The organism is Steroidobacter sp., from assembly GCF_036402275.1.
Lineage (GTDB): Bacteria > Pseudomonadota > Gammaproteobacteria > Steroidobacterales > Steroidobacteraceae > Steroidobacter.
Genome location: NZ_DASWTF010000027.1, coordinates 1 through 114,821, shown reverse-complemented (window position 1 = coordinate 114,821; position 114,821 = coordinate 1). Strand labels below are relative to the sequence as shown.

Here is a 114,821-nt window from a genome sequence, read left to right as displayed (position 1 = left end):
ATGATGTTCAGTCCGGTCCGGCGCGCCCAGCCGAGTGTAATGGCGCGGCTGCCGAACAGCTTGTTCAAGCCATCGACCAGTCCCAACGCCACGGCATTCTCACTCTTGCGCCAACGCTCATAGCGACGCAGGACACGCCGTTCGCCCAGCGCCGTGGGTGACAAACCAGCATCCAACTCCTCGGCCAGCACTTCCACCAACGCCGCGCTGTCCAGGAATCCGAGATTCACTCCCTGCCCTGCCAACGGATGGATGGCGTGAGCAGCATCGCCCACCAGGACGAAACGCTCGCGGCAATAATCTTTGGCGTGCGTCAGCCGTAATGGAAACTGCCCGCGGGGCCCGGCCAGCTCGACCAAACCCAACGTGCAGTCGAGGGCGAGCGTCAATTCCTTCGCAACCTGCTCGGGGGCATCGGCGACGAGACGCTCGGCATGCTCCGGCGTGGTCGTCCAAACGATGGAGCTGCGTCCGTCCGCGAGCGGCAGATAGGCGATCGGCCCATCGGGAAGGAATCTCTGCCACGCGGTCCGCTCATGGGGGTGCTGGGTGCGAACGTGAGTGACGAAGGCGCGCTGCTCGTAATCCCAACCGGTGGTCTCGATGCCGGCGAGCTTGCGGCTCAAGGAGCTCGATCCATCCGATCCAACGATCAACGCCGCCTCGATGCGGCGGCCGTCGCTCAGCACCGCCGTGGCGTGATCGTCTTCGAATTCGAGCCCGGCCAACTCACCTCGCAACAGCGTCACACGATTGCGAAAAGCGGGGCTGTCGTAGATCGACCAGAGCACCCGACGGTTCTCGACGATATATCCCAGGTTGGGCTCGCCCGACTCGCTGGCCGAAAAATGAATGGAGCCGGAGCCGCGAGGTTTGCCTTCGGCGTCCCACACGATCATGTCGTCATACGCACTGACATGCCGACCCGGCAGCAGTTGCCAGGCGCCGATCTCTCTCAACACGCGCTCGGAGGCGCGCGAGATCGCGGACACACGCAAGTCGACTTCGTCGCCCGACTCGGGCGGCGGCATCGTCGGCGGCTGCGCTTCGAGCACGGCGATGCGCAGATCGGCGAAGTGACGATTGCTGGCGGCCAGGGCGGCGAAACAGGCGCCGACCATGCCGCCACCGATGACCAGGATGTGAAAGCCTGTCTTCATGTGATTAACGACGCACCGCGAGCCAGGCGTGGCACTCGACCTGCCGCGCCTAACGACAACTGCGCCAACGCGTCCTTGGCCCCCGGCATGAGATCGAACGCCAACATGCCCACATCACGTAGCAGCTTGATGGGACCGAGCCGTTGCGAGAACACCCGCACCAGCCCGTCGGTGAAGCGAACGATGTTGCTTCTATCGGCGGCCCGCCATTCGCGATACCGCTGCAGCCACATGCCGTCGCCGGCATCAAAGTCCGCACCACCTGAAGCGCGACCGTCCGCAAGCACTTCCGCGAGGCTCACAGCATCGCGCAGACCGAGATTGAATCCCTGCCCGGCGATCGGATGCAACGTCTGAGCAGCGTTGCCGACGATCGCCAGACGCTCGGCCACATATTCGTCCGAACGCGTCAACGACAGCGGATACAACTGCCGGCTGCCCACGCGAGTGAAACGTCCGAGGCGGAAGCCGAACTCGCTTTGCAGACGCGCCAGGAAGTCGGCATCGCTCAGATCCGTCATTTCTTTGGCGGTGTCAGGGCGAAAGGTCCAGATCAGGCCCATCCGACCTTCCGTCAGCGGCAGCAGCGCCAACGGGCCCGACGGCGTGAACCGCTCATAAGCAACGTGATTGTGAAAGTGTTGCGAGAGGACGTTGCTGACCAGCGCGACCTGCTCGTAATCCCACGTGCTCGCGCCGATGCCCGCCGATTGCCGCAAGGTGGAACGAGCACCGTCGGCCGCGACCGCAAGCTTCGCCTGCACGACGCGCGTCGTACCGTCGCCGAGGACGCATTCCACGCGCTGCTCATGCTGTTGTAATTGCATCGATTGCACCTTGGCGGGTGCAATCACGGCGATTGACGGCTCGGCGCTCAGTCTTCGCCACAGAGCCGCGCCCATCGCTCGATTGACGACCACGAAGCCGAGCTCGTTCAGCCCCTGCTCCTTGGCGTCGATGCGAGTAAAGCCGAAGCGGCCTTGATCGGAGACGTGAATGCGGCGGATCGCGGTGGCCTCGCGCTCGATCAGCGGCCACACGCCCAGACCTTCGAAAACGCGCCGGCTGCCATTCGACAGCGCCGTGCTCCGATCGTCGAAACTCGGCTGGTCGGCGGCGCCGAAGGGAGCCGCTTCGATCAATGCAATCCGCAGGCGCAGTTGAGCGAGCGCCAGCGCCAGGCTCGCGCCCACCAGTCCGCCACCCGCGATAGCGACATCGACTACGAGAGGTTCCGCGCTCGAAGTGGGGTCCGGATCGCTCATGAGTTCATCAGTTTTTCGATGCCGTCGGCATCCTTCACCAGCGCCGCGGTGAGCACTTCGTTGCCGTCCTTGGTGACGACCACGTCGTCTTCGATGCGCACGCCGATGTTCCACCAGCGCTTGGGCACGCCCTTGCTGCCCGCGGGAATATATATACCGGGCTCCACCGTCATGGCCATGCCCGGCTCGAGCACGCGCCATTGGTCGCCGATCTTGTAGTCGCCGACATCGTGCACATCCATGCCCAGCCAGTGGCCGGTCCGGTGCATGTAGAAGCGACGATATTCTCCATCCTTGATCAGATTGGCGACCTTGCCCTTGAGCAGGCCGAGCTTGACCAGGCCCTGGGTGATCACCTTCACGGCCGCTTCGTGAGGATCGTTCCAGTGATTGCCCGGCTTGGTCTTTTCGATGGCCGCATGCTGAGCCTCCAATACGACCTCATACACGGCGCGCTGCTCGGGGGAGAAACGGCCGCCGACCGGGAAAGTGCGGGTGATGTCCGATGCGTACAACTCATATTCGCAACCGGCGTCGATCAGCAGCAGATCGCCGTCGCGCAGCTCTTCGGAGTTCTCGTGATAGTGCAGGATGCAGGTGTTGGGGCCGCTACCGACGATGGGGTGGTAGGAGATATCTGCATCGTTCATGCGGAACTCGTGCAGCAGCTCGGCCATCACCTGGTATTCCTTGCGGCCCGGCTTGGTGAACTGCATGGCTCGCTTGTGAGCCGACACCGCGATCCGCGCCGACTCGCGCATCGCTTCGAGCTCCGGACGCGTTTTGAACAGCCGCATGTCGTGCAGGAGATGATCGAGCGCGACGAACTCCTGCGGCGGATGAATACCGGTGCGCGCCTGAGTCTTGAGCGAGTTGACCCAGCCGATCACGCGCTGATCGAATTCCTGATGCAAGCCCATCGTGTAATACACGCGTGAGCAGTGTTCCATCAGTCCCGGAAGGATGTCGTCGATGTCGTTGATAGGAAACGCATCGTCGGCGCCGTAATCGCGTACCGCGCCTTCCGGCCCGGCGCGATGGCCATCCCAAGTTTCGCGCGCCGGATCGCGCTCGCGCGTGAACAGCACATACTCGGCGGCGGCGCGTCCCGGTATCAGCACGGCGACCGATTCAGGCTCGGCGAAGCCGGTGAGATAGAAAAAATCGCTATCGGGCCGATAGTGATAGCTGACGTCGCTGTTGCGCGTCTTTTCCGGAACGGCGGGCAGGATGGCGATGGCGCCGCGGCCCATCATTTTCATGAGTTGCCGGCGCCGGCGGGCAAATTCGTCTTTGCGCATTGGTGACGCTGATCGCTCGAGTATCAATGCAGGGTAGTGGGATCGAGATCCTGGTCGTCGTCGAGATCGGCGGCGGAAGCGGATTCCTCTCCCGTCTCGATGCGGTGGGCAGCAGCCGGGATCAGCTCGTCGTGAATGAGCTGCACGCCCACGCGCACGTATTCGACCACTTCGGCATAGGCTTCTTCTTCGCTCTCGTTACCGTCGCCTTCGAGCTCGACGCTGGCGCGGCCGATGTGGGTCAGGTCGTTGAGAATTTCGTTCACGTTGCCGGGCAGCTCCTGCTCCTTGGGCGGCTGGCCGGTGCCGAAGCCATACAAAAAGCCCTGGCACCACTGCGACAGACCGCCGGCGCGCGTGGCCAGCGAAATATCGTCGTCCGGCAGCAGCACCTCGAATTCCATGTCTTCGCCGCGCAACGAGTTGAGCGTGTCGGCATACAACAGACGCAGCGCCTGCTGGCTGTCGTCGTCGTTGCGACGATCTTCGTCGGGAATGATTTCTTCCAGCCAGCGGTCCATCGAATAATGGGGCGAGGTGCACAGCGCGCCGACCAGACAACCGTGGGCTTCCGCCGCCGGCACCGACGATCCGAGCCCTTCCAGGACACGCACGACTTCTGCGAATGTGACTTGCAGCATCGCCAATATCTTAGCACTGCTTAAAACTCGGGATCGGGCATCCTGCCACGACCCTCGTGCGAGACGACAAAAGGCGTGACTTTTGTCGCTCGCCGCCGCCTGCGGCGGCGGGGTACATCCATGTACCCGGGGCGGTACTCTCATTCGCGACTTGGTGGTTTGACCAGGTGGGGGTGCGGACGCATAATCGCCCGCATGAATCCCACCCCCTCCAGAGCGAGTGTCGATCAGGAGCTGAAGCAGCTCGAACGACGCGTGGAAGAGCTGGTGGCGCTGGCGACGCAGCTTCAGGAAGAAAACCGCGCCTTGCGTCAGCGACAGGATTCGATGATGACGGAACGCGCCACCCTGCTGCAGAAGAATGAGCAGGTCCGCGCGCGCGTCGAAGCGATGATCGGCCGTTTGAAGGCGATGGAGCACAACGCATGAGCGACCGCTTGGTCCGTGTCAGTGTGCGCATCCTGGAAAAGGAGTACCAGGTCGCCTGTCTGCCCGAAGAGCGCTCGGAGCTGCTCGACTCGGCGGAATTTCTCAACGGCAAGATGCGCGACATCCGCGACGCCGGCAATATCGTCGGTCTGGACCGGATCGCGGTGATGGCGGCGCTCAACCTGGCGCACGAGCTGTTGAAGCGCAATCGGAACGACGCCATCGAGAGCGAAGTCAGCGAGCGCGTACGCCAGATGCGCGAGCGCGTGGAATCGGCGTTGAGCCGAGGCCAGCAATTGCCTCTCTGAGATTGCATCAGGGCATTGAAGCTGGGAAATTCACCCAGAGATCGGGTGAACTTGGGACTGCGGATGCGCGTTACCGACGCAGACTCAGAATTGGTTTTGTTATGGCGCTGCCTGCGGTGTTCGACATGTGTCGGGTTACCTCTCGACCCTAACGTTAATACCCCAGGGATTCGGTTCAGTAGCAGCGGTGTGCAAGTCCGTCTCGAACGGAAAGCCTTAGCTGCTACGGCTGCGTCCCACCTATTGCTCCGTGTCGAGAGCAATGGCTCATGACGGCACAGGCGGGTAGCGCCTCCTCTCCTTCCTCGCAGTTGCTGGATCGCCAGCAGCTGCGGCGTCAGATGCGGCAGCAACGCCGCCAGCTCTCCGCCACTGCACGCGCCGATGCTCATCGGCAATTCGCTCGCATCCTCGGCCGCACTCCGCTGCTGCAAGCAGGGCGACGCGTCGCGGTGTACTTCGCCTATGGTCACGAAGCCGACCTGCGGGATGTGATCGAGGTCGCAGCTCGGCGTCGCTGCCGGCTCTACCTACCCGTCATCACCAGCTTTCGTCACAGCCGTATGCGCTTCGTGCGCTATCGCGCCGATAGCGTCATGCGCGTAAACCGGTACGGCATCGCCGAACCTGATCCTCGTCATGCCGACGTCAGCCCCGTTCGCCGTCTCGATCTGGTGTTGCTGCCGTTGGTGGCGGTGGACGAGCGCGGCTGGCGACTCGGCAGCGGCGCCGGTTTCTACGATCGCAGCCTGCATCACCTGCGCGAAGGACGCCGCTGGCGTCGACCCAAGCTCATCGGCGTGAGCTACGACTGCCAGCGCATCGCTCGTCTGCAACCCGATCGCTGGGACGTGCCGCTCGACGGACTGCTGACTGAACGCGGCCTGCGATACTTCGCGCGACACTCGACCGTCGCACTGTCTTTTACGGAGTCGTCATGAACTATTGGTTGATGAAGTCCGAACCTTCGACGTTCGGCATCGATGACCTCGCGCGCGCCAAGAACAGCACCACGAGCTGGGACGGCGTGCGTAATTTCCAGGCGCGCAACTATCTGCGCGAGATGAAGCAGGGCGATCTGGTGTTCTTCTATCACTCCAGCTGCGATATCCCTGGAATCGCCGGCGTTGCCGCCGTACAACGCGAGGCCTATCCCGACCCCACGCAGTTCGACAAGAAGCACGATCACTACGATGCGGACAGCGATCCCGACGAGCCGCGTTGGTACATGGTCGATGTGAAGCTCGTCAGAAAGTTCGACAGGGTGATCCCGCTCGAGGAGTTGCGTAAGCACGCCGCCGGCAAGCTCAAGGACATGATCGTGCTCAAACGCGGCAATCGACTGTCGATCACACCGGTGACGAAGAGCGAATGGAGCTTCATCGAGTCGCTCGAATGAGCGTCGCAGTGCTCATCGACGAGGGCTCGCGATGAGAACCGGCACAACAAAATCGCACGCACCTCTTGCTTGCCATTTTTAATTTATGTATATACTGCGCCCGGACTAACTCGACATGGAGATCTAGTATCATGGCAACGAAAGCAAAGAAGTCTGCGAAGAAGAAAGGCGGCAAGAAGAAGGCTGCCAAGAAGAAGTAAGTTCTTCTGAGTAGATGATGATGAAGACTGTGCCCGCGAAAGCGGGCACAGTCGTTTCCGGAGCTAGGAAAATAGCCCTTTTCTCGCATCACACGCCTGAGCCCCACACCATGAACGCCGATCAACTGAAGCAGCAAGCCGCCCTCGCCGCCCTCGCCCACGTCGAGGAGGACTCCATCCTCGGCATCGGAACCGGGTCCACGGTCGATCGCTTCATCGATGCGTTGGCTGCGCAAAAGGTGCGCATTCGAGGCGCGATCTCCAGTTCGGAGCGCTCGACGGCGCGTCTGAAGCGTCATGGCATCGACGTTCTCGACCTCAACACCGCCGGCGAGCTGGACCTGTACATAGACGGCGCCGACGAGTCGGATCGTCACCGACGCCTGATCAAGGGCGGTGGGGGTGCGCTGACCCGCGAAAAGATCGTCGCCGCCGCATCGCGGCGCTTCATCTGCATCGCCGACGAGTCCAAGCTGGTGAGCGTGCTCGGCAAATTCCCGCTGCCAGTGGAGGTGATTCCGATGGCGCGCTCGTATGTCGCCCGACAATTGGTTGCTTTAGGGGGACAACCGGTTTATCGCGAAGGCTTCGTCACCGACAACGGCAATCAAATCCTCGACGTGCACGGCTTGAGCATCGTCGATCCGGTGAAGATGGAGAGCGACATCAATCAGCTCGCCGGCGTGGTCACCGTTGGCTTGTTCGCACGGCGACCCGCCGATCTGCTCATCCTGGGTTCGCCGTCGGGCGTGCAGACGCTGTGAATGCGGACACCGCGGCACGGATCTCCGTGACCAGTCGGGGACCGCGATAGATGAGGCCGGTGTAGATCTGAATCAGATCTGCACCTGCCTGCAAGGCAGCAACCGCCGCCTCACCTGAATCGATTCCACCCGCCGCGATCAGCGGCGTCCCGCTCCCCAGATGCTCACGCAGAACGGGGATGGCCTTCAGCGCCAACGAACGAATCGGCGCGCCGCTCAATCCTCCCTGCTGTTCGCTGTTACGCACGCCCTTCACCGCATCGCGCGTGATGGTGGTGTTGGTCGCGATCATTCCATCGATACGCAACTCGCGAACCAGTCGCGCGATGGCGGCGAGATCTTCGCTCGCCAGATCGGGCGACACCTTCACCAGTATCGGCAGCGACTTGCCCGAGCTTGAGATCAGTTGCACGCGAGCTTCGAGCAGCGCATCGAGAATGGGACGCAGCTGATCGACCTGTTGCAGCTGACGAAGGTTGGCCGTGTTCGGTGACGATACGTTCACCGCTACATAGTCGGCGTGAGGCGCGACCACACGAAAACATTCGACGTAATTTCGCGCGGCATCTTCCAGCGGAGTCACGGCGTTCTTGCCGATGTTGATGCCACACACACCTTTGAACTTGCGACGCGCGAGTCGCTCGGCAATCGCTTCGGCGCCTTCATTCGGAAAGCCCATGCGATTGATCAACGCATTCGCTTCCGGAAGTCGAAACAGCCGAGGCATTGCGTTACCTGTTTGTGCCTGCGCCGTCACCGTACCCGCTTCGATGAATCCAAAACCCAATGCACCGAGCGCGTCGATGTGCTTCGCGTTTTTATCGAGCCCGGCCGCGAGCCCGACGCGATTCGGAAATCGCAAACCCATGAGCGTCACACCGTCTTCCGGTCGTGACTCGTGCTTGCCGAGCAAGCCCAACGAGTGCGCCATCTCCAGCATGTCGAATGTCACGGCATGCGCGCGCTCTCCATCCATCGAAAACAGCAGCGGACGGATCAGCGGGTACAAGGAGTCGATCATGTCGTAGTCGCTTCTTCGAAGTGCGCGCGTTGCAGGGAAGGGGATTATCGCTGCTTCGTGGCGAAGACGCCGCAGAAGAGGCGGCGGTGGTTCGTCTGGAAGAGAGGCGTCGGTGGTTCCATTTCGAGCAAGCAGCGAACTAAATTTTTTTGGCAGCAGCTGCGTAAACCACTAGACGCCGAGGCATACCGCTCCGAAGAGCTCGGCTGCTACAGCGAAAGCTGGAGGCAGCGCCTGGGGGAGGTATGTTCTCCCGGCAATTGGGATCAACATGGACGTTGACCCAATAGCGCTACATGGACGTACAAGCAGGCGACACGCGACAGCGTGGCGAGGCGGGTGCAGCGGTGCCGGGAGGACATACCTCCCCCAGGCGCTGCCAGCCACCGAGGCCCTCTTCGAAACACCAGTGAAAGCGGACCGCCAAAAACAAACAGGCCCGCCGAAGGCGGGCCTGTGGGTTGGTTGGGGGACTAGGATTCGAACCTAGGTTGACGGAGTCAGAGTCCGTAGTCCTACCGCTAGACGATCCCCCAGAAGCAGGATTAGCGCTTCGAGAACTGCGTACCGCGACGCGCCTTCCGGAAGCCGACCTTCTTACGCTCGACTTCGCGGGCGTCACGGGTCACGTAGCCCGCGTCGCGCAGCGTCTTGCGCAAGGTCTCGTCGTACTCGATCAACGCACGGGTCAGACCGTGGCGGATGGCGCCGGCCTGGCCGGTGATGCCGCCGCCCTTGACCGTCACTTCGACGTCGAAGCTGCTGTCCAGGTTCACGGCTTCCAGCGGCTGACGCACGATCATGCGCGCGGTCTTACGGCCGAAGAACTCGTCGAGAGTACGGTCGTTGACGCGGATGTTGCCGGAGCCCTTGCGCAGGAACACCCGGGCGGTGGAGGTCTTGCGACGGCCGGTGCCGTAGTTGGTCGAGATGGCCATGTCTGAATACGTACCTATGAATTAGATCTCGAGCGCCTTGGGCTGCTGCGCCGTGTGCGGGTGCTTGTCGCCCGAGAACACATGCAGCTTCTTGAACATCTTGCGACCGAGCGGGTTCTTCGGGAGCATGCCCTTGACCGCGAACTCGATGGCGCGCTCGGGGTGCTTGTCGAGCAGCTTTTCCAGGCTGGTGCTCTTCAAGTTACCCATGTAGCCGGTGTGGTGATGGTAGAACTTGTCCGTCAGCTTGCGGCCCGTGACCCGGATCTTGCCCGCGTTGACGATCACGATGTGGTCGCCCGTGTCGCAGTTCGGGGTGTAAGCCGCCTTGTGCTTGCCGCGCAGACGCGAAGCGACCTGCGAGGCCAGACGGCCCAGGGTCTTGCCCGTCGCGTCGATCACGTACCAGTCACGACGGACCGTTTGCGCATTGGCGAAGACGGTACTCATTGAAATCTCCGGGAAAACTAGCGCGCCCCTGCCAGCCAGGGGGCGAAAAGGCCGGCAAGTCTAATGGACGAGACGAGCCATTGCAAACGCAGTAAGCGTCGGATTTTGGGGGAGTTGGCGCCGGGCCGGTCCCGCCGCCCACGACATATATAATGAATCCCGCCATGACGACCCATACCTCGACCCCTTCCGGCCCGGTTCCGGACGAAGGCGGCGGCCGCCGCTACACCCTCCTCGACCGCCTGCTGACGCCCGCCGACCAGACTCTGCGCACCCTGTTCGCGAGCCATGTCGCGGCCCGGCCGAACCCGGCCGAGAACCTGCCCGAAACGCCCGAAATCGCCGATAGCCCCGCCGCTCGCAAGCATGCCGCCGCGCTCATGCGGATCAATCACTCCGGGGAAATCGCCGCTCAGGCGCTCTACCAAGGCCAGGCGTTCGTTTCGCGAACCGCTGCAACCAGGGCTTCACTGATGGAAGCGGCGCGCGAAGAGACCGACCATCTGGCCTGGTGTGCCGACCGTATCCATGAATTGGGAGGCCGGACCAGTGTGCTCAATCCGCTGTGGTATGCCGGTTCTTTCAGCATCGGCGCCCTCGCCGGCCTGGCAGGCGATCGCATCAGTCTGGGCTTCGTGGCCGAAACCGAGCGCCAGGTGGTCGAGCATCTCGACGGACACTTGCAACGGCTGCCGGCGGACGACCAGCGTACACGGGCGATCATCCAGCAGATGAGCGCCGACGAAGAGCGTCATGGTCGCAACGCCATTCAGGCAGGCGGGCGCGAGTTACCGAGACCGGTGCGAGCTTTGATGAAGCTCACCGCCAAAGTGATGACGCGAACTGCGTATTGGCTGTGAGTAGTGTCCCCAGTGCTGAACGAGCATGGGGTACACCGTCAAATAGTCGACGTAAAGTTTTGCCGTGTAAGGAAAAGCTTGCGATGTTGGGTCATACTGTATTAAAAGGCGCGGCAAGACATATTGTCGTCAAGTCATCCACCTAGAGTCATTTAGTTACAAGCACAAGGCGCATAGGGGCGGGTATGGAAGAGGGCGCAAGGCCATTGAGCGACATTCCGGCGATCAACCGGTTTTTGAGTTATTGCCGGATTCGCACGGTGCCCTCGAAGACCGTGGTCATCCATGCCGGCGACCTGCCCGATGTGCTTTATTACATCGTGAGCGGCTCGGTCGAAGTGATGATCGAGGACGAGGAAGGCAACGAGATGGTGCTCGCCTACCTCAACAAAGGTCAGTTCTTCGGCGAGATGGGCCTGTTCTACGAACAGCCCACGCGTAGCGCCTGGGTGCGCACGCGCCAGCAGTGCGAGCTCGCTGAAATGACTTATCCCCGCTTCCGCCAGCTCGCGGCCGAAAGCCCGGGCCTGGTGTTCGAGCTGGCCACTCAGCTCGCGACTCGTCTGGATCGCACCAACCGCAAGCTCGGCGACCTGGCCTTCGTCGATGTGACCGGTCGCGTCGCGCACGCCATCATGGACCTGTGCAGCGAGCCGGATGCGATGACTCATCCGGAAGGCATGCAGATCAAAGTGAGCCGCCAGGAGCTGTCGCGTCTGGTGGGCTGCTCGCGTGAGATGGCGGGCCGCGTGTTGAAGGTGCTGGAAGACCAGGGCCTGCTGCGCGCCACTGGCAAGACCATCGTCGTGTTCGGCGCGCGTCCGAAGATGAAGACCAAGCCGCCGCTGGCTGCCGCCGCGGGGCGCGCTGGCGCCGCCACCGCCGCGTCGTCACCTAACAATCGTCGCGATGATGACGACGACGATGATGATGACGACGACTTCGACGACGAGGACGAGGAATAAATAAACCAGAGGCCGCGCAAGCGGCCTCTGTGTTTTCAGGGGTTCACTTGGTCGCCTTGGCGAGCATAATTATTTGATCGCTTGCGCGATCTTGGAACGCATATCGGCGATCGTCTTCTTGTAGTCCTTCGAACCGAAGATCGCCGAGCCCGCGACGAAGGTATCGGCGCCTGCCGCGGCGATCTCGCCGATGTTATCGACCTTCACTCCCCCGTCGATCTGCAGGCGAATGTCACGACCGCTCGCCGCAATCATTTCTCGCGTCTTTCTCAGTTTGGCCAACGCGGAGGGAATGAACTTCTGACCGCCGAAGCCCGGGTTCACCGACATCAGCAGGATCATGTCGACCTTGTCGAGCACGTAATCGAGCACGTTCAGCGGCGTCGCCGGATTGAGCACGATGCCGGGACGGCAGCCATGTTCGCGGATCAAACCTATGGTGCGATCGACGTGCTCGGTCGCTTCGGGATGAAAGCTGATCCAGGTCGCGCCGGCAGCGGCGAAATCCGGAACGATGCGATCCACCGGCTTCACCATCAAATGCACATCGATGGGCGCCGTGACGCCGTGCTTGCGCAGCGCCTCGCATACCAGCGGCCCGATCGTGAGATTGGGCACATAGTGATTGTCCATCACGTCGAAATGAATCGTGTCGGCGCCGGCGTCGAGCACCGCTTTCACTTCTTCACCCAGACGGGCGAAATCGGCGGAAAGTATCGAAGGAGCAATCCAGGGTTGCATGGGAGGGAACCTCGCTATCTATCGCATCGCGCGCGCTTCACGCAGCACTTCGTATGCCGCGCGGACCTGCCGGGTTTTTTCCTCGGCGACTTTCATCATCGACTCGGGCAGGCCGCGCGCGACCAGCTTGTCGGGGTGATTTTGATTCATCAGGCGTCGATACGCCTTGGTGACTTCCGCGTCGGATGCCGAGCTCGGGATACCCAGCACTTCGTAGGCCTGCGCGACTTTATCGACCTTGGGAGCCGCTTCGGGCGGTTGACGAGACGACTGCGTCATTCGCAGCAGCGCCTCCATTTGCACCAACTCGTAGGGCGAGACGCCCAACGACGTGGCCACTCGCGCCATCACCTGGCGAGCGGCGGAACTGAAACTGCCACTCCACAACGCCGTCTGCAGTTGAATCTGCAGGAACATGCGCAGCAGTTCGGGGCGGTCGCTCAACATCCTGCGCAGCCGGCGCACCGTGGCTTCCAGGGGAAACTCGCGTTCCTTGCCCTGAGTGAACAAATCGATGGCGAACTGCACCTCGCGCTCGCGCAGCTGGAACTCGGTCATGATGGCGCGTGCGGCGCGAATATCATTTTCGGAGACGCGCCCGTCGGCCTTCGCGATGTGGCCCATCACCTGAAAGGTCGCGCGGAAGAACGCTTCCTGCACGCCCATCGTCGACGCTTGGGCATCCGCTGCCGAGTCAGCCTCATCGGCGTCATTGCCACTGCCCAGACGACCGGCGAGCCCGCTCTCCGCCGAAGCGTCGAACAGGTGCCCGATGAAGGTCCCGAACAATGCGCCCATGGGACCCGCGGTCACCCCGCCGATCAGCGCGCCCAATGCTTTACCTTGCCAATACATCGATGCCTTGAAGCCCTCGTCACCCACTGCGACAATTAGTCAGCAAGTACTGACTGAGCCGGTATGGTAGCAGCCTCGTGCACCGCCACCATCGGCCGACAGTCAACCGTGTTTTTCCTCTCAATTTTTATCGAGTAAGCCCATCGTGACTCAGCCCTCCCCTCCCATGCTCGAGTCGCGCCTCAGCAGTTTGAAGCGCATTCATCAGGGCAAGGTCCGCGACGTCTACGCCATCGACGAGCGGCAGATGCTGATCGTGACCACCGACCGGCTCAGCGCCTTCGACGTGGTGCTGCCCGACCCGATCCCCGGCAAGGGCGCGGTGCTGTCCCGAATCTCGCGCTTCTGGTTCGAGCGGACCAGGCACATCATCCCGAATCACATCCTGGACACGCCGCTGGAAAGCGTGGTCAAAGATCCCGCCGAGCGCGCGGCCATCGCCGATCGCAGCATGATCGTGAGGCGCCTCAAGGCGCTGCCCATCGAAGCCGTGGTGCGCGGCTATCTGATCGGCTCGGGATGGAAGGATTACCAGCAAACCGGCAAGGTGTGCGGTATCGAATTGCCAAAAGGGCTGCGCCAGGCCGATCGCCTCAGCGAGCCATTGTTCACACCGGCCACCAAAGCGGAACTGGGCGAGCACGACGAGAACATCGACTACGACCGCACCGTGTCACTGATCGGTCGCGGCCTTGCCGAGCAGGTCCGCGCGACCGCGCTCGCGTTGTATCGCTTCGCCGCCGAATACGCGCTGACTCGCGGCATCATCATCGCCGACACCAAGTTCGAGTTCGGCATCGACGACGCCGGGCATCTGACGCTGATCGACGAAGCCTTGACGCCCGATTCCTCGCGCTTCTGGCCCACCGACACCTATAGCCCTGGCACCAGCCCGCCGAGTTTCGACAAGCAGTTCGTGCGCGACTATCTGGAAACATTGACGTGGGACAAGCGCGCGCCGGGGCCGAAGTTGCCCGCCGAGGTCGTGCGGAAGACCGCGGAAAAATACGCCGAGGCGGAGCGCCGCCTCACCACCTGAGCCGCTGCAACCCGGCCGACGCACAAACGCATGCCACGAACGATCGCATTGATCTATCTGGCGGCCGGGGCGATCTGGATTTTCGTCACCGATCGCTGGTTGGAATGGCTGGGCCTGGACCCGCGCACGCTGCAGGTCCTGCAAACCAGCAAGGGCTGGCTGGCGATTCTCGGCTCGGCCATTCTGCTGTACATCCTGCTGAGACGACATAAGCGACGCGACGACGCCGCCGTCTCCGCGCTGCTCGAATCACAGCGCGAAGTGCAGCAGATGAACGCCGAGTTGGAAAAGCGTGTCGCCGAGCGCACGCGTCAGCTGCAAGCCGCCAATCGCGAGCTCGAATCGTTTGCTTACGCCGTCTCTCACGATCTGCGCGCACCGCTGCGCAGCCTGTCTGGCTTCAGCCAGATCCTGCAGGAAACCGCCACCGACCGGCTCGACGAAAAACAGCTGCACTATCTACGGCGCATTCATGACGCCAGTCAGCGGATGTCCGGCCTCATCGAGGCGCTGCTGAGTTTATCGCGCATCAGCACCGCGGACCTGGTCGTTCGCCCCGTGAATTTGACGCAGATCTGCATCGACGCCGGCGAGGCTTTGAAAGAAAAATTCCCCGGCCATACCGTTGAATTCGACGTCGCGCCGAACATGCACGTCGAAGGCGACGCACGCCTGCTGCGCATGGCGATGGATTGTTTGATCGGCAACGCCTGGAAATACACCATTCGCGCCGCCCGACCGGCGGTGTCCGTCGGCGTGCAGACCGGCGTCACCGGCGGCCCGATTTATTTCGTGCGTGACAACGGCGTCGGCTTCGACATGGCGTATGCGAACAAGCTGTTCGTGCCGTTTCAGCGCTTGCATCCCGAAGCGGAGTTTCAGGGTAGCGGCATCGGGCTCGTCACCGCGCAACGCGTGATCGCGCGTCACAACGGCCGCATCTGGGCCGAAGCGCAGGTCGACGCGGGCGCGACGTTTTATTTCACGATCGGCTCGCCTGCCACGCCTTGAAGATCTGGTGAATCTCGGTCACGCCGTCGGTGAGCGCCGCCGGACCGGGCTGCAAAATGATGGATGATTTGATTTCGTGCAGCTGGGCATTGGCGACCGCAGGCACATGTTCCCAACCTGCGCGAGCCGCGACACTGGCCGGCCGAAACTTCTTCCCGCACCACGAGCCGAGAATGATATCGGGCGCACGACGCACCACCTCCAGCGGATCGGCGACGATGCGATTCTTCGCCAGCGACTGACGCGAGTGGTCGTCGAAACAATCGTCGCCGCCGGCCACGCCGATCAGTTCCGAGACCCACCGGATTCCCGAGATCATCGGCTCGTCCCATTCCTCGAAGTACACGCGTGGACGCACACTGAACTGCGCCGCCGAGGCGCGAATGCCTTCGAGGTTCTCGGCCAGCCTGGCGCAGAGCTGCGCAGCCTTGGCCTCGCAGCCGATCATGCCGCCGAGGATGCTGATCATGCCGAAGATGCCGGTGATGTCGCGGTGATTGAAAATGTGCACGTTCAGCCCGTGCCGCACCAGGTCCGAGGCGATGTCGGCCTGCAGGTCGGAGAAGCCCAGCACTAGATCGGGCTCCAGCTCGCGAATGCGATCGACCTTGGCGCTGGTGAACGCCGAAACCTTCGGTTTCTCGCGCCGGGCACGCGGCGGCCGCACCGTGAAACCGGAGATTCCGACGATGCGCCAGTCCTCTTCCAGCAGGTACAGCGTTTCGGTGGTCTCCTCGGTGAGGCAGACAATGCGGGACGGAAAAATGCCCGAGGTGTAATTCATAACTGGAGGTTGCCTAACTTGCCGCCGCAGCAGGCGCGTGTCACGCTGCTGACGCATGATCGCACCCTTGCTGACACGCCTCGAATGTTGGCTGTTCGAGCCGCCGGAATCCATCATCGGCCGGCCGCTGTGGAAACTCACACGGATCCTGCGCTATCCCTACGCCTTGATCCGCGACATCACTCGCGGCGAGCTCACCTTGCGCGCCATGAGCCTGGTGTTCACGACGTTGCTTTCCATCGTGCCCATCATCGCCCTGTCGTTCTCGGTGCTCAAAGGCCTGGGGTACCACCGCGAGCTCGAGCCGGTACTGTACAGCTTCCTGGAGCCGCTCGGCGACCGCGCCTATGAAATCACCGCGCAGGTGATGAGCTTCGTCGACAACGTGAAGGGCAGCGTGCTGGGCGGCATCGGTTTGACGTTCCTGCTGTACACGCTGATCACGACCGTGCAGAAGGTCGAGGAAAGTTTCAATTTCGTGTGGCGCGTCGAGCAGCCGCGCAGCTTCGGCCGCCGCTTCAGCGAATATGTGAGCGTCATGGTGGTGGGCCCGGCCGTCATCGTCGCGGCGCTGGGATTGATCGCCACTCTGGCCAGCACGAGCGTGGTGGAGACCCTGTCCCATTATCGTCCGTTCGATACGTTGCTGCTGGTGCTGGGCAGGATCACGCCGTACGTCCTGGTCTCGGGCGTGTTCACGTTCATGTACGGTTTCATACCGAATACCAAGGTACAGCTGCGCGCCGCACTGATTGGCGGCGTGTCCGCCGGCGCGGCGTGGGCCTTCAGCGGCATGGTGATCGCGCGCTTCGTTTCCAGCACCACCACGACGACGCTGATCTATGCCGGCTTCGCCATCGTCATCGTGGCGTTGATGTGGCTGTATGTTTCCTGGCTGATTCTGCTGCTCGGCGCGCAGCTGGCCTTCTACGTGCAGAATCCGCAATACCTGCGACCGGGCCGCGGCTTGATCAGCCTGAATTCGAGCCTGCGCGAGCGAGTCGCGCTCTCCATCATGTATCTCATCGTGAACGACTATCGCACGGCCCAGCATCGCTGGACCGTGAACCGCCTCGCCGACCATCTCGAACTGCCGGGCGCGGCGCTCACCCCCATCGTGGACGCGCTGGAGAACCGCAAACTGCTATTGCTCGCCGAAGACGATAGTTGGGTGCCGGCGCGAGACCCGCATGCAATCGAGCTGAACGATGTGCTGGACGCCGTACGGCACGAGACCGCGGGGCCGCGCCTCAGCCGCATCAGAGATATCGCGCCCGCGGTCGAAGCGGCTCGCGTCGCCGAGCAGGCGTTATTGGACAGCTTGAAAGGGAAGACCGTGGCCGAACTGGTCGAACAGGCCAAATCCGCTCCTCGTCCCTGATCGAATCGCCGTCACTCTCCGGCGATCGTCATCTTCTCGAGCAGCACCGAGCCCGTGCGAATGCCGCCGCGCTTATCGACGTCGTTACCGACGGCGACGATCTCGCGATACATGTCTTTCAGATTGCCGGCGATGGTGATCTCGTTGACCGGATACTGAATCTCGCCGTTCTCGATCCAGAAGCCGGCTGCGCCGCGTGAATAATCTCCGGTCACGCCGTTGATGCCCTGCCCCATCAGCTCGGTCACCAGCAAGCCGCGATTCATCTTCTTGAGCAGCGCATTGAAGTCATCCGCGCCGGAAGAAACGATCAGGTTGTGCACTCCGCCGGCGTTACCAGTGGTGCGCAAACCGAGTTTGCGCGCCGAATACGTGCTGAGCACATAGCCCGTGAGCACGCCATCCTTGATCAACTCGCGATCGCGCGTCACCACGCCTTCGCTGTCGAAAGGTGAGCTGGCGAGCGCTTTGGGAATATGCGGCCGCTCCGAAATTTGCAGCCACGACGGAAAGATCTGCTGGCCGGCCGCATCGAGCAGGAACGAAGCACGCCGATACTGACTACCGCCGCGAATCGCGCCAAGGAAATGTCCCATCAAACCGCGCGCCAGCTCGGGAACGAACAATACCGGAGCAGTCGTGGTCGGCAGCTTCTTTGCATCCAGACGACGCAATGCCCGCGCCGCGGCCTGCTTGCCGATGGACTCTCCGTCTTCCATCTCGCGCCAATCGCGCACCGAGCTGTACCAGTAGTCCCGCTGCATCTCGCCGTTGTCTTGAGCCACCACCACGCAGCTCAAGCTGTGAATCGTGCTCGGAAAGCCACCGAGAAATCCGGCCGAATTACCGAACACGCGCAAGCCTCGATGACTCGACAGCGTGGCGCCCTCGGAATTGCCAATGCGCTTGTCGGCATTGAGCGCCGCGGCTTCGCAAGCGACCGCCAGATCACGCGCCGCATCGGGCTCGATGTCCCAGGGATGTGACAGCTGCAGATCGGGGAATTCTTTCGCCAGATCTTCTGGGTCGGGCAGGCCCGCGCATTCGTCCTCGGCGGTGAATCCGGCGATGCTGAACGCCTTGGCGACGGTTTCGCGGATCGCCTGCGGCCGCAGATCGGCCGTGCTCGCCGTGCCCTTGCGCTTACCGCGGTACACGGTGATGCCCATGCCGCGATCGCGCTGATACTCGAGTGTTTCCACTTCGCCCAAGCGCGCGGTCACCGACAGGCCAGTATCGACGCTGATGCCGACTTCGGATTCGGTGGCGCCGAGGCGACGGCCCTCCTCGATGGCGAGGGCAACCAGGTCCTGCAGGTCCTGTTGCGAGTGGCTGAGCTGGTTGGAGGCGGTGCTGGGAACTTGAGCCATCGCCCAATTGTATCAGTCGGGCTGACCTTGCATGCGGCCGGCCGTGCACGCATCCTTGCGCCCCCATACCAGCCCTGTCCTGACATGACCGACGACGCCGACCACGACGACAGCCGGCCCAGTAAAAGCGCGCGCAAGCGTCACAGCGACGACCTGCAGGCGTTGGGCGAAGCGCTGATCGAGCTTTCGGATAGCGAATTGGACGCGCTGCCATTGCCGGAGCAGCTGCGCGATGCCGTGCTCTTGGCGCGTCGGATCACGGCGCACGGGGGCCTCTACCGGCAGAAACAGTACATCGGCAAGTTGATGCGCAAGCTCGACGCCGAGCCCATCCGCGAGGCGCTCGAAGCCAAACGCAACCGCGAGCGGGTCGAAGCCATCCGCTTCCATCGCATCGAGGAATGGCGGGACCGGCTGCTGCGCGAAGGCGCCGAGGCCGTAGCCTCGTTCAAGGCGGAATTTCCGCAGGCCGACAGCAATGCCGTGAGCAAGCTGACCGAGCGCGCCCGCAAGGAACAGCAGACCTCGAAGGAAAAAATCACACCGGCGGGCCGCGAGCTGTTTCGACTCCTGCGCGACGCCCTGTCACGCGCCCCCTGATACAATCCGCCCCTTATGAAACCGTTAGTTGGCATCATCATGGGCTCGAAGTCCGATTGGGAGACTTTGCAGCCCGCCGCGGACACCCTGCAGCGGCTCGGCATCGCGTTCGAGACGCGCGTGGTGTCGGCGCATCGCACCCCGGACCTGCTGTTCGACTACGCCGAAAAGGCGCGCGAGCGCGGCCTCGAGGTCATCATCGCTGGCGCGGGCGGCGCGGCCCACCTGCCGGGCATGACGGCCGCCAAAACCAGCCTGCCGGTGCTGGGCGTGCCGGTGCAGTCGAAAATGCTCAGTGGCATCGACTCGCTACTGTCCATCGTGCAGATGCCCGCCGGCATTCCGGTCGGTACCCTGGCCATCGGCCAGGCCGGCGCCACCAACGCGGCGCTGTTCGCCGCCTCGATCCTGGCCAACAAGTACGAGCCGGTGCGCGCCGCGCTCGATAAGTTCCGGGCCGACCAGACCGCCAGCGTGCTCGCCAATCCCGACCCGTCCATCACTTCCGTTCCCCGTCCATGAAAATCGGCATCATCGGTGCGGGCCAGCTGGGACGCATGCTGGCCCTGGCGGGTTATCCGCTGGGTTTACGTTTTGTGTTCCTGGATCAGAGCAGCGACGCGCCTGGCGGCCAGGTGGGCCGCATCATTCCTGGCGCATTCGACGACGGAGCCAAGCTCGCCGAGCTGGCTGACGAAGTCGACGTCGTGACATTCGACGTCGAGAACGTGCCGGTCGCGGCAGTCGAGCCGATCGCGAGCAAGAAAACATTCCTGCCGCCGGTCAAAGCGCTCGGCGCCTCGCAGGACCGGCTGCACGAAAAAACATTGTTCCAGCAGCTGAAGATTCCGACGCCGCCGTTCGCCGCGGTCGACTCCATCGAGGATCTGCACGCGGCGGTGGAAAAGATCGGTTTGCCGGGCGTGCTCAAGACGCGCCGCCTCGGCTACGACGGCCGCGGCCAGTTCTACTTGCGCAAGCCGGCCGATATCGAAGCCGCGTGGCAGGCGCTCGGCACGGTGCCGCTGATTTACGAAGGTTTCGTCGATTTCTCGCGCGAGGTGTCCATCATCGGCGTGCGCAGCACGAGCGGCGAAACATTGTTTTATCCGCTGTCGGCGAACACCCATTCGCAGGGCATCCTGCGCTACTCCATCGCGCCGTATCGAAACGCTTCGTTACAGAAGCAGGCGGAAACATACATGCGCCGCCTGTTGAAACATCTGGATTACGCCGGCGTGCTCACCATCGAGTTTTTCGTGAAGGGCGGCAAGCTGATTGCCAACGAGATGGCGCCGCGCGTTCACAATTCCGGCCATTGGACCATCGAAGGCGCGCAGACCAGCCAGTTCGAGAATCACGTGCGCGCCATCCTCGGTCTGCCACTGGGCAGCACCCGTGCGAATGGCCACTCGGCAATGATGAACTTCATTGGCACCATTCCCGAGCTTGGGAACATTCTGCGCGTGTCGGGCGTACACTTTCACAGCTACGGGAAAGAACCGCGGCCCAACCGCAAGCTCGGACATTGCACCATCAACGCTCCATCGCCGGCGGCCCGGGATCGGGCATTGCAGCAGTTGCTCAAGCTGAAGATGTAACCCAGCGGGGTCCGGCCCTCATTACGCCGGGCCGTATTCTGGTTAATTGACCGTGATTTTTGTGTCGGGGTACGGTTCTTTCGTAAACTGCCTGGGCCTACCCGCCCGCCGCAACAGGAACAGATCACCACAGCATGTATCTCGAACTGTTCAAGCTGCATGAATTGCCGTTTCGGCTGACGCCGGATCCGCAGTTCCTGTACCTGTCCAAGCACCATGCGCGCGCCAAGGCGTACATGGAATCCACCATCTGGTTCACCGACGGTTTCGTCGTGATCACCGGAGAAATCGGCTCGGGCAAGACCACCCTGATCGAAACCTTCCTGAAGGAACTGGAGAAGGACGTGGTGGTGGCGCAGATCAACCAGACCCAGGTCACCGCCATCGAATTCCTGCAGAGCGTGCTGGTGCAGTTCGGTTTCTCGCCGTTCAAGATGAAAAAGGCCGAGCTGCTGGCCACCTTGAACGAGTTTCTGGTGGAGCAATACGCCAACGGCCGGCGCGTGCTGCTGATCGTGGACGAAGCCCAGAATCTGTCAAACAAGGTGCTGGAAGAGATCCGGCTGCTGTCGGGCGTGGAGACCACCAAGGAAAAGGTCCTGCGCATCATCCTGGCCGGCCAGCCGGAGCTGAACGACAAGCTCAATGCGCCGGGGCTGGTGCAGCTGGCGCAACGTATCCGCCTGCGTTTCCATCTCACCGCGCTGTCGAAGACCGACATGTCGGCGTATATCCAGCACCGCCTGGAAGTGGCCGGCTCGCAGGGCCGGGAGATTTTCGATCCGGAAACATTTCCTTTGATTTACCGCTACACCGGCGGCGTTCCGCGCCTGGTGAACACGCTGGCCGACACCGCGATGATGGCGGCGTTCGCGCAGGATCGCCCGAGCGTCACCATGGACGATGTGAAAGCGGCGATCGAAGAATTGCAGTGGGTCGAATATGCCGAACGTTCGGTGAAGCTGCAGGCGCTGCACGGCGCGCCCGGCGGCATGAACGGCGGCATGCAGGGCGCCAACGGCAGCGAACCCTCCAACGAACGGCGCATCGTGCTCGGGCGCATCCTGGTCGGCTTCAACGGCCAGACCATCGCCGAACGCGAGCTCACGCCGGGCCGCTTCATCATCGGCCGCACGCCGGACAACGATCTGCAGATCGATAGCAAATACATCAGCCGTCATCACGCGCAGATCATCACTTCGATACATACGTCGGTGCTGGAAGATCTGAACAGCACCAACGGTATCTACGTGCGCTCCAAGCGCGTCCGCCGCCGCATGCTGAACGACGGCGACGTGGTGCAGATCGGCCAGCACGAAATCATGTATTTCGACGAGCGCACCAACCGCAGCCGCACGGCGTTCCACGAGGTGGACGACGACGCCGTCCAACTCATGCACGACGGCCCCGACCGCGGCCACGCCGCCACCCTCGCCCAGGACGACGGCGAACCGCTGGAAGAGCGGGACGAGCACGAAGAACACGAAGAAGAAGATCGGCAGGCGAACGAACTGGGATCGGGCCGCTAGCCGCGCTCGCCCGCGCAGCGGCTATTCAGACCTTGTCGTCGAGGGAGCGGCTGTCGTATTCGGCTTGTTTGGTGCGGTAGTCCTTGCGACGCAGCCAGAGCACGAGACCACCCATCAGGCTCAGTGCGCCCACGGTGAGGAAGATGCTGGGCCAGGTCTGGGCCTCGACCAGCCATGCCGCGGCCAGCAGGCTGACGCCGATCAGCATGTACAGGTAAGGCAGCAGCTCGTAGATCGGACGGGAAATCCACATAGGAAAGAATCACAGCCCGCGACCGCGCAATCGTAGCAGCGCGAAGCGGGCTGCGGATACCGGGATGTGTCCCGGCTCACCGCGGGCGGCGACTTTTTACATCACGCCGCCGTGCCGCCCACGGTGAGGCCGTCGACGCGTAGCGTCGGCTGGCCGACGCCGACGGGCACGTCCTGCCCTTCCTTGCCGCAGGTACCCACGCCCTCGTCCAGCTTCAGGTCGTTGCCGACCATGGACACACGGCGCATCACTTCGGGCCCGTTGCCGATCAGCGTGGCGCCGCGCACCGGCGCACCCAGCTTGCCGTTCTCGATCAAATACGCCTCGCTGGCCGAGAACACGAATTTGCCGGAAGTGATATCCACCTGGCCGCCGCCGAAGTTGCGGCAGTACAGCCCCTTCTGCACCGACCCGATGATTTCCTGCGGATCGTGCTTGCCCGCGAGCATGTATGTATTCGTCATGCGCGGCATCGTCATGTGAGCAAACGATTCGCGCCGGCCGTTGCCCGTCGGAGCGACGCCCATGAGACGCGCGTTCAGCTTGTCCTGCATATATCCGCGGAGCACGCCGTTCTCGATCAAAGTCGTGCACTGAGTCGGCACACCTTCATCGTCTATGTTCAGCGAACCGCGACGCGAGCCGAGCGTGCCATCGTCGACGATGGTGCACAGCTCGGACGCCACCTGTTCGCCGATGCGCCCGGAGAACGCCGAAGTGCCCTTGCGATTGAAGTCGCCTTCGAGTCCGTGACCCACGGCTTCGTGCAACAACACGCCGGGCCAACCCGGGCCGAGCACCACGGTCATCGTGCCAGCCGGCGCGGGCACCGCATCCAGATTGACCAGCGCGCCGCGCACCGCTTCGTGCACCAGCTCCTTCCACCGATCTTTCTCCAGGAACTTGGCGAAGCCATAACGGCCGCCGGTGCCGGCATAACCCTGCTCGCGCCGACCGTCCTTCTCGACGATCACAGAAACATTCATTCGCACCAACGGACGGACATCCGCCGCGACCGTGCCGTCGCTGGCCATCACGAGCACGACCTCGTGCGAGCCCGACAGACTCGCCATCACCTGCGTCACGCAGGGATTCAAACGGCGCGCTTCGCGATCGATACGTTCGAGCAGTTGCACCTTGTCGGTGTCACTCAACCCTTCGAGCGGATCCATCGGCAGATACAACTGATGACCGGCCGTCGAACGCCAGGCCTGCATGGATTTGTTTGCTCCGCTGCGCGCGATCGCGCGAGCGGCCATGGAAGCTTCGGTCAACGCCGGCAGCACGATCTCGTCGGAATAGGCGAAACCGGTTTTCTCGCCAGCCAGCGCACGCACGCCCACGCCTTGTTCGATGCTGTGCGAGCCGTCTTTGACGATGCCGTCTTCCAGCGACCACGACTCTTCGCGGCTCAGCTGGAAATACAAATCCGCGTAGTCGACGCTGTAGCCCATGACGCTGCCGAGCACGCCGGCGATACGATCCTCGTCCAACCCCGAGGGCGCGAGAATCGCCTGACGCGCGACTTCCAACGGCTGCGACGCGTTGAACGCGTTGGGCAATTCGAGGTGCAAACGATCGTGGACGACGGAAACGGGCGTGGTGCTCATAGGGCGTGCGTATTCCTGGAGTGGCCGGGGGCCATTATGCCAATCGGGCCCGTCAGGCGGGCGGCGCGATCGAAAAACGCCGATGCGACAGCGCCGGGAATCGTTCGCGCAGTTCTTGTTGCACAGTGCGGTCGATTTCCGCAACTGCAAGGCCGGGACCGGCCTCGGCGACTCGGGAAACGACCTGGCCCCACGGATCCACGATCAGCGAGTCTCCCCAGGTCTCCCGTCCGTTCGGATGAATACCGCTCTGAGCTGGGGCCAGGACGTAGCACAGATTCTCGACCGCCCGGGCCCGCACCAACAATTCCCAATGCGCCTTGCCGGTGGGTGCGGTAAACGCTGAAGGCAGGCTAAGGATTTCCGCCCCCTGCTCCTGCAACATCCGGAACAGCTCCGGAAAGCGCACGTCGTAGCAAACGGCCATGCCGACGCGACCTGCCGGTGTAGGCGCCACGGTGAGCTGACTGCCTGGAGCGACAGTGGCGGATTCCCGATAGCGCTCGTTCCTGTCGGGCGCTTCTCGATTGGGAATGGCGACGTCGAACAGATGGATCTTGTCGTAACGAGCCACGCAGCGACCGCGCTCATCGAATACCAGCGACGCCGACGCGACACGCTCGGGCTCGTTCTCGACCCGCAACGGAATGGTGCCGCCGATGATCCACAGACCCAGCTCGCGCGCGCAGTGCCCGAGGAACGCTTGTATGGGGCCTTCGCCAGGAGCTTCCGCGACGGCGACCTTATCGGTCTCCTTGCGGCCCATGATGGCAAAATTTTCAGGCAGCGCCGCCAGCGTCGCGCCTTCGGCGCGAGCGCGTTCCAACAGGACGCGCGCCGTTGTGAGATTGGCATCGACCTCGGGAGCCGAGGTCATTTGCAGTACAGCGACTCTAGAAGTCACTCGTTAGTCACCCGATGCATCTGCTTTGGCGTCCGCCGCATCCACCCGTTCGACCACTGGCTCCTCCCAAGGGCCGGTGATGCGATAGTAGCCGCGAGTGATGCCTTTCAGGGGTTCTTTGAAAACCTGGGAGAACAGCAGAATGGCCGCGCCCACCACGGGCCCGCCCGCCAATGCGCCAGCGACCGGCAGCGACGCGCCGAGATTCCCTGTGACGACAGCAGTCTGGTCGTAATCGCGCGTGCCTAATCCAGTGCGGCCAGCGATGCCGATCTCGGCCGCCGGTCCTCGCAACAGCAAATTGCTCGTGTAGGCATTGCCATCGCGTAATTCGAAATCGCCACGCACGGTGTCGAACGCCAGGCCTTTCTCGGTGAGATCGCTGAAGTCGAGCGCCAACCGGCGCGGCAACGCGCCAACGCTGAACAGGCCCAGCACACGGCCCGCGCCGGGCTGCAAATTCACGAGTTGGCCCGTTTCCGCTTCGACGCGAATCGCGCCGGAAGCATGTTCGAGAATGTTGCCGTCGTAGCCACCCTGCCACGCCAGATCTGCTTTGATCGCGCCACGCTTTGCTTCGATGAAAGGCGTGTAATTCAGCGCGCGCAGCGTGGCGGCGACGTCCTTGCTCTCGATAGTTGCATTCAAAGTCGAATGCAAGCCGTCGACCGTCTTCAACCACTCGCCTTTCGCATCGGCGCGCACCGATTCGGCCAGGATGGTTGCGTTGTCGAAGCGAATGCCTTGCGGGACTCGCGTTGCTTTCAACTCAACCGCCCCGATCGCTCGCGTGCCCACGCGCATGTTGCTCACGTACACCTGCATGTTCGGCAGGTTGCGCGGGTCCAGGTCCTCATCTTCATCTTTTTTCGTTTCGCCTTCCGGGCGCGGCGCTTTGTCGATGACCAAACGTTCCATGGTGGCGCGCAGCGGTTGCGAGCCCGTAAACGATTCAGGGATGAGCACCTGTCCCGCCGCGCTCTCGCCGCTGACGTCGATGCGCCAGCCGCTCTGCGTCGACTGCAACACCCCGCGCAGATCGGGGAAGCGATAACCGAACAATTGGAAGTCGGCGACGCGCACGTTGGCCGCCTGCAAATAGTCCGACAGCGTCTTGGCGTCTTCGTCGTCCCTGGATGGGATCGCACTGTTGTTCGAAGGAGTACCCCGCAGCGCCAGCCAGTCATCCAGCACGAAACGTTGCACGCTGCCTTCGATGCGCAATCCACGATGGCTCGGCAGTGCCGGCGCAATGGCATCCGCGCGCACGCCGCCGCGGTCGAGCATCCATCCATCGTCGCCTTGTCGCAGGCGAATCAGCGCCCGCACGTCGCCATAGGAGGTGCGGCTCAGCAGTTGTTCGTCGTCTATTTCCAAGGCCACCTGCAACGGCCGCTCGTCGAATACGCTCTTGCCCAGAGGCTCAGGCAAGCCGACGCCCAGGCCGCTCAGATTCGAATCGATCTTGATATTGCGACGACGCGCCACCTCGCTATCGCCGCTGGCGATGGGCATGCTCATGTGCCAGTCGGTGGCGCCGGTCAATTTCACTGTCGCCGGCAACGCAAACAAAGCCCGCAGCTCGCCAGACTCGGCCCGCCCGTTAGCTTCGAGCTGCGCAGCGGTCGCGCTCTGCTGTTCGATCTTCACGGCGAGCGGGCCGCCGAGAAATCGACCCTTCAGGTCCCCTGCGGCGATCAGCGAGTTCTTGACCGTCAACTCACCCGTCAGTCCCTGCACGGGAGCGACGACCTTTTGCATCGTCACGGTGGCGTCGGCGAAATGCGCCGTCACATCGATCTTGTTATCTGTTGGACGCTTCAACGGCAGCCCAAGCCGCACATCGGCGGTCATCGGCCCGCGCCCGCCGAGTCGCGCGAAAGTCTCGCCGAGCTTCGGACCGATCGGACTCTCGCGCAGGAACGCGAGCCCCGCATCGAGATCGCCGCCCGCGCTCGCCTTGATCGACAGCTCGCTGTCTTTCAGATCTGGAATCTCGGCGGTGGCCTGATTCACGCGAACATTGCCGACCAGGCCGGCGGTGGCGCGCACGCTCATGCCTTGATTTCGGAATTCCACTTGCGCCGCCAGCTCGCGCGCCGGCTGCCAGCCTTCCTGATAGTTGAACAGCGCGTTCTCCACCTGAGCTCGCGCCAGGAACGTGCCTTCGTTCTTGCGGAACGGAAACGCTCGCATCGGTCCCTTGTACTGGAACTCCGCCGTGGAAATTCGGCCGTCGACCAGCGCGGCGTCGAACCATTCCAACGTCTTGGGCCCGAGCTTGTCCGCTGGCAGATATTTGCGCGTCGAGCTCACCTTCAGATCCTCGCCTTGCGCGAACAGATCGAGCACCGGCGAGCCGCCGTCGCTGGGCAAAGTCAGATGCATGCGAGCCACGGCGCGCCCATCCTCGCCCTGCACTCGCAACTGATCCGTGCTCACCACCAAGCCGGCGTCGGTCCGCTGCCAGGACACCACGCCCTCGGCGGACGAGGCGAACAACACTTCACGGAACATTCGCGGCAGATTGAACTCGATCTGCTTCGACGCCAGCTGCAGCTGGCCCGCTTGATCGTTGATGTCGAGATTGCCGCTGATGCCACTGAAGCCCGGTGTACGCAACACCGGGGCCATCCCGATGCCTTCGAGCTTGGCCTGCACCGAGTAGGTGGCGGCAACATCGGGCGCAGTGCGCGCGAAGGAGAATTTCACATCGTTGAGCGCCCCTTTCGCTTGCGAGGCTCGCACGCGCGCCAGACCTTCGCCTTCGGGCAAGTAGGCGAGCCAGGGCCAGATGTTGTCCAACGCCACTCGATCCGCTTCACCGCTGACCTTGAGCGCGCCATGTTCGCCGCGCGACCACCGCGCCTCGATTTTCTTCGCCTTCCAGGACGAGTCGGAACGAGTCGCGTCGAGGTCCGAGAGCGTCACGCTCCATCGATCGTTTGATTTCTGGGCGTTCAGTGCAAAGGCCAGGCGCGTGTAGCTCAACACTTCGGGTGTGGGCGGTGGCTCTTCGACCACTGGCGCCGGCTCGGGCTCGATGGGATGTTTCGGCGGCTGCGGAGCAGGCTTCGGCGGTTCATCGTTTGAAACTGGCGGCACCAGCGGAGCCGCCACCGGCAGTGGAATGGTCCACACTGGCAGCGCCGTTGTGAGCTGTCCCACGTCGACCGCCGCGGACAATTGCAGAAGCTCGGCGCCCTTGAGCGCACCACTGACACGCACGGCGCCATGACCGCTTTCCGGCGCCGGCCATGCATCGGGCAGCAAATCGGCCCAACCGGCGAGATCCAGCTTCTCGCCCTGGATGCTGAAGGTCGACAGCAGCGCATTGGACTGTTCGATGCGGCCATCGGCGGTCGCTGAGAATTTCAGCTCGTGCCCCAATGCCGGCGGCAACGAGGCCGCGCCATTCATCTCCAGCGAATCGCTGCTGCGCGTGAGATCGAAACTCACGCCCGACAGCGACCACGGACCGCGCCCGGTGATCTCGTCGCGAAAGCTCACGACTGCGTCGTGCACGACGAAGCGGCCGGTCGGCAATTGTTCCAACGCGATCGGCTTGATCTCGCGTTCCGGCAGAGCGCTCTGCCCCAGCAGTTGGATCTTGCCCTCGCGCGTGCGGATCAGTGCGATCTCCGGCGCCTCGAGCGCGAAGCGCCCCGCCGTGAGACGACCGTTGGCGATGGAATTCCACAGATCGAAGCCGACGCTGCCGCGCTTGGCCACGAACAGCGTGCGAGTGCGATCCGGCGTACGCACCACGGCGTCGTCGAACACCAGCTCCGGTCCATACAAACGCAGCCGCGCGCTCAGTGTCCGGAATTCGACGATCAACCCGCTGCGCTCGCCGATCCAGTCCTGCAGCTGTACTCGATACTCCGGCACGCGGCCGACGATGAAGCCGAACGTGGCGAACAACAGGCCCACGACAATGGCGAGCACCACCAGGGCGCCGAGCAGCCATTTAGCAACTTGTCGAGGGCGAGGAGACATTAGAACGGGACGTCACACTTCGATCACATCAATACGACATCGTACTGATCCTGTTGATACAGCGCCTCGGTCTGAAGACGGATGGGCTTGCCGGTGTGCACTTCGAGCTCGGCCAGCGCCGCCGATTCTTCATCCAGCAAACGCTCGATCACGTCCTGGTGCGCCAACACCATCAACTCCTGGAACTGGAACTGGCGCGACTGTCGCAGAATCTCACGGAAGATCTCGTAACAAACTGTTTCCGTGGTCTTGACGAAGCCGCGACCTTCGCAGGTTGGACACGCCGAGCACAGCATATGTTCAAGACTCTCGCGTGTGCGCTTGCGCGTCATCTCCACCAGGCCCAGCGGCGACACCGACGAGATGTGATTCTTGGCGTGGTCCGCCGACAGCGATTTCTCCAGCGCCTGCAGCACCTGCTTACGGTGCTCCTCCTCTTCCATGTCGATGAAATCGATGATGATGATGCCGCCCAAGTTGCGCAGGCGCAGCTGCCGCGCGATGGCCACGGCCGCTTCCAGGTTGGTCCGGAAAATCGTCTCTTCGAGCGAGCGCTGGCCGACATAGGCGCCAGTGTTCACGTCGATGGTGGTCATCGATTCGGTCTGATCGAAAATCAGATGGCCGCCGGACTTCAGCGGCACCTTGCGTTCCAGCGATTTCTGGATTTCGTCCTCGACGCCGTACAGATCGAAAATCGGCCGCTCGCCGCGATACAGCTCGATGCGCTCGGTCATCTCCGGCATGAAGGTGCGTGCGAACTCGATCATGCGCTGGTGCGTCTCGGGCTGATCGACGCCGACGTGCTCGATGCCGCTCGACACCACGTCGCGCATGACTCGCACCGGCAACGGCAGATCCTCGTGCACGAGATTGCCGGGCCGTGTGTTGGCCGCTTTCTCGCTGAGCACCGTCCACAGCTTCTGCAGGAACATCATGTCGGCGCGCAACGCGTCTGGCGTCGCGCCCTCAGCAGCAGTACGCACGATATAACCGCCGGGTTCATCGGGTCGGACGAAGAGATTGGCGGCCTCGCGCAGACGCTGCCGCTCAGCTTCATCTTCGATGCGCGCCGAAATTCCGATGCCACGGCCTTTCGGCATGTACACCAGATAGCGCGACGGGATGGTGATGAACGTCGTCAGCCGCGCGCCCTTGGTGCCCAGCGGGTCCTTCAAGACCTGCACCAATATTTCGCCACCTTCGCTGACCAGAGTCTGAATGTCGGGCGTGCGACCCTCGTCCACGGGCTGGTCGGGGCTGCCGTTCTCACCCACTGCCGGATGCACGATATCGGAGGCGTGCAGGAAGGCGGTGCGCTCGAGGCCGATGTCCACGAACGCCGCCTGCATGCCTGGCAGCACTCGCGAGACTCGTCCCTTGTAAATATTGCTGATGAGGCCGCGCTTGTTGGCTCGCTCGAGGAAGATTTCCTGGAGCACGCCGTTTTCGACCAGGGCGGCGCGCGCTTCGCGCGGGCTGATGTTGATGAGGATCTCGGCGGTCATCCTTGAACCTCACTCGCCTGAACGACGATCCGGTGGGCGGCCAGCAGCTCAGCGGTCTCGAACAACGGCAACCCCATGATGCCGGAATAGCTGCCGGCGATGTGTCGGATGAAAATGGCCCCGCGGCCCTGGATGGCGTATCCACCCGCCTTGTCAGCGGGCTCGCCGCTGCGCCAGTAAGCCTGCATTTCCGCCGTCGTGAGATCGCGGAAAGTCACATCGCTCACGCTTAGTCGCACTTCGCTGCCGGCCGCGCTGCGTACCGCTACGGCCGTATGCACCTGATGAGTGCGTCCGGACAGGAGCCGCAACATGCGCACGCAGTCGTGCTCGTCGGCCGGCTTGCCCAGGATGGCGCCATCGACCACCACCGAGGTGTCCGAGCCGAGCACCGGCAAGCGCTGCTCCGCCGGCAGACTTTGCCAAAGTGTGTCGGCCTTCAGCGCGGACAGCCGCGTGACATATTTTTCCGGCGCCTCGGCGCCGTCCACCGACTCGTCGACAGCCACTGGCGCGACTCGGTGCGCGACCCCGATCTGGGCCAGCAAGGCGCTGCGTCGGGGGGACGCCGAGGCCAGATAGATCAACGGCTTGGCGGAAGAACTTGGAGGTACTGACATGCACCGAAGGATACCTGCCGGAGCGCGTCAGGGACATTGTTCAGAGGCGGAAATTAATAGCCCCTGAATCGTGGGCTGAGAGCTGCTTCTCAGAACTGCTGATTGGCCAGAAAGACGTCTCGATCCGCGTCGGAGAAAAATACGAGCGACACCCGCTCGATGGAATCCGTTTGCGACAGCGCTTCCATGATCGCGGTCGACGCCACGGCCGCAGCCTCGTCCTTCGGATAGCCATACGCGCCGGTCGAGATGGCGGGAAATGCCACCGAACCCAGCGAATGGTTGGCCGCGAGCAGGATGGACTTCTTGTAGCAGGACGCGAGCAGCGCATCGGGCTGCTGATGTCGTCCCCAGATCGGCCCGACCGTATGAATGACATAGCGCGCCGGCAATTTGCCCGCGGTCGTCAGCACCGCCTCGCCGGGCGGCAAGCCCTGCGGATAGGACGTCTCGCGCAGTTCCCGGCAGGCCTGCAGGATTTCCTGGCCGCCGCGACTGTGAATGGCGCCGTCGACGCCGCTGCCGCCGAGCAAAGTGGAATTGGCCGCGTTCACCACGGCGTCCACCCGCAGACCGGTGATGTCGCCGGTGCGAACTTCGACCCGCCCGTTCAGGAATTCGTGCTTCATGTCCGCTCCCGGACGATCTTCGCCGCGCACCCAGCGCAAAGCCGCCGATGGATCCTCGAAGATGCGCATGCTGATGTCCGCCCCCACCGCCTCGCTGATCAGAATCAGCACATGAGCGGCGGCCGCCAGGTTGCCGGGTTTGAATACTGCGGCCCAGCGCACTTCGCAGGGGACCGCGATATGCACAATATAGTCGCGGAAGCGCTGGATCTCGCTATAGTCCCAATCGCCGTACGCCTCGCGATAATCCGCGATGGTGTGCATGCCGGGCATGTACCGCGGATCGGCGCGTGTCCGATTGAGTAATTCGATCAACGAATCCGCGGTCAACTCGCCCCAGACTTTGAGCCATATCAGGTTCGCGCTGGCATCGATTGAGTAGCTGGACTCCATGACTGTCGCCATACCTTCGATCCCGTCCTGGCCAATGCCGTGGCCGGTTCCTATCATAACCTCGTCCTCTGCGTTTGCATCTGGCAGTGTGGCAAGGAATCGCTACGAAGATTCAATCTAAGGATGTTCTCTACTCGATGCGGCCGATGCATAGTCAACCGTTTCCAAGTATTCCCGGCTATCGCTTCCTGCAGACCATCGCACGCTCGCCGAAGTCCGAGGTGCACGTGGCCTTGTCGGTGGAGTTAGGTCACAACGTCGCCATCAAAGTGCTACGCACCGGTCCGTTGTCGAGCCTCGAAGCCGGCGAGGAACAGCGCTTCGAGCGCGAGCGCGAGCTGTTGATGCGCATCAAACATCCGGCCATCGTCGATGTTTACGACTGGGGTCACGGCGAGGACTTTCGTTACATCGTGACCGAATATTTTCCCGGCGGCAGCCTCGAGCTGCGCATTCGCAATTTGATGACAGCGAAAGACAGCGTGGATATTTTTCTGCAGATCGCCGCGGCGCTGCAGGCATTGCACGCCGCTAACCTATGTCATCGCGACTTGAAACCCGCCAATGTCATGATGCGACCCGATGGGCGCATCGTGCTCATCGACTTCGGCCTGGCCAAGCATCTCGGAACGTCGCACACCAGTGCCGGCGAAGTGCGCGGCTCGCCCTATTACATCAGCCCCGAACAAGCCGAAGGCGCCGACGTCGATCAGCGCAGCGACATCTACAGCCTGGGCGTGATGTTCTACGAAATGCTCACCGGCCAGCGCCCGTTCAAAGGCCCGTCGGTGATCGCCATCATCCAATCCCACCGCAACGACCCGATCCCCGTGCTGCCCGACTCGCTGTCACGCTTCCAACGCTTGATTGACGGCATGCTGGCGAAAGATCCCAACGAACGCTTCCCCACCGTGGCTTCGGCCGTCGCCGAGTTGGCGCGCTTGAAAGTTTGATCAAGCGCGATGGTAGGGGTGACCTTTGATGATGGTCACCGCGCGATAGAGCGCTTCAGCAAGCACCACGCGAGCCAACGCGTGCGGTAACGTCAAAGCCGATAGCGACCATTTGAGCTCGGCGCGAGCGTCTACTTCAGGAGCGAGTCCTTCCGGGCCACCGATGCAGAAGACGACGTCGCGACCGTCACGGGCGCGAGTCTGTAAAAACTGGGCGAGTTGCTCGCTGGACAGGGAACGGCCACCGACCTGCAGAGCCACCACGTACGCGCCTTGAGGAATGGCGGCGAGCATTTTCTCGCCTTCTTTGGCGATGGCTTGCGCTGGAGAGCCCGACGCCGCGCGCTGGCCGAGCGCGATTTCTTTCAGTTCGAGCTTGTAGTCCCGGGTGAAGCGCCCGGCGTACTCTTCGAAGCCAGCATTGACCCAGTCAGGCAGACGCGTGCCGGCGGCGACGACGATCAACCGCATGGGTCAGACACGGGCAACTTAACTTACGCGCTCTGCTCGGCCGCTTCACGACGCGCGGCGCTCACGTCCCACAGGCTCTCGAGCCGGTAGAACTCACGCACCTTCGGCAGCATGATGTGCACGATCACGTCCTGCAGATCGACCAGCACCCATTCGCCGTCGCGCTCGCCTTCCACGCCCATCGGCCGGAAGCCCGCCTTCTTGGCGTGCTCGACCACTCGATCGGCGATGGAGCGCACGTGACGATCCGAATTGCCGCTGGCGATGATCATCGTGTCGGTGATGTCGGTGAGCTTGTTCACCGCCAGCACCTTGACGTTGATCGCCTTCATTTCATCGAGGGCGTTCTCCACGACACTCACGACAGGCTGCTGCTTGGCCGCCACGGCCGCGGGCGCCTTGCTCTGCGCCGCCTTCTTCTTCGCTGCCGGCGCCGGCCCCTTGCTTGCGAGCTTCTTACGGGCGGTGCTCAGCTTGGTCACATTGGCCGGCGCTTTGGCAGCCTTTTTCTTGGCGCCGGAACTGGATCGGGAAGTTTTCGCTCGCTTGACGGCCATGCTCACCTCTTGGCTTGCGTCTTGTAACAGCCGGTCTGCTCGATGATCGCCCGGACCGAATCGGGCATCAGATAGCGCGGATCTCGCCCCATGGCGATCAGCTTGCGCACTTCGGTGGACGAAATTTCCAACTGCGTCACCGCATGAATATAGATACACCCGGCGCGCTGCTCGTGCAGATCGTTGATGCGGCCCGTGCCTCGATCCACCAGCAACTCGCCCAAGGGCCCCATGCTCGGCGCGCGCCAGCCCGGACGATGCGCCACCACCAGGTGCGCCAGTTCCAGCAGTTCACGCCACTGATGCCATTTCGGCAAGCCCAAAAATGCATCCATGCCGACGATCAGGCACAGCGAGTGGTCGGGAAAGTCCGCTCGCAGCGTCCGCATGGTATCGACCGAATAAGACAGTCCTTCGCGGCGGATCTCGCGGTCGTCGACAGTGAAGCCTTGCTGGCCTTCGGTCGCGGCTTTGACCATGGCGAGGCGTTGCTCCGCGTCCGCCACCGTAGTGTCACGATGCGGCGGGGTGCCTGCGGGCATGAAGCGCATTTCGTTCAAACGCAGCGCTTGCAGCAATTCAAAAGCGGTGCGCAGATGACCGAAATGAATCGGATCGAACGTGCCGCCGAAAATTCCAATGGTGGTCATGATGCTTTGGGTCAGGCGGCGCTGGCGAGCCTGACGCCGGCGAGCCCTGCCACCAATCGTTCGAACTCCAGCCACGGATCGCTGCGGATCACGCCCTTGATCATGCGATCGGCGCGCTCGGCGGTGAGCAGCAGCTCGCGCACGGTCTTCGGCTTGAGTCGCGACAGCGCATGTTTCATCGCCGGTTGTCTATTGCGCCACACGTACAGCGCGTTCATCGCGCTATCGGCGCTCTGGCCCCGGCGCATCAGATGCTGGCAGCGTGCAATCCACTGCAAATCTTTGTTGAGGGCCCACAGGACGATCGGAGCTTCGACGTCTTCACCGCGCAATCCGTCGAGCACCCGCAGAGCTCGTGCGATGTTGCCTTTCATGGCCGCATCGCCCAGCTGCAGGACATCGAAGCGCGCACTGTCGGCGACCGCATCGACGATGGTGTCCGCGGTGACCGGGCCGGGCGGCAACAACAACGCGAGCTTTTCCACTTCCTGATGAGCGGCGAGCAGATTGCCTTCCACTCGCTCGGCCAGCAGCGCGGCAGCTTCCGCGTCGGCTTTGAGGTTCTGTTTGGCGAGGCGATCGCGAATCCATGCGGGCAGACGCGCCAGCTCGACCGGCCAGATCTGCACGACCACACCGTGCTTCTCGATGGCGCCGACCCAGCGCGAGCTCTGCACTCGTCCGTCCATCTTGCCGGTGATGACCAGCACGAGGTTGTCGGCGGACGGTTCGGAGGCCAGCTCGATGATGGCGTCCGCGCCCTGCTCGCCCGGCGTCGGATTGGTCATCCGGATCTCGATGATCTTGCGCTCGGCGAACAGCGACATGGCCTTACTGTTGGAGAGCAACGCCTGCCAGTCGAAGCCCCGCTCCACCACGTGCAACTCACGTTCGGTGAAGCCCTGGCTACGGGCGCGCGCGCGCACGGCGTCGGCCGCTTCATTGACCAATAGCGGTTCGTCGCCGGAGATCAGATAGATCGGCGCCAGCTGACGCGACAGGCTGGCCGCGAGGTTGTCGCCGGAGAGTTTCACAGCGCAGCGTCAGCGGCGGACACGGGGGGAACGGTCAAAAACACTCGCGCCAAAATAACTTACGTCGGAGGATGGCTGGCCAGAGAGATGGCCGGATTATGGCTCAAGCCGCCCGGCCTGCGCCAGTTGCGCGAGCCCCACGGAGGGGCCGGCCGCTCAGGTTTTGGCCAGGAATGGTCTGTAGCCTGCTTTGCAAACCGTGCCTGTCTCCGTTAGCTTACGGGAACAAGGGCCACGGGCTGGCCCTTCCGATCCGGCGATATGTCTATATTCCACCTTGCGCGCAATCCGCCTGCCTGGCTACGAGTCGCACTCGTCAGCCTGCTGCTGGCGTTCGCCGTGGATTCTGTCGCCCACGTCGTGCACCAGCACGACGAGACGGCCAAAAGCACCTTCGCCGCCCATGGTCCGGCCTGCGGCTACTGTGCCGCCTTCGACGGCCTGATCGATGCGCCCAAGCAAAGCTACTCGCCGGTCGCCGCCATGGTGGTGCTCGGTTATGTCGCGCCGGTCGCATCCCTCCCTGTTTCCTTCCGCGCCCTCGTCACCGCGCAGCCGCGCGGGCCGCCTCGATAACTCGCAGTTCGTTCCGATTCCTCGCCGCGAGCCGGTGAGGCTTTGCTCGTCTGGCTTCTGGCCGCGCGAGTCCGTCTGCAGTTATTCAGGAATGTTTTGTCATGTGTCGTTCTCATTCGCTGCGCGTCGCCGTGGTTGCGATGCTGCTCAGTCATGCCGTCAGTCAGGCCGCTTTGGCCCAGGAATCCAAGACCGAAGAAATCGTCGTCACCTCGACGGCCTTGCGCGAGAACCCGCTCGAAGTCGCGCAACCCACCACCGTGGTGGCCGGTGACGAGCTGCGTCGTCAGATCGCCGCCAGCATCGGCGAGACCTTGTCGAGCGAGCTGGGCGTCAGCTCCACTTACTTCGGACCTAGCGCCAGCCGGCCGGTGATCCGCGGCCTGAGCGGCGATCGTGTGCAGGTCCTGCAGGACGGCCTGGCGGCGTTGGATGTTTCCAGCCTCAGTCAGGATCACGCGGTGACGCTGGAGTCGGTGGTGTCCCAGCAGATCGAGATCATCAAGGGGCCGGCCGCACTTCTTTATGGCAGCGGCGCCTCTGGCGGTCTGGTGAACGTCGTCAGCACTCGCGTGCCGACCGAGGTTCCCGCCAAGGCGATCACCGGCGCTGCCGAAGTTCGTGGCGACACGGCGGCCGAAGAACGCACCGGCGCCTTCAGCCTCGATGGCGGCGCGGGCAACTTCGCGTTCCATGCCGACTACTTCGATCGTGAGACCGATGACGTGGAGATCCCCGGCTTCGCGCAGTCCGACGCCCTCCGACGGCAGCTCATCGAAGCGGGTGAAGAGCCGGACGGCGTGCGCGGTCACATTCCCAATACGGCTGGCGAAGCGAGCGGTGGCGCGGTCGGCGGCTCGTACATCGGCGAGAACGCGCTTGGCGGTCTGTCGTACAGCCGCTATGAGACGACCTATGGCATTCCGGGTGAGGAAGAAGCGTTCATCGACATGAAGCAGGACCGCTTCGACGGCAAGGCCGAGCTCGATCTGGACGGCGCGATCAAAACGCTGCGCCTGACGGGCGCGTACAACGACTACACGCATACCGAGTTCGAGGCGCCGGGCGAGCCGGGCACGGTGTTCAATCAGGATGCGTACGAGCTGCGCTTCACGGCCGATCATGAGCTGGGCGGTGGATGGCGCGGCACGACGGGCTTGCAATACGTCGATGTTGATTTCGAGGCGATCGGCGACGAGGCCTTCGTGCCGAGCTCCAAGACACAGACGTTCAGCGTGTTCGCCTTCGAAGAAAAGCATTTCGATCAGTGGACGATTGAACTCGGCGCTCGCGCCGAGCAGCAGCAGATCGATGTCGCGGCGGATTTGCCCGATTACGACGAAACTGCGGTCAGCTTGTCCGCAGGCACGGTGTGGGAGTTCGCCGATGACCACGCCCTTGCGCTGAACCTCACTCGCACTCAACGCAATCCCCAGGCTGCCGAGCTGTACGCCGACGGCCCACACATCGCCGCGCAACGCTTCGAAATCGGCGATTCGGATCTGGATCAGGAAACATCGGTGACGGCCGACCTGTCGCTGCGTCACACGGGTGAGCGCGTCGCGTGGACGTTGAGCGCCTACTACAACGACTACACCGACTACATCTACGCCTCGCCGACAGGTGAGATCGAAGACGATCTGCCGGTGTACGTCTATTTGCAGCAGGGCGCGAAGTTCTACGGCTTCGAAGCCGAGCTGAACGTGCCGCTACTCGACGATGGCCAGCGCCACTTAGGCTTGCGCCTCGCCTCGGACTACGTCCGCGGCAAGCTCGACAACGGCGACTCCCTCCCTCAGATCCCGCCGCTGCGATTCGGCGCCGGCCTGCACTACGACCAGGACGCCTGGCACCTCGGCGCTCAAGCGTTCTATTACGACAAGCAGGACAAGCTTGCTGCGAACGAACTGCCCACCGACAGTTTCACGCTCGCCGAAGTAGACGCGAGCTATCGTGTGCCGATGGGGTCTGCGAGTGTGTTCCTGTTCTTGCGAGGAACCAACCTGCTGGATGAAGACGCGCGCCAGCACGCTTCACCCCTGAAGGACATCGCGCCTCTCGCCGGTCGCTCGTGGCACGTTGGAGCTCGGGCGGAGTTCTAAACCGGAAGACCCACCCCCTGGCCCCCTCCCGTCGGGAGGGGGAACCTAATTTTTATTTTTTCCCAGGGCGGCACGTGCCGCGGTCACGCGGCGCGAGCTAATGACTCGTGATGCTCAACGGGGCCGCTGTGCGAGTAACTGGCAGCGGAAGCGCTATATGAAGCGTGAGTCTGCGAGCCGAAGCGGAAGAAGGACACCAGTTCTTGCAGTCGTTGAGCCTGCTGCTGCATCGACTTGGCGGCGGCGGCGGATTCTTCGACGAGGGCGGCGTTTTGCTGAGTCGCCGTGTCCATGTTGGAGATCGCGTGATTGATCTGGTCGATGCCGGTGGACTGCTCGGATGTGGCAGCAGCGATTTCGGCGACGATCTCGGTCACCTTCACGACGCCACTGACGATATCCGACAGCGACTTGCCTGAATTGCCGACGAGCTGCGAGCCCGAGTCGACCTTCTCCACCGAATCGCTGATCAGCTGTTTGATCTCACGCGCCGCGCTGGCGCTGCGCTGAGCGAGGTTGCGCACTTCGCCGGCGACGACGGCAAAGCCGCGTCCCTGCTCACCCGCACGAGCCGCCTCCACTGCCGCGTTCAGCGCGAGCAGGTTCGTCTGGAAGGCGATCTCATCGATGACACCGATGATGTCCACGATTCGCTTGCTGGACGACGTGATCTCGCTCATCGCGCCGACCGCGCGTTGAACGGCGACGCCGCCCTGGTCAGCCTGACTCCGCGTGCTCGCCGCAATACCGTTCGCGTGCTTCGCGTTTTCCGCGTTCTGCTTCACCGTCGCGGTCATCTCCTCGATGCTCGCGGCAGTCTCTTCCAACGCTGCAGCCTGTTCCTGCGTGCGTTCGCTCAAATTGTCGCTGCCCTGAGAGAGCTGGCGTGCCGCCCTATCCACTTCGGCGGCGCTCTCCCGGACCTCGGTCATGGTCTCCATCAGCTTGGAGTCCATGTCCTTCAAGGATCGCAGCAATGCCGAGATCTCATCATTCCCGGAAACATCGATCTGATTACCTAACTCGCCGCGGCTCACACGGCGCGCAAGATCTTCGGCACGGGCCAGACCAGTAGAAATGTGCTTGGTCAGCAGCCAGGCAAACCAGATCGCCACGGCCAGCGCCGCGAAGAAACACCCCAGCATGACATTGCGATCGGTGTTCAGCTCGCGCTGCGCTTGCTCGATCGTCGCCTCGGCGGCGTGCTGGCGCTCGAGCGCCAGACGTTCGGTCGTCTGATCCATGCGATCGATCACCGGCTCCATGGACTCGACGCGCACCTTGCCGGCCGCCTCGTACTCGCCGGCCAGCAGCAGCTCGATTTCTTTCTTGCCCGAGTCGACCAGGTCGACACGCTGCTGGATCACTTCATCCAGCAGTTGGCGCTCGGTGGCGGTGAGCGAATGTTTGCTCAACGATTCCGTGAGCTCGTTGATGCGCGCACGGTTCTGCTTCACCAGCTCGTAGTTGCTCTGGGTGAACGATGGATTTCTGTGGACGTAGGCTTCCAGCCGGAACTGCTGACTCTGCAGCGAGCGCTGGTAGATTTCGTTGATCTGAGTGATCGGGATCAGGTTCTCGGCATGCAGCTGCTGCATGCGAGCCGAGCTGGCAGTGAACGCGTTGAGCGCCACGCCGCAGAGTACTAGCATGGCCACAGCGAGCACACCCAGATTCACGTACATCCGGGTCTTGATCGTAAGCATCGACATGATATTGCCTTCGTTGGAACCGACAGTTCCGCGCGTGTGAGCGCCGGCCCTGGCAATATTCGCGGATACGCCAGTCTTATCGGCCGCTGCGACCCCGGATGCAGTCGATTCAGGGAACGCCTCATATGGCCGCGCGGATGGTCTATCATCGGCCCGCACCCGCCGCCGCGAGGGAAACATTTTGCACTCTGCCAGCTCGTCCGCCGCCGCTCTGCTAAAGCGGGAGCAGCGCCGTTTCATCAACGAGCATCCGGAATCTCTCCGCCACGACAAAGCCTTGCGCGACCATTGGCTCAATGGCGTGCCCATGCATTGGATGACCGATTGGCAACTGCCGGCGCCACTGGTTCTGCGCGAAGCCTGCGGCTCCACCCTGGTCGATGTGGACGGACACAGCTACTCGGATTTCTGTCTCGGCGATACCGGAGCAATGTTCGGTCACTCTCCGGCCGCGATCGCCGAAGCCCTAAGGACTCAGGCTACGCAGGGCCTGACCTGCATGCTGCCCACGGAACACACCGCACGCGCCGGTGAGCTATTGGCTGAGCGTTTCGGTCTGCCCTTCTGGCAAATCACCCAAACCGCGACGGACGCCAACCGAGCAGTCTTGCGTTGGGCGCGAGCGCTGACCGGACGCAAACGCATCCTCGTATTCGATGGCTGCTACCACGGCTCACTCGAAGATACGTTGGTCCGTCTCGAACGAGGCCGTGTGATCACGCGACCAGGACAGGTCGGCCAAGTCGCCGACTTCGCCTCACATGCACGTGTCGTCGAATTCAACGACCTCGCCGCACTCGAAGCCGCGCTCGCCGATGACGAAGTGGCGTGCCTGCTCGCCGAGCCGGTGATGACCAACGCCGGCATGGTGCTGCCTCAGGACGGATTCTGGTCGGAAGCTCGCGAACTCTGCACTCGTCATCAGACGCTGCTCGCCATCGACGAAACTCACACGCTCAGCAGCGGCCCTCGCGGCCATGCGCATCGGCTCGGACTCGAACCCGACTTCCTGGTAGCGGGCAAAGCCATTGCGGGTGGCATGCCCACGGCTGTGTACGGTTTTACCGCCGATCTCGCACGCCGCATGGAACATCTGCTCGCGACCAAACCCGCCGGTCACTCCGGCATGGGCACGACGCTGGCAGCGAATGCGCTTGCGACCGCTGCGCTCGTCGCCTGCTTACAAGACGTGATGACGGATGCTGCCTACGATCACATGCTGAAGCTTTCCGGGACGCTCGCGGACGGATTGAAGAAACGCATCGCCGATCGCGCCCTGCCCTGGCACGTCACGAGTGTGGGCGCACGGAGCGAGTTGGTCTTCACTCCCACACCGGCTCGCACTGCTCGTGAATCGCTCAGTGCAGTAGAGCCGGTCATGGAACGTCTCTTACATTTGTACTTGCTCAATCGTGGCGTGCTGGTCACGCCGTTTCACAACATGATGCTGGTGAGCCCGGCCACCACCGCCCCACAGGTCGAGTCGCTGCTCGGCCGCTTCGATGAGTTTCTGCACGAGTTGTCATGAACGCCGATATCGATGAAGCCCGCGCTTTTCTCGAAACCCATCCCGATGTCGAAGCCATCGAGCTGTTGATCACCGACCCCGGCGGCGTGCCTCGCGGCAAGCTGATCGCACGCGAAGAGTTGCTTGCGCTTTATAGCGAAGGACGCTGTGTCGCAGGCTCCATCCTCGGCCTCGATGTCACGGGCGAGGACGTGGAAGCAACGGGTCTCGTCTGGTCGGTTGGCGACGCCGACCGCATTTGTCGCCCCGTGCCCGGTACGCTGGCGCGAGCGAGCTGGATGTCGCGTCCCGGTGCGCAAGTGCTGATGACGATGTATGAAGCGAACGGTCAGCCGTGCAACGCGGATCCGCGTCACGCACTGGCTCGCTCGGTGCAGCGATTGGAACAACTCGGTTTGCGACCGGTCGTGGCCGCGGAAATCGAATTCTATTTAGTAGCGCGGGACGCGCAGGGGCGGCTAGTACCCGCGCCCGGACTGCTGTCGAAACGCTCGCCGCAGCGACTGGACTCGTATGGATTGGGCAAGCTGCACGACATGGCGCCGCTGTTCGACGACATCTACGCAGCCGCCCGCGCGCAAGGATTGCCGTTGCGAACGCTCATGTCCGAGTACGCACCGGGCCAATATGAAATCACCCTGCTCCATCGTAACGACGCCCTGCGCGCCATCGACGACGCCATTTTGTTTAAACGCCTGATTCGCGCCACGGCGCTCAAACACGGGTTCACGGCCTGCTTCATGGCGAAACCGTTCGGCGACCAGGCTGGCAGCGGCATGCACATGCACGTCAGCCTGCAGGATCGGAACGGCAACAATCTGTTCGCCGCCGACGATCCCGCCGGCAGTCCGATGCTGAAACACGCCATCGGCGGACTGCAAAAGACCATGGCCGAGAGCATGCTGATCTTCGCGCCGAACGCGAACTCGTATCGTCGCTTCCGTCATCAGAGTTACGCGCCGATGGCCCCGACCTGGGGCATCAACAATCGCTCGGTGAGCCTGCGAGTGCCGGCGGGTGCTCCAGCGAGTCGACATATCGAACATCGCGTCAGCGGCGCCGATGCCAATCCCTACCTGGTCGCGGCGACCGTGCTCGCAGGTGTGCATGCTGGTATCACTGCCAAGCTGGACCCGGGGCCGCCGATCACGGGCAATGGCTATGAAAGCGGGATCGCCGCCTCGCTGCCGAGGGACTGGCTTGGGGCGATCAAGGCCGCCGAGTCCTCGATATTCCTGCGCGAAGCGTTGGGCGAAGCCTTTCTACACGCTTTTGTGGCGATCAAGACGCAGGAGTGGGACAAGTACAACGCCCTGGTGCCGGCAACGGACCACGACTGGTACCTCGAGAGCGTATAAACTGCGCGGATGCGTTTCGATCTGACCGATCTCAAGCTGTTCCTGCACGTGGTCGAAGCCGGCAGTATCACCGCCGGCGCAGAGCGCATGCACCTCGCGGTGGCCGCGGCCAGCACGCGAATCCGCAATATGGAAATCGAGCTGGGCACGCCGCTGCTGAATCGCGAGCGCCAGGGCGTTCATCCCACACCGGCGGGCCGCACGCTCGTTCATCATGCGCGCCAGATGCTGCAACAGGCGGAGCGCATGCGTGCCGAGCTCGGCGAATACGCCGATGGGCTGAAAGGCCACGTGCGGCTGCTATCGAACACCAATGCACTGACTGAATTCCTGCCCGAGCCGCTCAGCAATTTCCTGACATCGCACCCCCAGGTGAACATCGATCTGGAAGAGCGCCTGAGCGACGAGATCGTCGCCGCCGTGGCAGATGGCAAGGCCGATATCGGCATTGTCGCCGGCACCGAGGACGTCACCGGGCTGGAGGTATTCCCGTTCCGCGTGGATCGCTTCGTGCTGGTCACGTCGCCGAATCACCCGCTGGCCGAGAAGAAAAAAATCGCGTTCGTCGAAGCGCTGGACAGCGACTTCGTCGGCCTGGATCGAGCCAGCTCGTTACAACGGTTTCTCTCCGACAAGGCCGAGCGCATCGGCCGGCGCTTGAAGCTTCGTGTGCAGCTACGCAGCTTCGATGCTGTGTGTCGGATGGTCGAAGGCAACGTCGGTGTCGGCGTCGTGCCTGAAACCACGGCCGCTCGCAATATGCGCACCATGCAGCTGCACGTGATCGAGCTCAGCGACGAATGGGCGCTGCGTAATCTGATGATCTGCGTTCGCAGTCTGCGTGACTTGCCGATCTACGCGCAGGACCTGGTGAAATCGCTCGCGCAGCCGCTCGACATGGAAATGTGGGTCGCGAGCAATAACGTCGCTAGTTAAGTCTCGCTCGCGAGGGCGGCGACCGGGCGCTCGGATCGGCTGGTGATCCACACGCCCAACATCACCACCAAGCCACCGATGACAGCCCGCGCAGAGAGCGGCTCGCCGAGCACGATCACGCCAGTCAGCACGCCCACCACCGGAATCAAATTGGTGTAGACGCCGACGGCGCTCGCATCCAGGTGGCGTAGCGAAGCGTTGTACAACAGATACGCCAGCCCCGACGCCACGAAGCCGAGGTAAAGAATTCCGAGCCAGCCACGCAGTGGTAATGGCGGCAGGCCCTCGCCAGCGACGTTCGCCGCAAAGATTTCGTAGCCCGCCAGCGGCGCCAACAACACTGCGCCCGTGCCTATGACCGCGCCCGTGATCACCAACGAATCGAACCCTGCGACGCGTTTGGCCAGCGACGTGTACAGCGCCCAACACACGACTGAAGCAAACATCAGAAAGTTGCCGAACAGCGAGGACTGGCCACCGCCGTTGCCAGCGCTGCCGGAAAACACGATCAACACACCCCCCACGGAAAGGGCAATGCCGAGCCAGCGCATCGCCGATGCACGCTCACGCAGCCACAAAACAGCCACCAGCGCGGTCATCGCCGGAATGGATGCCTGAACCAGCGCGCCCTGCGACGCCGAGACGTACACCATCGCCAGATTGAAAGTGAGGTAGTACAGCGCCACGCCGATCAGCCCCATGAGCCAAAGCGTCGGCCATGGCAAATGATTCTCCCGGCGGTGCCTGGAGACAGCCAGCGGCAACAGCACCAGGGTGCCGAGGCTGACGCGCACGAACGCGAGCGTAAATGGCGGCCAGAGCGCGACCAGATCCTTGGTCACCACGAAAGTACTGCCCCACACCGTCATGGTGAGCAGCAGCAGGAGCATGGACCGGGTTTGGGTCATCATGGGCATACCGACCATTCTCGCACGTGCGACCCTTCCCTATCCGCCCCCGACAGTCGAAAATTCGTACTCGCCAAAGTCCTATTGCTGGAGCATGAATGGCCACGAAAAAGCGCAAGACTACCCGTCGCCCCGCCCGTCCCGCCGCGGCCAGTAAACAACGCAATCATGCCCGGCATGCCGTGCTCGCCAAGCGCAAGCGTCCCGCCAAGACCAGCGGCGGCCTGCGCACCCTGTATCCCGCCATCAAGCCGTACAAGAGCGGCATGCTCCGCGTCTCGGACGTTCACGAGATCTACTACGAAGAATGCGGCAATCCCAAAGGCAAGCCCGCCGTGTTCGTGCATGGCGGCCCCGGCGCCGGCTGTGACAACCGGGCCCGCAGCTTTTTCGATCCCGACGCCTATCGCATCATCCTGTTCGATCAGCGCGGTTGCGGACGGAGCAAGCCGCACGCCAGCCTCGAAGACAACACCACGTGGCATCTGGTCGAGGACATGGAGAAGTTACGCGAGCACCTCGACATCGAGAAATGGCTGGTGTTCGGCGGCTCGTGGGGCTCGACACTGGGACTGGCGTATTCGCAGGCTCATCCCGAACGCGTGAGCGAAATCGTCCTGCGCGGCATTTTCACGCTGTCGCAGTTCGAGCTGCGCTGGTTCTATTTCGAAGGCGGCGCCAGCGCGCTGTTTCCCGATCATTGGCAGAACTACGTCGCGGCCATTCCGCCGGCCGAGCGCGGCGACATGATCAAGGCTTTTTACAAGCGCCTCACCAGTTCAGACCGTGACACGCGAGTAAAGGCGGCGCGCGCGTGGTCCATCTGGGAAGCGGCTACAAGTTACCTGCACGTCAACGAAGAGAACCTGCACAAGTGGGGCGAAGAGGATTTCGCGGTCGCGGTGGCGCGTATCGAGTGTCACTACTTCGTGAATCGCGGCTTCCTGGAAACCGAGGATCAGTTGATCCGTAACGTGGACCGCATTCGTCACATTCCGGCCGTGATCGTGCAGGGCCGCTATGACGTGGTGTGCCCGATGCAGACCGCGTGGACGCTGCATCAAGCGTGGCCGGAAGCGGATTTTCACGTCGTGGCCGATGCGGGGCACTCGGCGTTCGAGGCCGGCAACACGCATCAGCTGATTCTGGCGACGGATCGCTTCAGAGATCAGCACTGACGTTTGCGAAACGTCGGCCGCGCCGCATCGTCGATGACGCCGCGGCCGACCAGCCAGGCACGCGCATCCTCGGCATCCTGTTCGAACCAGGCGCGCGCCGAGCCGAGGCGGAACGTGTAGCCCCACGCATCCATGTCCTGGCACATGCGCTCGCGGCCTACGCCGGGCAGCTCGTCGGCCAGCAGGATCTGCAAGTAACAAACACCGTTTTCTTCGTCGTAGTCGCCGCCGGCGTCCTTGTGCAATTGCTCGCGGCGTTCGTCATCCATACAAATGAAATGCCCCGCCTCGTGCAGCAGTGAATGCAACGGCGTATCGGCGCGCCAATAAATCTGGGCGCCGACCAGCCCCGCTTCGTTGTCGCCCCAATACGAGCCGGGAATCGTTTCATCCGCGCCGAGCGCCACGCACTGCAGTCCATAGCGGCTCAGCAGATTCGTCACGACGTCCACGCCAACGTCAGTGACTTTCAATACGTCCGTCATTACAACGAAGCGAGGCGACGCACCACCAGTCCGGCCAGATCGCGCGCCAGCGCTTCCCGCAGAATGGCCTGCTCCTTTTGTTTGGCCAGCACGGCGGTCTCGTCGTAGCTGTAGTCGCGGGTGAGCTCGACTTTCTGGGGCGGGATCAGCTCTTCGGTGCGGCCGGCGACGGAATATTCGATGGAGTAGAACACCTCGTATTCCTCCGGCGTATTACGGCCGGACACGGTCAGCACGCGCTGCCCGCTTTCGTCCTTGATGATCTTCACCACTGCGGTGGCTTCGTCACGGTGGCTGGTGAGCCGCGCCCCCGAGGCCCGCAGGCTGTCGCGCAGAGCGCGATTGAAATCGGTGTAGCGATCGTCGGTCTCGACATAAGTCGTCGCCATGACCGTCGACAGCTTGCTCGTGCCCTGCAGCCGCCAGCCGCAACCCGCCAGTAACGTGCTCAGGCAGGCCACGACCAGCAGCCAACGAAAACGATGCGCGAAACGGGGCATCAGAGGAGACTCTCGGCAACGAACGGTCCGCAATGTTCGCGGGCCGGCGGGTCGCGGTCAACGTGTGGCGCGCGAACCGGCGGTAAATGGCTGACTGGCTCGCATGGCCGCCGGACTTTTCAGCACGCATTCGCTGTCGACCACATAGCCATGGCGGCAAACGATGCCCGCATGGGTGGCCACGCTGCGCTGAACGGCCGCCAATTGCTCGCTACCTGAATGGCCGGGGCAACCCCGGCAATGCTCGGCGACATTGAGCATTTCGCCTGCTTCCACTGGCGCGCTGTCGTTGCCATCGCGCTCCAGCGCCGCCACGCCATAGCTGAAAGCCAACGGCACGGGGATGCTGCCGGCATAGCGGGTCAAGGCCGCCATCATGCGCTCCTTGACGAGGGGCGCCTCGGTGATGCCGGCCTCGGGCAAAACCACCGCGAACACGGCGCCGACTGGAGATTCCAAACGGCCGATCCAATCGACGTGCGCGCGAACCGTGGCATCGATTGCCTGAACGACACCCTTCAATGTGGTTGCATCGGGCACGCAATCATTCGGCGGCGCGCCTTCGACGCGCGCTCCCAACGTGATGACGGCCAACTGCCGGCCGTAACGCTGCCCGCGGCGAATCTCGGACAGGAGTCGACCCTGCAACTCGGTGTGCGAGAACGCGCCGGACTCGGCATCGATGCTCACCGACTGTTCCATCACCGCTTCCTGCGCTTCCCGCAGCGAGCGGCGCAGGGCCAGGGTGTTGAAGGCGGCATAGATGCGGGCGAACAGCTCCGGGTCGGAGACTTTCTTGGTGAGATAGTCGTCGACGCCCGCGACGTACCCCTGTTCGAAGTCGTTGCTGGCGTCGCGCATGGTCAGCATGATGATGTAGGTATCGTCGGAGCCGCGCGCGCGTAGCTCCTGAGTCAGCGCCAGACCATCCATCACTGGCATGTGCCAATCGGTGATCACGAGCGGATACCACTGACGATCGAGCACCTCCAGCGCTTCCTGGCCGTGCGACGCATGCCGCACTTCGAAGCCGGCGGCCGTGAGCCGCCGCGTGATCAGCTCGCGATCCTGCTCGTCGTCGTCGACCACGAGAATTCGTGACGGCAACGCACGCGTCAGCACTGACAGCCGCGTTGCCATGACACCCGCTTTCATCCGTTGATCTCTTAGCAACCGTACAAGAATTGCACGCGTGTTGCTTTATCATTCGCGGATCGTTGAGGCAACCACGGTTTGTACTTTTACGCGGACCCTGCCTCATAAATGGGCGCATAAAATAAGCCCCATCGATCAGCGGGGCGTAAAGAACTCCGACGCGAGTTATTCGCGATAGCTGGGATCGACGCGGTCCATCTTCCGCAGCAGCGCCGGCCAGACCAGCCCGGTTCCCGCGCCGCGCGTCACCAGCCTTACGTACTCGGGGACAGTGTCGAGCACTGACTGAGGAATGTCGATCAATTCCGAGCTGCCACCGGCCTGCGCCAGTATCTGGATCTCACAAGCGCGTTGCAGGCTGTACATCGCCATGAAGGCGTCGGAAATGGTGCGGCCGACGGTCAGCAGACCGTGGTTACGCAGAATCATGTGGCGCGTGTTGCCCAGATGAGCTTGCAAGCGCGACTTCTCGTCCGGGTTGAGCGCCAGACCTTCGTAATCGTGATACGACAGGCTGAGCATGATGAAAGTCGCCTGTTGTGAGATCGGCAGCAGACCTGACTTCTGAGCCGAGACGGCGATGCCCTCCATCGTATGAAGATGCAACACGCAACCGGCGTCGTCGCGCACCTCGTGGATCGCGCTGTGGATGGTGTAGCCGGCGGGATTGATCTCGTACGGGCTCGGCAATGTTTTATTGCCGGCGAGGTCGACGCGTACCAGGTTGGATGCGGTGACTTCCTCGAACATCAGTCCATATGGATTGATGAGGAAGTCATGCGTGCCCGGGACGCGCGCCGAGATGTGAGTAAACACCAGATCGTCCCAGCCGAAATGCGCGATGAGACGATAACAAGCGGCGAGATCCACCCGGGTCGCCCATTCTTCGGCCGACACCAGCGCCCGCACGTCGCCTACGGCCCGCTCTGCAGCTGACATATCCGATCCCCCTGGCTCGTATGAGCCAGAGGCTAACGCCGCTGCAGCGAAGCGGGCAAGCCCGCGGGGTCAGACTACTACGTTGACCAGCTTACCCTTCACCACGATCACCTTGCGGACCGGCTTGCCTTCGATCCACTTCTGCACAGCGGAGTCAGCCAACGCCGCCGTGCGGATCTGATCTTCGGTGGCGCTTGCCTCGACGGTGATCTGGCTGCGCAGTTTGCCGTTTACTTGTATCACGACATCGATGCTGTCGCGGACCAGCGCGGCAGGATCCGGCTGCGGCCACGGATGATCGATCAATGCGTCGGTGTGGCCGAGCGCTTGCCACAGCACGTGTCCGGCATGCGGCACGATCGGCGACAACATCTGCACCACGAACTCGAGCGCTTCCTGGCGCACGGCGCGACCCTGCGGCGAAACGTCTTCGAACTTCGACAGCGTGTTCATGAATTCCATCACCGCGGCGATGGCGGTGTTGAACACGCGACGACGGCCGAGATCGTCAGTCACCTTCTGCAAGGTGCTGTGCGCGGCGCGCCGAACATTGCGTTGCTCGTCGGTTAATTCGCCCGCGACCTTGGAGCTCACCAGTCCGGCGCTCACATGCTCGTGCACCATACGCCACAAACGACGCATGAAACGCGACGCGCCTTCGACGCCATCGTCCGACCACTCGAGCGTGTCTTCCGGCGGCGCCTTGAACATCATGAACAAGCGCACGCTGTCCGCGCCGTACTGTTCCACCAGTTTGGTGGGGTCGACGCCGTTGTTCTTGGACTTCGACATGGTGCGCATGCCTTCCCACTCGACGGGCTTGCCGTCGGTGTTCAAGGTCGCACCGATGCGCGCGCCCTTGGCATCCACCTGCACCGTCACGTCGGTCGGATTGAAATATTCGATCGCGCCCTCGCCGGTGCGACGCGAATAGATGTCATTGAGCACCATGCCCTGCGTGAGCAGGTTCTGGAACGGCTCCTGCACTTTCACCAGGCCGAAGTCGTGCATCACGCGCGTCCAGAAACGCGCATACAACAAGTGCAGGATGGCGTGCTCGATGCCGCCGATGTACTGATTCACCGGCGCCCAATAGTTGGCGCGCTCATCGACCATCGACTTGTCGTTGCCCGCAGCCGCGAAACGCAGGAAATACCAGGACGAATCGACGAACGTATCCATCGTGTCCGTCTCGCGCCGCGCCGGGCCGCCGCACTTGGGACATTTGCAATCGAGGAACGACGGCGTCTTGTTGAGCGGATTGCCGCTGCCGTCTGGAACCAGGTCTTCGGGCAACACCACCGGCAGATCCTGCTCCGGCACGGGCACGACATCGCACTTCGGACAATGAATCAGCGGAATCGGGCAGCCCCAGTAACGCTGACGTGAGATGCCCCAATCGCGCAGACGCCACTGCACGTGCTTGTCGCCCAAGCCCTTGGCTTTGAGATCGGCGGCGATGGCGTCGATGGCCTTTTGATAATCGAGCCCGTCGTACTTGCCCGAGTGAATCAACGTGCCGTACTCGGCGTAGTCCGCGCGCCATTCCTTATCGGAGAACGGCGGCACGTCGCCGGGAGCTTTGATGACTTGTTTGATCGGCAGGCCGTACTTCAAGGCGAACGCGAAATCGCGCTCGTCGTGCGCGGGCACACCCATCACGGCGCCTTCGCCGTAAGTCATGAGCACATAGTTGCCCACCCACACCGGCACTTGTTCGCCGGTGATCGGATGGTTGACGAACAGGCCGGTCGGCATGCCCTTCTTTTCCATCTGCGCGATCTCGGCTTCCTGCTCGGTGCCGAGTTTGCATTCTTCGATGAATGCCGCGAGCTGCGGGTTCGTCTTCGCAGCGTGCGTCGCGAGCGGATGCTCGGCGGCGACGGCCGCGAACGTCACACCCATGAGGGTGTCGGCACGCGTGGTGAACACGCTCAGCAAGCGTTTCTCGCCGTTCAATTCATACGGGAAGCTCAGGCGCACGCCTTCGCTGCGACCGATCCAGTTGGCCTGCATGGCGCGCACGCGCTCGGGCCAGCCGGGCATGTCGTTCAACGCATCGAGCAGATCCTGCGCGTAGTCGGTGATGCGCAGGTAGTACATCGGGATCTCACGCTTTTCGACCAGCGCGCCGGTGCGCCAGCCGCGGCCGTCGATCACCTGCTCGTTGGCGAGCACGGTCTGGTCGATGGGGTCCCAATTGACCACGCCGGTCTTGCGATAGGCGATGCCCTTCTCGAGCATCTTCAGGAACAGCCACTGGTTCCAGCGGTAGTACTCGGGCTGGCAGGTGGCCAGCTCGCGGTCCCAGTCCATCGCGAAGCCCAGCGACTGCAGCTGGCGCTTCATGTAGGCGATGTTCTCGTAGGTCCATTTCGCCGGCGGCACGCCATTCTTCATGGCGGCGTTCTCGGCCGGCAGGCCGAAGGCGTCCCATCCCATCGGCTGCAGCACGTTGTAGCCCTGCATCCGCAGGAACCGCGTGATCACGTCGCCAATGGTGTAGTTACGCACGTGCCCCATGTGCAGCCGACCGCTCGGGTACGGGAACATGCACAGGCAGTAATAGCTGGGGCGGCTGGGATCTTCCTTGACGGCGAAGGCCCGGCGCTCATTCCAAAAAGCCTGCGCCTCGGCCTCCACGGCGGAGGGTTCGTATTGGGACTGCATCGTTATGGCGGTATGGGGCCCCGAAGGCCCAGTTGAAAGGCGCGAAGGATACCAGACGCTGATTCGGCGGGCCGGAAGACCCCATCCTGGGCCTGCGCTCAGAGAAAGAGGCGTCGGTGGCGGGCGCCGTCCGAGGTGACCTTCCTCCTTCCGGCACCGTGCTCCCCCCTTGCCCGCGCTGTCGCGCGTGCCGCTGGGTCCCATTGCGTTGCGCAGTCCTGCTCCGCGCAAGCCCAGGGTGTACATCCATGTACACCCGCTCGGCGGAGCGAAGCGATGCTTCGCTGAAAGCACCGCCGAGCCCCTGGGCGCACTGTGACGAAAAGGTCCTTCTTTTTCGACACTGCCGGAAGGAGGAAGGTCACCTCGAACGACGCCTCTCAACGTTGGGTGGCGGTTTCCACAACGTCATGCGTCTGCTTTGGTCGTGGGCTCGCCGCAGGCGAGCCCAAAAATCAAAAATCTCATTCCCCCTCCCGGACACGGGAGGGGGTTAGGGGGTGAGTCTTCCGGGGGCGGCTAATCCAAATGAGCTTCAGCTCATGCCGCGCAAAGTAAACCGAAACTCGGCGCCCCGGCCGGGGCTGGCTTCGGCCCAGATGGTGCCGCCGTGGCGTTCGACGATGCGGTTCACGGTCGCCAAACCGATGCCGGTGCCTTCGAACTCGTCCTGCCGGTGCAGCCGCTGGAACACTCCGAACAGCTTGCGGGCGTAACGCATGTCGAACCCCACGCCGTTGTCGCGCACGTAAATGTAGCGCTGGCCCGGGGTGGCGCTGGTCGAGTTGTCGCCCTCGCCCACCACGCCGGTGCCGATCTCGATGACGGGATTGGGCCGGGGGCGGGAATATTTCACGGCGTTGCCGATCAGGTTCGCGAACACCTGCTGCATCAGCTCGGGGTCGCAGCTGGCGGCTGGAAGTGGGTTCAGGCGCCATTCGATATCGCGTCCCGGCGCTTCCTGGCCGAGGCGATCCACCGCTCGCTTCACCAGATCGTCCAGCACGCAGGGCTCCCGGCGCATTTCGACATGACTGACTCGCGACAGCGCCAGCAGGCCATCGATGAGCGCGCTCATCTCCCGAGCGCCGCGCTGAATCTGCTCCATGTGAATGCCAGGCTCGCGCGAACCCGGCGGCCCCTTGTGCTCACGAAGCATCTGCACGTGGGCGTGAATCAACCGCAGCGGAGCACGCAAATCATGCGCGACTGAATAAGAAAACGCCTCGAGCTCGCGATTGGCGATCTCCAGCTCGGCGGTGCGCTCCGCCACGCGACGCTCGAGATCCTGGTTCAAGTGTCGGATCTCGCTTTCCATCTCCGCCCGTCGCGCAATCTCGTTTTGCAGCGCCTGGTGTTGGCGCGCATTTTCATAGGCGACAGCTACCTGAGTGGCGATCGCTCGCGCCACGGCCAGATCTTCCTCGGTGAACCCCGGCAAGCCGATGCGGTTCAACACACACAGGTAACCATACGACTTGGCCACCGACGCGATCGGCACGCCCAGCATGGAAACAAAATCGCCGCGCTGGGCCGCCTCACTGTCGGCGATCACTTCTTCCGGCGACATGGGATAAAGCGCCGAACCGCCCGTCTCCAGGGCCTGCCGCAGATCGCGATACATTCGCGCGCCGAGCAATCGTTCCAACTCATCCGAAGATAAACCGCTCGAAATCTTGCTCTCGCTCGCTCCATCCGCCGTGGTGATCACGAGCTGCCCGACCTGCGCGAGCAGAATGTCGCGCGCGGCGTCGCAGGTCGATTGGAGAATCGCGGCGGGATCGGTCAAGCCGAACAAGCGCCGGCTGAAAGTCACCAAGGCGCTCAAGCGCTCCTGAGCAGCGCCGTGAACAGGCTCGGCCGGCGTCGGCTGCGCGCCGCCGACCGGCTTGGTCGCCAGCGCGGCGTTGACGGTCTCGCGGACTATCTCCAGGTCATAAGGTTTGGACAGCGTGCTACGCACTCCCAGCGAGCGCGCCATCTCGCGCACTTCGCGTTCGTGGTAGGACGCTGAACAAAAAATCACCGGTGTGCCGGACATGCTCTCGTCCTGGCGCAGCTTGCGCACCAGTTCGTAACCGTCCATCCGCGGCATCACGATGTCCGTGATCAGCAGATCCGGATGCTCGGTGCGTAACAAATGCAGCGCCTCGATGCCGTCGGCTGCCTGCAAAAGGTCATAGTCGCCGTCGGCGAGCGAGAGCATCAGCAGCTCGCGCGCCTCGGCGTCATCTTCCGCGACCAGTATCTTTCCGCCCTTCGCCACGTTTCGATCCCAGCCCTGTTATCGAATACAAAATTCGTTACACGCTCGCCCGGGGCGCGAGGGAACGCAATCAGTACGTTTCACTGCACAACGGCGTTCCTCATCGAATCCTCTTATACGGAGATAGGGCAATCCCTCAATACTCAGAATTCCTGCCAGGCGCTGTCGTGCTGGACAGGATGTCCGAATGCAGCGGGCGCATGGATGCGCTGGAGCTGCCCGCCGCTGGCCTTCGCCAGCTTCGGCGCCGCCGCCGGCGCCGGACGAGCCGCGGGCTTCGTGGCCGGACGCTGGACGGCGGGACGGGCAATCGACCGCACCGAGGCGCTCGGCTTTGTCATAACTCCCGTGGTCACCTGAACGGACGGCGTCGCCCCGGCGGCGTGAGCGGCGGTGCGGAAGAAGGAGATCTGCTCCACCAGCTGCTGAGCCTGCTGCTCCATGGACTTGGCTGCCGAAGCCGCCTCTTCCACCAGCGCCGCGTTCTGCTGGGTAGTGTCGTCCATCTGCGTGACGGCATTGTTCACCTGATCGATGCCCTGCGCCTGCTCTTCGCTGGCGGCGGCGATCTCGGCGACGATGTCGCTGACTTTTTTGACGCTTTCCATGATTTCGCCGAGCACCTTGCCGGACTCGTCGACCAGCGCGCTGCCGCTGCGGACCTTTTCCACCGAGTCCCCGATGAGGTCTTTGATCTCCTTGGCGGCCGTGGCGCTGCGTTGCGCGAGGCTGCGCACTTCACTTGCCACGACCGCGAAACCGCGGCCCTGTTCGCCGGCGCGTGCCGCTTCGACCGCCGCGTTCAACGCCAGCAGGTTGGTCTGGAAAGCGATTTCGTCGATGACACTGATGATGTCGGCGATCTTGCGGCTGGAGTTGTTGATCTCCTCCATTGCGCCGACCGCACGCGACACCACTTGGCCACCTCGTTCTGCCTGACTTCGCGCGCCGCTCGCGAGCTGATTCGCCTGGCGCGCATTGTCGGCGTTCTGTTTCACCGTCGCGGTCATCTCTTCCATGCTCGACGCCGTCTCTTCCAGCGCCGACGCCTGTTCCTGAGTCCGCTGCGACAAGTCGTCATTACCGCGCGACAGCTGTGAAGCCGCGCCGCCGACTGCATCCGACGCGGTGCGCACGCCGCCCACGATCTCGTGCAACTTCTCATCCATGCGCTTCAGCGAGTTCAGCAGCAGGCCGAACTCGTCGCCGCGAGCGTCGATGCGATGGCCGAGGTGACCATCGGCGATCTTCTCGGCGAGGTTCACGGCTGTGCCCAGCCCGGACATGATGGCGCGCATCAGGAACAGCGCGAACGCGCCGGCGAAACCGAGCGCGATGACCATTGCCGAGATGCTGATGGCGCGACTGGTGCTGAACTCGCCGTGCGCATTGTCCAAGGCTTCCTTGGCGCGCTTGAACTGGTGCTTGGAAGTTTGAGCAAGCGCCTCATTCAGCACATCGAACGACGGGTCGAGTTTTCCCACGATCAGCTTGGCCGCGAGCTCATCGTCATTCGCGCCCAGGGCGACATCGATCTCGTCGATGGCCGCCTGCAGGCCGTCGTTGGCTTTTTTCACGGCTTCATAGCTCGCCTTACCCTCCGCGCTAACCTGCTTCTCGCCGAACGAAGTCAGCAGCCGCTGTGCTTCCGCCTTGGCGGCCAGGCGGGCCGTCTTGTATCGGGCAGCCGTGGCCGGATCTTCCGCCAGCACCATGAGAGCAATGAACGCCCGGCGCTCGAGCTGCTTCGCCTTCAGTTCGCCGAGTTCCGCGGCGACCACGACGCGACGGTTGTACATGTCGTCGAGGTCCTCGACGATCCCGTTCATGCCGTACAGACCCAAACCGCCGACGATCAACATCGACAGCGCGAGCACAACCAGCGTCGTAACAATACGCGTACGAATACTTAGAGAGCCGAAGTTCATACAAATCTACCAACGAGTATTCCCGCTGTTTGTATCGACCCTGCTCGCATTCAATAAACATCTTGCGGCGCAAATCAGGGGACGCCTTAACGCAAACAAAAAAGCCCGCCGTTCTTGCGAAGGGCGGGCGTCAGGAAAATCAGATTGGAATGGCGGTTTTAATCGCCCAGCGCGGTGCGCAGCGCGCTGATCTCTTCGGCGCAATCACGCATCACGTGCACGCATTTCTGATTGTCGAGGCCGAGACGCCAGAACGATTTCACGCCCTGCATGTTCAGCTCGAGATCGGCCTCGTGGCCGAAGAAGCCCGCCATCATCACCGCGACGGTGAGCACGTCGGTGACGTCGCGCTCGCCGTTGGCGCGCTCGATGTTCTCGTGCTCGCCGATGGCTTCTGAAATGTGATCGGGGAAGCCCCAGTTCTCGACGATGGCCTTGCCGACGTTGGCGTGCCAGTCGCGCAGCAGTTGCTGCATCGTCGCCGGTTCCTTGAAGATCGGATGCTTATGCGCGCGGGCCAGAATGTAGATCTTGCCGACGTTGTGTAACAAACCGGCCAGCATGGCTTCATCGGCATTCACGCTGCTGCGGGCAGCGACTGCGTAAGCCAGGGCGGCGACGGTAGTCGCCTCCTGCCACAGACCTTCGAGCTCTTTGGAAATGTGCCTGAGCTCGCTCGCCTTCCGTAGCTGCGCAATGGCGAACGATACCGCGGCCGTGCGCACATTGTTGTGGCCGATGCGATTCACCGCCTGCTTGAGATCCGCCACGGTGCGGCCGCTGCGATTCAAAGCAGCCGAGTTCGCCAGAGTGAACACGCGCGCCGCCAGGCCCGCCTCCGAGCCGACCACGCGAGCGATCTGATCGATGGAGACATTCTCATCCGCCAGCACCTTGCGCACGCGCACGGCCACGTCTGGAAACGAAGGCAACTCGACTTTGCCGTTGGAAACTTCCTGCGCCAGCTCGCCCACGAATGCGAATGCAGCCGCGTTATCGCTGACGGCAGTCATGGTGGCCTGCGCAGTGGCGTTTGGAGTTGTCATGGTCGCGGTATCGGCAGCCCTACGGAAGTCTGTAGAAACTGTACCGCGCCCTCCATGCGTCAATCTGCGCTGCCGTTGGCATTTCCTGAACGGCGCGCCGGATATGTAAGACCGGAGGCGTCTCAGCCGTGCGCCAGTTTGCCCGCCGGCGGATCGGCCGTCAGCTGTAGCATTTCGCTGGCCACCCGATGTAAAGGCAACACGTGTTGCGCGCTGCCCAGTTTGACGGCGGCGCCGGGCATGCCCCACACCACGCTGGTGGCTTCGTCCTGCGCGATTGTCGACGCACCGGCATCGAGCATCTCCTTCAGACCGCGAGCGCCGTCGTCACCCATACCGGTCAGAATCACGCCCACCGCGTTCGGGCCGACGTTCTGCGCCACCGAACGAAACATCACATCGACGCTGGGCCGGTGACGATTGACGTGCGGACCGTTGCTGAGCCGGCAGCGGTAACGAGCGCCGTCTCGCTCCACCAGCAGGTGCTGGTCGCCCGGCGCGATATACACGTGGCCGGGCAGGATGTATTGACCGTCGCTGGCCTCGCACACCGACATGGCCGAGCTGCGATTCATGCGCTCCGCGAACGGTTTGCTGAAGGCCGCCGGAATGTGCTGCGAGATCACCACGGCCGGCGCGTCCGGCGGCAGCGATTCGAGCACTTCACGAATGGCTTCGGTACCGCCGGTCGAAGCGCCGATGGCGATGATTCGATCGGTGGTTCGCAGTACGCGCTTGCCATTGGAGGCTGGCAACACCGCATCGGCACTGTGTCTTTGTTCCGGGTGCAACGAATGAACGTGCGGTCTGCGTGGCGCTGCCGTCCGCGCGCTCACTCGCGCACTGGCAGCCACTTTCACCTTGGCGATCAACTCTTCGGCGTAGTTGGCGAGACTGCCGGCGACGTCCACTTTGGGCTTGGTGACGAAATCGATCGCGCCCAACTCCAGCGCGCGCAACGTGACATCGGCGCCCTTCTGAGTCAGCGAAGACACCATCACCACCGGCATCGGCCGCAGGCGCATCAGGTTCTCGAGGAACGTGATGCCGTCCATGCGCGGCATTTCCACGTCGAGCGTGATCACGTCCGGATTGAGCTGCTTGATCTTCTCGCGCGCGGCGTACGGATCGGTGGCCGTGCCGACGATTTCGATGTCGCGATCCTGCTTGAGCATTTCGCTCAGCAGCTTCCGCACCAGGGCCGAGTCGTCGACGATGAGTAATTTTATTGGCATGACGCTGAGCCCGAAGGTCAGAACAGATCGATCTCGCCGGCCACTGGCGTCTTTTCCAGGCCCTTGAGGTACTGCTGCTCGTGCGAAGCGATGTCCCTGCTCGAATTCAGATGACGCACACGGACGCGGCCTGTCAGCGGAAAGTACTGCACGTGACGCGGACAGGTGTCGCCCACGTCCTCGGACGTCACACGCAACCCTTCCTGCTTGAGGAACTCGCGTACGAAAGTCACGTTGTGATCGCCGACGTCGGTCAGCGTCTTCAACACACGGCCGCCGCCGAAAATCTTCACTTCCAGGTCGGCGCGCGTGCCGCCGGCCTTCAGGATGCGGTTGATCAGTTGTTCCATCGAGGCGCTGCCATAACGCGTGGCGCGGCCGGCGGCGCCGGTTTCCCACGTGTCATGACCGTTGCCGCTCGGCCGGGGCAACATGAAATGATTCATGCCGCCGATGCCGAGTTTGGGATTGCGGATGCACGCCGACACGCACGAGCCCAGCACCGTATCAAGCACTTCGTCGTGAGTGGTCACGTAGAAGTCGCCCGGCAGCAGCTTGGCGATCACCTGACCCTGCGGGTTGTGGTAGCGGCGGATGTTCTCGAAGCCGGGCAACGGCTTGGCCAATGGCGCCTTATCCATTGAGCCCTCCGTTGCGGCGATAAATGGTCTTGCCGACGAGCTTGAAGGGCGCGGTGCCTGCATGGATGGATTCCGAATGGCCGATGCACAGGTAACCGCCGGGCGCGAGCATGTCGCTGAACCGGCTCACCAGTTTCTCGCGCGTCGGCTGGTCGAAATAGATCATCACGTTGCGACAGAAAATCACGTCGAACGGACCTTTCATCGGCCACGTGTGCAGCAGGTTGAGCGTGCGGAACGTGATGCTCGACTTGAGATCTTGTTTGGCGACCGCGCAGCCTGCATGCTCGCCGCCGCCCTTCTGGAAGAAACGTTTGAGGCGGTCCTGCGAGACGCTGGACATACGATCGAGCGGATAAATGCCCGAGGTCGCGGCCGCGACCACGTCGCTGTCGATGTCGGTCGCGAGGATCTTGAAATCGTAACGGGGCGAGGCTGGCAGCACTTCGGCGGCCACCATCGAAATGCAGTACGGCTCTTCGCCGGTCGAGCAGCCCGCCGACCAGATGCGCAGACGGCGGGAAGCGGCATTGCGCTTCATCGCTTCGGGCAGCATGTACGAGGCCAGCGCCTCGAAGTGATGATTCTCGCGGAAGAACGAAGTGACGTTGGTGGTGATCGCGTTGATCAGGCCGACCAGCTCTTCGGGACCCGCGTCGCGCAGGTATTCGCAGTAAGCTTCGTAGCTCGGCAGTCCGAGCTCGCGCAGCCGTCGCGCCAGTCGCCCCTGCACCAGCTGGCGCTTGTTGGGGCCGAGCACGATGCCGGCGTTCTCGCCCACCACGTGGCGGATGAAATCGAACTCGGCGTCGCCGAGCTGAGGTCCATAATGCGCGGAGTCGGAGGGCGGAGCGGATGAAGCTAGAGTCGGCATATGGACAGTTCGCGTGTGACCAACGGCTCGCAAGGTGGCCCTCGCGAGCCGTCATTCACATCTCATCGATTTAAGCTGCAGGAGTCAGCGCCACTCCCGTGACGTCCGCGCCGATCAGTTGATCGATGTCGAGCAGCATCACCATGCGACCCGACACAGCAGCCAGACCTTCGATGAATTCAGTGCTCACGTTCGCGCCCATTTCCGGCGCGGCCTTCACGTCGTTGGCGGACACGTCGATCACGTCGGAGACGCCGTCGACCACCACGCCGAAATCGCGACGACCGATCGGCGACTGCACCGACAGCACGATGATCACGGTGAGCGGGGTGTATTCCGCGTGCTGCAGGTTGAAGCGCATGCGCAGGTCCACGATCGGCACGATCGAACCGCGCAGGTTCAGCACGCCGAGCACGTGGCTGGGCGCCTGGGGAATGCGCGTGACCGGGGACCAGCCACGGATCTCTTGCACTCGCAGGATGTCCACGCCGTAGGTCTCGTCGCCCAGGGTGAAGGTCAGCACCTGGTTGGAACCGGCATCGGTCTGCGCGGCGGCTTGATTACTCATGAACTCGAATCTCCTGGCTGCGACACCGGCAACCGGCCGCGTCAATTAACAGCGCTCATTAGGTTTATCGGCGTGCGCCTGCACACAATGAGTAAGACATTCACTGCATCGGGCGTGCGCCGGCTCCGGGCATCGTCATTGACGCCCGGAGCTGACATTTAGAAATCGCTCCACTGGCTGTCGTCGCCGCTGGCGCGGGCCAGAGGCGCGGCCGACGCGGACCGCGCCGGCTTGCCGGCCGCACCCAGGCCAGCCTTGCGAACCGCGGTGGGACGCGACTTGGTCGCGGGCGCCATGCGCACGACCTCGGCCGTCGCATGCGAGCCAGAACCCGAGCCAGTGATGCCGCTGCCATCGGAGCGGCGGAAGTAACCGATCTGCTGGACCAACGTGCCCGACTGCTGCTCCATGGACTTGCTGGCGGCGGAGGCCTCTTCCACCAGCGCAGCGTTCTGCTGCGTGACGTTATCCATCTGGCTGACGGCGTTGTTGACCTGCTCGATGCCGGCCGACTGTTCTTCGGACGCGGCGGCGATTTCGGCCACGATGTCGGTGACCTTCCTGACGCTTTCCATGATTCCCGACAGCGTCTTGCCGGACTCGTCGACCAGTTCCGAGCCGACCTTGACCTTTTCGACCGAATCGTTGATGAGACCTTTGATCTCCTTCGCGGCGCTGGCGCTACGCTGCGCGAGGTTGCGCACTTCGGTAGCGACCACGGCGAAGCCGCGACCCTGTTCGCCGGCACGCGCCGCTTCCACGGCGGCGTTCAACGCCAGCAGGTTGGTCTGGAAGGCGATCTCGTCGATGACGCCGATGATGTCGGCGATCTTGCGGCTGGAGTTGTTGATCTCGCCCACCGCGGCGATCGCGCGCTGAACCACGGCGCCGCCCTTTTCCGCCTGTTCGCGAGCACCCACGGCCAGCTGATTCGCCTGGCGCGCGTTGTCCGCATTTTGTTTCACCGTAGCGGTCATCTGTTCCATGCTTGAAGCAGTTTCTTCCAGGGCGGCAGCCTGTTCCTGCGTGCGCTGAGACAGATCGTCGTTACCGTGCGAAAGCTGACGAGCAGCGGCGCCGACTGCGTCCGCGCTGCCGCGCACGCCACCGACGATTTCGACGAGCTTGCCGTCCATGCGCTTGAGCGCTTCGAGCAGGCGGCCCAGTTCGTCGCGGCTGTCGACGCGCACGTCGTTGCCCAACTCGCCGTTGGCGATGCGGTCGGCGATGCTCACCGCGGCGTTCAGCGTGCTGACGATGGAACGGATGATCAGCCAGCCCAGCAGCGCCGACAGGCCGATGCCGACCACGATGGCGCCGATGATGAAGGCGCTGGCCTTCTTGAACGAGCTGTCCGCCTCGCTACGCATCTGCTGCGCCACTTCGATCTGCGTCTTGAGCAGATTGTCGCCGGCGGTGTTGAGCTTCTCGTACGCGGGACGCGCCTTTTCGATCAGCGCGCTTTCAGCGGGGCTGAAGTTGCCGGCCTGGGCGGCGAGCAGCGCTTCCTGCACGTGGGCGAGCACTTCGCTGCCATGAGTGCGGAATTGCTGGACGATCTCGCGCTCCTTGTCGGTGAGCTCGGTGGCGTCGAGCTTGCGCAGCAGCTCTTTCACTTCGCCTTCGCGCTCCTGGAGCAGATCCATCGCGGCCTTGACCGCCGAAGCGTCCTGGCGAATGACCACTTCTTCGGCCTTCTCGAGCACCGCGCGCTCGTTCGTCTCGATTTCGCCGACCCAGCCCGTAGGCATGAAGCGATTGGAGAAAATCGCATCCAGATCGGCATTGGAGGACTTGGTGCCGCTCAGACCGATGACGCCGACCAGGATCAGCACGATCCCCGCCAGCCCCAGCGTGGCAAACAGCTTGGCCTTCACTGAAATATTCCACGTATTCATAACGACGATTCCTTAGCTCCGCTTCTCGAGCCCCAACTTGATTTTGTGAACCCCAACGATTCCTTGCGCGCGCCTGAGCAATCCGTTCAGGCGCGCTTGAACATTTCCTAAGCAGCCAGCCTCTGCGTGGCGACGCGGATCAATCCCGGCACATCCAGAATCAGCGCCACGGCGCCATCGCCCAGGATGGTCGCGCCCGACACGCCTTCGACGCGGCGGAAATTGGTTTCCAGCGACTTGATGACCACTTGCTGCTGACCGAGCAGGTCGTCGACGAACAGGCCCACTTTCCGGCCCTCGCCTTCCACCACCATGATCAGGCCCTCGTGCAGATTCTTGGTGCGCGGCTCGAGGCCGAACACTTCGTGCAGGCGAACCACCGGCACGTAGCCGTCGCGGAACCAGAACACTTCGCCCTGGCCGGCGACGCGATTGACCATGCCCGGCTTCAGCTGCAGCGATTCGATGATGGTGATCAACGGCACGATGTAGGTTTCGGTGCCGACCGCGACCGACTGACCGTCTACGATGGCAAGCGTGAGCGGCAGCGTGATGATGAAGCGCGAGCCCATGCCGAGCGTGGAGCGCACTTCGATCGTGCCGCCCAGCTCCTTGATGTTCCTGCGCACCACGTCCATGCCGACGCCGCGGCCGGAAATGTCGGTGGTCTGCTCGGCGGTCGAGAAGCCCGCCATGAAAATCAGCTCGTAGATCTGGTCGTCGCTCAACGTATCGTTGGCGCCGATCAGATTGCGCTCGCGCGCCTTCTTCAGGATGCGGTCCTTGTTCAAGCCGCCGCCGTCGTCGCCCACTTCGATGGTGATGCTGCCACCCTTGTGATAGGCATTGAGAAACACCGTGCCGTTCGGCGACTTGCCGCCGGCCGTGCGCACGTCGGGCATTTCGATGCCGTGGTCGACGCTGTTACGCACCAGGTGCACCAGCGGATCGCCGATCTTTTCCATGACCGTCTTGTCCAGCTCGGTCTGGTCGCCGGTCATCTTCAGATCGACCTGCTTGCCCAGGCGCTGGCTCAAATCGCGCACCATGCGCGGGAAGCGGCTGAACACGAAGCTGATGGGCAACATGCGCACGCGCATGACGCTTTCCTGCAGCTCGCGAACGTTTCTTTCCAGCGTCGCGAGGCCGGAGCGCAGCTGCTCGGCGGCGGGGCCGGTGAACTTGGTGCCCAGCTGCGTCAGCATGGACTGAGTGATGACCAGCTCGCCGACGGTGTTCATCAGCTCGTCGATCTTCTCGGTGCTGACGCGGATCGAGCCGCCGTCGGTCATCTGGCCCGCTTTCGGAGCTTCGACCGCGGCCGTGGGCTGGTGCGCCGGCTCGGCGCTCGCCTTGACCGGTTCGGCGGGTTTGGCGTCGGCAATGTTTACTACGTTGGAAGGCTTCGCTTCCGGCGCAGCGGGCGCGGCTTGAGCAACAGGCGCAGCAGCCGCGGGCTTGGCGACGACGGGCGCTGCTTCTTCGGTGATCTCCAGATCGCAATCGCCCTCGGCCCAATCGAACACCGAGCTGACCGCCTCGCGTTTCACGTCGGCATCGAGCGTGATGTCCCAGGCGAGATAGCACGATTCCGGATCGAGCTCTTCGAGCGACGGCAACGCACTGCCATCGAGCTTGACGGTGAGCTGACCGATCTCGGACAACTCGCGGATCATGCGCAACGGATCGTTGCCGTGCACGAACAGCTGCGGATACGGACGGAACAGGATGCGCCAGCGAGGCACGGCCGCGGGCTTCGGCTCTACGACTTCAGCGACTGCGGCCGGGGCCGGAGCAGCTGCTGGCGCCGGCGCGGCGGCCGGCTGATTCTTTTGCACGATCGCCAGTTCCAGATCGAACTGCAGGTCGGCGACCTTCTGCGCGTCGATAGCTTCTTTACGCTGCACCGAGCGGAGCATGTCGCGCATCACGTCCACCGACTTCAGCAGCAGATCGGTGACGTGACGAGACACCTGCATGCGATTGGCGCGCAGCTCGTCGAGCAGGGTTTCGCAAGTGTGCGTGAACGAGGCCACTTCGGAGAAACCGAAGGTCGCGCTGCCACCCTTGATGGAGTGAGCGACGCGGAAAATCGTGCCGATCAGCTCGGGCTCGGGCGCGCCCGGGTTGAGCTGGAGCAGCGCGGCCTCCATCGAGTCGAGCGCTTCGAAGCTTTCCTCGAAAAAGGCGTCGTGAAATTGGGCGAGATCGATGGCCACTGTTATTTACCTCAGCACGCGATGCATGGTCGCCACGAGTTGCGCCGGATCGAAAGGCTTCACGATCCAGCCGGTGGCGCCGGCGTCCTTACCTTCTTTTTTGCGGTCCGGGCCCGCTTCGGTGGTCAACATCAGAATGGGAATGTGGCGGTAGGCGGACTCGGCGCGCAGCGCGCGAATCAGCTGGATGCCGTCCATCACCGGCATGTTGACGTCGGAGAGCACCAGGTCGTAACCGGATTGGCGCGCCAGATCGAGCGCTTCCTGGCCGTCGCCGGCGGAAGTCACATCGAACCCGGCGCTGGTCAGCGCGATGCGCACCATGTCGCGCATCGAAGGAGAATCGTCGACGGCCAGAATTCGCGTCATGCGGCGACTCCTTTCGGCTCGAGACCGAGCAGCTCACCGACGCCCAGCAAGCGCACGGCATCCTGCAGAGCCTGCGACTCGCCGCGCCAGGTGACGCTTTGGTTGCGACCGCTGCGATCGCGCACGAAGGCGCACAGCAGCTGCATGGTCGCGGTGTCGACACGTTCCACTGCGCTCACGTCGAGAGTCACTTCAGTGCTCTGCTGAGCGAGGGCACACAGAGAAGTCTTCAGTGCAGCGGCGTCTTTCACGCTGCAATTGGCGCCGAGCACGACCAACGGCTCGACGACCGGCGCCGGCTCGGCTGCGACGAGCTCGGCCGCGACTGGCTCGGATGCTTCGACGACAGCTGATTCAACCGTCGTAGCAACTGCCTCGGTGGAGTCAGCAGCGCCGATGTCTGCGGTGGCCTCGACCACTTCGGCCGTTTCAACCAGAACTGGTTCAACGGCGGTTTCATCAGAGATCGTTTCGGCAACGGCGTCCGTCGGCTCGACCGCTTCGACAAAGGTTGTTTCTGTGGGAGCGTCGGCAAACTCGATCGCTTCGGCGAGCGCTGTTTCAGCAGCGGCGGCCACCGGCGCTGCCGTGTCAGCGACAACCGTTTCAGCGGTGGAATCCACCGACTCGACCGCTTCCACAAAAGCGGGTTCACCGGCGGTGTCCATCCACTTGGTCGCGTCGGCAAGCAAAGTCTCAGCGGCGGCGTACACCTCGCCCACCGTTTCAACCGGCTCGGCAACCAACGCTTCCACCGCGGTCGGGCTCAGTTCGACAGCATGCTCGGGAGCAACATCGACGCTCGTCGGATTTTCCACGGCAACAGCATCAACGCCCGACGTCTCGACGGCCGGTGTGGCTTGGGCGGAACGTTTGCGTTTGCGGTTTTTCATGAGGCTCGTGTTACTGATTTCACAGATTCGGGATTCATATCGGCATGCAACAAGCTGGCTTTAGATGGGCTTTAGGTGAGCCACGTCGCACTACTTAACCTTGGCGCGCTCAAGCTCCGGGTTTCCCTGCCGTTAAATCAGTGAAGCAGTTCACGTTGGACTTCGAGCTCGTACGAGCACGGCAACCATGCGTATCGACCTGGTGGACTTTCGCAGTACCAGCCCGGCCGGGACCACGACCCCGAGCCTGCTGTCGGAGTGGCGCGTAGGCGCGCTCCTGCAGGCTATTGCCGTGCGCGACGCCGCCAGCGGCCAGCTGTGGCTCGACATCGGCGGGCAGCGCCATTCCGCTCGTCTGGCTTCCGGCAACAGCGCCGGTCCGGCCAATGGCGAGGTGTTGCAAGTCCGCGTGCTTCGTAACAGCCCGGTGCTGGCGCTGGAGACACTCTCTTCTTCCACACCCGTGACTGCCGACGCCGATGCAACGGTGGTCGCCGACGCCATGCGCCGCTTTGTTCCGCGCCAGGAAAGCGCGGCTTTGATGCTGGCGAATCTGTCGTGGCTGGCCCAAGGAAAGAATGGCGCGAGCGAGCTTCCCAAGGCCGTGATGCAAGCCGCAGCCCAGCTCTGGCAGGCTTTGCCTGATGCAGATTCCTTGGGCGACCCTAAAACACTCGCGAACGCGGTGCTGCGCTCCGGCGCGTTTTTAGAAACGAATCTGGCCGACGCCGCGCGCGGTGCGGGCGATCCGAAACTGCTCGCCAACGATTTGAAAGCATTGATGCTCACCTTGAGCAAGACGCTGCGAGATCACGGCGCGCGCCCGAACGCGGCTCATTCGGAGATCGCAATGAATGCGCCGGTGCCTACGGCTCGCGGTCCTTTGACCGCGCTCAACGCCGCGCCGGCGACGTTCTCGATGATCGAAGCGGCCGATCAACAGCTGAACGAATTGTCACGTCAAACTGAAGGTGCGATCGCGCGATTGACCACGACGCAGATCACCAACAGCGCGCCAGATCCCTCCGTGCAGTCCATGCTGGTGGAATTACCCGTGCGTCACGAAGATCGCGCCTCCATGCTTCGCCTCAGAATCGAGCACGACGAATCGCGCAAGCGCTCCGGCGGCGGCGATTCGTGGACCGTGGAAGCAGCGATGGACCTCGGTCAAGTCGGCGCGCTCCACGCAAAAGTCACATTGACCGGTCATCGCATCGGCGTGCAGTTGCGAGCCGAGTCCGCAGGCATCGTCGACGCCCTCTCCGCCCGAGCCGGCGAGCTCGAAGCCATCCTGCGAGATTCCGGCCTCGAGATCGATCGCATCGTTTGTTTGCATGGCATGCCCGCTGGCGACAGCGGCGCACGCGCCGCGCGCCTGCTGGACGTACGAGCATGAACGAACGTCCCCGCCCACCGATCGCCGTCGCGCTCCACTACAACGTCAGCGGCAGTGGCGCGCCACGCGTCGTCGCCAAGGGCGGCGGAGAGATCGCGGAAAAAATCATCGAGACCGCACGCGAACACAAGGTGCCGCTGCAGGAAGATGCAGCGCTCGCGAGCGCGTTATCGAAACTGGATATTGGCCAGCAGATTCCCAAAGAACTCTACGTCGCCGTCGCGCACGTGCTTGCATTCGCGTGGTCCATCGCTGGGAAGGCGCCGCCGCTGGCAGGCGGCGCGCGTCCTGAAAATCAGGCGCCGTCGCTGCCTCTGCTTCCGAGCTCGCCGACGCGCCGGTAAATCTCGAACAGGAAATGCGGCCGCATCCTTGCGGCCGCCCGAGGGACGTTTCTAGATCAACCGACCACGCTGAGCAGCGAGCCACGCTTGCGGCCGGTCGCTTGCGGCTGCTGTTGGGGAGCTTGGGCGAGTTGATGTTGAGCGGCGGGCTGACGCTCCTGCTGCCGAGCCTGCCAGTTGGCGACTTCGGGTTGCGATTTCGCGGCGTGCAGGCGAGTCAGCAACTCCGCTTCGTGACGCGTGATGCCGCAGTTCGCGACGAGATCTTCGACAGCCGAGCCATTCTTCGCCATGCGCATGGCCAGGTCATAACCTCGAGCTTGCGGGGTGGCGACGGCGGCGATCTGCGGCCGGCGCGAATCCGTCTCGACGCGCTCGCTCATCGATTCGATGCGCGCGCTCATGACGCTGACGGTCTCGTGCAAGCTGCGTACTTCAGCGAAGGTGCGCTCGAGCTGAGCGCGCAGCGCTTGTGAATCCCGCTCGTCGGCGCGACGCCAGCGTGTGAATGCCAGCGCGAACACCCAGAATGCCCCGATCAACAGCAGGCCGCGAACCGCGATCAACACGGTCTCCAACGACGGATTGGGCAGAATTTCGAACATCGCCGACTCCCGAGACTTGGTTCACACTCGTCAAACCTTTGGCGCGCGCCGCGGGTCTCGGGAGGATAGGAGCAGGATGCGTGCCACCGGCTGGATGGGGGGCCCTGGCGCCGCGAGCTTTTGCGACCTGGTTATCGTTCTGCGCGTAGTCGATCGAGCTCCGCCCACAGCGCCGCTTCTTCGCTATCGAGCTCCCGCGTGCTTTCAGCCGCGAGAGCCATGTCGCCGGCGCGGAGGGCCTCCTCGATGGCGCCGGCGCATCTTCCCATCGCCGTCGCACCGACATTCAGGCTGGCGCCCTTCAATGCGTGCGCCTCACGCATGATTCGGGTCGAGTCGCCCGAGCTCACGGCGGCTCTGAGCCGCGGCAGGATGAGTTGCACGCTGGCGCGAAAGGTAGCGAGCAGTTCGTGCTCGAACTCCATATCCCCTTCGGTCAGTTGGAACAGGTGCTCGCGGTCGAGCACGGGAGCGTTCTTCATCGCGCCAGCAAAATCTCAAAGCGGCGCGGACACCATCCTGGGTGTTACTTATTCTCCTGCCTGCAAGCGAGCGGCTTGCGCCTCGGCACGCGTCTGCTGCAGAGCTTGTCGCATGAAAGCGAAATTCGACGGGCCGGCGTGATCCTGCAAGTGCGTCAGGGCTGCTTCGGCGAGTGCGATCGCGCCATCGATATCGCCCATCCGCCGCTTGAGCCGCGCGCTGTCGGTCGCGAGCTGCAGATAACCGATATCGAACTCTTCGGGAATCTCTATCGGTCCATACTGTGCCAGTGCGCCACGCGCGGTGGGCAGATCGTTGTCGGCCAGCGCCACATCGATGACCGCGGCGATATACGAGTCCCGCTTCTGTGCCGGGACGCCATAGAACGGCGGCAACTCGGCCACGTGCGCCAGCTCGGCTTTGGCCTGGGCCACTTTGCCTTGCGACGCCAGCGCACGAGCACGCACGGCCAGATACTGCACGCCATTGGGAACGAAACGCTTGCCGAGCTCCAACCATTGACCGGTGTACGGCTCGAGCACCGCGAGCGCTCGCGCCGGATGTCCTTCCTCCAGCAATCCAGTCGCTTTATAGACGGCGGTATCGAATTCCACGGCGGTGGGCTTGGCCACATGCTTCGGCGTGAGCACCAGATCGAAATATTCGTGCGCCTGTTCGATGCGCCCCGCCTGGTGCAAGGCCTGCCCGTACAATCCCAAATGCACGCGCGTGTAATGTGAGTTGTCGCCGGCATGCTGTCGCAGCAGCTGGATGCCTTTTTCGTAATCGCGCAGCGCCTCGTCCACCCAGCCCAGCTGCATCTCGCAGAACGCCGCCCACGCGTAGCTCGCGCCCAGATCGCTGAAAGCCTGCAGGCCGGACTGCTCGAACACTTTGCTGGCAGCTTGGAACTGCTTGATCGCACGGCGCATGTCGCCCTGAGTTCGCTGCAGCTGGCCGAGCGCATACACCGAATTGAAGTGGCCGGGATCGTTCGGATAACGCGCTTTGAACAACTCCGCGGCGGCGCTGACCAGGCGAATCTCCCGTAGAGGATCGGTCGAGAACTGCGCGATCGTCGTGCCCAAGGCACGAGCACGCAGCAGTGAGGTGTGATCGTTGCGAGCGTCGAGAACCTGCAAGGCCTCGTCGCGGGCCGACGCTGCTTCCTCACCCCGACCCAGCAAACGCCCCACCGTGGCGACACCGATTAGAGCTTCGACGTACGCGTCGCTATGAGTGAGCTGCAACTCGCGAGAGATTTTCACCACCTCGCGCGACAGCGTGCCAGCTCGCTCGAATTCGTTGATGTCGATCAGCAGACGCGCGACGGTATTCATGACTTCCATGCGAACCGAGGGCGCGTCGCTGAACTGATGCAGCACTTTGTCGCTAGCGTCCACCAGCAACTCATGGACTGACATGCTCCGCGCTTTCAGTGCATCAGGTTGCAGACGCGTGTTCTTTTCGAACAGCGCTGTGAGAAACGATTGCACGGCGCGCTGCTTGCGAACCTCTTCCTGAGCAATGAGTGTTTGCTCGGCCGCGATTCGAGCTTGCCACGTCGTAGTCACGATGCCGGCGACCAGCGCGACCGCGCCCAACGACGCCGCCGTCATGGCATATTTGTGCCGGCTCATGAACTTGGTGGCGCGATAACGCAGCGAGTCGCCGCGCGCTCGCACGGGCATGCCGTCCAGATAGTGGCGCAGGTCCTCTGCGAACTGGTCAACGGACGGATAACGACGCTCCGGCTCCTTGCGCAAAGCCATCAGCAGCACGTTGTCGAGATCGCCCTGCAGGGCGCGCTTCACTCGCTTGCGGGAAATCGGCGGCTGCCCGGCCGCCGTCGGCCGCGCCCACGTATCGTTCACCGCCGTGCTCGGCTTACTCGGCGCGGAGTCACTGAGAATTTCGACGGCTCGTTCCGCCGCGTTGTCCTCGCGATAAGGACTGCGACCAGTCAACAGCCGATACAGCACCACGCCCAACGAATACACGTCGCTGGCGGTGGTGATGGGATCGCCGCGCACCTGCTCCGGACTCGCATATTCCAGCGTCATCACGCGCACGTGAGTGGCGGTCATGTCCGATGCGACCGCGGATTCGGTGGCCGCTTCGGTTTCCAGCAGCTTGGCGATGCCGAAGTCCAGCAGTTTCACCGTGCCGTCGGCCGTAACCAGAATGTTGCCGGGCTTCAAGTCCCGGTGCACCACCAGGCGCTGATGCGCGAAGCTGACCGCCGCGCACACCTGCAGAAACAGCCGGACCCGCTGCGTGACCGTCAGATGTCGCTGCTCGCAATAGACGTCGATGGGCTGACCGTCGATCAGTTCCATCACGAGGTACGGCACGCCCTCTTCGGTGGCGCCGCCGTCGATCAGCCGCCCGATGTTCGGGTGTTCCAGCTGGGCGAGGATCTGCCGTTCCGAACGGAACCGCCAGGCGACACGGGACGCATCGTGATCGACGCGCACCAATTTGATGGCGACCCGCGAGTGATAATGATCGTCGGCGCGTTCCGCCTGATACACCTCTCCCATGCCGCCACGGCCGATCAGCTCCACGAGCCGATAAGGCCCCAGGCGCGAGCCAATGCGTAGCTTGGGAAAAATGGGTTCGGTCATGCTGAGAACGGGGGCCAGCCCACTCTGCGGTGGGATCGGGCGCTATTCTGGCATGAGTTCAGGATCGTTATTGCGGCGCGTGCCGCAAAAAATCTGGGGGGAACGCCGGCCGCACGATCAGGAGCGCCGGATTTTTTTACGTTATCGCGGCGAGCGTCGGGCAATTGCCTAACGCGTCAGCCTTCGAACTCCAGCGCGAACAGCTTCACCTCGTCCTGCTCCGCCATCTCGATCATGCGTTTGAAGTGCATGCCACAGCTGTGCAGGATTTTGATCGAGCGCTCGTTATCCGGCGAAGTGATGGCGAGAATGCGCGGCAGCCGATGCTCGCGATGGCCGTACTTGAGCACGGCCGACGCTGCTTCCAGCGCATAGCCCTTGCCCCAGTGCTCCGGCAGGAACGCGTAGCCGATGTCCGGATCGGGCAACGTGTCGCGCTTGAGCAGGCCACAGGAGCCGATCGCTTCGCCGCTGTCCTTCAACTCCACCAGAAACATGCCGAAGCCGTAGCGCTGGTACATGTCCAACGGCCCGGTGCGAAGATAGTTGCGCGCATCGTCCAGATTGCGCACGTGTTTGTCGCCGATGTAGCGCAGCCATGCAGGCTCGTTGACCAGCCGCAGAATGAACTCGGCGTCATCGAGCGTGAGACGGCGCAAGACCAGCCTTTCGGTTTCCAGAACGCGCATGGCATCCCCCCGCTTGGGTTGTGTGAGCCATGCTACAGGCTTTCCAGAACCCGCATCAATTCGCTTGCCGTGTGGGTCCAGGTGAAACGACGCGAACGCTCCAGGCCGGCCGCGATCTTGGCGGCGCGCAGCTCCCGATCGTTTAGCAATCGGTCGATGCCGGCGGCGATGGCGTCGACCGATTCGGGATCGACCAGCAACGCGGCGTCGCCCGCGATCTCCTTGGTGCCGAAGCGATCGGAAGTGAGCACCGGGCAGCCGCACGCCATGGCTTCCATGATGGGCATGCCCACCGACTCGTACAACGACGGCAACAACAGGCCGTCCGCGAGCTGATAAAACGCCGGCAGGTCTTTATTCTCAATCCAACCGGGCCATTTCACCCAGTCGGCGATATTCTGCCGCTTGGGCTCGTCCAGCTCATGCTCGGATAAATAACGATTGCCGCCACCGGCGATCACCAGCGGCACGCCTTGCGCCGGGCCGACTCTGGCGTAGGCCTGGATCAAGCGCGTGAAGTTCTTGGGCGGATACACGGCCCCGCAGTACAAGAGAAAGCGCGGCGGCAGAGCGAACCGCTGCCTTACCTCCTGCAGCTGTTCGGGCGACAGCCGCGCGTGGAAGCCGTCGCTCAAGCCCGAGTAAATCGTGTGGATGCGCTCCGGCGGCACGTTGAGATATTTCTTCAAGTGCTCGCTGGTGATCTCCGAAACCGAGATGAGCGCGTCGGCCTTGGCGGCGTACCGTGGCACTAGAAACAGATGACTCAGCCGATCCAGAAACCGCTGTGCCTCGGGCATCGCGTACCAGTCCAGGCCGTGACAGACCCAGGACGTTTTGCACTTGGCGCGCAACGGCACGGAATATTTTGGATTGAACAGCACGTCGATGCCGTAATCGCGCACCGCGCGCGGCACCTTGATCTGATCCCAGTACAGAATCGAGCCGCCTTCCAGCAACACCTCCTGCACGCCATCGACGCCCTGGTAAGTGCCGAGGCGCTGACGATTGCGGAACAACAGAACGATTTCGTGACGCCGATTGAGCTCGATCAGCGAGCGCACGACTTCCCGGGTGTAGACCTTCACCCCGCCCTCGTGCTGGTCGAAGTGTCGCAACATGATCCCTAAACGCATGACTGCAACTCGCCCGATTCGTCCCGCATCTCGTCAATGAGCACGGTAGCTCGTGAACTGCTCGCGATACTCCGGCAACGAAGTCGCGTAGAAAGCTTCAGCATAGCCGCCCGGCCCGCCTCGCGGGTTCATCAGGCCGGCCGAACGATGTGCGTTCAGTCCGATGCTGGCGTGCAGATAGTCACATTGCTCGAGCTGGCTGCGATACTCCTGCAGCGCCTGCTTCTTTGTTTCGACCGTGCTATCGATGCGCACCAGACAGTTGGGAAACAGCGGCGTCCACACTTCATAGCCCATGCACTGGAACTGCAGCGACGTGCCCGCCGCGGCATCGAGCAGCACGCGGCTCGCCGCACGATGGTCAGGATGCTCTTCCAGATAGAACGGCAAATAAACGATGTCGGGCTGGTGTTTCAGCAGCACCTCGCGCAGCTTCTCGGCCGCCCACTCGCACTTGTCGAGCGCTCCGTCCTCGGCATCCAGGCACACCATGCGATTGGCGCCCAACCGTTGCAAGGCCGCCCGCGCTTCGGCGGTTCGAAGCTCGATCAGCTCCTGCTGCTTCCGTTCGCGCTCTTCGCCATACATCGTGTTCACCTCGCTGCTCCCGTTGCGCCCATCCGTGAGAAACACCACGGTGATCTGCGCACCTCGTTGCGCATGCAATGCCAACGTTCCACCGCAGCCAATCGTTTCATCGTCCATGTGGGGCGCGAGCACCAGGACTTTTTCGGCGCCCGGCTGCCAGACCATGGCCGAATGGTTGTACACGCCGGAGACTTGCAGCAATCCGGACGATTGCAAATACGGGCGGGCCGCGCGGCTCAACCTCTTGAGCAGAACTTTAGTGAGCAATTTCATATCGGGCTCATGCCGGAGCGTAGCTTCTTCGCCGCAACGTGCCGAACAGATTGCCAAAATACAGCAGATCCACCAGTAGATAAGAGCACACCAGGGCCGCGATCGTGGCGTTGATGCCGAACAGCGGCGTCAGTCCCACCGTCAGCAGCACACAAACGATCGTGCCCACGGTGATGCGAATGGCCCGGGCGACATTCAGGTTGGCCGACAGCATCAACCGGCCGAGCACGATCTCGATCCCCTGCGCCAGCACGATTGCCGCCATCGCCGCGATGACACGTTCGGCGCCGGCGAAGCGTTCGCCCAGCACCGGAACCAATAACGGCGGCACGGCCAGATACATCGCGACCGCCAGCACCAGGGCGAGCACGAAACCGATCGTCAGCGCCTGGCGTGACAGTCTTTGAAATCCCTCTCGATGCGCGAATGCCTGGCACAAGCGCGGATAAACCGCGACGCCTATGAACCACAACGGCAGGCACGCGACCTCCACCAGTTTGAGCCCGGTCGTATAGATGCCGGCCGCGGCTGCTCCGACTTGCAAGGACAGCGCGATCACGCCGATGCGATTGAGCAATTGGCCGAGCAGGCCGACGGCGGCGAAGGACCACAACGTGCGCGCGCCGTCGAGCACGATCTGACCCGAGAGATTCGGTCGCAACCGCGCCTTGAACGAAGCCGCCGAGCGCAGCGCCAGCACCAGCATCAAAAAACCGCCGCCGGCGAACGCGGCCGAAGCGGCGTACAGCGACCAGTTGAACGCCAGGATCAACACACCGGTCACGACGAATGCGGACCCTCTGCCCAGCAGGTTGATCACGGCCGGCGGCATCATCTGCTGTTCCGCCATGGCCGGCACGAACAGGGTCGCGGAGAACGCCGCGCCCAACTGATAAATCGTCATGGAAACGATAATGGCCAGCATCTGCGGCGACGGGCGCGTGATCAATAAGTATCCGAGGAGCAAGACCATCACCACGATGGCGATGCACACTTGCGCGCCCAGCAAGTTCGAGATCAACGCCGGCCGGCGCTCGGGCGGCAGGGTCACGTACTCGCGAACGCCGTATTCGTCGATGCCCAGAGTCGCGGCGTAATAAACCAGGCCGGCGAGCGCGAAGGCGTAGCCATACTCGCCCGTCCCTTCCGGACCGAAGGTGCGTGAGACCGCCAGAAACAGCAGGAAATTGAGCAGGTCCGCGCCGACGCGGCAGGCGAGCAGCGCAATCGCATTGCGCCCAGCCAGGCGTCCCTGCGACTTTTGCGAGGAAATTCGATTCATTGACCCGCTTCGCGTAAGACGCTGCAGCGCCTTGTCCGTTATTCCGCGATTGAGCGTCGCGGATTTGGCTGTAAACGCGCCGCGTAGACGACGGTTCCCAGCCGCGCGAGATGTGACGGAAACTTTATCTAATACCGGGCGAAACCGGCGGCAATGGAGCCGCGGTCACCGCGGGTGCGGGTGTGACTTGAACTGTCGTGGCGGTCGGCTGGGGTTGGACGGCTTCGGTTTCCGGCTTGCCGCGCTCTTCGCCGTACTCGCCTTCGGGCAAGCCGCTGCCGCTCAAGATGACCAGCAGCACGCGTCGGTTCAGATTGCGGCCCTGCGCGGTGTCGTTGCTCTGCGCGGGACGATATTCGCCCAGGCCGACAATCGCCAGCCGCCGCGGGTCCATGCCGTTTTGAGTAAACAAGTGCACGACGCTAGCCGCGCGCGCCGCCGACAGCTCCCAGTTCGAAGTGAACGCCACCGAGCGGATCGGCATGTTATCGGTGTGCCCTTCCACTCGGATGGGATTGGGAAACGGTTTCAAAGTGAGCGCCAGCTGCTTGAGAATATCCTGCGCCTGCGGCGACAGCGTCGCGACGCCGCTCGGGAACAGGATGTCGGTGCGAATCTCCACTTCCACCCACACGCCGTGCCGACGCACCACGATCATTTGATCCCGGATCAGATCGCCCATCGCCTCTTCGACTTCGGCGGCGACGCTCTCGAGCTCGATGATGGCCGCCGAGGTGTGCTCGGCATCGTATGCGTTGTCCGAAGCCTGACCGGCGCCGTGACTCATCATATCGGACACTTTCAGCGGCGGCGCTTCCAGCATGCTGCGCGGCTGCCCATCGAGCATGGCCTGCTGCACGATGGTCATGTTGATATCGGCCCCCGAGCCGACGCTCTTCTCGCCGACCTGAATCGGCTGCAACGTTCGCGGCGAGCCACGGAACGCGGCCACGAGCGAATCGGAAAGGATTCGGTACTTGCCCTCGTTGACCGAGGACATCGCGTACATCACCACGAAAAACGCCAACAGCAACGTCACGAGGTCGCCATAGGGAATGGCCCACGCCTCGTGGTTGGTGTGCTCTTCGTGTTGGTGTCGGCGACCCATGCCAAAGTCCTATCAGGAATGTTCCTGGGTCGTCTAGTGCAGATAACCTTGCAGCTTCGCTTCGATGCTGCGCGGATTCTCGCCCTGCGCGATCGAGATCATGCCTTCGATGACCATCTCGCGCGTCTGGCTCATGGACTGAATGGCGACTTTGAGCTTGCTCGCGGCGGGGAGAAAGAACAGATTGGCGAAGCCGATGCCGTAGATCGTTGCGACGAACGCGGCGGCGATACCGTGGCCAAGCTTCGCGGGGTCGGCGAGATTCTGCATCACCGCCATCAAGCCGAGCACGGCGCCAATGATGCCCAGGGTCGGCGCATACACGCCCATGCCTTCGAACACTTTCGCCGCACGCGTATCCGCCTGCTCGCGCGTGTGGAGATCCACTTCGAGCACGTTGCGAATGATCTCCGGCTCGCTGCCGTCGACCACCAGCTGCAGTCCCTTGCGCACGAAATCATCCGGCTCGCGCTCGATCAAGGATTCGAGGCCGAGCAGGCCCTGCTTGCGAGCCGTGTTACTCCACTCCACCATCTTGGTGATCATGATGTGCCGTTGCACGGCCGGCGGACGAAACACCCACGGCAGGATCGAGAGCGCGCGCTTCATTACATGCAGAGGCGTCTGCAGGCAGATCGCGGCGATCGTGCCGACGATCACGATCATGAAGGCCGCGCCGGACAGCAGCGAATGGATGCCCGCGCCCTTGAGGACGGCGCCGACTCCGATCGCGCAGGCCGCGAGGACCAGACCGATGAGCGAGAGAATGTCCACTACATACCCAGACCGGCGAGCAGCGAGTCGACGTCAGACTGGCCGCTGACCGAAGGACCGTTATCCACGCCTGGCACCGCCGGACCGAAGCCACGCGACATTGTATCTTTCGCCGCGACCGGAGCGGCCTGAGGCCCGCCGCGCGACAGACGCACCAGATCCACCAGCGCGGTTTCCAGTTCCGACACCAGCTTCATCACGCCGCGGATGATCTGACCGGACAAATCCTGATAGCCCTGAGCCATGAGCACTTCGGTCAGATTGTTGCGGACCCTGTCCATGTCGGTGCGCGACGCCACGAGGAACACATCGAGCTGCGTGACCATGGAACGGAACTCTTCGACCTGAAGTTGACGCGCGCGGAACCTGGTCCACTTGCCCGAGATGTCATCAGCGGAACGCGCGGTGCGTTCGGCGAGCGGACCGCACTGCTCCACCAGATCCATGGTTTTATGCGCCGCCTCGTCGGTCATCTTCAACACATGGTCGAGGCGTGCGCGGGCGTCCGGCACTTCCTTCTCGGCCAGATCCACCAATCGCGAATCGACGCTGAAGCGGTCCAGCGCGGATTGCAGATCTCCGGTCAGCTTGCGCAACTCGGAGAACAGCGTGCGCTCGCGCCGGTGCACGAGCAGATCCAGCTCCGAAAGAAACAATTGCTCGTCGCCGGCCGCCAGCGCGCCCGCTAACGTGGCAATGCTCGAACCGTACTCCGCGCGTAGCGCATCTATGCCTGAAGTCATGTTGGTCAGCTCAAATATTCTTGGCGTGGAATCGCGTCCTGGCGTCATGCCGCGCGCTGCTCCAGAATCTTGTCGATTTTTTCCTTGAGCGTGACCGCGGTGAAAGGCTTGATGACGTAGCCGTTCACGCCGGCCTGCGCCGCTTCGATGATCTGCTCGCGCTTGGCTTCGGCGGTCAGCATCAGCACCGGCAGCTTGGCCAGCTTCGGATCCGAACGCACCGCCTTCAACAGATCCAGACCGGGCATGCCCGGCATGTTCCAATCGGTGACCAGGAAGTCGATGCCGCCCGACTGCAGGATGGGCAGCGCGGTCTGGCCGTCGTCGGCTTCCTGCACGTTGGCATAGCCGAGGTCGTTCAACAGATTTTTGATGATACGACGCATGGTCGAGAAGTCGTCGACCACCAGGAACTTCATATCTTTGCTCACGTCAGCTCTCTCCTAATCTCAGATCCGGGCCTCGACGCGGTCACGCCAATCCGCCAGTCGAGCTTTCAAACGCACCAGCGCCTGTCCATGCAGCTGGCAAACCCGCGATTCGGTCACTTTCAACACCGCGCCGATCTCTTTCAGATTCAGCTCGTCGTCGTAATACATCGACATCACCAGACGCTCGCGCTCCGGCAGCTCCTTGATCGCGCCCGCCAACGCCGAGCGGAAGCCGTCTTCGGTGGCGTCGAGGAACGGATCGGCGCCCTCGTCCTCCACGCGACCGAGCAACGATTCCTCGTCACCCGTGGAGTCGTCGAGACTCGCCACCCGGCAGCTCGCCGCGTCCTGCGCGATGCGGTGATACTCGTCGAGCGACACTCCCATGCGCTCGGCGATCTCGCTATCGCGAGCTTCGCGACCGAACTCGCCTTCCAGCTCGCGAATCGCCGCGGCCGCTGCACGGGCCTTGCGATGAACCGAGCGCGGCGCCCAGTCGAGCTTGCGTAGCGCATCCAGCATCGCGCCACGAATACGGATACCCGCATACGTTTCGAAGCTCGCGCCGCGGTCCGCCGTGTAGTTGGACGCGGCTTCCAGCAGGCCGAGCATGCCGGCCTGGATCAAGTCGGATACTTCGACCGAAGCCGGCAAACGCCCCGCCAGGTGATACGCGATGCGCTTCACCAGCTCGGCATGTCGAACCACCAGTGCATCAGTGTGGTTGGACGCGGTGGCGCCCTTGTAAGCGCGCACGCCGCTCATCGCACCACCTCCAGTCGCACCTGGGGACGGCGGACCAGCCGCTCCACGAAAAACTCGAGGTTGCCCCGTGGGCCCTCCGGTACAGGCCACTTATCGGCCTTGAGCGCCAGTTTCTTGAATGCGCGGGAGGCCGGGCTGGCCGGGAACGCGATCACGACGGGACGCTGTTCACGAATCGCACGGCGCAGATAAGGGTCTTCAGGGATTTCCCCAACGTATTCCAAGGTGACATCCAGGAACTTGCTGGTGACTTTCTGCAACTTCTCGAACAGGCCGGCGCCTTCGCCCGGTGCGCGGGCCATGTTCGCGACGACCTGGAACTTGTTGACGCCGTGGTTGCGGCTCAACACTTTGGCGAGCGCGTAGGCGTCGGTCATGGACGCGGGCTCATCGCACACCACCAGCAACACGTGCTGGGCAGCTTGTGTGAACTGCACCACGCTGTGCGCGATGCCGGCGGAGGTATCGACGATCAACGTATCGACGCGCGAGCTGATCGCGCTGAACGCCTGCACCAGACTGAGGTGACCCGCGGCCGACAGGTTGGCCAGCTCGGCCACACCGGAGGCGCCGGGCACTACTTGAATGCCGTGCGGAGATTCGAGAATGATTTCTTCGAGCGTGCGCTCGCCGCTCAACACGTGAGCCATCGTGTAACGGGGCGACAAACCGAGGAACACGTCGACGTTGGCCAGGCCGAGATCGCCATCGAGCAGCATGACGCGACGGCCGGCGCTCGCCAGCGCCGTGGCGAGATTGACGGAGACGCTCGTCTTGCCGACGCCGCCTTTACCGCCTGTGACTGCAATCACCTGCACCGGCCCGGGATTGGCCGCGCGTTGCAGTCCGATCGATTGAATTGATTCCATAGTCGCTAGTTTGAATTACGTGAGCAAATGAGAATTTGAACGAGTCGTCAGGTTCATGCGATGGCGTGAGCCACGGTGCCGAATCGGCGACGTAACAAGTCCTCATCCGCTGAGGCGCCAGACTTACGAGACAAATCAACCGCACGCGCAATCAGCTGGTGCGCGCGGGCAGGAGCGAGATCTTCCGGAACGCGCTGCCCTTCGCTGACGTAGGTCACCGGCAGGCGGGCGCGAATCAGAGTGGAGACTGCGCCGCCCAGGCTGGTCGCTTCGTCCAGCTTGGTCAGCACGCAAGCGGTCGGCTTGGCGGGTGCGAAACGCTGCACGGCTTCTTCGATCGCACCGGCCTGCGCGGCGGCGGACAGCACGAGCGTCGTTTCCATGCGCTTGCTCGCGGCGGCCAGCAGCGTGAGTTCCTCTTGCAGTCGCGGATCGCGCGGGCTCAGGCCGGCCGTGTCGATCAACACCAGACGTTTGTCTTGCAGGTGTTCGAGCAGGCCCGCGAGCTCCGCGGCGCCGTCGATGGCATAGGCTGGCACGCCCAGCAGGCGGCCGAGTGTTTGAATCTGTTCCTGCGCGCCGATGCGCACCGAGTCGGTCGAGATGAGCGCGATGTCGCGCGGGCCATGACGCAGCACCCAGCGAGCGGCGAGCTTGGCGATCAGCGTCGTCTTGCCGACGCCGGTCGCGCCCACCATGGCGACGACGCCACCGCCGTCCATCCAGCGCTCGCCGGTGGTTTCGATCTTGCGCGCCAGGAGGGCCAACGCGAGTCGATTAGCCTCAGCGAATTCCAGGCGCGTTGGCATCTGGGTCACGATTTCGGTGGCCAGATCCTGCGCGAGACCGAGCTGCGTCAGTTGCTTCAACAGCTCCGTCTGAATGGGCGAGCGGCGAGAGAGATCGTTCCATGCGAGCGTCGCGAGCTGAGTTTCCAACATGCGACGCAACGAGCGCAGCTCTTCGTTCACATCGCTGTTCTCGTCGATGAGATCGAGCCGCGACATATCTACGTCACGCACCGGATCGGCTTCGACGGCGTAACGGGCGCGATCGTTCGAGGGCGCGGCGTAGTTCGTCGTCTGGCTGCGCTCGCTGGCAAAGTGGCGCGTCAGCTCGGCGCGCTCGCTCGTATCGTTCTGAGCACGACGGTCAGCGCCGTACGTGTCGACGAGACCACTCTTAGCCGCCAGCTGCTCCGTCGCTGCGTCTTCTCCGTCGTAGTCGATCGCGGCAACGACTTCCACGCCGCCGGGCACCCGGCGACTCGACAAAATCACCGCGTCGGGACCCTGCGCGTCACGCACCTGGCGCAACGCTGTCCGCATGTCAGCCGCACGATATTGTTTGATCTTCATATCTTAGTGACTACTCTCAGCGACCCACCGCGGTGACCAGGCGCACCTTGCGATTGTCCGGAATCTCGTTCCACGCGAGCACGTGCATGTTCGGCACGATCGAACGCATGAAGCGCGCCAGCGTCTGGCGCAGCTGCGGCGGCACGAGCAACACCGCCGGTTCACCCGTCAGCTCCTGACGTTGCGCGGCTTCGGCGAGACGACGCTGCATGCGTTCCGCCAGTCCAGGCTCCAGGCCCGGCGTGGCCGCGGCGTTGCCCGACAGTGAATTCGTCAACAGCTGCTCCAGCTCCGGCTCGAGCGTGATCACCGGCAGCTCCGTCGACATACCCGCGATGTCCTGCACGATCTGGCGCCCGAGCGCGACACGAACGTGCGACTGCAACTGCAGCGGATCCTGCGTGCGAGCCGCGTGCTCGGCGAGCGTCTCGACAATCGTCCGCATGTTGCGAATCGGCACGCGCTCGGCGAGCAGACCTTGCAACGTGCGCACAACCGTGCCGAGCGGCAGGAGCCGAGGCGTCAAATCTTCGACGAGCTTCGGCGCCGTCTTGGCGAGCGTGTTCAATAGGTGCTGCACTTCTTCATGGCCGAGCAGCTCATGAGCGTGCGTCTGAATCACATTGCTGAGATGCGTGGCGATCACAGTGCTCGCATCGACCACCGTGTAACCCAGCGTCTGCGCGTGATCTCGCATCGAGGGTTCGATCCACACTGCTTCCATGCCGAATGCCGGATCGCGCGTCTCGATGCCGGTGAGGCGACCGAACACCTTGCCCGGATTGATGGCGAGCTCGCGCTCCGGATAGATCACGCCATCGCCCACCGGCACGCCGGCCAGATTGATGCGATATGAATTGGGCGCGAGGTCGAGGTTGTCGCGGATGTGTACGGTTTGAACGAGGAAGCCCAGATCCTGCGTGAGCTTGCGACGCACGCCGCGAATACGCGCGAGCAGATCGCCGCCCTGCGCCTTGTCGACCAGCGGTACCAGTCGATAACCGACCTCCAGGCCGATGATGTCGACCGGCTGCACGTCGTCCCACGTGAGCTCTTTCGAATCCGACGCCATCGGCGTCGGAGCCGCCGCAGCCGCGGCCGCCGCCATTTCTTCTTGCGTCGGCTGCTGCTGGGCGCGCTTGTGAAGCATCCACGCACCGCCGCCGCAGATCGCCGCCATCATCAGGAACGGCAGGTTCGGCATGCCAGGAATCAAACCCATCACGCCGAGCAAGCTCGCCGCAATCGCCAGCGCGCGTGGCTGACCGAACAACTGCTTCGACAACTCACCGCCCATGTCCTGCGCGCTCGACACACGAGTGACGATGATCGCGACCGCAGTCGAGAGCAGCAGCGCCGGAATCTGCGCGACGAGACCGTCACCGATGGCGAGCAGCGTATAGACACGAGCCGCGTCGCTGAACGACATGCCGTGGGCCATCATGCCGATGGCCAGGCCACCGATCATATTAATGATGAGGATGAGGATGCCCGCCGTCGCGTCACCACGGACGAACTTGCTGGCGCCGTCCATCGAGCCGTAGAAGTCAGCTTCCTGACGCACTTCGGCGCGACGGGTGCGCGCGTCTTCCTGAGTGATCAATCCGGCGTTGAGATCGGCGTCGATGGCCATCTGCTTGCCGGGCATCGCGTCCAGGGTGAAGCGTGCCGTCACTTCCGAAATACGACCCGAACCCTTGGTCACCACGATGAAGTTGATGATGGTGAGAATTGCGAACACGATCACACCGACGGCGTAATTACCGCCGATCACGAACTCACCGAACGACGCAATCACCTTACCCGCCGCATGCCCGCCCGTATGACCATGGAGGAGCACCACTCGCGTCGATGCCACGTTCAATGCGAGACGCAGCAAGGTGGCGAGCAGCAGGACCGTCGGGAAGATCGCGAACTCGAGCGGCCGCTGCACGTAGAACACGACCATCACCACGATCAACGACAGCGCGATGTTGAACGTGAACAGCACGTCGAGCGCGATCGGCGGCAACGGCAGGATCACCATCGCCAACACCGCCAACACGCCCACCGGCACCCCGATGCCAGATTGCATCAGCGCTTTCAGATCGAGCTTGGGGGCGATCGCGGCAGCCATCGTTCGTCGTCTTCGGTCGTGAGGTCGTCGTCAAAAAACCGTTGTCTGGTTCTGGCGTCGGTATTCCGACGCACGCCCTTTAGGGTGCAACTCCCTTGCCACGCACCATCCGGCGCGGCGGGAGTCAGTCACAGTTTGGAGAGGAGGCGTTAAGGCGAGGGCTGATGCCGCCGATAGCGCGGCGGCTTAGACGAGAGGGAGTGTGAAGTGGGTCACGCGAGGCGGGGGCTAACGATCGTGAACTCTAGACCGCCAATATCCGGGTTCCCTGCTGCCATGCGCGATCGCGACGATGTAAATCAGATCCATCGTGACCGCATAGACGATGGAAAAAGGAAACTTCCGAAGCACAAAGTGCCGCAATTCGTGGTCGAGTTGCGCCGTATGCCGCAATTGTTCTGCCACATGCGTGACTTCGCGTTTGGGGGCTCTTTCGGCAAATCAATCTTCCTGCAGCACCCCGCCCCAGCTCGCCGGATCGACATCCGCGATAGTCTCAGAGAACGTCCACACATAGCCCGCGAGATCCTTCGCGGAGTACTGGCGCTCGCCGTACGGATAGTCCGTGGGCTCGCTGATGATCGTCGCTCCGTGGTCTCTCGCTCGCGCGAAATGCGCGGATGCGTCGGCCACTCTGATCATCACGGAGAACGTGGTACGTGAGTTATGTCCGATGACACCTGCCGCGAGGACCACCGCGCCAAATCCAGCGTGGAGTTGCACCCGGTGGGTTCCGATGATGAGCCGCTCTCTAAAGCCGAAGGCGGCGCACAGCCACTTGGTCGCCGCGAGCACATCGGGATAATTTAGTACTGGAATGACCCCTGTGGTGGGCATCGAACGGTTGTTTAGCTCGATCTTCTCTTTCATAGTGAGACCTCGCACTCGCGCGCAACGGTGTTGCGCGAGATTTCTCCTTACGGTTCGGAACGAATCGGCCTTCTCATTTCTGGTCTTGACTCCATCACCACACACTCATCCTAGCGTTCGCTTGGTCGGCCTGTCTTTAGCGGCAGCTTCCCCACCATGCTTGGGCCGCCCTAGGGCGGCCCTCTTCATTGAAAACGACAAAATTTCCGACGGACTCTCTTCCGTATTCGGCTGCATAGGTCACTAGCGCGCTACAACATTCCATAACCTGAATTTATTTCATATTTCTAGTGGTTATCGCGATGGAAATTCACGTCCGTTGTCGCTTTACTACATAGGAACGGCAGCTTTACCACGGATGGTGGAGTTGCTCTCCAGGGAAGCGCGAGTCGTGCAAGGATCGCACGCGATGACCGAGGGTCGAGAGGAAGTCGACGATCGGCACGTCGCTGCTAGGGAAGAGCAGACTCGCGAAACTTCCTGAAGTCGCTCTCGTGCTGCTCCCACGGCAAGAGAACGACTTTCGATACAAGGAAAGTGAAATTGAGAACGAACAGGAAGTCGCAAGCGTGCGCACGCCACTCCATCGCCAGGAAGGCACAGCCGGCGTGTAACCGCATCACCCCATTTCGCCCGCCGCGGGTTGTGAGTAGCAGCTCGCGGCGGCGATGTTCCCAGCCAGTCGTCGATCCGACGAGCTGCCATCGCAAATCGGCAATATGTTTTTCGAGAGCCGACATCATCCACTGACACGGCAAAATATTTCAGCGAAAGCCGCTCCGCCGTGAGGGAGAACTGGGACGGATGTCGCTTTATTAGTTAGGAACAGCAGCTTCACCAAGGACGGAAGAGCTGCTCTCCAAGGAAGCGCGAGTCGTGCAGGGACCGCACGAGACGGCCGGGAAGCGACATGGAGTCGCCGAACGGAACGCCACTGCTCCGGAATGAGCGGACTCGCGAACTTTCCTGAGATCGGCCGAGCGTTGGACCGGACGCTCACGCGGCCTTACGTGGCTAGGGATCGTAGCTCACGAATTGGCGCCCTCATTCCGATGAGCATCGATGGCCGCGACGAACGCCGCGAGTTTGTCGTCGAAGTTTCCTTTGAGCAGGTCCATCACGGCGACGCCGCCAGCACCGACAGGCCGCTGCGCAGGCGGCTGCTCGAACGCGGCGATTGCCGAAAGCAGTCGTGTTTGCTGATTGGTCTCGGTGGAGGGATCCACTAGAAACATGATGTGCAGCTCATAACCCCAGCGCTGCTTGGCAGAGCGCACGAGCCAGCTCTCCTCCAGCCACCAATCCGCACCGTCCGTTCGCGCCACCAACTCCCATCCGGAGGCCGAAAGCGCATCCAGAAGGCGTGCCTTGAAGCCTTCCATGTATGGGTGACTACCCTCTAAGCTGGTTCTGGCCCAGCGATTTGGGCGGCTATGGTAGGCGCGCGAATCGGGAGGCACAATCGCCAGCAGTGGCCCACCGATTCCGAGGCGAGCGATGAACTTCATGTCCGCTGAAGCAGCCCGCGACTTCGCCCAACGATGGCTACCGGCCTGGACCGGAAACAATCCCGAGCGCCTAGTTGAGTTCTATTCAGACGACACGTTCTATCTGGACCCCGGCGCACCCGCTGGCATCAGCGGCAAACCGGCACTGCTCGAGTACTTTCGACGCCTGCTGAGATACAACCCGAACTGGGTATGGACTCAGATCGAAGCCATCCCGCTGGAAGATGGTTTTCTGAACAAATGGCGTGCGGATATTCCTGTCGGCGCAGAAGTGCTGAGCATCGTGGGCGTCTGCTTCGTGCAGCTGAACGCCGCGGGCAAGATCAAGAGGAACGAGGTCTACTTCGATCGCACTGAGTTGCTGGCGAAGATCGCGGCCCGCCGCGAGTGACCGCGGGGCAAGAGCCCTCCAACCCGAAGGGCCCCGCCTCCCAGCGCGTTTAGAAATTCAATCTCGCCCCCACACCGATGGTCCGAGGCCGCAGTGTCGTTGCCGACGACTCGCCAGACGTGCGAGAGAAATCGAGATACGGCGTTTCATCCAGCAGATTGTTGACGAACAGCCGGTACTGCCAGTCGCCGCGAAGCACCGTGAAGTTCACGTTGACGATGTCGTACGCGTCCTGGATCTGGGTCATGTTGGCGACGTTGGCGGAGCTGCCATCCGGATAGGTCACCAGCATGGTCGTGTCGAACTGACGCAGGCTGGAGTCGCGGTACTGATACTCGGCTCGCAACGTCGCCTCCATGGTCTCGCTCAACTGGAACTTGTAGTCGCCGTAGACGTTGCCCATCCACTCCGGCGTATCGAGCACGGACTGGCCAACTTGCGCCGACACGCCCGGCGCGGACTCGGTGATCTCCGCGTCGGTGTAGCTCGCGGTGCCGCCGAGCGTAAGCGCATCGGTGATCGCCGCTTCGACAGCGAGCTCAGCGCCCTTGATTTCCGCCGCACCGACATTGCCCACGAATTGGAAGCCGCAAGTCGGCAGATTCACCTGCTGCTGAATCTTGCTCCAGTCCGTGTAATACACAGCGGCGTTCACAGTGGCACGACGATCCAGCACTTGATTCTTGCTGCCGATCTCGTACGTCCACAGCGTATCGGGACGGTAGCCGTCCGGCACGCGATCGATGCCGAGCCGTTCGAAATCGGGCGCGCACAGCGGGCTGTTGGTGTTGAATCGATTCGGACCGCCCTGCCGGAAGCCTTTGCTCGCGGTCGTGTACAGCATATTGTCCGGCGTCGCGCGCCAGGCGAGCGATACCTTCGGCGTCACGCCATCTTCGGTGCTCTTCTTGTTCTCGACCGTGCTGGCTCCGCCGTTGAAGATGCCGTCGAAGTCGCCATTGACCGTCTGCTCAGCATCGAAGTACCGCAGGCCCAAGGTGAGATCCAGGTTCGACAGGATCTCGTAAGTGACCTCGCCGAACGCGGCAAACTGCTTGCTATCGGTGCGCTGATCGCCGAAGTAAGTCACGTCCGTACCCAGTCCGAACGGCACCCCCGCGCCCGCGGTGGTCACGACCTGGAGCAACCGATCTTCCTGATCCGCGTAGTACAGCCCGCCCACCCATTGCAAGCGTCCATTGAACGCGTCGCCGCTCAAACGCAGCTCCTGCGTGAACGTCTCGGTCGTGGTGTCGGAAGTATTGAACGAATCGTACGCAAAGAACGGCGCGGCGAGGTTGCCGATGAACAGCGAGTAGTCTCGATCCCAACTCACTTCGCGATCGACGAAGGCGGTGATGGACGTGAGCGTCGCGCCGCCAAAGTCATTGGTGATCGTCAGGCTGTAGATGCCCACATCGTCTTTGGTCGGCTGCGCGAAGCGATAGGAAGACCGGAATTCGGGCAGATTCGTGAAGAAGGTGTCCGTGCCGTCTTTCTCGCTCTTTTGGTAGAACACCGCCGGCACGATGGCCAGCGTGTCCGTGGGTGTGTACTTGGCCGACAAGCGAGCTGCAAGCAGGTCGCGCTCGTTCACATCGTCGCGACCGAAAGCGCTGAGCGTCGAATAGCGTGTCGGCACGATAGCCGCCGGCGGTTGGGTCGTGCTGCGCGTCCATACTTCCGTGAGGCCGTCGGGAACATTGTCGATGTAGCCGCCGGTCTTGCGATACGAGACACCGCCACGAACAGCGAGCTTCTCCTGGACCAGAGGAATATTCGCCACACCTTCCGCCTCATACGAAAGATCGCCACCGCGCGTGGTCGACAGGCCCGCGGACGTCGAGAACGACGTGCTATCGATCACCGGCTGACGGCTCACATATTTGATCGCGCCGCCCATGGCGCTGCCGCCGTACAGCGTGCCTTGCGGGCCTTTCAACACTTCGACGCGCTCGAAATCGAAGAACGCCGGGTCGATGGCGCCCGCGAACGCGGTGGAAATGGACACCAGCGAGATGTCGTCGAGATAAACGCCGACCGTAGGACTCGACGCCTCGGTGCTGACGCCGCGAATGGCATAGCGACTCTGGCCTGGTTCAGTGCCGGCGAAAGAAACACCCGGCACGCTTCGTAACAAATCCTGGAACTGGGTGATGCCCTGCTGTTCGAGCTGAGCGCCGGAAACCGCGGTGAGCGCCATTGGCACTTCCTGAAGCTTCTGCTCGCGCTTCTGCGCCGTGACGACGATCTCCTCCAAACCGCCCAGGCCACCGGAGTCCTCCTGAGCCAGAACGTGCAGGGGGACAGCGCCGGCGATGACCGCGACTGTTGCCGCGGCCGAAAGATGCATTCGAGTGTTCACAGGATGACCTCGGGATGTTTTTCAGAATGCGACGGCGGCGCCGCCTGCCTTATAGATGCGTCCCTGCTTCATCACGAAAGACACTTGCTCGAGCACGCGGATGTCGGCGAGCGGGTCGCCTTCCACGGCGACGACATCGGCGAAGCGGCCAGGTTGCAAACTGCCGATGTCCTTGGTGCGATCGAGCAAATCAGCGGCGTTCTGCGTGGCCGCCCGGATGACCTCGAATGCCGGCATCCCCGCTTCCACCATGTAGCCGAACTCACGCGCATTGCGACCGTGCGGATACACGCCGGAATCCGTGCCGAATGCGATTGGCACGCCCGCTTTGTATGCGCGGCCCAAGGCTGCAACCATCAACGGGCCAATCTCCAATGCTTTCGCAGCGACGGATGGAGGAAAGAATCCCGGCGTCTTCGCCGCTTCGGCGACGGAAGCGCCGGCGATGACGGTGGGTGTGAGATAGACGTGATTGCGCTTCATGAGCGCGTATGTTTTCGACGTGAGATACGAGCCGTGTTCGATCGAGGCAGCGCCCGCCATCACAGCCAGGTACGCACCTTCATCGCCGTGCGCGTGGGCAGCGACTTTCAAGCCGTGACTCTTGGCGGTTTCCACGATGGCTTGCAGCTCCGGCGCTGAGAACTGCGGCCCCGAGCCATGATCCGCCACGGACATCACGCCGCCAGTCGCCGTGACCTTGATGACATCCGCACCGCGCTTGATAGCGATTCGCGCGCCACGAATGGCGCTATCCACGCCATCGACTACTCCATCAGCTTCAGTGGGATGAAACAGTTCCTCGCGATATCCCGCGGAAGGATCGGCATGTCCGCCGGTGATTGACAGTGCGCTGGTCGCGACCAGCATGCGCGGTCCCGGCACGTCGCCTCGCTCGATTGCATTCTTCAGCGCTGCGTCAACCAGGTGTTGACCGCCGAGATCGCGAACGGTGGTGAAGCCGGCCATCAGCACCAGCTTCGCATTACGAGCCGCCTTGTAGGCGATGTCGCCGTCGGTATCGACGAACTTGCTCAGATAGCTGCCCTTGCCGAACTCCATCGTCAGATGCGTGTGGCTGTCGATGAAGCCAGGCATGCAGGTGGCTTGGCGAAGATCGACGGTTTTCGCACCCTCGGGCGCGGACACGAAACCGGCATCCACACGCACGACTCGACCCTGATCGATGACGATGGAGCGCTCTGCCAGCGGCTGCGCCGACGCGGCCGGATCGATCAACTTGCCGCAATGAACGACGACGCTGCCGTGGGCAATGGCCGCGCTCATCCAAAGGCCCACTGCGACGCTGACGGTGAGTGAAGAACGAAACATCATGAACTGTCTCAACTGCTGGCCTTGACCGCACCGACTGCGCTCATAGCGCACGCCGCATCCTGATCAGGCTGAGCGCCCGACACACCAACAGCCCCTCCGACAGCATCCGCGCCGCGCGAGAACGGCACGCCGCCGGGAATGGCAGTGAGTTGCATGGTGATGAATGCGTCGCGCGTGCCAGCGTCACCTTGCACGATCGGCGCAAGCACCGCGGTGGGCGCATGGGTGCGCACTGAAGTGCGCGCTTTGAGCAACGCCGCGTCGCTTGAAACCGGCATCGCACCGTCCTGACGCTTCGACGCGATGAGCGCGCCGCTCGCGTCCACGACCACGACACTCAACGGCGGTAACTTGTTGGTCGCGGCGTAAGCGAAGCAGCTGGAGATCATTCGTTCCGCGGCGACGAGCATCGACTCGGCGCGAGGCGGCGCACTCTGGCCGAGAGCGGACGGCCCGACGCACAACACACAGGCGGCAACAAACGTTCGCATTTGTGACATCAGCGAGAAACTCCATTGTCAGCGGTGACAGGCGTGTGAGGCGCAGATTCCGGCACGTGCGGCGCGGACTGCGGAGTGTTCTGAGTTGTTTCGTAAGCGCGCCATGCCGAATCGACGACGGCCGCACGAATCTGCTGAGCTTCCGCCGGCGTGATCGATCCAGCGAACGAGCCCATGCCCTTGGCAGCGCGCACGCCCTTCAAGACGATGTCCTCGAACTGCCGATGGGTCTCCGCGCTCATCCAGCGCAGATCGGGAATCGCGCCGGGTCCTTCATTGGCGTGGCATCGGGCGCAATTGCGCTTCAGCAACGCGTTGCCTGCTTCGATATCCGCCGCGGATCCAAAACGCTCGACAGCGGGACGCGGCACGGACGACACGCGGTTCAACTCAGCCGGACGCGGCACGGCGCCGCCGTCGAGCTTGAATGTAACGATGCGGCCCGCGTTGCCGTATCTTGCGGCTGCCGTGCCAACGGGATGCACACCGCCCAACGCGCCACCGAACCCCGCCATCACAGCGACGTATTGAACGCCGTCGAGCTCGTAGGTCATTGGCGCGGCCATGATGCTCGTGCCGATGTCGATCGCCGCGAGCGGATGACCGTCGGTCGCTCGATAGATATGTAACGCACCGGTCGACTGGCCCTGGAACACCAGATTGCCCGACGTCGTCATCACGCCGCCGCCGTTCCACAGCGCATTCATCTGGCCGGTCCATTGACCCGAGGTGTCGACCTCCCAGACCACTTTGTTTGCAACCGGATCCCATGCGCGGAGGAAGCCGCGAATGGTCGTGTCAGGCTGCCCCTTGGCGAGCTCGGCAAGCGGCGGCAGATGTTTCGCGGCCGGCGACTCCAAACCCCAATCGCCCGCGTGCGCCGCCGGGAAACCATAGAGCGCGCCCGTGTTGATTCCGGCTTTGGCATAGACGTAAGGAGCATCGGGAATCCAGAACACGGCGCTCGCTTCCAGCGCCGGGATATACACGAGTCCCGTGTCCGGATTGAAAGCCATGGGCTGCCAGTTGTGCCCGCCCGCCGGCGAGGGAAACACCAGTCGCGGCTCGTTGCCGTAGTCGCCCTGTTCCGTTTCGACCGGACGACCGGTTTTCTCATCGACCCCCGATGCCCACGTCACGGGCACATAAGGTCTGGCGGAGAGCAACTCGCCGGTGCTGCGATCGAGCACGTAGAAAAATCCATTCTTCGGCGCCTGCATGAGCACCTGACGCGTGCGATCGCCGATGCGCAGATCGGCCAGAATCATTTTCTGTGTGGCGGTGTAATCCCACTGATCGCCCGGCGTGGTCTGGTAGTGCCACACGAGCCGGCCGGTCTTGGGATCGATCGCGAGGATCGAGGAGACAAACAGATTGTCGCCGCCGCCCGGACTGCGCAGCTTGCGTGGATACAAAGCGGAGTTGCCGACGCCTACATATAAGAGATCCAGTGTCGGATCGTAGGCCATGCCGTCCCACACGGTGCCGCCGAGCCCGACTTCCCAGCGCGAGTTGGGATCCCAGGTCTTCGCCGCTCGTTCCAGCTCGGGATGCTCGAAAGGTCCCTGTGAGCTGGCAGGCACGGTAAAAAAGCGCCACGCCAGCTCGCCCGTGGCGATTCGATAAGCACTGAAGTAACCGCGTGCATCGAGCTCGCCGCCGGAATTGCCGATAACCACCACGTCGCCCGCGACATACGGCGAACCGGTGACGGTGTAACCACGCTCGTGATCGACGATGGTATCGACTTGCCACAGCAGCTTGCCGTCGTTGGCGTCGAGCGCCGACAGCCGCCCATCGATGGAGGCTGTGTACACGCGCCCGTCGGAGACCGCGAGACCGCGGCTGACGATGCCGCAACAGACTTTGCTCGTGATGGCGCTATCGACCTTGGGATCGAAGACCCAGCGCCGCTGACCGGTGCGCGCATCGACGGCGTGCACGAATCCCCAGGGCGCGCTGGCGTACATCACGCCGTTGACGACGACCGGCGTCGCTTCCTGACCATGCGTCGTTTCGAGATCGTAGTCCCAGGCGAAGCCGAGCCGCCCGGCGTTGGCCGCGTCGATCTGCTTGAGCGGGGAATGATAGGTCTGGGCGGCATCGTGGCCGCCGGTCAGCCAGCCGGCATCGGCCACCCGGGAAGAGGCTGCTTCCCGCTTGGAACAAGCGGCCGCCAGCACGGCCATGACGCCCACGGCCAACAACGCACGCCACGCCGCATCGCTCACGAGTGACTCTCCCGGATCCCCAAAGACGATCGAATACGGGACAGTGTTTTACGCGATGCCGGGCCCAGCGGCTTACGGGATCGTCACTAAGTCGTTCGAGATCGTCACAATCGGGCGGACGGTCGAATCGAAAGGGCGTCGGCTACCTTCGATCAGAGAATCAGCCCTCGTGACTCGCTGGGGGAGTGGCCGAAGAAGCGGTGGAAGGCGGAGCTGAAGGCGCCGGTGGACGAATAGCCTACGGACAGGGCGACCTCCGACACGCTGAGGCTGGACTCGCGCAGCAGGCGCCGCGCCTCGCTCATTCGCAAGCCGCTGGCGAAGTCGAAGATCGATACGCCGAACAGGTTGCGAAAGCCCGTGCAGAGCTTGTTGCGATTGAGCCCGAATTCGCGGGTGAGATCCTCGATGCGCGCGCCTTCCATGAAGCTCGTTTCCAAGCGCTCGCGCACTTGTTGCAAGCGTCGCTTGTCACGCTCGGTCAGTCGTATGGAAGACCCTCGCGATTCGGCGGGCGAGACCAGGTGCTCCAGCACGATATGGATGAACTCGAGCGCCTTTGCCTCCAGGAACAGCTTGCGCAACGGTCCGGTGCGGCGGCACCCGAGAATCTCCTTCGCGAGGCGGATCTCATCCGGCGTGGGCACCGCTGTTGCCAGCCGCGGTGAGTAAGCGTAGCGACTGATGACATCTTCCAGCGCGACCGGAACAGTCGTGTTGCCGGCGTCGAGATACTCCATGAATCGCGAGCGATTCATGGCGACAGTGATCGACACCTCGTCGTGGTCAGCCAGGATATGGTCGGTTTTGGGCAAGTCGCGTTCGTGCAGGAGCACTGCTGTCGCCGTGTCCTCCAGCGCCAGGCGGTCGAAACCGTCGAAGGTCAGCGAGCGGCGGCCTGACAGCCGGACATGAAATTTGATCATGTCCTCGCCGTGGAACAGGCCGTCGAAGCGTTCGCGCAGCCGGTAATTGTCGATGGAGAGCCACAGCCGGCTACCGAAGTCGATCACCTCCGGCGCACCCGTGCCCGATACAGCTGGTATCGGCGACCCGGTCGCGGATTGCAACGAAAGCATCGATCCGGTCATCTATGGACCTCGGCCTCTCGGACTCTCCCCCGGAGCCGAGTCTATGCCAAGGTCTGGTCCGATGGGAAATGGCCGTGAGCCGCGCGGCCGCGGGCCGTCAAACGCCTCACTCCTCGACCGTCACATCCGGCCGCGGCGGCGGCTGGAAGCCCGAACGCTTGGCGACCCGCAGCTGGAACACGTACGTCAGCACTTGAGCGACGGCCTGATACACTGTCGAGGGAATCTCCCCGCCGATGTCGACATTTCTATAAAGGACACGCGCCAGCGGCGGCGCCTCGAAGATCGGTACATTGTGTTCTGTCGCGATCTCGCGGATGCGGGCGGCCACCAGGTCGACGCCCTTGGCGACGACGATCGGCGCGCGCATGCGTTTTTCGTCGTAGCGCAGGGCCACCGCGAAGTGCGTCGGGTTGGTGACGATCACGTCGGCCTTCGGCACGTCCTGCATCATGCGCTGGCGTGCGAACTGCTGCTGCAACTGACGGATGCGGCCCTTCACTTCCGGCGAGCCTTCCGATTCCTTGTGCTCTTCGCGGATTTCCTGGCGGCTCATCTTCAACTGCTTGGCGTGAGTCCACAGCTGATACGGTACGTCGATGCCGGCGATGATCAGCAGACCGGCGGTGATGGCGATCAGTGCTTTGCCCGCCAGGCTGATGGTATGAGCGATGGCCTGATTGAGCGGCTCCTGGCCGAGATGGAGCAAGGTATTCGCATCGTTCCAGAGCACCAGCACGGCGACCAGGCCGACGATGCCGAACTTGGCGAGCGCCTTGACCAACTCCACGACCGCGCGCATGGAGAACATGCGCTTCACGCCTGCAAGCGGATTCAAACGATTGAACTGCGGCATCAGCGCTTCGGTGCTGAACGACCAGCCGCCGAGCGCGAGCGGCGCGAGCACGGCCGCGAGACAGATGATGCCGAGCACGGGTGCGCAGATCTTCAATCCGTCGAGTGCGGCGCTGGCCAGCGCCGGCGCCATTTGTGAGGGATCGAGCGCCTGCTCGCGGGTGAACGTGAAGCTTCGCTGCATGAGCAAGTACAGCTTGCCGGCGATCGTATCGCCCATCATGTACAAGGCCGCGGCGGCCGACATGGTCACCGCTGCCGCACTCAAGTCCCTCGATCTGGGTATTTGACCTTTGCGCCTCGCTTCCTCGAGGCGCTTGGGAGTTGCGCTTTCTGTTTTTTCTTGTGCGTCATCGCCTTCTGCCATGGCGTTTCACTCCTATGGCGCAATGACGAGCAGGGTCCGGATGAGTCCGAACGCCGCTTCGAGTGACTGACCGAACGCGCCCATCACGGCGGGCAGGGTCAGATACATGATGACCAGACCGGCGATCAACGTGATTGGGAATCCGACCGCGAACAAATTCAACGTGGGCGCGGCGCGGCTCATGACGCCGAACGCGAGATTGACGACCAGCAACGCCGCCATGCCCGGCAACGCGACAGTAAGCGCGCCAGCAAACAGCTGACTGCCCCACTCCACCAGCCGCCAGATCATGTCGCTGCTCAAACCTGTCAAGCCCACCGGCAAGGTCGTGAAGCCCTGCACGAAAATCTCGATCAGCACCAGATGGCCGTTGATGGCAAGAAACGTCAGCGTGACCAGAATCATGTAGAGCTGACCGAGCACCGGCGTACTCACACCGCGCAGCGGATCGACGTTGAAGGCGAAGCCCAGGCCCATGGTGTTAGCAAGCAGTTGGCCGCCCATGGCGAGCGCATCGAAGATCAGCTGCAACGCGAACGCCGTGGCGAAGCCGATGAGCAGCTGATGGATGGTGACGATCACGGCAGCGAAGGAGAAAACTTCCACGCCGGCCGGCGGCGGCACGAGCGGCGCGACGATCAGAGTGATCGCCCCCGCCAGAAACAGCCGCACCCGCGGCGGCACGAAGCTCGCGCCAAAAATCGGCGCCATCATGAAACAGGCGCCGATGCGCAGGAATGGCCACAGATACTGCGCCAGCCATGCCTCGAGCTGCCCTGTCGTTATATTGAGCATCGACTCGACTAGCCGATGAGCCCGGGTATGCTCTCGAACAGCTCACGCGTGTAGCCGACGATGACCTTGAGCATCCAGGGGCCGGCGATCACCAGCGTCGCAGCCATGCCGATCAGCTTGGGAATGAACGACAGGGTCATTTCGTTGATCTGCGTGGCCGCCTGAAACACACCCACCAGCAAGCCGATCACCAGCGCGGCAATCAGCAACGGCGCCGCGAGCAGCATGGTGACTTCCAGCGCGCGCTGGCCGATGGTCATGATGGTTTCGGGCGTCATGTGTAGAAGCTCGCCGCCAGCGTACCCATGATCAGCCCCCACCCGTCGACCAGCACGAACAGCATCAGTTTGAAGGGCAACGAGATCAGCACCGGCGACAACATCATCATACCCATGGACATGAGCACGCTGGCCACCACCAGGTCGATGATCACGAACGGGATGAAGATCAGGAAGCCGATCTGGAACGCGGACTTGAGCTCGCTGGTCGCAAACGCCGGCACCAATATGCGCAGCGGCACGTCCTCGGGCTTGTCGAAGCCCTCGCCGCCGGAGATGCGCACGAAGGTCGCGATGTCACTTTCGCGCGTCTGATCGAGCATGAAGCGCTTCAGCGGTTCCGCACCGGTCTTCATCGCGGTGGTCGCGTCCATCGTGCCGGCCATGTACGGCTGCACCGCCTCGGTGTTGATCCGATCGATCACCGGGCCCATCACGAACAAGGTGAGAAACAAGGACAATCCGATCAGCACCTGATTCGGCGGCGCCTGGCCCGCGCCCAACGCCTGACGCAGGATCGCGAGCACGATGACGATACGAGTGAACGACGTCATCATCAGCACGATGCCCGGCAGCAGCGTGACTGCCGTCATCAGCATGAGGATCTGCAGCGTCAGCGAATACTGCTGACCGCCGCCGGGGGCCGTGCTGACAGTCACGGCCGGAATGCCCTGAGCGAAAGAAACAAACGGCGCCAGCATCAGCAGGGCAGCAAGCGCATACCGCGCGAACCCACGGTCGCGCAGCTTGGAAAAAGCGCGCATCACAGGCCGAGGCTCCGCTTCAGAATCGATTTGAAATCCGTGGGGTACGGCGGCGTGGCGCCATCAGCGGCGGGTGCCACGGTGGTAGCGGGCGTTTGCGGGGTCACAGGCTCATCGAGTACGTGCAAGGTATTCACGCGACCCGGCGCCACGCCGAGCAATAACTGCTGCTTGCCGACTTGTACGAGCACCACGCGCTCTTTCGCACCGACGCCGATGTCAGTGATGACTTGCAAGGCGCTGTTGCCGAACCGGCCGAAGCCGCGCAAACGACGCGTCACCCAAGCGGCGGCGAACACGATGCCTAACACGAGCAGCAGCGACAACGTGACCTGGGTCAGGCTGCCAGCGCCGACTGCGGCCGGCGTTTGAGATGCTTCGGGCGCGGCGAATTTTTCCGCCGCGAACACCATCGGGGCCGCGAGACACAACGCTCCGATCGCAACTGTCACCGCCAACCCGCGAATCGCCACGCCACGAATGACGGACAACATCAAGGTGCGCGGCATGAGAACCTTCTGACTCACGTCGACTTCAACTCACTTCAACTTGCGGATGCGTTCGGACGGCGAGATCACGTCGGTGAGACGGATGCCGAACTTCTCGTTCACCACGACCACTTCGCCGTGCGCGACCAGCGTGCCGTTGACGAACACGTCCAGCGGCTCGCCGGCGGCGCGATCCAGTTCCACCACGGAACCCTGGTTCAGCTGCAACAGGTTGCGAATGGGGATGCGCGTGCGCCCCACTTCCATCGACAGCGTGACCGGCACGTCGAGGATGACGTCCAGATTCACATCCGACGCCGCGCCGCTCGGCATGCTGGGCTCGGACGGAGGCATGCGGTCGCGCTGCTCCTTTGCCAGCAGCTCCTCGAATTGCGCGGCCTGCGCCGCTTCCATCGCTTCTCTACTCATGCTCATGGCGTCAAACCTTCGAGTTCAATATGTCCAGCATCCGCGGACGAATACGGGAAATGCGTTCTTCGACCTGCACGGCCTGCTGGCCGTTGGACACGCCGAAGGTCCCTTTGAAGATCGGCACATCCTCGGCGAGGATGGTGGCGCGGCCGTTGAAATCGCAGGGCAGGATGTCGCCTGTCTTCATTTCCATCAGCTGACGCATCGTGACCTTCGACCGGCCTAGCAGCGTCGTCAGCTCCACGTCGGCGTCTTCGATCTCTTCCTTCAGCGCGCTCACCCAGCGCTCGTCGTGCTCGACGCGGTCGCTCGCCACGCCGGCGTCGAGCAACTCGCGCAGCGGCTCGATCATCGCGTACGGCATGGTGATGTGAACGTCGCCGCCGCCGCCATCGAGCTCCACGTGGAAGCTGGTGACCACGACGATTTCCGTCGGGCTGACGATGTTGGCAAAGTGCGGGTTGATTTCCGAGTTGAGATATTCGACGTCCAGGCGCTGCACGTGCGACCAGGCTTCCTTCAAATCGGCGAAGATATGTTTGAGCAGCATGTGAATGATCCGCTGCTCGGTGGCGGTGAATTCGCGGCCTTCGATCTTCGCGTAGCGGCCGCTGCCGCCGAAGAAGTTGTCCACCGTGGCGAACACCAGTTTCGGGTCGAGCACGATCAGGCCGGTGCCTCGCAGCGGCACGATCTTCACCAGATTCAAATTCGTCGGCACGTGCAACGAATGTACGTACTCGCTGAACTTGAGCATTTTCACCGGCGCGACCGCCACTTCGGGCGTCCGGCGCAGCAGGTTGAACAGGCTGATACGGAACAGGCGCGCGAAACGCTCGTTGATCATTTCGAGCGTGGGCATGCGCCCGCGCACGATGCGAACCTGATTCGCGAAATCGTAGTTGCGCGCCTCGCCCGGCGCGATGGGCGCTTCGGTCTTGACGGCGCCGCTGTCTACTCCGTGGAGTAGCGCATCGATTTCGTCTTGATTCAGAATGTCACTGCCGGACATGTCTCAATCTCTGTGGCCTGGGTTACTGCATCACGAAGCTGGTGAAGTACAACTGCTCGACGGCTTCGGGCTTGCCGCCCTCGGCGACGATCACGTCCGCGACCGCCTTGAGCGCCTCGGCGCGCAGCTGTTCCTTGCCTTCACGCGAGCTCAGGGTCTCGAACGTCTGGCCACCCAGCAGCATCAGCAGATCGTTGCGAAGCTTCGGATCGTGCTGCTTGAGCAGGTCGGCAGTGGCCGCATCGCGCGTCATCACTTCGATGCTCACCTGCAGGAAGCGCATCTGACCTTTGTTCTGGAAGTTCACGACGAACGGCGGATCGAACTTGCTGTAGATGGCCGGGGTCTTGACCGCCGGCGCGGCCTCGGGCGCGGCATGCTCTTCGCCGCCCTTTTTCGCCGTCATGAAATACACGCCGCCGCCCGCCGCACCGGCAGCGAGCAACGAGCACAAAACGATCACCAGCATTTTCGATTTAGCAGGCGCCGCGGGAGCGTCACCGGCAACAGCATCGACCATCGCGCATTCCTCGAGAACTTCGTCGCACCCGATTAAGAGCAAGCGACGTGCCACGCTCTGCGGCGAGCGCGCAAGTCATTCATTCGGAAGAGAAATACGCTGAAAACGCAGTGTGAACTGCGACACATCGCAAAAGCGCGACAGAATCTTGGCGCGGGCAAATGTGACGCGCTCCACAAGCGCTGCCCGGGGCGCGTCGGGCGGCGTCAAAGCCTGGACGCGCAGTTCTTTCAGAGTCAGCCGTCGATGGGCTTCGCCGGCGTCTGCAACGTCAGCTGATAGAACGCGAGATCCAGCCAGCCGCCGAACTTGAAGCCGGCCTCGCGAATCGTCCCTGCGTGCACGAAGCCGAGCTTCTCATGCATGGCGATGCTGATGGCGTTGGTCGCATCGATGCCGCCAACCATGACATGCAAATCCTGCGCACGAGCCGCCTCGATGAGGCGTTCCATGAGCGCCAGACCCAGGCCCTTACCGCGATGGTCCTTGTGGATGTAGACCGAGTGCTCGACGGTGTATTTGTAGGCCGGACGCTCCCGGAACACGCCGTAAGTCGCGAAGCCCATCAGCGCGCCCGCCTCGTCCTCGACGCCGATGACCGGATAGCTCTTGGCTTCCTTGGTCTTGAACCATGTCACCATGCTCTCCGAGCTGCGGGGCACGTATTCGTACACGGCCGTCGAGGTTCGAATCTGCTCGTTGAGGATGTCGAGGATGGCGCCGCCATGCGTCTCGAGAGTGCAGGTCACGAACTTCATCTCATCTCCCATCACGCCGCCGTCCGCGCGGTGATTTCATAGCCCAGCCATGCAACCAGCAAGCCAACCACCACGCTGATCGCGATGTTTGCGATGGCCACGCCCGCCTCGCCCCGCTTCAGCAGCAGCAGCGTCTCCAGGCCGAACGCCGAGAACGTGGTGAATCCGCCCAGCAGTCCGGTGAACAGGAAGACCCGCGCATCGGGCGTGAAGATGTCCTGCTTGACTGCCATCCCTGCCAGCAGCCCAGCGATGAAACATCCGACGAGATTGACGGTCAGCGTGCCGAGGGGGAACCGCCAGCTCGGCGTCTGATGCAGCACCCAGCCCGACAACTTGAAGCGCGCCATCGAGCCGAGCGCGCCGCCGAGAGCGACCAGAAGCACCGATTTCAAATTTCACCTCGCCGATTAAGCAGCAGTTGCTCATTGCAAAGCCCGTGCAACCTTTCCGGCGGCCCTCGACATCCAACTCGCCGACATGGTCACACGGAAGGGGATGCGATGACCCAGGCATTCAGGCCGGCCCGCGCCAGGACAATCGCCGGAGCAATTCTATGCGTTTGCGGATTGGTGGGCATTACCGACAGCCACGCCGAGATCCTGATAGTCACCACGCCTCCCGGTCAAAGGGCGCTTGAACGATCCAACAAGGCTGCGCTGCAGGGGGACGGCAAGCTAGCGGCTCAATCTCTGGCAGGCGTCCCACGCAATCATTTCGCGGGCGCGGACATCAGGCATCGGCGCTGCATGCTCAGGCGATTTGGGAACCAGGCCGTCGCGCCTGTGTGGCGCGATGCCGGCGATCCTTTCGTCAGCGACGTGCTGAGTCTCTATCAAAACTACTGGTGGCATGCCCTGATGTCGCCCCCGGAGCGCGACAGCCACGGACGGCAGCTGCAGCGTGATCTCAGCGAACTACTCGGAGAACAAACGACGATCGAGGATTGGGACGCGATCGAGTCTCGCGTGGCCGCCAAGCTGCGCGAGCGAGGCTACTACTCGCAGCTCGGAGTTACGCCGCCGCTGCGCGAGCTGATGATCTGGCGCAAGCAGGAGAGTTCGCTGCATCAAGTGGCGTTGCCCGAAGGCTCCCATCCTGTGCAACTCGAACTGCTGAACGACTTCGTGACGCGCGGCTGGAGCGCCTATGCTCGGTGCGACCGGAGCTCCAACGGCGGCTGGGCCACGCCAGATCGTTTGTACGCCGTCGGCCCGGCGTTCTCCGAAGGCATGGACAATGACGCCTTTCGCGCCAGCCTGCTGGGCCACGAGACGCAGCACTTCGCGGATCTCAAGCGCCATCCAAACTTGACGCCCTGGGAACTGGAGTATCGAGCCAAGCTCGCGGAGCTGTGGCTGTCACGAGACTCGTTGGCTCGCCTGCTCTGGAAATTTCATCGGGATCAAGGCGACGACGAGCAGGTTCCGCATCTATTCGCCAACAAGCGGGTGATGCATGCTCTGCATGCGCAGCTCTCGGCCGAGGGAGTGACTGCAGAATCCGATCTTCGCGACGTGAGCCCGGATATCTTGCGGGCTGCCGCTCGTGAAGTGCTGATCCAGGACACTCGCGCCAGAGAAGCGGCAGCGAGTCTCGCTGGCCCTTCTCGGTAGAAACATTGGCGAATCGACGCAAGGGCCGGGGCCCGCGCTGTTCAACGAGCGGCGCGCACTGCCCAGTCCAACGCTTCTTCGAGCCGATCGTTACCCCAGAACAATTCGCCGCCGACAAGGAAGGACGGTGCGCCGAACAGGCCGCGCTCCATCGCCTCCGCCGTCTGCGCCTTGAGTTTGTCTTTTGAGGCTGGCGTCTCTGCTGTCGCCAGGATTGCAGCGGCGTCCTGACCGAGCGAAGTCAAACATCGCGATATGACGGTTGGATCGGAAATCTCCGCGTCCTCGGCGAAGTTCACGCTGTAAATTCCACGAACGAAATCGGGAATCCATGGCTCATCCGCGTGACTGCAGACGACACGCGCGGCGAGCAATCCATTCCGCGGAAACTTCGTCGGCCTGCGCAACGGAATATCGAGACGGTCGCAAATCCGTTCCAGGTCCCGCCACATGTACTGGCCCTTCACCGGGTAAATGTTGAATGGCGAGTTGTTCCATCCCTGTTGCTGAAAGATCGGCGCGAGCAGAAACGATCGCCACGCGACCGCCACCCCGCGACTCGCGGCCAGCGCTTCGATGCGCATGGCTGCGGGATAGGAATATGTGCTGGCAAACTCGAACCAGAACTCCACCTTCATTGGCTTGCTCTCGAACGGTTCAGACATGGCGTCCGTAATAGTAACGCGGCAGGACGACAAGCGCTCGTTAATGCCGATCGGTCCTCGACAGCACCAGCAGAAACAGCGCGAGCACCCAGTGGAACGCCACCGGAATACCGCCGGCGGCGATGACGTCGTCTGCACCTCGGAAGAGCTGAATGGCCAGCCTCGACACCATCACCACGAAATAGACCAACGCAAAGCGTCGAACCCAAGTCCGCCAGCGTTCTGGCCTCGCAAACGCCAAGCCCTCGGTGCGCATCTCGCGAACGACAAGGACGGACATCAGCATCAACAGCGCAATCTGCGCCGGCAGCAACAACGGATACGGAAGCAAGCCGGAGTACCAGTCGTTCATCGGTGGCAGCCACGGCGGAGACAGCAGCAGAACTTCCACCTGCCCGATGACGCGCAGGAAGAACAAGCCGATACAAATCCATAGGATGGCGATTCGCTGCTGATGACCGCGCCGGCCCGTGTTGCCGACGTTCATCGCTGCCCCGCGAATTCGGCGCGGTAATGCCGATACCAATCGCTTTGAAACACCTCCTGGGGGTCCAGTTGTTTCTTGGCCGCGAGGAATGGTTCGAACATCGGATAGCACGCCCGCACCTGCTCGCGCGAGGCGTGACGATGGTACGTCAGGAAATAGCTGCCTCCGTGGTTGATTGCGATATCGATGAGTCGACGGAACGAGTCCGCCGAGTTTGCGAGTCCGCGCGCGTCATGATCCACGTGCAGATTGAAGATGACGCATGCAAAGCGCTCGCGAGCCCACGCGAGCATGGTTTCGGTATCCGGCTCGATGAGACGCACTGTGCCGTAGATGAAGTCGACGCGGTGCCGGAGAAAATCCCGGCGCACGTCTTCCATGAATGCGGCCAGCCGCTCGCGCGGTACGTACAGCTCAGTGATCATCTCCGAGCCAGGCACCGCCGGCTGCAAAGCCTCGTCGAGCCGGCCGTGATAATCATCGAGATAGACACTAAGCTGGTGAGTGTCGCTCCAGTAGATCTGACCCGACGACTGCAGATAGAAACTCGCGAACTCGTTGAACGCCTGCAGCTTGTTGCGATGGGCGAGATACAGCAGGCGACGCCAGTCCGAAGGCATCAGGCGAATCTGGTTTGGAGGAATCGGTGTCTGCGGATCGACGGGGCGATAGCACGAGAACACGCCGCGAACCAGAAAGCCACGATCTTCCGGCGCGGTCGAGAACTGAAAGTCGCCGTAGAGATAGCCGTCGCGGATGCGTTCGTTGAATCCGTCGACGATGTGCTCGATGCGTGCGAGTTGCACCACGCGCTCCACCTTCTGGCGCGGAACGAGGCGCAACTTGACTGACGTGACGACGCCGAACAACCCGTAGCCGCCTACGACTCGACGGAACAAATCGTAGTTGCAATGGCGGCTGCAATCGACCACCGACCCATCGGCCAGCACGACTTCCAGCGACTCGATGTCCTGAACGAACGGCGCATAAGTCAGACCGCGTCCGTGAATGTTGGCAGCGACCGCCCCACCGAGCGTCAATCGGTCTGCCCCGGTTTGTTTCTGACGAATGCCCCACGCGCTCGCGCCATCGCGCTGCTCAATCACGTAGTGACGCATCAGGTCCGGCCACGTAATCCCCGCCTGCGCGTGGATGATGCCGCGCTCGCGATCGAAGCCGAGCACCTTGTTCATCGAACGCATGTCGAGTAGCCACGCATCCTGCGCGAATTGTTGTCCGCCCATGGCGTGACACAAGCCCGCGATACTCATGCTTTCGCCGCGCTGCTGAACGCGCCGGACCGCGGAAGCCACGTCGGCGACACTGGTGGGAGCGATGCGCCCCAGCACACTCGTGCTGTTCAAGTGGGAGTGCTTGTCGTTACATACCTCGCGCGTCTGCCCGTCCTGGGGAACTGTCGTGCAAACCTTTGCCAACGCATTCATTCGCCTGCCTCCGCTGCCAAAGCTGCCGTGAGGGTGCGGACCACCTCCAAAAGGCGCAACCGGGCTTGCAGAAGTAGCGAAATCCAATACTCTGGGCCTCACCCGACTGAACTGAACGAGGCCCCAATGAGCGAATGCGCGCAGATCATTGCCGTCCTGAAGCGCAGCCTGAAGGCGCGCGGCACGACCTATCGCGATCTCGCGCAGGCCGTGGGCCTGAGCGAGGCGTCCGTCAAACGGATCTTTTCGGAAGAAACGTTTTCGCTGGCGCGGCTGGAGCAGATCTGCACGGCGCTGGGCCTGAGCATCGTCGAGGTCGCCAAGATGGCCGCTCAGCAAACCACGCCCGGCGGACAACAGCTGACCATCGAGCAGGAACAAACACTGGCGGACGACACTCGCCTGCTCGCCTGTTTCCACCTGCTCATCAACGGGCACGAGCCGGCGGACATCGCCAACGAGCTCGACCTCACTGAACGCGATCTGCGCCGCTTGCTGGTGAAGCTCGACGCCGTCAAATTGATCGAGCTGCAACCCAAGATGAAGGTCCGACTGCGCACCTCGAATGTCATCGTCTGGCGCAGCAACGGCCCGGTGCGCCGAGCCTACGAGCAGCAGGTCAAGCGCGAGTTCCTGCAGTCCGACTTCTCCGGTCGCAACGAGTCCATCAGCTTCGCGTCCGCCGAACTGTCCGAAGCGTCCACGAAGATCCTGGCGCGCAAGCTCGAAGTGCTGGCTCGCGACTTCGCCGAACTGGCTGCGCTGGACGCAGGATTGCTCGACAAAGAAAAACGCAGCACGGGGCTTCTATTGGCGCTGCGCCCTTGGGTGTTCTCTATGTACGACGGCGTGAGGAAAAAAGCCTGACGTCCATACTCTCGATCAATTCTTCAGGATTCTGCGTCACCCCAGCGCGGAGCGGCGGACGTACAGTGCTTCCCAGCCGAAGGGCACACCTTAATCAACGAACCTGGAGAGAATGCACATGACCGCTTCTACACGCACCGGCAGCTACATCACCGCTAAAGACGGCACACAGCTTTATTACAAGGACTGGGGCACCGGACAGCCGATCGTTTTCAGTCACGGCTGGCCGCTGAGCTCGGACAGCTGGGAGTCGCAGATGCTGTTCCTGGCCTCGCAGGGTTATCGCGTGGTCGCGCATGACCGTCGCGGTCACGGCCGATCCAGCCAGCCGTGGAATGGCAATGAGATGAACACGTACGCGGACGATCTCGCGACGGTGATCGAAACATTGGATCTGCAGAAGGCGGTGCTGGTCGGCTTCTCGACCGGTGGTGGCGAAGTGGCTCGTTACATCGGGCGTCATGGCACCAGGCGCGTCAGCAAGGCTGCATTGATCAGCGCCGTGCCGCCGTTGATGCTGAAGACACCGGCGAATCCTGGCGGTCTGCCCATCGAAGTGTTCGACGGCCTGCGTCAGCAGTCCATCGCGAATCGGTCGCAGCTGTATCTCGACCTCGCCTCGGGGCCGTTCTTCGGCTTCAACCGCGCGGGTGCGAAGGCGTCGCAGGGCCTGATCAACTCGTTCTGGGCGCAGGGCATGCAGGGCGGCCACAAGAACACGTCCGACTCGATCGCGGCGTTCTCGGCCACGGACTTCACCGAGGACTTGAAGCGCTTCGACGTGCCGACGTTGATCGTGCATGGCGACGACGATCAGATCGTCCCCATCGACGCCGCCGGCCGGGCCTCGGCGAAGCTGGTGAAGAACTCCAAGCTGATCGTCTATCCGGGCGCGCCGCACGGGCTGGCTGACACGCACAAGGATCAGCTCAACAACGACTTGCTGAAGTTCATCAAGGAATGAGCTGTCAACGGGGGCCGCGGGCGGTGTAGTCCGCGGCCCGACCGTAGAATCACCGATGCCCTGGCGAGGAAATCGTCAGGGCAGCGTCAGGTGACATCCGTATCATGCCTCTAAGCGCAATCACGCGCGCTTCTTATAACAACTGGCATGAACATGTCTGGCGCACGACTGCTGCAGATGGCTGCCACGATTGCCGGCTTGACAGTTACATCGAACATCGTTGCCGAGCCGAACCGCGCCGAAGAGCTCGAGCATCTGCGCATCGATACTGGATACATCATCGAGGCCGGCGAGCTCGAAGTGAACATCGTCCCCTCCTACTTCGACTACGACGGCGAGCGTCGCCAGGAAATCGAAGCAGAGCTGGAATACGCGATCTCGGACCGGCTCATGGTGGAGGTCGAAGTTCCCTATCGCAGGATGAGCTTCGACGGCGCGGGCGAGGACATCGATGGCGCCGGCAACGTCGAGCTGGGCGCCAAGTGGTTGCTGGCCGAGGGCGAGAATTTTTCCGGCAGCTTCGGCGTCGGTGTCGCGTTGCCGTCCAGCGACGACCGGCCGGGAATCTCAGACGATCTGTGGGGCGTCGATCTCTCCGTGCCGTTCACCCTTCGGTTCCCCGATCGTTCCATGAGCCTGCATGTGGAAGCCGGCATGGAATGGAAGGAGCAGGAAGGTTTCGAAGAGCAACTGCTCAACGTGGCCATCGAGCGTCGCCCGGACGGACGAAACATCACCTTGCAACTGGGCAGTAATATCGTCCACGAAGAGAGCGATTGGGAGGCGTACCTCATCCCCGCTTTCGAGATTGCCGCGACCGCCATTCCGTTTCAGTTCGGCATGGGCGTGGCCGCCGGCCTCACGTCCGAGTCGGCGGACTGGGGCCTGCTGGCCGATTTCGAAGTCGAGTTCTAACGGTATGGGTTACGCAGGCCGCCCGGTGATCGGCGGCTTGTCGGCGTCACCTTCGAATACGGAGCGGTACACGAAGCCCGCGAGCGCCGCGCCGACGATGGGCATCACCCAGAACATCCAAAGCTGGCTCAGCGCCCAGTCACCGACCAGCAGCGCCGGTCCGGTGCTGCGCGCCGGATTCACCGAAGTATTGGTGACCGGAATGCTGATGAGATGAATCAGCGTCAGCGCCAGGCCGATGGCGATGCCGGCGAAACCAATGGGCGCTCGATGGTGGGTCGCGCCGAGAATGACGATCAGGAACATGAAGGTCATGACGACTTCGGTCACGGCGCCGGAAAGCAACGAGTACTGTCCTGGCGAATGCTCGCCGAAGCCATTGGCAGCGAAGCCATGCGCGACGCTGAATCCCGGAGCGCCGCTGGCGATCACATAGAGGATCGCCGCCCCAGCCACGCCGCCCACGACTTGCGCAACGATGTAGGGCAGAACCTGCGCAGCGGGGAATCGGCCGCCCGCCCACAATCCAACGGTCACGGCGGGATTGAAATGGCCGCCCGACACCGGGCCAAGCGAGTAAGCCGCCGTCAGCACCGTGAGGCCGAACGCAAACGACACGCCGAGCAATCCAATACCCACCTCTGGAAATGCGGCGGCCAGCACCGCGCTACCGCATCCACCCAACACCAGCCAAAGCGTACCGATCAACTCCGCAGAGAGCTTCGCGACCATGAGACCATCCTGATGATTGGTTGCCAGCCGTGGAAACATCGCGAATGTAGTGAAATCTTCTGCGGAGCGCCACCGTTAAATAACGCTATGCCGTCGATGGCAGGTACTGGCTCGTCAGGCGTATGCGTCGAGCAGTCCGAGACGAACCTGAGCCGCGGAGACGACTGTGGAACCGTCGTCGGCAGCGAAACTGCCGGACGATGACGAACCAGATTGCGCCGTCTGATTCGGCTGCTGACGCGGCGGCTCGCGAGAAACGTTAGCATCCGACAGCGACAATCCCTGCGACGCGAACATTTCACGCAGTCGAGGCAGCGCGTTTTCGATGGCGTTGCGAGTATCCACATGCGCAGCGCCGAACTGCACTGAGGCTTGATCGCCATTCATCGTGATGCGTACTTCGAGGGGGCCCAAGTGCTCGGGCGACAAGCGCAGCGAGGCAGTGTGCTTGCCCTGCTCCACCATCATGGTCATGCGCGAGCCAATCTCATCTGCCCACTGCGCATTGCCGACAGGGACCTGCACAGGTCGAGAATGCGCGGATTCAGCCTGGCGCAGGGGCGACGCGCTTTCGCCAGTCTTTGGCAGCTCGGGAATTTCAAACTTGCCCTCGCCCGTCAATTGCTCGGGCTGAATCAAATCCGTCAGCAACTGCGCTTCCGGAGCGACAGCATCGCCCTGCGCCTTCGAGATGCCGCCCGCGATGCCGAGCAGCGCAGCCTGCACGCCTGCTGCGTCAGCCTTCACTTCCGTCGGCATCACCGGCAACGACAGCGGCATCATGCCGAGCATGTCGGTGGACTCGGGATCGGTATCCAGTTCATCCGAGTCCTTCACGACTGGCGCGCCGGCTTGCATCGCAGTCGATGCAGGCGTGGGCGCAGTCGCGCCGGCAAGCTGCCCCAGCATCGACATGAAATCCACAGCGACGCTGGCAGGCGCGTTCGACGAAGACGCCGCTGGAGCAGCGCTCCCGGACGTCGAAGTGCTGGCTACGGGCATGGAGCTACCTGCGGAAGGAACACTGGGCATCATGATCAATGGGTCAAGGTCTGTTGGTCTTGCGCTGGGCGCGCTCATCGCTCTCGCGCTGTTCGCGACGGTCGCTCACATGGCGCTCTTCGGCATGCCAGCGCTCGACCACGTGGCCCAGCGCCTTGGAACGTCTCAAAGCGTCCTGCCATTTCAATCGCTCTGCCTGGTGCTCGGCGCGGGCTCGATTCACGAGCGCCTGCTGTTGCTTGATCGCTTCGGCGAGTTTGGCGAGGAACGCCTGGTAATCGCGCAGCTCCGTCGCACCGATGCCGCGACCCGCCCGTTGTGAGAGCCCTTGTTCGTACTCGGCCTTGTAACGTTCCAGCTCGGCCAGCTTGGCCTCGCCATCCAGCACACGCTTTTCGAACGCAACCACGCTCAGCGCAAGACGCTTCTGCGCCTCGTCGACGATGTGCTGAACCGGTTCGAGTCGTTTCGCGCGCGTCATCTAGTTCAACCGCCCACCAGCGCCTGCAGGCTGGCGAGACTGGTGCGATAGTCCACGGACTCGTGCACGTTCTGCTGCAGGAACTTCTGCATGCTCGGCCACGCGGCAATCGCTGCATCGATGCGAGGATCGCTGCCCTTGTTGTACGCGCCGATGGCGATCAGGTCGCGGTTCTGCTGGAACGTGGACAACGCTTGTTTGAACTGGCGAGCCATCGCCGAATGCTCGTGCGGCACGATCTCGTGCATCACGCGGCTGATGGATGCTTCGACGTCGATGGCCGGATAATGGCCGGCTTCAGCGTAACGACGCGTCAGCACGATGTGACCGTCGAGAATGGCCCGCGCCGAGTCGGCGATCGGATCCTGCTGATCGTCGCCTTCGCTGAGCACGGTGTAGAACGCGGTGATCGAGCCCGAGCCGCTGTCGCCGTTACCCGCGCGCTCAACGAGCTGCGGCAGTTTGGCGAACACCGAAGGCGGATAACCTTTGGTCGCCGGCGCTTCGCCGATGGCGAGGCCGATCTCACGTTGCGCCTGAGCGAAGCGGGTCAACGAATCCATGATCAGCAGTACGTTCTTGCCCTGATCGCGGAAGTACTCGGCAATCGCAGTCGCGCGCCACGCGCCGTGCAAACGCATCAGCGGCGGATTGTCAGCCGGTGTGGCAACGACAATGGAGCGCGCCAGACCCTGCGGCCCCAGAATGCGCTCGACGAACTCTTTCACTTCGCGACCGCGCTCGCCGATCAGCCCGACGACGATCACGTCGGCAGTTGTGTAGCGAGCCATCATGCCGAGCAGCACGCTCTTACCCACGCCGCTGCCGGCAAACAAACCGATACGTTGACCGCGACCGACGGTGAGCAACGCGTTGATCGCACGCACGCCGACATCCAGCGGCTCTTCGATGGGCTTTCTCATCAGCGGATTGATGGGCGCGCCCACCAGACGAATGCGATCGTCACAATTCAGCGGACCGAGCCCATCGAGCGGATTGCCCGCGCCGTCGATAATGCGACCCATCAGTTGCGGCCCGACAACCGCAGTGCCCGCACCGGTGCGAGGTACAACACGCGCGTTGGGCTTGAGACCGTGAATATCGCCCGTGGGCATCAGATACAAACGGTCGCCGGAGAATCCGACCACCTCGGCTTCCACGCTATGCCCGCCCGTGCCGAGCACATCGCAACGATCGCCAATGGCCGCCTGGCAACCCGCCGCTTCCAGCGTGAGGCCGACCATGCGAGTGAGCACGCCTTCGACTGGCGGAGGTTCGAGACGATCGACGATGCGAGATGCGCGCTGGAGCTGCTTGGCCCAGTTCGCGCCGCGCTTGAGTTGCAGGACGGGACTGTTCATGCCGTTCAAGCGTTCGGCCCGTTAGCAAACAAGTCGGCCGACGTGCCTTCTTCGCTCGCCGAGTCTTCGCCGCGAATCGAAGTCACGCGCTCGTCTCCCAGTAACGCACTAACGACGCTGCCGATGCGCGTGTCCAGACGTGCGTCGATTTGCGCCGTCTCGGTAGTCACGCGACAGCCGCCACGGCCCATCACTGGATCTTCTGCAATGGTCCACACACGTTCGCCAGCAGGTGTCGCCAGCTTTTCGCGAACGACCGCGGCGTCTTCCGGATGCAAATGAACTCGCACGTCACGCGCGGACGCAGGTAGCAGCGCCACCGTCTCGCGAATGATCGCGATGACCTGCGACGGATCGATACGCAACTCGCGACGAACCAGATGACGGCCGATGGTCAACGCGAGCTGCAGCAGCTGATCTTCGACTTCCGGGTCGAGCTCCTGCAGCGGACGCGCCAATGAATTGATGATGGCGTCGAGACGCTCCACGCGCGCCTGCAGCTGCTGGAGCTGCGGACGCATTTCGCGCTCGATGGCGGCCAACCCTTGGGCCCGGCCTTCGGCCTGACCTTTGGCGAACGCTTCGTTGTACGTGCGCTGCTCGAGATCTTCCAGCTCCTGCACGGTCTTGCCGGCGCGGCGTCCCTGCACGGCAAGGCCGCTGATGCTCGGCAATTCGTAGCGTGCGTGCGTCGTCATACGAACTCTTCACCCTTGCCGCCGAGCTGGATGGTGCCAGCTTCTGCCATTTTACGAACCTGCAACAGGATTTCTTTTTGCGCGGCTTCCACTTCGGACAAGCGCACCGGACCGCGCGATTCGAGATCGTCCTTGAGCATTTCGGCCGCACGCTGCGACATGTTCTTGAAGATCTTCTGCTTGAGATCGTCTTCCGCGCCCTTCATCGCCAGCAGCAGCTTCTCGCCCGGCACCGCGCGCAGCACTTCCTGCATGCCGCGATCGTCGATCTCGACCAGGTCGCCGAACACGAACATGAGGTCCTGGATCTTGCCGCCGAGCGCGTCGTCCACCTTGCGGATGTTCTCGATCAGCACGCTCTCCTGGCTCGAGTCCAGGAAGTTCATGATCTGCGCGGCCGTTTTCACGCCGCCGATGATGGAAGTCTTGAGCGCGCCGGTCTTGCCGGCGAATTGTTTCTCGATCACCTCGTCCAGCTCATGCAGCGCGGTCGGCTGAATGCCGTCCAGCGTCGCGATGCGCATGATGACGTCGGCCCGCAGCCACTCCGGAAACTGCTGCAGGATCTCCGCCGACTGATCGGCGTCGAGATACGCGAGCACGATGGAAATGATCTGCGGATGTTCCTGGCGAATCAGCTCGGCGACCGCGCGCGAGTCCATCCACTTCAACGCTTCCAGGCCCTTGCTGGAACGGCCAAACAGAATGCGATCGATGACGCCGCCGGCTTTGTCCTCGCCGAGGGCGCCGATCAGCACTTTGCGCAGATAATCGTCGACGCCGATGCCCAGTGCGGTCTTTTCCTCGAGCTCGCTGGTGAATTCCCCGAGCACATCCTGCACTTCCTGGCGCGAGATGTTCTGGAGCTGCGTCATGGCGGCGCCAATCCGCTGCACATCCTTGGCGCCCATGTGCTTCATCACTTCGGTCGCTTCGGCCTCGCCGAGCGACAACAGCAGAATGGCCGCACGCTCGGTGCCATTCCGTTTAGGTTCTGACTTTTCCTTACTCATCGTCGCCGACCCACGTCTTCACCAGCTGCGCCACCCGCGCAGGATCTTGCGTCACCAGAGCGCGGGCTGCTGCGATCTGGCCGTCATAATCGAGCGGTGCAGGCGCCGAGCCATCGGCAGCCAACGCCAGGGCGGCGGCGGGAGCGCCGGGCACTGCCGTTGCCTGGACGACCTGCACCGGCTGCGATGGCTTCTCGGGCTTCGCCGGAACGCCGATCAGGCCGCGAATCAGCGGACGCAACACCGCGAGCACCAGCACCAGCAGCGCGATCAAGCCCACCAGCAGCTTCGCGATGTCACGCATAAGCGGCTGCTCCCACAGCGGAATCTTGTCCGCGACGATGTCTTCTGGCTTGGTCTGGCCGCGGAAGGAGGCATTCACCACACTCACACTGTCGCCTCGGGCTTCGCTGAAACCGATCGCGTCCTTTACCAAGCGGGTCATGTTCTCGACCTGCTCGGGCGTCAGCGATGTTTCTGTCACGGTGCCGTCTTCCGCGGTAGTGCGCAGGTTGTCCACCAGCACCGCCACCGTGAGGCGTTTGAGTCGACCGGCCGGCAACTTGGTGTACGCCACCGTGCGATCGATCTCGTAGTTACGAGTCGACTGCTTCGATGTGTTGTCCGGCGGCGCGACGACCGGTGCGCCATTCGGAGTGACGGCGTTCGCGGCTTGAGCTTGCTGAGGCTGAGGCTGAGCCTGCGCCGGCGCCCCCGGAGGCAACGCAACGCCGGGCTGCGGCGGCTGATTGGTCAACGCGCCAGGCACACCGAGCGGACCGGCGCCATTGCGGCTGGTTTCTTCCGATGTCTGTTCGCTGCGAACGATGCCGCTTTCAGGACGATACTGTTCGCGCGCTTCTTCAGTGGTGGACATCTCGACATCCGCCACGACCTGCGCACGCACGCGATCGCTACCGACCAGCGGCGCGAGCAACTGTTGAACACGCTGCGTGTAACGATCTTCGAGCTCGCGCGCGATCTCCATCTGCTTCTCGCGCTCGGCCATCTCGCTGTTGCCGTCCGGCGAGGACAACAGGCGACCCTGTTGATCGACGACCGTGACCTGCTGCGACTCCAACTCGGGAATGCTCGACGCCACGAGGTTCACGATGGCCGTGACCTGCTCCGATTCGAGACGACGACCCGGCTTCATCTGCAGGAACACCGACGCGCTCGGCTTGCGACGATCGCGCACGAACGCGGACTGCCGAGGCAGCGCGAGATGCACGCGAGCACCTTCGACGGCCTGCAAGTTTGTAATCGTACGAGCCAGTTCCGTTTCCAACGCGTGCTGATAACGCGCGCCTTCCATGAACTGACTGACGCCGAAGCCGGGATCCTTGGACATGACGGCGAAGCCGCCGTCACCTTCTGGCAAGCCCTGGCCGGCGAGTTTCAAGCGAGCATCGTGCACACGATCGGCGGGCACGGTGATGGCGCCGCTGCCTTCGAGCTTGTAAGGAATGCCGTTGGTGTCCAGCGCCTGCGCGATCTGCGCGGCGTCCTGCTGGCCGAGGTTGCCGTACAACAGGCTGTAGGTCGGCTCCTTGGACCACAGCACGACGCCCACACCGGCAGCCACCGCGGCGGCGATGCCGATCAACGTCGCGAGCGGCTTCAAGCCGGGCGGAATGAGCGTCGGGCGCGGCGACTGCGACTGCGCCGGCAGTTGCGAGCCAGGCGCCTGCTGCCCATTCGAAGGCAACGGCAATGCTGTCGCTTCAGCGCTCATGCTTCACCCGAACCAACCGATCGCAATCCATAACGGTGTCACCAACTTCAGTCATCAATGTGTTCATCGACGATCCGGACTAAATCGGCATGTTCATGATTTCCTGGTACGCGTTCACGAAGCGATTGCGCACCTCGGCGACCGCGCGGAAGGAAACACTGGCCTTCTGCATTTCCAACATCACTTGCGGCAACTCGACGCCGGGCACGCCCTGCTCGAACTTGGTCGCAAGATCCCCGGCGCGCGCCTGCGCCTGGTTGACCGAATCCAATCCCTGCTTCAACACGTTGGCGAAGGAGCTGGTCGGCGCTTGTACCGCGCTCTCCACGCCCGCGATCTTGGCGACGTCGTTCTGCGGAGCGCCGACACCTTTGATCTGCGACTGCATGGCGCGGATCTGCGAGAGCACGGCGTCGATCTGTAATGAAGACATGTGTGCTTACCTCAAGCCGCCGGAACGACGAAGCCTGCCTCACGCAGGCGCTGCAACTTGTAACGCAACGTGCGAGGACTGAT

Annotated in this window: 109 protein-coding genes, 1 tRNA gene, 1 other RNA gene and 2 pseudogenes (1 of these 113 running past the window's edge); 29 read left to right on the top strand and 84 right to left on the bottom strand. The window is 62.8% G+C overall.

All coding sequences use genetic code 11. The annotated features are described in order from the left end of the window. The 4 genes in view from VGD45_RS12660 to VGD45_RS12645 are tightly spaced (at most 23 nt apart) and all read right to left on the bottom strand, a layout consistent with a single transcriptional unit that may run on beyond the window. Positions 1–1,160 carry the 5' portion of a UbiH/UbiF/VisC/COQ6 family ubiquinone biosynthesis hydroxylase gene (locus VGD45_RS12660; RefSeq protein WP_331155670.1) on the bottom strand. The gene continues 91 nt to the left of window position 1, outside the view, so the window shows 1,160 of its 1,251 coding nt (coding positions 1–1,160); the start codon lies at positions 1,158–1,160; its stop codon lies off the left edge, out of view. Continuing rightward, positions 1,157–2,425 (bottom strand): 2-octaprenyl-6-methoxyphenyl hydroxylase, encoded by a 1,269-nt coding sequence (gene ubiH / locus VGD45_RS12655; protein ID WP_331155669.1) that lies wholly within the window; start codon positions 2,423–2,425, stop codon positions 1,157–1,159. Before ubiH ends, VGD45_RS12660 begins: the two co-directional genes overlap by 4 nt. Beyond that, the gene (pepP, locus tag VGD45_RS12650) at positions 2,422–3,726 is read right to left on the bottom strand and encodes a Xaa-Pro aminopeptidase (RefSeq protein WP_331155668.1); all 1,305 of its coding nucleotides are present in this window, start codon (positions 3,724–3,726) and stop codon (positions 2,422–2,424) included. The genes ubiH and pepP overlap by 4 nt, the downstream gene beginning before the upstream one ends. A 23-nt stretch (positions 3,727–3,749) precedes the next feature. Then, complete coding sequence (locus tag VGD45_RS12645; protein WP_331155667.1) at positions 3,750–4,367, bottom strand: UPF0149 family protein; 618 nt, start codon at positions 4,365–4,367, stop codon at positions 3,750–3,752. Positions 4,368–4,562: 195 nt separating this feature from the next. Between VGD45_RS12645 and VGD45_RS12640 the strand changes: the two genes are divergently transcribed. From VGD45_RS12640 to rpiA, 6 genes are all read left to right on the top strand, one after another. Then, the gene (locus VGD45_RS12640; protein ID WP_331155666.1) at positions 4,563–4,796 is read left to right on the top strand and encodes a TIGR02449 family protein; all 234 of its coding nucleotides are present in this window, start codon (positions 4,563–4,565) and stop codon (positions 4,794–4,796) included. After that, a complete protein-coding gene (locus VGD45_RS12635; RefSeq protein WP_331155665.1) occupies positions 4,793–5,104 on the top strand; it encodes a cell division protein ZapA in 312 nt (103 codons plus the stop codon). The genes VGD45_RS12640 and VGD45_RS12635 overlap by 4 nt, the downstream gene beginning before the upstream one ends. Before the next feature lie 105 nt (positions 5,105–5,209). After that, positions 5,210–5,396, top strand: a non-coding RNA gene (gene ssrS, locus VGD45_RS12630) — 6S RNA. A 19-nt stretch (positions 5,397–5,415) separates the two neighbouring features. Further along, positions 5,416–6,045, top strand: a complete 630-nt coding sequence (locus VGD45_RS12625) for a 5-formyltetrahydrofolate cyclo-ligase (RefSeq protein WP_331155664.1) — start codon at positions 5,416–5,418, stop codon at positions 6,043–6,045. Beyond that, a complete protein-coding gene (locus tag VGD45_RS12620) occupies positions 6,042–6,503 on the top strand; it encodes an EVE domain-containing protein (RefSeq protein ID WP_331155663.1) in 462 nt (153 codons plus the stop codon). Before VGD45_RS12625 ends, VGD45_RS12620 begins: the two co-directional genes overlap by 4 nt. A 310-nt stretch (positions 6,504–6,813) precedes the next feature. After that, positions 6,814–7,467, top strand: a complete 654-nt coding sequence (gene rpiA / locus VGD45_RS12615) for a ribose-5-phosphate isomerase RpiA (RefSeq protein WP_331155662.1) — start codon at positions 6,814–6,816, stop codon at positions 7,465–7,467. Here the strand turns inward: rpiA and VGD45_RS12610 are convergent. The 4 genes from VGD45_RS12610 to rplM form a co-directional block, all read right to left on the bottom strand. After that, positions 7,430–8,488, bottom strand: coding sequence for a quinone-dependent dihydroorotate dehydrogenase (locus VGD45_RS12610; protein WP_331155661.1), 1,059 nt, complete (start codon positions 8,486–8,488; stop codon positions 7,430–7,432). The genes rpiA and VGD45_RS12610 overlap by 38 nt on opposite strands. A gap of 462 nt (positions 8,489–8,950) precedes the next feature. Further along, positions 8,951–9,024, bottom strand: a tRNA-Gln gene (locus VGD45_RS12605). 9 nt (positions 9,025–9,033) lie between these two features. Further along, positions 9,034–9,426, bottom strand: coding sequence for a 30S ribosomal protein S9 (gene rpsI / locus VGD45_RS12600; protein ID WP_331155660.1), 393 nt, complete (start codon positions 9,424–9,426; stop codon positions 9,034–9,036). Positions 9,427–9,447: 21 nt separating this feature from the next. Further along, a complete protein-coding gene (gene rplM / locus VGD45_RS12595) occupies positions 9,448–9,876 on the bottom strand; it encodes a 50S ribosomal protein L13 (protein WP_331155659.1) in 429 nt (142 codons plus the stop codon). A gap of 164 nt (positions 9,877–10,040) precedes the next feature. Between rplM and coq7 the strand changes: the two genes are divergently transcribed. Beyond that, positions 10,041–10,736: a 2-polyprenyl-3-methyl-6-methoxy-1,4-benzoquinone monooxygenase gene (gene coq7 / locus VGD45_RS12590; RefSeq protein ID WP_331155658.1), complete on the top strand. Its 696-nt coding sequence runs from the start codon at positions 10,041–10,043 to the stop codon at positions 10,734–10,736. 185 nt (positions 10,737–10,921) lie between these two features. Beyond that, positions 10,922–11,557, top strand: a pseudogene (crp, locus tag VGD45_RS12585) (cAMP-activated global transcriptional regulator CRP); the annotation flags it as partial. Between the two features lie 213 nt (positions 11,558–11,770). Here crp and rpe read toward each other — a convergent pair. Beyond that, positions 11,771–12,442, bottom strand: coding sequence for a ribulose-phosphate 3-epimerase (gene rpe / locus VGD45_RS12580; RefSeq protein WP_331155657.1), 672 nt, complete (start codon positions 12,440–12,442; stop codon positions 11,771–11,773). An 18-nt stretch (positions 12,443–12,460) separates the two neighbouring features. Next, positions 12,461–13,297, bottom strand: coding sequence for a co-chaperone DjlA (gene djlA / locus VGD45_RS12575; RefSeq protein WP_331155656.1), 837 nt, complete (start codon positions 13,295–13,297; stop codon positions 12,461–12,463). Positions 13,298–13,463: 166 nt separating this feature from the next. On the opposite strand from djlA, the gene VGD45_RS12570 reads away from it, so the two are divergent. Then, complete coding sequence (locus VGD45_RS12570; RefSeq protein ID WP_349263262.1) at positions 13,464–14,336, top strand: phosphoribosylaminoimidazolesuccinocarboxamide synthase; 873 nt, start codon at positions 13,464–13,466, stop codon at positions 14,334–14,336. A gap of 30 nt (positions 14,337–14,366) precedes the next feature. Next, positions 14,367–15,347: a sensor histidine kinase gene (locus VGD45_RS12565; protein ID WP_331155654.1), complete on the top strand. Its 981-nt coding sequence runs from the start codon at positions 14,367–14,369 to the stop codon at positions 15,345–15,347. Here VGD45_RS12565 and VGD45_RS12560 read toward each other — a convergent pair. Then, positions 15,319–16,131: an ABC transporter substrate-binding protein gene (locus VGD45_RS12560; RefSeq protein WP_331155653.1), complete on the bottom strand. Its 813-nt coding sequence runs from the start codon at positions 16,129–16,131 to the stop codon at positions 15,319–15,321. The two genes, VGD45_RS12565 and VGD45_RS12560, sit on opposite strands and share 29 nt — an antisense overlap. A 55-nt stretch (positions 16,132–16,186) precedes the next feature. On the opposite strand from VGD45_RS12560, the gene VGD45_RS12555 reads away from it, so the two are divergent. Next, positions 16,187–17,512, top strand: a complete 1,326-nt coding sequence (locus VGD45_RS12555; protein ID WP_331155652.1) for a YihY/virulence factor BrkB family protein — start codon at positions 16,187–16,189, stop codon at positions 17,510–17,512. 11 nt (positions 17,513–17,523) lie between these two features. Here the strand turns inward: VGD45_RS12555 and pmbA are convergent, their stop codons facing one another. After that, positions 17,524–18,882: a metalloprotease PmbA gene (gene pmbA / locus VGD45_RS12550; RefSeq protein WP_331155651.1), complete on the bottom strand. Its 1,359-nt coding sequence runs from the start codon at positions 18,880–18,882 to the stop codon at positions 17,524–17,526. A gap of 84 nt (positions 18,883–18,966) precedes the next feature. Here pmbA and yjgA point away from each other — a divergent pair, with 84 nt between their 5' ends. From yjgA to VGD45_RS12530, 4 genes are all read left to right on the top strand, one after another. Next, positions 18,967–19,482 (top strand): ribosome biogenesis factor YjgA, encoded by a 516-nt coding sequence (yjgA, locus tag VGD45_RS12545; protein ID WP_331155650.1) that lies wholly within the window; start codon positions 18,967–18,969, stop codon positions 19,480–19,482. Positions 19,483–19,497: 15 nt separating this feature from the next. After that, positions 19,498–20,004: a 5-(carboxyamino)imidazole ribonucleotide mutase gene (gene purE / locus VGD45_RS12540; RefSeq protein WP_331155649.1), complete on the top strand. Its 507-nt coding sequence runs from the start codon at positions 19,498–19,500 to the stop codon at positions 20,002–20,004. Then, positions 20,001–21,083, top strand: a complete 1,083-nt coding sequence (locus VGD45_RS12535; RefSeq protein ID WP_331155648.1) for a 5-(carboxyamino)imidazole ribonucleotide synthase — start codon at positions 20,001–20,003, stop codon at positions 21,081–21,083. The genes purE and VGD45_RS12535 overlap by 4 nt, the downstream gene beginning before the upstream one ends. Before the next feature lie 134 nt (positions 21,084–21,217). Next, the gene (locus VGD45_RS12530; protein ID WP_331155647.1) at positions 21,218–22,612 is read left to right on the top strand and encodes an AAA family ATPase; all 1,395 of its coding nucleotides are present in this window, start codon (positions 21,218–21,220) and stop codon (positions 22,610–22,612) included. Positions 22,613–22,637: 25 nt separating this feature from the next. On the opposite strand, the gene VGD45_RS12525 is transcribed toward VGD45_RS12530, so the two are convergent. The 7 genes from VGD45_RS12525 to VGD45_RS12495 all read right to left on the bottom strand — a co-directional run bounded on the left by VGD45_RS12525 (position 22,638) and on the right by VGD45_RS12495 (position 32,540). Then, complete coding sequence (locus tag VGD45_RS12525) at positions 22,638–22,865, bottom strand: hypothetical protein (RefSeq protein ID WP_331155646.1); 228 nt, start codon at positions 22,863–22,865, stop codon at positions 22,638–22,640. 101 nt (positions 22,866–22,966) lie between these two features. After that, positions 22,967–24,475 carry a metalloprotease TldD gene (tldD, locus tag VGD45_RS12520; RefSeq protein WP_331155645.1) on the bottom strand — a complete coding sequence of 503 codons (1,509 nt, stop codon included), beginning with the start codon at positions 24,473–24,475 and terminating at the stop codon, positions 22,967–22,969. Positions 24,476–24,527: 52 nt separating this feature from the next. Next, a complete protein-coding gene (locus VGD45_RS12515) occupies positions 24,528–25,379 on the bottom strand; it encodes a carbon-nitrogen hydrolase family protein (RefSeq protein ID WP_331155644.1) in 852 nt (283 codons plus the stop codon). A gap of 3 nt (positions 25,380–25,382) precedes the next feature. Then, positions 25,383–29,378 (bottom strand): YhdP family protein, encoded by a 3,996-nt coding sequence (locus tag VGD45_RS12510; RefSeq protein ID WP_331155643.1) that lies wholly within the window; start codon positions 29,376–29,378, stop codon positions 25,383–25,385. Between the two features lie 23 nt (positions 29,379–29,401). Further along, positions 29,402–30,886, bottom strand: coding sequence for a ribonuclease G (gene rng / locus VGD45_RS12505; RefSeq protein ID WP_331155642.1), 1,485 nt, complete (start codon positions 30,884–30,886; stop codon positions 29,402–29,404). Further along, the gene (locus tag VGD45_RS12500) at positions 30,883–31,506 is read right to left on the bottom strand and encodes a Maf family protein (RefSeq protein WP_331155641.1); all 624 of its coding nucleotides are present in this window, start codon (positions 31,504–31,506) and stop codon (positions 30,883–30,885) included. Before VGD45_RS12500 ends, rng begins: the two co-directional genes overlap by 4 nt. A gap of 89 nt (positions 31,507–31,595) precedes the next feature. Next, positions 31,596–32,540 (bottom strand): O-acetyl-ADP-ribose deacetylase, encoded by a 945-nt coding sequence (locus VGD45_RS12495; protein WP_331155640.1) that lies wholly within the window; start codon positions 32,538–32,540, stop codon positions 31,596–31,598. Between the two features lie 134 nt (positions 32,541–32,674). Here VGD45_RS12495 and VGD45_RS12490 point away from each other — a divergent pair, with 134 nt between their 5' ends. After that, positions 32,675–33,481: a serine/threonine-protein kinase gene (locus VGD45_RS12490; protein WP_331155639.1), complete on the top strand. Its 807-nt coding sequence runs from the start codon at positions 32,675–32,677 to the stop codon at positions 33,479–33,481. Here VGD45_RS12490 and rlmH read toward each other — a convergent pair whose 3' ends face one another. The 4 genes from rlmH to holA all read right to left on the bottom strand — a co-directional run bounded on the left by rlmH (position 33,482) and on the right by holA (position 36,193). Next, positions 33,482–33,952, bottom strand: a complete 471-nt coding sequence (gene rlmH / locus VGD45_RS12485; protein WP_331155638.1) for a 23S rRNA (pseudouridine(1915)-N(3))-methyltransferase RlmH — start codon at positions 33,950–33,952, stop codon at positions 33,482–33,484. 23 nt (positions 33,953–33,975) lie between these two features. Then, a complete protein-coding gene (gene rsfS / locus VGD45_RS12480) occupies positions 33,976–34,338 on the bottom strand; it encodes a ribosome silencing factor (RefSeq protein ID WP_414717579.1) in 363 nt (120 codons plus the stop codon). Between the two features lie 173 nt (positions 34,339–34,511). Continuing rightward, on the bottom strand, positions 34,512–35,159 hold the full coding sequence (gene nadD / locus VGD45_RS12475) for a nicotinate-nucleotide adenylyltransferase (protein ID WP_331155636.1): 648 nt from the start codon (positions 35,157–35,159) through the stop codon (positions 34,512–34,514). 11 nt (positions 35,160–35,170) lie between these two features. Beyond that, complete coding sequence (gene holA / locus VGD45_RS12470) at positions 35,171–36,193, bottom strand: DNA polymerase III subunit delta (RefSeq protein WP_331155635.1); 1,023 nt, start codon at positions 36,191–36,193, stop codon at positions 35,171–35,173. Positions 36,194–36,454: 261 nt separating this feature from the next. Between holA and VGD45_RS12465 the strand changes: the two genes are divergently transcribed. Both VGD45_RS12465 and VGD45_RS12460 read left to right on the top strand, forming a co-directional pair. Further along, positions 36,455–36,769 (top strand): DUF2946 family protein, encoded by a 315-nt coding sequence (locus VGD45_RS12465; protein ID WP_331155634.1) that lies wholly within the window; start codon positions 36,455–36,457, stop codon positions 36,767–36,769. Between the two features lie 101 nt (positions 36,770–36,870). After that, positions 36,871–38,871: a TonB-dependent receptor gene (locus VGD45_RS12460; RefSeq protein ID WP_331155633.1), complete on the top strand. Its 2,001-nt coding sequence runs from the start codon at positions 36,871–36,873 to the stop codon at positions 38,869–38,871. An 83-nt stretch (positions 38,872–38,954) separates the two neighbouring features. Here VGD45_RS12460 and VGD45_RS12455 read toward each other — a convergent pair whose 3' ends face one another. Then, on the bottom strand, positions 38,955–40,583 hold the full coding sequence (locus VGD45_RS12455; RefSeq protein ID WP_331155632.1) for a methyl-accepting chemotaxis protein: 1,629 nt from the start codon (positions 40,581–40,583) through the stop codon (positions 38,955–38,957). A 181-nt stretch (positions 40,584–40,764) separates the two neighbouring features. Between VGD45_RS12455 and VGD45_RS12450 the strand changes: the two genes are divergently transcribed. The 3 genes from VGD45_RS12450 to VGD45_RS12440 are packed head-to-tail and all read left to right on the top strand — an operon-like array spanning position 40,765 to position 44,405. Further along, on the top strand, positions 40,765–42,111 hold the full coding sequence (locus VGD45_RS12450) for a transaminase (protein WP_331155631.1): 1,347 nt from the start codon (positions 40,765–40,767) through the stop codon (positions 42,109–42,111). Then, entirely contained in the window at positions 42,108–43,469 is a 1,362-nt protein-coding gene (locus VGD45_RS12445; protein WP_331155630.1) for a glutamine synthetase family protein, read from the top strand. Before VGD45_RS12450 ends, VGD45_RS12445 begins: the two co-directional genes overlap by 4 nt. 9 nt (positions 43,470–43,478) lie before the next feature. Next, entirely contained in the window at positions 43,479–44,405 is a 927-nt protein-coding gene (locus tag VGD45_RS12440) for a LysR family transcriptional regulator (protein WP_331155629.1), read from the top strand. On the opposite strand, the gene VGD45_RS12435 is transcribed toward VGD45_RS12440, so the two are convergent. Next, a complete protein-coding gene (locus VGD45_RS12435) occupies positions 44,402–45,316 on the bottom strand; it encodes a DMT family transporter (protein ID WP_331155628.1) in 915 nt (304 codons plus the stop codon). The two genes, VGD45_RS12440 and VGD45_RS12435, sit on opposite strands and share 4 nt — an antisense overlap. A gap of 95 nt (positions 45,317–45,411) precedes the next feature. Between VGD45_RS12435 and pip the strand changes: the two genes are divergently transcribed. Next, a complete protein-coding gene (pip, locus tag VGD45_RS12430; protein WP_331155627.1) occupies positions 45,412–46,491 on the top strand; it encodes a prolyl aminopeptidase in 1,080 nt (359 codons plus the stop codon). Here pip and VGD45_RS12425 read toward each other — a convergent pair. From VGD45_RS12425 to VGD45_RS12350, 16 genes are all read right to left on the bottom strand, one after another. Beyond that, positions 46,482–46,976, bottom strand: coding sequence for a hypothetical protein (locus VGD45_RS12425; protein WP_331155626.1), 495 nt, complete (start codon positions 46,974–46,976; stop codon positions 46,482–46,484). The genes pip and VGD45_RS12425 overlap by 10 nt on opposite strands. Next, a complete protein-coding gene (gene lptE, locus VGD45_RS12420) occupies positions 46,976–47,476 on the bottom strand; it encodes an LPS assembly lipoprotein LptE (RefSeq protein ID WP_331155625.1) in 501 nt (166 codons plus the stop codon). Before lptE ends, VGD45_RS12425 begins: the two co-directional genes overlap by 1 nt. Positions 47,477–47,533: 57 nt before the next feature. Continuing rightward, a complete protein-coding gene (locus tag VGD45_RS12415) occupies positions 47,534–48,631 on the bottom strand; it encodes a GGDEF domain-containing response regulator (protein WP_331155624.1) in 1,098 nt (365 codons plus the stop codon). 165 nt (positions 48,632–48,796) lie between these two features. Further along, positions 48,797–49,570 (bottom strand): class II aldolase/adducin family protein, encoded by a 774-nt coding sequence (locus VGD45_RS12410; protein WP_331155623.1) that lies wholly within the window; start codon positions 49,568–49,570, stop codon positions 48,797–48,799. Between the two features lie 69 nt (positions 49,571–49,639). Next, positions 49,640–52,240, bottom strand: a complete 2,601-nt coding sequence (gene leuS / locus VGD45_RS12405; protein ID WP_331155622.1) for a leucine--tRNA ligase — start codon at positions 52,238–52,240, stop codon at positions 49,640–49,642. Between the two features lie 535 nt (positions 52,241–52,775). Next, complete coding sequence (locus VGD45_RS12400; protein WP_331155621.1) at positions 52,776–54,506, bottom strand: ATP-binding protein; 1,731 nt, start codon at positions 54,504–54,506, stop codon at positions 52,776–52,778. Between the two features lie 143 nt (positions 54,507–54,649). Further along, positions 54,650–56,434: a methyl-accepting chemotaxis protein gene (locus tag VGD45_RS12395; RefSeq protein ID WP_331155620.1), complete on the bottom strand. Its 1,785-nt coding sequence runs from the start codon at positions 56,432–56,434 to the stop codon at positions 54,650–54,652. A gap of 158 nt (positions 56,435–56,592) precedes the next feature. Then, positions 56,593–57,480 carry an HDOD domain-containing protein gene (locus tag VGD45_RS12390; RefSeq protein ID WP_331155619.1) on the bottom strand — a complete coding sequence of 296 codons (888 nt, stop codon included), beginning with the start codon at positions 57,478–57,480 and terminating at the stop codon, positions 56,593–56,595. A 122-nt stretch (positions 57,481–57,602) separates the two neighbouring features. Next, positions 57,603–58,715 carry a chemotaxis response regulator protein-glutamate methylesterase gene (locus VGD45_RS12385; protein ID WP_331155618.1) on the bottom strand — a complete coding sequence of 371 codons (1,113 nt, stop codon included), beginning with the start codon at positions 58,713–58,715 and terminating at the stop codon, positions 57,603–57,605. A 17-nt stretch (positions 58,716–58,732) separates the two neighbouring features. After that, on the bottom strand, positions 58,733–59,356 hold the full coding sequence (locus VGD45_RS12380; RefSeq protein WP_331155617.1) for a hypothetical protein: 624 nt from the start codon (positions 59,354–59,356) through the stop codon (positions 58,733–58,735). Then, on the bottom strand, positions 59,349–60,230 hold the full coding sequence (locus VGD45_RS12375; RefSeq protein ID WP_331155616.1) for a protein-glutamate O-methyltransferase CheR: 882 nt from the start codon (positions 60,228–60,230) through the stop codon (positions 59,349–59,351). Before VGD45_RS12375 ends, VGD45_RS12380 begins: the two co-directional genes overlap by 8 nt. Before the next feature lie 70 nt (positions 60,231–60,300). After that, positions 60,301–60,798: a chemotaxis protein CheW gene (locus VGD45_RS12370; protein ID WP_331155615.1), complete on the bottom strand. Its 498-nt coding sequence runs from the start codon at positions 60,796–60,798 to the stop codon at positions 60,301–60,303. A 158-nt stretch (positions 60,799–60,956) separates the two neighbouring features. Further along, complete coding sequence (locus VGD45_RS12365; RefSeq protein WP_331155614.1) at positions 60,957–62,696, bottom strand: methyl-accepting chemotaxis protein; 1,740 nt, start codon at positions 62,694–62,696, stop codon at positions 60,957–60,959. A 107-nt stretch (positions 62,697–62,803) separates the two neighbouring features. After that, positions 62,804–64,915 carry a chemotaxis protein CheA gene (locus VGD45_RS12360; RefSeq protein WP_331155613.1) on the bottom strand — a complete coding sequence of 704 codons (2,112 nt, stop codon included), beginning with the start codon at positions 64,913–64,915 and terminating at the stop codon, positions 62,804–62,806. Between the two features lie 6 nt (positions 64,916–64,921). Next, entirely contained in the window at positions 64,922–65,284 is a 363-nt protein-coding gene (locus VGD45_RS12355; RefSeq protein ID WP_331155612.1) for a response regulator, read from the bottom strand. Next, positions 65,281–66,177, bottom strand: coding sequence for an STAS domain-containing protein (locus tag VGD45_RS12350; protein ID WP_331155611.1), 897 nt, complete (start codon positions 66,175–66,177; stop codon positions 65,281–65,283). The genes VGD45_RS12355 and VGD45_RS12350 overlap by 4 nt, the downstream gene beginning before the upstream one ends. A 187-nt stretch (positions 66,178–66,364) precedes the next feature. On the opposite strand from VGD45_RS12350, the gene VGD45_RS12345 reads away from it, so the two are divergent. Beyond that, positions 66,365–67,573, top strand: coding sequence for a flagellar hook-length control protein FliK (locus VGD45_RS12345; RefSeq protein ID WP_331155610.1), 1,209 nt, complete (start codon positions 66,365–66,367; stop codon positions 67,571–67,573). Beyond that, a complete protein-coding gene (locus tag VGD45_RS12340) occupies positions 67,570–67,917 on the top strand; it encodes an EscU/YscU/HrcU family type III secretion system export apparatus switch protein (RefSeq protein WP_331155609.1) in 348 nt (115 codons plus the stop codon). The genes VGD45_RS12345 and VGD45_RS12340 overlap by 4 nt, the downstream gene beginning before the upstream one ends. 56 nt (positions 67,918–67,973) lie before the next feature. Here the strand turns inward: VGD45_RS12340 and VGD45_RS12335 are convergent, their stop codons facing one another. The 17 genes from VGD45_RS12335 to VGD45_RS12255 form a co-directional block, all read right to left on the bottom strand. Beyond that, positions 67,974–68,522, bottom strand: coding sequence for a DUF2802 domain-containing protein (locus VGD45_RS12335; RefSeq protein WP_331155608.1), 549 nt, complete (start codon positions 68,520–68,522; stop codon positions 67,974–67,976). A 131-nt stretch (positions 68,523–68,653) separates the two neighbouring features. Further along, complete coding sequence (locus tag VGD45_RS12330) at positions 68,654–69,004, bottom strand: Hpt domain-containing protein (RefSeq protein WP_331155607.1); 351 nt, start codon at positions 69,002–69,004, stop codon at positions 68,654–68,656. A 48-nt stretch (positions 69,005–69,052) separates the two neighbouring features. Beyond that, the gene (locus tag VGD45_RS12325) at positions 69,053–71,632 is read right to left on the bottom strand and encodes a serine/threonine protein kinase (RefSeq protein ID WP_331155606.1); all 2,580 of its coding nucleotides are present in this window, start codon (positions 71,630–71,632) and stop codon (positions 69,053–69,055) included. Positions 71,633–71,808: 176 nt separating this feature from the next. Continuing rightward, entirely contained in the window at positions 71,809–72,321 is a 513-nt protein-coding gene (locus tag VGD45_RS12320; RefSeq protein WP_331155605.1) for a GNAT family N-acetyltransferase, read from the bottom strand. A gap of 32 nt (positions 72,322–72,353) precedes the next feature. Then, positions 72,354–73,457 (bottom strand): glycosyltransferase family 1 protein, encoded by a 1,104-nt coding sequence (locus tag VGD45_RS12315; RefSeq protein ID WP_331155604.1) that lies wholly within the window; start codon positions 73,455–73,457, stop codon positions 72,354–72,356. Positions 73,458–73,490: 33 nt separating this feature from the next. Beyond that, entirely contained in the window at positions 73,491–74,318 is an 828-nt protein-coding gene (locus VGD45_RS12310) for a PIG-L family deacetylase (RefSeq protein WP_331155603.1), read from the bottom strand. Between the two features lie 7 nt (positions 74,319–74,325). Continuing rightward, positions 74,326–75,600 (bottom strand): oligosaccharide flippase family protein, encoded by a 1,275-nt coding sequence (locus tag VGD45_RS12305; protein WP_331155602.1) that lies wholly within the window; start codon positions 75,598–75,600, stop codon positions 74,326–74,328. Positions 75,601–75,724: 124 nt separating this feature from the next. Then, positions 75,725–76,708 carry a flagellar motor protein MotD gene (gene motD, locus VGD45_RS12300; RefSeq protein WP_331155601.1) on the bottom strand — a complete coding sequence of 328 codons (984 nt, stop codon included), beginning with the start codon at positions 76,706–76,708 and terminating at the stop codon, positions 75,725–75,727. 33 nt (positions 76,709–76,741) lie between these two features. Beyond that, on the bottom strand, positions 76,742–77,482 hold the full coding sequence (locus tag VGD45_RS12295) for a flagellar motor protein (RefSeq protein WP_331155600.1): 741 nt from the start codon (positions 77,480–77,482) through the stop codon (positions 76,742–76,744). Beyond that, positions 77,482–78,225 (bottom strand): protein phosphatase CheZ, encoded by a 744-nt coding sequence (locus VGD45_RS12290; protein ID WP_331155599.1) that lies wholly within the window; start codon positions 78,223–78,225, stop codon positions 77,482–77,484. The genes VGD45_RS12295 and VGD45_RS12290 overlap by 1 nt, the downstream gene beginning before the upstream one ends. A gap of 44 nt (positions 78,226–78,269) precedes the next feature. After that, complete coding sequence (gene cheY / locus VGD45_RS12285) at positions 78,270–78,656, bottom strand: chemotaxis response regulator CheY (RefSeq protein WP_331155598.1); 387 nt, start codon at positions 78,654–78,656, stop codon at positions 78,270–78,272. A gap of 18 nt (positions 78,657–78,674) precedes the next feature. Further along, positions 78,675–79,421, bottom strand: coding sequence for an RNA polymerase sigma factor FliA (locus VGD45_RS12280; protein WP_331155597.1), 747 nt, complete (start codon positions 79,419–79,421; stop codon positions 78,675–78,677). Next, on the bottom strand, positions 79,418–80,290 hold the full coding sequence (locus VGD45_RS12275; RefSeq protein WP_331155596.1) for a MinD/ParA family protein: 873 nt from the start codon (positions 80,288–80,290) through the stop codon (positions 79,418–79,420). Before VGD45_RS12275 ends, VGD45_RS12280 begins: the two co-directional genes overlap by 4 nt. A 53-nt stretch (positions 80,291–80,343) precedes the next feature. Then, positions 80,344–81,648, bottom strand: a complete 1,305-nt coding sequence (gene flhF, locus VGD45_RS12270; protein ID WP_331155595.1) for a flagellar biosynthesis protein FlhF — start codon at positions 81,646–81,648, stop codon at positions 80,344–80,346. Positions 81,649–81,664: 16 nt separating this feature from the next. Then, a complete protein-coding gene (flhA, locus tag VGD45_RS12265) occupies positions 81,665–83,764 on the bottom strand; it encodes a flagellar biosynthesis protein FlhA (protein WP_331155594.1) in 2,100 nt (699 codons plus the stop codon). 441 nt (positions 83,765–84,205) lie between these two features. Continuing rightward, a complete protein-coding gene (locus VGD45_RS12260) occupies positions 84,206–84,634 on the bottom strand; it encodes a VOC family protein (RefSeq protein ID WP_331155593.1) in 429 nt (142 codons plus the stop codon). A 1,028-nt stretch (positions 84,635–85,662) separates the two neighbouring features. Then, positions 85,663–86,016 carry a hypothetical protein gene (locus VGD45_RS12255; RefSeq protein WP_331155592.1) on the bottom strand — a complete coding sequence of 118 codons (354 nt, stop codon included), beginning with the start codon at positions 86,014–86,016 and terminating at the stop codon, positions 85,663–85,665. Positions 86,017–86,140: 124 nt separating this feature from the next. Here VGD45_RS12255 and VGD45_RS12250 point away from each other — a divergent pair, with 124 nt between their 5' ends. Beyond that, positions 86,141–86,533, top strand: a complete 393-nt coding sequence (locus VGD45_RS12250) for a nuclear transport factor 2 family protein (protein WP_331155591.1) — start codon at positions 86,141–86,143, stop codon at positions 86,531–86,533. A 49-nt stretch (positions 86,534–86,582) separates the two neighbouring features. Here VGD45_RS12250 and VGD45_RS12245 read toward each other — a convergent pair whose 3' ends face one another. From VGD45_RS12245 to crcB, 15 genes and pseudogenes are all read right to left on the bottom strand, one after another. Next, positions 86,583–88,898, bottom strand: coding sequence for a TonB-dependent receptor (locus VGD45_RS12245; protein ID WP_331155590.1), 2,316 nt, complete (start codon positions 88,896–88,898; stop codon positions 86,583–86,585). Between the two features lie 21 nt (positions 88,899–88,919). Next, positions 88,920–90,233: an amidohydrolase family protein gene (locus tag VGD45_RS12240; RefSeq protein WP_331155589.1), complete on the bottom strand. Its 1,314-nt coding sequence runs from the start codon at positions 90,231–90,233 to the stop codon at positions 88,920–88,922. 8 nt (positions 90,234–90,241) lie between these two features. After that, on the bottom strand, positions 90,242–90,733 hold the full coding sequence (locus VGD45_RS12235) for a heme-binding protein (RefSeq protein ID WP_331155588.1): 492 nt from the start codon (positions 90,731–90,733) through the stop codon (positions 90,242–90,244). After that, positions 90,733–92,964, bottom strand: coding sequence for a PQQ-dependent dehydrogenase, methanol/ethanol family (locus tag VGD45_RS12230; RefSeq protein WP_331155587.1), 2,232 nt, complete (start codon positions 92,962–92,964; stop codon positions 90,733–90,735). Before VGD45_RS12230 ends, VGD45_RS12235 begins: the two co-directional genes overlap by 1 nt. Positions 92,965–93,116: 152 nt before the next feature. After that, positions 93,117–94,055, bottom strand: a complete 939-nt coding sequence (locus tag VGD45_RS12225; protein WP_331155586.1) for an AraC family transcriptional regulator — start codon at positions 94,053–94,055, stop codon at positions 93,117–93,119. 106 nt (positions 94,056–94,161) lie between these two features. Next, positions 94,162–95,277 carry a flagellar biosynthesis protein FlhB gene (gene flhB, locus VGD45_RS12220; protein WP_331155585.1) on the bottom strand — a complete coding sequence of 372 codons (1,116 nt, stop codon included), beginning with the start codon at positions 95,275–95,277 and terminating at the stop codon, positions 94,162–94,164. A 12-nt stretch (positions 95,278–95,289) separates the two neighbouring features. Continuing rightward, complete coding sequence (gene fliR, locus VGD45_RS12215) at positions 95,290–96,072, bottom strand: flagellar biosynthetic protein FliR (RefSeq protein ID WP_331155584.1); 783 nt, start codon at positions 96,070–96,072, stop codon at positions 95,290–95,292. 8 nt (positions 96,073–96,080) lie between these two features. Next, positions 96,081–96,350: a flagellar biosynthesis protein FliQ gene (gene fliQ / locus VGD45_RS12210; protein ID WP_331155583.1), complete on the bottom strand. Its 270-nt coding sequence runs from the start codon at positions 96,348–96,350 to the stop codon at positions 96,081–96,083. Then, positions 96,347–97,114, bottom strand: a complete 768-nt coding sequence (gene fliP, locus VGD45_RS12205; RefSeq protein WP_331155582.1) for a flagellar type III secretion system pore protein FliP — start codon at positions 97,112–97,114, stop codon at positions 96,347–96,349. Before fliP ends, fliQ begins: the two co-directional genes overlap by 4 nt. After that, positions 97,114–97,623, bottom strand: a complete 510-nt coding sequence (gene fliO / locus VGD45_RS12200; RefSeq protein ID WP_331155581.1) for a flagellar biosynthetic protein FliO — start codon at positions 97,621–97,623, stop codon at positions 97,114–97,116. Before fliO ends, fliP begins: the two co-directional genes overlap by 1 nt. 30 nt (positions 97,624–97,653) lie before the next feature. Then, a pseudogene (fliN, locus tag VGD45_RS12195) lies at positions 97,654–97,908 on the bottom strand (flagellar motor switch protein FliN); the annotation flags it as partial. A gap of 133 nt (positions 97,909–98,041) precedes the next feature. Continuing rightward, complete coding sequence (fliM, locus tag VGD45_RS12190; protein WP_331155579.1) at positions 98,042–99,046, bottom strand: flagellar motor switch protein FliM; 1,005 nt, start codon at positions 99,044–99,046, stop codon at positions 98,042–98,044. Between the two features lie 22 nt (positions 99,047–99,068). Beyond that, positions 99,069–99,566 (bottom strand): flagellar basal body-associated FliL family protein, encoded by a 498-nt coding sequence (locus VGD45_RS12185; protein ID WP_331155578.1) that lies wholly within the window; start codon positions 99,564–99,566, stop codon positions 99,069–99,071. A gap of 236 nt (positions 99,567–99,802) precedes the next feature. Next, on the bottom strand, positions 99,803–100,324 hold the full coding sequence (locus tag VGD45_RS12180; protein WP_331155577.1) for an N-acetyltransferase family protein: 522 nt from the start codon (positions 100,322–100,324) through the stop codon (positions 99,803–99,805). Between the two features lie 11 nt (positions 100,325–100,335). After that, a complete protein-coding gene (crcB, locus tag VGD45_RS12175) occupies positions 100,336–100,710 on the bottom strand; it encodes a fluoride efflux transporter CrcB (RefSeq protein WP_331155707.1) in 375 nt (124 codons plus the stop codon). Between the two features lie 363 nt (positions 100,711–101,073). On the opposite strand from crcB, the gene VGD45_RS12170 reads away from it, so the two are divergent. Continuing rightward, positions 101,074–101,940: a hypothetical protein gene (locus tag VGD45_RS12170; RefSeq protein WP_331155576.1), complete on the top strand. Its 867-nt coding sequence runs from the start codon at positions 101,074–101,076 to the stop codon at positions 101,938–101,940. A gap of 41 nt (positions 101,941–101,981) precedes the next feature. Here the strand turns inward: VGD45_RS12170 and VGD45_RS12165 are convergent, their stop codons facing one another. Genes VGD45_RS12165 through VGD45_RS12155 form a run of 3 tightly spaced genes read right to left on the bottom strand, consistent with a single transcriptional unit; the run spans position 101,982 to position 104,537 of the window. Further along, complete coding sequence (locus tag VGD45_RS12165; protein WP_331155575.1) at positions 101,982–102,605, bottom strand: 2-hydroxychromene-2-carboxylate isomerase; 624 nt, start codon at positions 102,603–102,605, stop codon at positions 101,982–101,984. A gap of 40 nt (positions 102,606–102,645) precedes the next feature. Then, positions 102,646–103,092: a hypothetical protein gene (locus VGD45_RS12160; RefSeq protein WP_331155574.1), complete on the bottom strand. Its 447-nt coding sequence runs from the start codon at positions 103,090–103,092 to the stop codon at positions 102,646–102,648. Next, positions 103,089–104,537 carry an FAD-binding oxidoreductase gene (locus VGD45_RS12155; RefSeq protein ID WP_331155573.1) on the bottom strand — a complete coding sequence of 483 codons (1,449 nt, stop codon included), beginning with the start codon at positions 104,535–104,537 and terminating at the stop codon, positions 103,089–103,091. The genes VGD45_RS12160 and VGD45_RS12155 overlap by 4 nt, the downstream gene beginning before the upstream one ends. A gap of 126 nt (positions 104,538–104,663) precedes the next feature. Between VGD45_RS12155 and VGD45_RS12150 the strand changes: the two genes are divergently transcribed. From VGD45_RS12150 to VGD45_RS12140, 3 genes are all read left to right on the top strand, one after another. Further along, complete coding sequence (locus tag VGD45_RS12150; protein WP_331155572.1) at positions 104,664–105,404, top strand: helix-turn-helix transcriptional regulator; 741 nt, start codon at positions 104,664–104,666, stop codon at positions 105,402–105,404. Between the two features lie 118 nt (positions 105,405–105,522). Beyond that, a complete protein-coding gene (locus tag VGD45_RS12145) occupies positions 105,523–106,368 on the top strand; it encodes an alpha/beta hydrolase (protein WP_331155571.1) in 846 nt (281 codons plus the stop codon). Between the two features lie 153 nt (positions 106,369–106,521). Beyond that, positions 106,522–107,283, top strand: a complete 762-nt coding sequence (locus tag VGD45_RS12140; RefSeq protein WP_331155570.1) for a hypothetical protein — start codon at positions 106,522–106,524, stop codon at positions 107,281–107,283. Positions 107,284–107,292: 9 nt separating this feature from the next. Here the strand turns inward: VGD45_RS12140 and aqpZ are convergent, their stop codons facing one another. The 8 genes from aqpZ to fliE form a co-directional block, all read right to left on the bottom strand. After that, positions 107,293–108,015, bottom strand: coding sequence for an aquaporin Z (gene aqpZ / locus VGD45_RS12135; protein ID WP_331155569.1), 723 nt, complete (start codon positions 108,013–108,015; stop codon positions 107,293–107,295). Between the two features lie 114 nt (positions 108,016–108,129). Beyond that, on the bottom strand, positions 108,130–109,017 hold the full coding sequence (locus tag VGD45_RS12130) for a flagellar hook-length control protein FliK (RefSeq protein ID WP_331155568.1): 888 nt from the start codon (positions 109,015–109,017) through the stop codon (positions 108,130–108,132). A 43-nt stretch (positions 109,018–109,060) separates the two neighbouring features. After that, positions 109,061–109,498, bottom strand: a complete 438-nt coding sequence (gene fliJ, locus VGD45_RS12125; RefSeq protein WP_331155567.1) for a flagellar export protein FliJ — start codon at positions 109,496–109,498, stop codon at positions 109,061–109,063. A 5-nt stretch (positions 109,499–109,503) separates the two neighbouring features. Further along, positions 109,504–110,859 (bottom strand): flagellar protein export ATPase FliI, encoded by a 1,356-nt coding sequence (gene fliI / locus VGD45_RS12120; RefSeq protein ID WP_331155566.1) that lies wholly within the window; start codon positions 110,857–110,859, stop codon positions 109,504–109,506. Between the two features lie 5 nt (positions 110,860–110,864). Next, entirely contained in the window at positions 110,865–111,557 is a 693-nt protein-coding gene (locus VGD45_RS12115; protein WP_331155565.1) for a flagellar assembly protein FliH, read from the bottom strand. After that, positions 111,554–112,570, bottom strand: a complete 1,017-nt coding sequence (gene fliG / locus VGD45_RS12110; protein ID WP_331155564.1) for a flagellar motor switch protein FliG — start codon at positions 112,568–112,570, stop codon at positions 111,554–111,556. Before fliG ends, VGD45_RS12115 begins: the two co-directional genes overlap by 4 nt. Beyond that, a complete protein-coding gene (gene fliF, locus VGD45_RS12105; protein ID WP_331155563.1) occupies positions 112,563–114,305 on the bottom strand; it encodes a flagellar basal-body MS-ring/collar protein FliF in 1,743 nt (580 codons plus the stop codon). Before fliF ends, fliG begins: the two co-directional genes overlap by 8 nt. A 79-nt stretch (positions 114,306–114,384) precedes the next feature. After that, positions 114,385–114,738 (bottom strand): flagellar hook-basal body complex protein FliE, encoded by a 354-nt coding sequence (gene fliE, locus VGD45_RS12100; protein ID WP_331155562.1) that lies wholly within the window; start codon positions 114,736–114,738, stop codon positions 114,385–114,387. Between the last annotated feature and the right edge of the window lie 83 nt (positions 114,739–114,821).

Coding starts and splice junctions, on each gene's coding strand:
- ubiH (WP_331155669.1), bottom strand. CDS start 2,425: ATGAGCGATCCGGACCCCACTTCGAGCGCGGAACCTCTCGTAGTCGAT.
- pepP (WP_331155668.1), bottom strand. CDS start 3,726: ATGCGCAAAGACGAATTTGCCCGCCGGCGCCGGCAACTCATGAAAATG.
- VGD45_RS12645 (WP_331155667.1), bottom strand. CDS start 4,367: ATGCTGCAAGTCACATTCGCAGAAGTCGTGCGTGTCCTGGAAGGGCTC.
- VGD45_RS12640 (WP_331155666.1), top strand. CDS start 4,563: ATGAATCCCACCCCCTCCAGAGCGAGTGTCGATCAGGAGCTGAAGCAG.
- VGD45_RS12635 (WP_331155665.1), top strand. CDS start 4,793: ATGAGCGACCGCTTGGTCCGTGTCAGTGTGCGCATCCTGGAAAAGGAG.
- VGD45_RS12620 (WP_331155663.1), top strand. CDS start 6,042: ATGAACTATTGGTTGATGAAGTCCGAACCTTCGACGTTCGGCATCGAT.
- rpiA (WP_331155662.1), top strand. CDS start 6,814: ATGAACGCCGATCAACTGAAGCAGCAAGCCGCCCTCGCCGCCCTCGCC.
- VGD45_RS12610 (WP_331155661.1), bottom strand. CDS start 8,488: ATGATCGACTCCTTGTACCCGCTGATCCGTCCGCTGCTGTTTTCGATG.
- rpsI (WP_331155660.1), bottom strand. CDS start 9,426: ATGGCCATCTCGACCAACTACGGCACCGGCCGTCGCAAGACCTCCACC.
- rplM (WP_331155659.1), bottom strand. CDS start 9,876: ATGAGTACCGTCTTCGCCAATGCGCAAACGGTCCGTCGTGACTGGTAC.
- coq7 (WP_331155658.1), top strand. CDS start 10,041: ATGACGACCCATACCTCGACCCCTTCCGGCCCGGTTCCGGACGAAGGC.
- rpe (WP_331155657.1), bottom strand. CDS start 12,442: ATGCAACCCTGGATTGCTCCTTCGATACTTTCCGCCGATTTCGCCCGT.
- djlA (WP_331155656.1), bottom strand. CDS start 13,297: ATGTATTGGCAAGGTAAAGCATTGGGCGCGCTGATCGGCGGGGTGACC.
- VGD45_RS12570 (WP_349263262.1), top strand. CDS start 13,464: ATGCTCGAGTCGCGCCTCAGCAGTTTGAAGCGCATTCATCAGGGCAAG.
- VGD45_RS12565 (WP_331155654.1), top strand. CDS start 14,367: ATGCCACGAACGATCGCATTGATCTATCTGGCGGCCGGGGCGATCTGG.
- VGD45_RS12560 (WP_331155653.1), bottom strand. CDS start 16,131: ATGAATTACACCTCGGGCATTTTTCCGTCCCGCATTGTCTGCCTCACC.
- VGD45_RS12555 (WP_331155652.1), top strand. CDS start 16,187: ATGATCGCACCCTTGCTGACACGCCTCGAATGTTGGCTGTTCGAGCCG.
- pmbA (WP_331155651.1), bottom strand. CDS start 18,882: ATGGCTCAAGTTCCCAGCACCGCCTCCAACCAGCTCAGCCACTCGCAA.
- yjgA (WP_331155650.1), top strand. CDS start 18,967: ATGACCGACGACGCCGACCACGACGACAGCCGGCCCAGTAAAAGCGCG.
- purE (WP_331155649.1), top strand. CDS start 19,498: ATGAAACCGTTAGTTGGCATCATCATGGGCTCGAAGTCCGATTGGGAG.
- VGD45_RS12535 (WP_331155648.1), top strand. CDS start 20,001: ATGAAAATCGGCATCATCGGTGCGGGCCAGCTGGGACGCATGCTGGCC.
- VGD45_RS12530 (WP_331155647.1), top strand. CDS start 21,218: ATGTATCTCGAACTGTTCAAGCTGCATGAATTGCCGTTTCGGCTGACG.
- VGD45_RS12525 (WP_331155646.1), bottom strand. CDS start 22,865: ATGTGGATTTCCCGTCCGATCTACGAGCTGCTGCCTTACCTGTACATG.
- tldD (WP_331155645.1), bottom strand. CDS start 24,475: ATGAGCACCACGCCCGTTTCCGTCGTCCACGATCGTTTGCACCTCGAA.
- VGD45_RS12510 (WP_331155643.1), bottom strand. CDS start 29,378: ATGTCTCCTCGCCCTCGACAAGTTGCTAAATGGCTGCTCGGCGCCCTG.
- rng (WP_331155642.1), bottom strand. CDS start 30,886: ATGACCGCCGAGATCCTCATCAACATCAGCCCGCGCGAAGCGCGCGCC.
- VGD45_RS12500 (WP_331155641.1), bottom strand. CDS start 31,506: ATGTCAGTACCTCCAAGTTCTTCCGCCAAGCCGTTGATCTATCTGGCC.
- VGD45_RS12495 (WP_331155640.1), bottom strand. CDS start 32,540: ATGGCGACAGTCATGGAGTCCAGCTACTCAATCGATGCCAGCGCGAAC.
- VGD45_RS12490 (WP_331155639.1), top strand. CDS start 32,675: ATGCATAGTCAACCGTTTCCAAGTATTCCCGGCTATCGCTTCCTGCAG.
- rlmH (WP_331155638.1), bottom strand. CDS start 33,952: ATGCGGTTGATCGTCGTCGCCGCCGGCACGCGTCTGCCTGACTGGGTC.
- nadD (WP_331155636.1), bottom strand. CDS start 35,159: ATGACCACCATTGGAATTTTCGGCGGCACGTTCGATCCGATTCATTTC.
- VGD45_RS12465 (WP_331155634.1), top strand. CDS start 36,455: ATGTCTATATTCCACCTTGCGCGCAATCCGCCTGCCTGGCTACGAGTC.
- VGD45_RS12460 (WP_331155633.1), top strand. CDS start 36,871: ATGTGTCGTTCTCATTCGCTGCGCGTCGCCGTGGTTGCGATGCTGCTC.
- VGD45_RS12455 (WP_331155632.1), bottom strand. CDS start 40,583: ATGTCGATGCTTACGATCAAGACCCGGATGTACGTGAATCTGGGTGTG.
- VGD45_RS12445 (WP_331155630.1), top strand. CDS start 42,108: ATGAACGCCGATATCGATGAAGCCCGCGCTTTTCTCGAAACCCATCCC.
- VGD45_RS12440 (WP_331155629.1), top strand. CDS start 43,479: ATGCGTTTCGATCTGACCGATCTCAAGCTGTTCCTGCACGTGGTCGAA.
- VGD45_RS12435 (WP_331155628.1), bottom strand. CDS start 45,316: ATGATGACCCAAACCCGGTCCATGCTCCTGCTGCTGCTCACCATGACG.
- pip (WP_331155627.1), top strand. CDS start 45,412: ATGGCCACGAAAAAGCGCAAGACTACCCGTCGCCCCGCCCGTCCCGCC.
- VGD45_RS12425 (WP_331155626.1), bottom strand. CDS start 46,976: ATGACGGACGTATTGAAAGTCACTGACGTTGGCGTGGACGTCGTGACG.
- lptE (WP_331155625.1), bottom strand. CDS start 47,476: ATGCCCCGTTTCGCGCATCGTTTTCGTTGGCTGCTGGTCGTGGCCTGC.
- VGD45_RS12415 (WP_331155624.1), bottom strand. CDS start 48,631: ATGAAAGCGGGTGTCATGGCAACGCGGCTGTCAGTGCTGACGCGTGCG.
- VGD45_RS12410 (WP_331155623.1), bottom strand. CDS start 49,570: ATGTCAGCTGCAGAGCGGGCCGTAGGCGACGTGCGGGCGCTGGTGTCG.
- leuS (WP_331155622.1), bottom strand. CDS start 52,240: ATGCAGTCCCAATACGAACCCTCCGCCGTGGAGGCCGAGGCGCAGGCT.
- VGD45_RS12395 (WP_331155620.1), bottom strand. CDS start 56,434: ATGAACTTCGGCTCTCTAAGTATTCGTACGCGTATTGTTACGACGCTG.
- VGD45_RS12390 (WP_331155619.1), bottom strand. CDS start 57,480: ATGACAACTCCAAACGCCACTGCGCAGGCCACCATGACTGCCGTCAGC.
- VGD45_RS12385 (WP_331155618.1), bottom strand. CDS start 58,715: ATGCCAATAAAATTACTCATCGTCGACGACTCGGCCCTGGTGCGGAAG.
- VGD45_RS12380 (WP_331155617.1), bottom strand. CDS start 59,356: ATGGATAAGGCGCCATTGGCCAAGCCGTTGCCCGGCTTCGAGAACATC.
- VGD45_RS12375 (WP_331155616.1), bottom strand. CDS start 60,230: ATGCCGACTCTAGCTTCATCCGCTCCGCCCTCCGACTCCGCGCATTAT.
- VGD45_RS12370 (WP_331155615.1), bottom strand. CDS start 60,798: ATGAGTAATCAAGCCGCCGCGCAGACCGATGCCGGTTCCAACCAGGTG.
- VGD45_RS12365 (WP_331155614.1), bottom strand. CDS start 62,696: ATGAATACGTGGAATATTTCAGTGAAGGCCAAGCTGTTTGCCACGCTG.
- VGD45_RS12355 (WP_331155612.1), bottom strand. CDS start 65,284: ATGACGCGAATTCTGGCCGTCGACGATTCTCCTTCGATGCGCGACATG.
- VGD45_RS12350 (WP_331155611.1), bottom strand. CDS start 66,177: ATGAAAAACCGCAAACGCAAACGTTCCGCCCAAGCCACACCGGCCGTC.
- VGD45_RS12345 (WP_331155610.1), top strand. CDS start 66,365: ATGCGTATCGACCTGGTGGACTTTCGCAGTACCAGCCCGGCCGGGACC.
- VGD45_RS12340 (WP_331155609.1), top strand. CDS start 67,570: ATGAACGAACGTCCCCGCCCACCGATCGCCGTCGCGCTCCACTACAAC.
- VGD45_RS12335 (WP_331155608.1), bottom strand. CDS start 68,522: ATGTTCGAAATTCTGCCCAATCCGTCGTTGGAGACCGTGTTGATCGCG.
- VGD45_RS12330 (WP_331155607.1), bottom strand. CDS start 69,004: ATGAAGAACGCTCCCGTGCTCGACCGCGAGCACCTGTTCCAACTGACC.
- VGD45_RS12325 (WP_331155606.1), bottom strand. CDS start 71,632: ATGACCGAACCCATTTTTCCCAAGCTACGCATTGGCTCGCGCCTGGGG.
- VGD45_RS12320 (WP_331155605.1), bottom strand. CDS start 72,321: ATGCGCGTTCTGGAAACCGAAAGGCTGGTCTTGCGCCGTCTCACGCTC.
- VGD45_RS12315 (WP_331155604.1), bottom strand. CDS start 73,457: ATGCGTTTAGGGATCATGTTGCGACACTTCGACCAGCACGAGGGCGGG.
- VGD45_RS12310 (WP_331155603.1), bottom strand. CDS start 74,318: ATGAAATTGCTCACTAAAGTTCTGCTCAAGAGGTTGAGCCGCGCGGCC.
- VGD45_RS12305 (WP_331155602.1), bottom strand. CDS start 75,600: ATGAATCGAATTTCCTCGCAAAAGTCGCAGGGACGCCTGGCTGGGCGC.
- motD (WP_331155601.1), bottom strand. CDS start 76,708: ATGGGTCGCCGACACCAACACGAAGAGCACACCAACCACGAGGCGTGG.
- VGD45_RS12290 (WP_331155599.1), bottom strand. CDS start 78,225: ATGACTTCAGGCATAGATGCGCTACGCGCGGAGTACGGTTCGAGCATT.
- VGD45_RS12280 (WP_331155597.1), bottom strand. CDS start 79,421: ATGAGCGGCGTGCGCGCTTACAAGGGCGCCACCGCGTCCAACCACACT.
- VGD45_RS12275 (WP_331155596.1), bottom strand. CDS start 80,290: ATGGAATCAATTCAATCGATCGGACTGCAACGCGCGGCCAATCCCGGG.
- flhF (WP_331155595.1), bottom strand. CDS start 81,648: ATGAAGATCAAACAATATCGTGCGGCTGACATGCGGACAGCGTTGCGC.
- flhA (WP_331155594.1), bottom strand. CDS start 83,764: ATGGCTGCCGCGATCGCCCCCAAGCTCGATCTGAAAGCGCTGATGCAA.
- VGD45_RS12260 (WP_331155593.1), bottom strand. CDS start 84,634: ATGAAAGAGAAGATCGAGCTAAACAACCGTTCGATGCCCACCACAGGG.
- VGD45_RS12255 (WP_331155592.1), bottom strand. CDS start 86,016: ATGGAAGGCTTCAAGGCACGCCTTCTGGATGCGCTTTCGGCCTCCGGA.
- VGD45_RS12250 (WP_331155591.1), top strand. CDS start 86,141: ATGTCCGCTGAAGCAGCCCGCGACTTCGCCCAACGATGGCTACCGGCC.
- VGD45_RS12240 (WP_331155589.1), bottom strand. CDS start 90,233: ATGATGTTTCGTTCTTCACTCACCGTCAGCGTCGCAGTGGGCCTTTGG.
- VGD45_RS12235 (WP_331155588.1), bottom strand. CDS start 90,733: ATGTCACAAATGCGAACGTTTGTTGCCGCCTGTGTGTTGTGCGTCGGG.
- VGD45_RS12225 (WP_331155586.1), bottom strand. CDS start 94,055: ATGACCGGATCGATGCTTTCGTTGCAATCCGCGACCGGGTCGCCGATA.
- flhB (WP_331155585.1), bottom strand. CDS start 95,277: ATGGCAGAAGGCGATGACGCACAAGAAAAAACAGAAAGCGCAACTCCC.
- fliR (WP_331155584.1), bottom strand. CDS start 96,072: ATGCTCAATATAACGACAGGGCAGCTCGAGGCATGGCTGGCGCAGTAT.
- fliQ (WP_331155583.1), bottom strand. CDS start 96,350: ATGACGCCCGAAACCATCATGACCATCGGCCAGCGCGCGCTGGAAGTC.
- fliP (WP_331155582.1), bottom strand. CDS start 97,114: ATGCGCGCTTTTTCCAAGCTGCGCGACCGTGGGTTCGCGCGGTATGCG.
- fliO (WP_331155581.1), bottom strand. CDS start 97,623: ATGCCGCGCACCTTGATGTTGTCCGTCATTCGTGGCGTGGCGATTCGC.
- fliM (WP_331155579.1), bottom strand. CDS start 99,046: ATGTCCGGCAGTGACATTCTGAATCAAGACGAAATCGATGCGCTACTC.
- VGD45_RS12185 (WP_331155578.1), bottom strand. CDS start 99,566: ATGGTCGATGCTGTTGCCGGTGACGCTCCCGCGGCGCCTGCTAAATCG.
- VGD45_RS12180 (WP_331155577.1), bottom strand. CDS start 100,324: ATGAAGTTCGTGACCTGCACTCTCGAGACGCATGGCGGCGCCATCCTC.
- VGD45_RS12170 (WP_331155576.1), top strand. CDS start 101,074: ATGCTCAGGCGATTTGGGAACCAGGCCGTCGCGCCTGTGTGGCGCGAT.
- VGD45_RS12165 (WP_331155575.1), bottom strand. CDS start 102,605: ATGTCTGAACCGTTCGAGAGCAAGCCAATGAAGGTGGAGTTCTGGTTC.
- VGD45_RS12160 (WP_331155574.1), bottom strand. CDS start 103,092: ATGAACGTCGGCAACACGGGCCGGCGCGGTCATCAGCAGCGAATCGCC.
- VGD45_RS12155 (WP_331155573.1), bottom strand. CDS start 104,537: ATGAATGCGTTGGCAAAGGTTTGCACGACAGTTCCCCAGGACGGGCAG.
- VGD45_RS12150 (WP_331155572.1), top strand. CDS start 104,664: ATGAGCGAATGCGCGCAGATCATTGCCGTCCTGAAGCGCAGCCTGAAG.
- VGD45_RS12145 (WP_331155571.1), top strand. CDS start 105,523: ATGACCGCTTCTACACGCACCGGCAGCTACATCACCGCTAAAGACGGC.
- VGD45_RS12140 (WP_331155570.1), top strand. CDS start 106,522: ATGTCTGGCGCACGACTGCTGCAGATGGCTGCCACGATTGCCGGCTTG.
- aqpZ (WP_331155569.1), bottom strand. CDS start 108,015: ATGGTCGCGAAGCTCTCTGCGGAGTTGATCGGTACGCTTTGGCTGGTG.
- VGD45_RS12130 (WP_331155568.1), bottom strand. CDS start 109,017: ATGCCCGTAGCCAGCACTTCGACGTCCGGGAGCGCTGCTCCAGCGGCG.
- fliJ (WP_331155567.1), bottom strand. CDS start 109,498: ATGACGCGCGCGAAACGACTCGAACCGGTTCAGCACATCGTCGACGAG.
- fliI (WP_331155566.1), bottom strand. CDS start 110,859: ATGAACAGTCCCGTCCTGCAACTCAAGCGCGGCGCGAACTGGGCCAAG.
- VGD45_RS12115 (WP_331155565.1), bottom strand. CDS start 111,557: ATGACGACGCACGCACGCTACGAATTGCCGAGCATCAGCGGCCTTGCC.
- fliG (WP_331155564.1), bottom strand. CDS start 112,570: ATGAGTAAGGAAAAGTCAGAACCTAAACGGAATGGCACCGAGCGTGCG.
- fliF (WP_331155563.1), bottom strand. CDS start 114,305: ATGAGCGCTGAAGCGACAGCATTGCCGTTGCCTTCGAATGGGCAGCAG.
- fliE (WP_331155562.1), bottom strand. CDS start 114,738: ATGTCTTCATTACAGATCGACGCCGTGCTCTCGCAGATCCGCGCCATG.